100 protein-coding genes (1 of these 100 only partly in view) are annotated in these 90,989 nt (G+C 74.9%); 48 read left to right on the top strand and 52 right to left on the bottom strand.

From position 1 onward, the window contains the following. Window positions 1-480: 480 nt before the first annotated feature. The 3 genes from QSK03_RS13000 to QSK03_RS12990 all read right to left on the bottom strand — a co-directional run bounded on the left by QSK03_RS13000 (window position 481) and on the right by QSK03_RS12990 (window position 8,490). Window positions 481-3,993, bottom strand: a complete 3,513-nt coding sequence (locus QSK03_RS13000; protein WP_285652427.1) for a hypothetical protein — start codon at window positions 3,991-3,993, stop codon at window positions 481-483. 1,032 nt (window positions 3,994-5,025) lie between these two features. Further along, entirely contained in the window at window positions 5,026-5,184 is a 159-nt protein-coding gene (locus QSK03_RS12995) for a hypothetical protein (RefSeq protein ID WP_285652425.1), read from the bottom strand. Between the two features lie 129 nt (window positions 5,185-5,313). Further along, a complete protein-coding gene (locus QSK03_RS12990) occupies window positions 5,314-8,490 on the bottom strand; it encodes an adenylate/guanylate cyclase domain-containing protein (RefSeq protein WP_285652423.1) in 3,177 nt (1,058 codons plus the stop codon). A gap of 108 nt (window positions 8,491-8,598) precedes the next feature. Between QSK03_RS12990 and QSK03_RS12985 the strand changes: the two genes are divergently transcribed. Then, window positions 8,599-9,354 (top strand): maleylpyruvate isomerase family mycothiol-dependent enzyme, encoded by a 756-nt coding sequence (locus QSK03_RS12985; RefSeq protein ID WP_285652422.1) that lies wholly within the window; start codon window positions 8,599-8,601, stop codon window positions 9,352-9,354. Window positions 9,355-9,359: 5 nt separating this feature from the next. On the opposite strand, the gene QSK03_RS12980 is transcribed toward QSK03_RS12985, so the two are convergent. Beyond that, a complete protein-coding gene (locus tag QSK03_RS12980; protein WP_285652420.1) occupies window positions 9,360-10,016 on the bottom strand; it encodes a Crp/Fnr family transcriptional regulator in 657 nt (218 codons plus the stop codon). Between the two features lie 169 nt (window positions 10,017-10,185). Between QSK03_RS12980 and QSK03_RS12975 the strand changes: the two genes are divergently transcribed. The 4 genes from QSK03_RS12975 (at window position 10,186) to QSK03_RS12960 (ending at window position 14,161) form a co-directional block, all read left to right on the top strand. Next, on the top strand, window positions 10,186-10,902 hold the full coding sequence (locus QSK03_RS12975; RefSeq protein ID WP_285652419.1) for an N-acyl amino acid synthase FeeM domain-containing protein: 717 nt from the start codon (window positions 10,186-10,188) through the stop codon (window positions 10,900-10,902). A gap of 5 nt (window positions 10,903-10,907) precedes the next feature. Further along, the gene (locus QSK03_RS12970) at window positions 10,908-12,542 is read left to right on the top strand and encodes an FAD-binding oxidoreductase (protein WP_285652448.1); all 1,635 of its coding nucleotides are present in this window, start codon (window positions 10,908-10,910) and stop codon (window positions 12,540-12,542) included. A gap of 490 nt (window positions 12,543-13,032) precedes the next feature. Next, window positions 13,033-13,539, top strand: coding sequence for a hypothetical protein (locus tag QSK03_RS12965; RefSeq protein ID WP_285652418.1), 507 nt, complete (start codon window positions 13,033-13,035; stop codon window positions 13,537-13,539). 175 nt (window positions 13,540-13,714) lie between these two features. Next, the gene (locus tag QSK03_RS12960; protein ID WP_285652416.1) at window positions 13,715-14,161 is read left to right on the top strand and encodes a MerR family DNA-binding protein; all 447 of its coding nucleotides are present in this window, start codon (window positions 13,715-13,717) and stop codon (window positions 14,159-14,161) included. A gap of 109 nt (window positions 14,162-14,270) precedes the next feature. Here the strand turns inward: QSK03_RS12960 and QSK03_RS12955 are convergent, their stop codons facing one another. The 7 genes from QSK03_RS12955 to QSK03_RS12925 all read right to left on the bottom strand — a co-directional run bounded on the left by QSK03_RS12955 (window position 14,271) and on the right by QSK03_RS12925 (window position 20,696). Continuing rightward, window positions 14,271-16,106 (bottom strand): glycosyltransferase family 4 protein, encoded by a 1,836-nt coding sequence (locus tag QSK03_RS12955; protein WP_285652414.1) that lies wholly within the window; start codon window positions 16,104-16,106, stop codon window positions 14,271-14,273. 143 nt (window positions 16,107-16,249) lie between these two features. Next, window positions 16,250-16,495: a hypothetical protein gene (locus QSK03_RS12950; protein ID WP_285652412.1), complete on the bottom strand. Its 246-nt coding sequence runs from the start codon at window positions 16,493-16,495 to the stop codon at window positions 16,250-16,252. A 596-nt stretch (window positions 16,496-17,091) separates the two neighbouring features. Continuing rightward, entirely contained in the window at window positions 17,092-17,628 is a 537-nt protein-coding gene (locus QSK03_RS12945; protein ID WP_285652411.1) for a hypothetical protein, read from the bottom strand. A 99-nt stretch (window positions 17,629-17,727) separates the two neighbouring features. After that, a complete protein-coding gene (locus QSK03_RS12940; RefSeq protein WP_285652449.1) occupies window positions 17,728-17,958 on the bottom strand; it encodes a DUF7455 domain-containing protein in 231 nt (76 codons plus the stop codon). A gap of 157 nt (window positions 17,959-18,115) precedes the next feature. Beyond that, window positions 18,116-18,580 (bottom strand): hypothetical protein, encoded by a 465-nt coding sequence (locus tag QSK03_RS12935; protein WP_285652410.1) that lies wholly within the window; start codon window positions 18,578-18,580, stop codon window positions 18,116-18,118. A gap of 64 nt (window positions 18,581-18,644) precedes the next feature. Then, entirely contained in the window at window positions 18,645-20,042 is a 1,398-nt protein-coding gene (locus tag QSK03_RS12930) for a dihydrolipoyl dehydrogenase family protein (protein ID WP_285652409.1), read from the bottom strand. A gap of 87 nt (window positions 20,043-20,129) precedes the next feature. After that, window positions 20,130-20,696: a DUF2510 domain-containing protein gene (locus tag QSK03_RS12925; protein ID WP_285652408.1), complete on the bottom strand. Its 567-nt coding sequence runs from the start codon at window positions 20,694-20,696 to the stop codon at window positions 20,130-20,132. A 143-nt stretch (window positions 20,697-20,839) separates the two neighbouring features. Between QSK03_RS12925 and QSK03_RS12920 the strand changes: the two genes are divergently transcribed. After that, window positions 20,840-21,085 carry a hypothetical protein gene (locus QSK03_RS12920; protein ID WP_285652407.1) on the top strand — a complete coding sequence of 82 codons (246 nt, stop codon included), beginning with the start codon at window positions 20,840-20,842 and terminating at the stop codon, window positions 21,083-21,085. Window positions 21,086-21,088: 3 nt separating this feature from the next. On the opposite strand, the gene QSK03_RS12915 is transcribed toward QSK03_RS12920, so the two are convergent. The 3 genes from QSK03_RS12915 to QSK03_RS12905 are packed head-to-tail and all read right to left on the bottom strand — an operon-like array spanning window position 21,089 to window position 24,287. Next, window positions 21,089-22,069 (bottom strand): ATP-binding protein, encoded by a 981-nt coding sequence (locus QSK03_RS12915; protein ID WP_285652406.1) that lies wholly within the window; start codon window positions 22,067-22,069, stop codon window positions 21,089-21,091. After that, window positions 22,066-22,407: an STAS domain-containing protein gene (locus QSK03_RS12910; protein WP_285652405.1), complete on the bottom strand. Its 342-nt coding sequence runs from the start codon at window positions 22,405-22,407 to the stop codon at window positions 22,066-22,068. The genes QSK03_RS12915 and QSK03_RS12910 overlap by 4 nt, the downstream gene beginning before the upstream one ends. Beyond that, a complete protein-coding gene (locus QSK03_RS12905; RefSeq protein WP_285652404.1) occupies window positions 22,404-24,287 on the bottom strand; it encodes a GAF domain-containing SpoIIE family protein phosphatase in 1,884 nt (627 codons plus the stop codon). The genes QSK03_RS12910 and QSK03_RS12905 overlap by 4 nt, the downstream gene beginning before the upstream one ends. Window positions 24,288-24,473: 186 nt before the next feature. On the opposite strand from QSK03_RS12905, the gene QSK03_RS12900 reads away from it, so the two are divergent. Further along, window positions 24,474-24,893, top strand: a complete 420-nt coding sequence (locus QSK03_RS12900; protein WP_285652403.1) for a YciI family protein — start codon at window positions 24,474-24,476, stop codon at window positions 24,891-24,893. Window positions 24,894-24,897: 4 nt separating this feature from the next. Further along, a complete protein-coding gene (locus QSK03_RS12895; RefSeq protein ID WP_285652401.1) occupies window positions 24,898-26,163 on the top strand; it encodes an RNA polymerase sigma factor in 1,266 nt (421 codons plus the stop codon). Between the two features lie 4 nt (window positions 26,164-26,167). Here QSK03_RS12895 and QSK03_RS12890 read toward each other — a convergent pair whose 3' ends face one another. Then, window positions 26,168-27,715, bottom strand: a complete 1,548-nt coding sequence (locus QSK03_RS12890) for a long-chain-fatty-acid--CoA ligase (protein ID WP_285652400.1) — start codon at window positions 27,713-27,715, stop codon at window positions 26,168-26,170. 115 nt (window positions 27,716-27,830) lie between these two features. Here QSK03_RS12890 and QSK03_RS12885 point away from each other — a divergent pair, with 115 nt between their 5' ends. After that, window positions 27,831-29,018: a TetR/AcrR family transcriptional regulator gene (locus QSK03_RS12885; RefSeq protein ID WP_285652399.1), complete on the top strand. Its 1,188-nt coding sequence runs from the start codon at window positions 27,831-27,833 to the stop codon at window positions 29,016-29,018. On the opposite strand, the gene QSK03_RS12880 is transcribed toward QSK03_RS12885, so the two are convergent. From QSK03_RS12880 to QSK03_RS12870, 3 genes are all read right to left on the bottom strand, one after another. Beyond that, window positions 28,999-29,526, bottom strand: coding sequence for a hypothetical protein (locus QSK03_RS12880; RefSeq protein WP_285652398.1), 528 nt, complete (start codon window positions 29,524-29,526; stop codon window positions 28,999-29,001). The two genes, QSK03_RS12885 and QSK03_RS12880, sit on opposite strands and share 20 nt — an antisense overlap. 81 nt (window positions 29,527-29,607) lie before the next feature. Then, window positions 29,608-31,074 carry an FAD-dependent oxidoreductase gene (locus QSK03_RS12875; protein ID WP_285652397.1) on the bottom strand — a complete coding sequence of 489 codons (1,467 nt, stop codon included), beginning with the start codon at window positions 31,072-31,074 and terminating at the stop codon, window positions 29,608-29,610. Window positions 31,075-31,264: 190 nt separating this feature from the next. Further along, window positions 31,265-31,900 carry a LysE family translocator gene (locus tag QSK03_RS12870; protein ID WP_285652396.1) on the bottom strand — a complete coding sequence of 212 codons (636 nt, stop codon included), beginning with the start codon at window positions 31,898-31,900 and terminating at the stop codon, window positions 31,265-31,267. Window positions 31,901-32,022: 122 nt separating this feature from the next. On the opposite strand from QSK03_RS12870, the gene QSK03_RS12865 reads away from it, so the two are divergent. Further along, window positions 32,023-33,417, top strand: coding sequence for an MFS transporter (locus QSK03_RS12865; RefSeq protein WP_285652394.1), 1,395 nt, complete (start codon window positions 32,023-32,025; stop codon window positions 33,415-33,417). On the opposite strand, the gene QSK03_RS12860 is transcribed toward QSK03_RS12865, so the two are convergent. Together QSK03_RS12860 and QSK03_RS12855 are read right to left on the bottom strand one after the other, a co-directional pair. Further along, complete coding sequence (locus QSK03_RS12860) at window positions 33,414-33,914, bottom strand: hypothetical protein (RefSeq protein WP_285652393.1); 501 nt, start codon at window positions 33,912-33,914, stop codon at window positions 33,414-33,416. The two genes, QSK03_RS12865 and QSK03_RS12860, sit on opposite strands and share 4 nt — an antisense overlap. Before the next feature lie 41 nt (window positions 33,915-33,955). Beyond that, window positions 33,956-34,342 (bottom strand): nuclear transport factor 2 family protein, encoded by a 387-nt coding sequence (locus tag QSK03_RS12855; protein ID WP_285652392.1) that lies wholly within the window; start codon window positions 34,340-34,342, stop codon window positions 33,956-33,958. 58 nt (window positions 34,343-34,400) lie between these two features. Between QSK03_RS12855 and QSK03_RS12850 the strand changes: the two genes are divergently transcribed. Then, window positions 34,401-34,802, top strand: a complete 402-nt coding sequence (locus tag QSK03_RS12850; protein ID WP_285652390.1) for an ATP-binding protein — start codon at window positions 34,401-34,403, stop codon at window positions 34,800-34,802. A gap of 218 nt (window positions 34,803-35,020) precedes the next feature. Here the strand turns inward: QSK03_RS12850 and QSK03_RS12845 are convergent, their stop codons facing one another. After that, window positions 35,021-35,191, bottom strand: a complete 171-nt coding sequence (locus QSK03_RS12845) for a hypothetical protein (protein WP_285652388.1) — start codon at window positions 35,189-35,191, stop codon at window positions 35,021-35,023. 190 nt (window positions 35,192-35,381) lie between these two features. Continuing rightward, window positions 35,382-36,254, bottom strand: coding sequence for an NmrA family NAD(P)-binding protein (locus QSK03_RS12840; RefSeq protein ID WP_285652387.1), 873 nt, complete (start codon window positions 36,252-36,254; stop codon window positions 35,382-35,384). A 215-nt stretch (window positions 36,255-36,469) separates the two neighbouring features. Between QSK03_RS12840 and QSK03_RS12835 the strand changes: the two genes are divergently transcribed. The 10 genes from QSK03_RS12835 (at window position 36,470) to QSK03_RS12790 (ending at window position 42,989) form a co-directional block, all read left to right on the top strand. Then, on the top strand, window positions 36,470-36,703 hold the full coding sequence (locus QSK03_RS12835; protein ID WP_352232000.1) for an alpha/beta fold hydrolase: 234 nt from the start codon (window positions 36,470-36,472) through the stop codon (window positions 36,701-36,703). A gap of 33 nt (window positions 36,704-36,736) precedes the next feature. Then, entirely contained in the window at window positions 36,737-38,083 is a 1,347-nt protein-coding gene (locus QSK03_RS12830) for an amidase (RefSeq protein ID WP_285652384.1), read from the top strand. Between the two features lie 191 nt (window positions 38,084-38,274). Continuing rightward, a complete protein-coding gene (locus QSK03_RS12825) occupies window positions 38,275-39,243 on the top strand; it encodes an acyl-CoA dehydrogenase family protein (protein ID WP_285652382.1) in 969 nt (322 codons plus the stop codon). Continuing rightward, a complete protein-coding gene (locus QSK03_RS12820; RefSeq protein ID WP_285652381.1) occupies window positions 39,240-39,977 on the top strand; it encodes a PIG-L deacetylase family protein in 738 nt (245 codons plus the stop codon). The genes QSK03_RS12825 and QSK03_RS12820 overlap by 4 nt, the downstream gene beginning before the upstream one ends. Beyond that, complete coding sequence (locus QSK03_RS12815) at window positions 39,974-40,582, top strand: methyltransferase (RefSeq protein WP_285652380.1); 609 nt, start codon at window positions 39,974-39,976, stop codon at window positions 40,580-40,582. The genes QSK03_RS12820 and QSK03_RS12815 overlap by 4 nt, the downstream gene beginning before the upstream one ends. After that, window positions 40,579-41,349, top strand: a complete 771-nt coding sequence (locus QSK03_RS12810) for a glycosyltransferase family 2 protein (RefSeq protein WP_285652378.1) — start codon at window positions 40,579-40,581, stop codon at window positions 41,347-41,349. Before QSK03_RS12815 ends, QSK03_RS12810 begins: the two co-directional genes overlap by 4 nt. Before the next feature lie 139 nt (window positions 41,350-41,488). Further along, window positions 41,489-41,704: a hypothetical protein gene (locus tag QSK03_RS12805; RefSeq protein ID WP_285652377.1), complete on the top strand. Its 216-nt coding sequence runs from the start codon at window positions 41,489-41,491 to the stop codon at window positions 41,702-41,704. Between the two features lie 145 nt (window positions 41,705-41,849). Next, window positions 41,850-42,263 (top strand): STAS domain-containing protein, encoded by a 414-nt coding sequence (locus tag QSK03_RS12800; protein ID WP_285652376.1) that lies wholly within the window; start codon window positions 41,850-41,852, stop codon window positions 42,261-42,263. A gap of 14 nt (window positions 42,264-42,277) precedes the next feature. Next, the gene (locus QSK03_RS12795) at window positions 42,278-42,484 is read left to right on the top strand and encodes a DUF2795 domain-containing protein (RefSeq protein ID WP_285652374.1); all 207 of its coding nucleotides are present in this window, start codon (window positions 42,278-42,280) and stop codon (window positions 42,482-42,484) included. A gap of 13 nt (window positions 42,485-42,497) precedes the next feature. Continuing rightward, a complete protein-coding gene (locus QSK03_RS12790; protein ID WP_285652371.1) occupies window positions 42,498-42,989 on the top strand; it encodes a nucleoside deaminase in 492 nt (163 codons plus the stop codon). Window positions 42,990-43,097: 108 nt separating this feature from the next. On the opposite strand, the gene QSK03_RS12785 is transcribed toward QSK03_RS12790, so the two are convergent. From QSK03_RS12785 to QSK03_RS12760, 6 genes are all read right to left on the bottom strand, one after another. Continuing rightward, window positions 43,098-43,430, bottom strand: a complete 333-nt coding sequence (locus QSK03_RS12785) for a hypothetical protein (RefSeq protein ID WP_285652368.1) — start codon at window positions 43,428-43,430, stop codon at window positions 43,098-43,100. Between the two features lie 137 nt (window positions 43,431-43,567). After that, a complete protein-coding gene (locus tag QSK03_RS12780) occupies window positions 43,568-44,221 on the bottom strand; it encodes a DUF1707 SHOCT-like domain-containing protein (RefSeq protein WP_285652366.1) in 654 nt (217 codons plus the stop codon). Window positions 44,222-44,238: 17 nt separating this feature from the next. Beyond that, complete coding sequence (locus QSK03_RS12775; RefSeq protein ID WP_285652445.1) at window positions 44,239-45,477, bottom strand: RNA polymerase sigma factor; 1,239 nt, start codon at window positions 45,475-45,477, stop codon at window positions 44,239-44,241. Beyond that, the gene (locus QSK03_RS12770) at window positions 45,465-45,815 is read right to left on the bottom strand and encodes a YciI family protein (protein WP_285652363.1); all 351 of its coding nucleotides are present in this window, start codon (window positions 45,813-45,815) and stop codon (window positions 45,465-45,467) included. The genes QSK03_RS12775 and QSK03_RS12770 overlap by 13 nt, the downstream gene beginning before the upstream one ends. Window positions 45,816-45,908: 93 nt before the next feature. Beyond that, the gene (locus QSK03_RS12765) at window positions 45,909-46,544 is read right to left on the bottom strand and encodes a pyridoxamine 5'-phosphate oxidase family protein (RefSeq protein ID WP_285652360.1); all 636 of its coding nucleotides are present in this window, start codon (window positions 46,542-46,544) and stop codon (window positions 45,909-45,911) included. A gap of 10 nt (window positions 46,545-46,554) precedes the next feature. Further along, the gene (locus QSK03_RS12760) at window positions 46,555-47,121 is read right to left on the bottom strand and encodes a TetR/AcrR family transcriptional regulator (RefSeq protein ID WP_285652357.1); all 567 of its coding nucleotides are present in this window, start codon (window positions 47,119-47,121) and stop codon (window positions 46,555-46,557) included. A 91-nt stretch (window positions 47,122-47,212) separates the two neighbouring features. On the opposite strand from QSK03_RS12760, the gene QSK03_RS12755 reads away from it, so the two are divergent. After that, a complete protein-coding gene (locus QSK03_RS12755) occupies window positions 47,213-47,932 on the top strand; it encodes a molybdopterin-dependent oxidoreductase (RefSeq protein ID WP_285652355.1) in 720 nt (239 codons plus the stop codon). On the opposite strand, the gene QSK03_RS12750 is transcribed toward QSK03_RS12755, so the two are convergent. Next, window positions 47,903-48,490, bottom strand: a complete 588-nt coding sequence (locus QSK03_RS12750) for a TetR/AcrR family transcriptional regulator (protein WP_285652352.1) — start codon at window positions 48,488-48,490, stop codon at window positions 47,903-47,905. The genes QSK03_RS12755 and QSK03_RS12750 overlap by 30 nt on opposite strands. Window positions 48,491-48,557: 67 nt before the next feature. On the opposite strand from QSK03_RS12750, the gene QSK03_RS12745 reads away from it, so the two are divergent. After that, the gene (locus QSK03_RS12745) at window positions 48,558-49,730 is read left to right on the top strand and encodes an acyl-CoA dehydrogenase family protein (RefSeq protein WP_285652350.1); all 1,173 of its coding nucleotides are present in this window, start codon (window positions 48,558-48,560) and stop codon (window positions 49,728-49,730) included. Window positions 49,731-49,783: 53 nt separating this feature from the next. Here the strand turns inward: QSK03_RS12745 and QSK03_RS12740 are convergent, their stop codons facing one another. The 9 genes from QSK03_RS12740 to paaA form a co-directional block, all read right to left on the bottom strand. Continuing rightward, window positions 49,784-50,098, bottom strand: coding sequence for a DUF8129 domain-containing protein (locus QSK03_RS12740; protein WP_285652348.1), 315 nt, complete (start codon window positions 50,096-50,098; stop codon window positions 49,784-49,786). A 38-nt stretch (window positions 50,099-50,136) separates the two neighbouring features. Beyond that, the gene (locus tag QSK03_RS12735; protein ID WP_285652346.1) at window positions 50,137-50,793 is read right to left on the bottom strand and encodes a DedA family protein; all 657 of its coding nucleotides are present in this window, start codon (window positions 50,791-50,793) and stop codon (window positions 50,137-50,139) included. A 148-nt stretch (window positions 50,794-50,941) separates the two neighbouring features. After that, window positions 50,942-51,361 (bottom strand): hydroxyphenylacetyl-CoA thioesterase PaaI, encoded by a 420-nt coding sequence (gene paaI / locus QSK03_RS12730; protein ID WP_285652344.1) that lies wholly within the window; start codon window positions 51,359-51,361, stop codon window positions 50,942-50,944. Continuing rightward, window positions 51,354-53,396: a phenylacetic acid degradation bifunctional protein PaaZ gene (paaZ, locus tag QSK03_RS12725; RefSeq protein WP_285652342.1), complete on the bottom strand. Its 2,043-nt coding sequence runs from the start codon at window positions 53,394-53,396 to the stop codon at window positions 51,354-51,356. The genes paaI and paaZ overlap by 8 nt, the downstream gene beginning before the upstream one ends. A gap of 11 nt (window positions 53,397-53,407) precedes the next feature. Then, complete coding sequence (gene paaE / locus QSK03_RS12720; protein WP_285652340.1) at window positions 53,408-54,508, bottom strand: 1,2-phenylacetyl-CoA epoxidase subunit PaaE; 1,101 nt, start codon at window positions 54,506-54,508, stop codon at window positions 53,408-53,410. Next, entirely contained in the window at window positions 54,508-55,017 is a 510-nt protein-coding gene (gene paaD / locus QSK03_RS12715) for a 1,2-phenylacetyl-CoA epoxidase subunit PaaD (RefSeq protein ID WP_285652338.1), read from the bottom strand. Before paaD ends, paaE begins: the two co-directional genes overlap by 1 nt. Continuing rightward, a complete protein-coding gene (paaC, locus tag QSK03_RS12710; RefSeq protein ID WP_285652337.1) occupies window positions 55,011-55,937 on the bottom strand; it encodes a 1,2-phenylacetyl-CoA epoxidase subunit PaaC in 927 nt (308 codons plus the stop codon). Before paaC ends, paaD begins: the two co-directional genes overlap by 7 nt. Further along, window positions 55,937-56,275, bottom strand: a complete 339-nt coding sequence (gene paaB / locus QSK03_RS12705) for a 1,2-phenylacetyl-CoA epoxidase subunit PaaB (RefSeq protein ID WP_502872166.1) — start codon at window positions 56,273-56,275, stop codon at window positions 55,937-55,939. The genes paaC and paaB overlap by 1 nt, the downstream gene beginning before the upstream one ends. Window positions 56,276-56,312: 37 nt before the next feature. Next, on the bottom strand, window positions 56,313-57,278 hold the full coding sequence (gene paaA / locus QSK03_RS12700) for a 1,2-phenylacetyl-CoA epoxidase subunit PaaA (RefSeq protein WP_285652333.1): 966 nt from the start codon (window positions 57,276-57,278) through the stop codon (window positions 56,313-56,315). A gap of 484 nt (window positions 57,279-57,762) precedes the next feature. Between paaA and QSK03_RS12695 the strand changes: the two genes are divergently transcribed. After that, window positions 57,763-58,257 carry a GNAT family N-acetyltransferase gene (locus QSK03_RS12695; RefSeq protein ID WP_285652331.1) on the top strand — a complete coding sequence of 165 codons (495 nt, stop codon included), beginning with the start codon at window positions 57,763-57,765 and terminating at the stop codon, window positions 58,255-58,257. Here QSK03_RS12695 and QSK03_RS12690 read toward each other — a convergent pair. Both QSK03_RS12690 and QSK03_RS12685 read right to left on the bottom strand, forming a co-directional pair. Continuing rightward, window positions 58,229-58,450 (bottom strand): hypothetical protein, encoded by a 222-nt coding sequence (locus tag QSK03_RS12690; RefSeq protein ID WP_285652330.1) that lies wholly within the window; start codon window positions 58,448-58,450, stop codon window positions 58,229-58,231. The two genes, QSK03_RS12695 and QSK03_RS12690, sit on opposite strands and share 29 nt — an antisense overlap. A gap of 10 nt (window positions 58,451-58,460) precedes the next feature. Continuing rightward, window positions 58,461-59,123: a TetR/AcrR family transcriptional regulator gene (locus QSK03_RS12685; RefSeq protein WP_285652327.1), complete on the bottom strand. Its 663-nt coding sequence runs from the start codon at window positions 59,121-59,123 to the stop codon at window positions 58,461-58,463. A gap of 209 nt (window positions 59,124-59,332) precedes the next feature. Between QSK03_RS12685 and QSK03_RS12680 the strand changes: the two genes are divergently transcribed. Continuing rightward, window positions 59,333-60,910 carry a class I adenylate-forming enzyme family protein gene (locus tag QSK03_RS12680; RefSeq protein WP_285652324.1) on the top strand — a complete coding sequence of 526 codons (1,578 nt, stop codon included), beginning with the start codon at window positions 59,333-59,335 and terminating at the stop codon, window positions 60,908-60,910. Between the two features lie 7 nt (window positions 60,911-60,917). Here the strand turns inward: QSK03_RS12680 and QSK03_RS12675 are convergent, their stop codons facing one another. Then, the gene (locus QSK03_RS12675; RefSeq protein ID WP_285652321.1) at window positions 60,918-61,331 is read right to left on the bottom strand and encodes an ester cyclase; all 414 of its coding nucleotides are present in this window, start codon (window positions 61,329-61,331) and stop codon (window positions 60,918-60,920) included. Between the two features lie 264 nt (window positions 61,332-61,595). On the opposite strand from QSK03_RS12675, the gene QSK03_RS12670 reads away from it, so the two are divergent. Next, on the top strand, window positions 61,596-61,922 hold the full coding sequence (locus QSK03_RS12670) for an EthD family reductase (protein ID WP_285652318.1): 327 nt from the start codon (window positions 61,596-61,598) through the stop codon (window positions 61,920-61,922). Here QSK03_RS12670 and QSK03_RS12665 read toward each other — a convergent pair. Then, entirely contained in the window at window positions 61,909-62,706 is a 798-nt protein-coding gene (locus QSK03_RS12665; protein ID WP_285652315.1) for an enoyl-CoA hydratase/isomerase family protein, read from the bottom strand. The two genes, QSK03_RS12670 and QSK03_RS12665, sit on opposite strands and share 14 nt — an antisense overlap. A 43-nt stretch (window positions 62,707-62,749) precedes the next feature. After that, window positions 62,750-63,547 (bottom strand): class I SAM-dependent methyltransferase, encoded by a 798-nt coding sequence (locus QSK03_RS12660; RefSeq protein WP_285652313.1) that lies wholly within the window; start codon window positions 63,545-63,547, stop codon window positions 62,750-62,752. 179 nt (window positions 63,548-63,726) lie between these two features. On the opposite strand from QSK03_RS12660, the gene QSK03_RS12655 reads away from it, so the two are divergent. From QSK03_RS12655 to QSK03_RS12645, 3 genes are read left to right on the top strand one after another with little or no spacing between them, the layout of a single operon-like run. Continuing rightward, a complete protein-coding gene (locus QSK03_RS12655) occupies window positions 63,727-64,071 on the top strand; it encodes a hypothetical protein (protein ID WP_285652310.1) in 345 nt (114 codons plus the stop codon). 31 nt (window positions 64,072-64,102) lie between these two features. Next, entirely contained in the window at window positions 64,103-64,813 is a 711-nt protein-coding gene (locus tag QSK03_RS12650; protein WP_285652307.1) for a response regulator transcription factor, read from the top strand. Then, window positions 64,810-66,147 (top strand): sensor histidine kinase, encoded by a 1,338-nt coding sequence (locus QSK03_RS12645; protein WP_285652304.1) that lies wholly within the window; start codon window positions 64,810-64,812, stop codon window positions 66,145-66,147. The genes QSK03_RS12650 and QSK03_RS12645 overlap by 4 nt, the downstream gene beginning before the upstream one ends. Here the strand turns inward: QSK03_RS12645 and QSK03_RS12640 are convergent. Continuing rightward, window positions 66,113-66,394, bottom strand: a complete 282-nt coding sequence (locus QSK03_RS12640) for a hypothetical protein (RefSeq protein WP_285652303.1) — start codon at window positions 66,392-66,394, stop codon at window positions 66,113-66,115. The two genes, QSK03_RS12645 and QSK03_RS12640, sit on opposite strands and share 35 nt — an antisense overlap. A gap of 115 nt (window positions 66,395-66,509) precedes the next feature. Here QSK03_RS12640 and QSK03_RS12635 point away from each other — a divergent pair, with 115 nt between their 5' ends. Beyond that, window positions 66,510-66,692, top strand: a complete 183-nt coding sequence (locus QSK03_RS12635) for a MerR family DNA-binding transcriptional regulator (protein WP_285652301.1) — start codon at window positions 66,510-66,512, stop codon at window positions 66,690-66,692. On the opposite strand, the gene QSK03_RS12630 is transcribed toward QSK03_RS12635, so the two are convergent. Beyond that, window positions 66,665-68,005 (bottom strand): MFS transporter, encoded by a 1,341-nt coding sequence (locus QSK03_RS12630; protein WP_285652300.1) that lies wholly within the window; start codon window positions 68,003-68,005, stop codon window positions 66,665-66,667. The genes QSK03_RS12635 and QSK03_RS12630 overlap by 28 nt on opposite strands. Window positions 68,006-68,079: 74 nt before the next feature. Further along, window positions 68,080-68,871 carry a DeoR/GlpR family DNA-binding transcription regulator gene (locus tag QSK03_RS12625; protein ID WP_285652299.1) on the bottom strand — a complete coding sequence of 264 codons (792 nt, stop codon included), beginning with the start codon at window positions 68,869-68,871 and terminating at the stop codon, window positions 68,080-68,082. 122 nt (window positions 68,872-68,993) lie between these two features. Between QSK03_RS12625 and QSK03_RS12620 the strand changes: the two genes are divergently transcribed. From QSK03_RS12620 to QSK03_RS12605, 4 genes are all read left to right on the top strand, one after another. Continuing rightward, complete coding sequence (locus QSK03_RS12620; protein WP_285652297.1) at window positions 68,994-69,638, top strand: class II aldolase/adducin family protein; 645 nt, start codon at window positions 68,994-68,996, stop codon at window positions 69,636-69,638. Window positions 69,639-69,657: 19 nt separating this feature from the next. Next, window positions 69,658-70,698 carry a 2-hydroxyacid dehydrogenase gene (locus QSK03_RS12615; protein ID WP_285652296.1) on the top strand — a complete coding sequence of 347 codons (1,041 nt, stop codon included), beginning with the start codon at window positions 69,658-69,660 and terminating at the stop codon, window positions 70,696-70,698. Next, window positions 70,695-72,209 carry an FGGY family carbohydrate kinase gene (locus tag QSK03_RS12610; RefSeq protein ID WP_285652294.1) on the top strand — a complete coding sequence of 505 codons (1,515 nt, stop codon included), beginning with the start codon at window positions 70,695-70,697 and terminating at the stop codon, window positions 72,207-72,209. The genes QSK03_RS12615 and QSK03_RS12610 overlap by 4 nt, the downstream gene beginning before the upstream one ends. A gap of 63 nt (window positions 72,210-72,272) precedes the next feature. Next, a complete protein-coding gene (locus QSK03_RS12605) occupies window positions 72,273-72,569 on the top strand; it encodes a hypothetical protein (protein ID WP_285652293.1) in 297 nt (98 codons plus the stop codon). On the opposite strand, the gene QSK03_RS12600 is transcribed toward QSK03_RS12605, so the two are convergent. The 3 genes from QSK03_RS12600 to QSK03_RS12590 form a co-directional block, all read right to left on the bottom strand. Next, the gene (locus QSK03_RS12600) at window positions 72,559-73,281 is read right to left on the bottom strand and encodes an HAD family hydrolase (RefSeq protein WP_285652292.1); all 723 of its coding nucleotides are present in this window, start codon (window positions 73,279-73,281) and stop codon (window positions 72,559-72,561) included. The genes QSK03_RS12605 and QSK03_RS12600 overlap by 11 nt on opposite strands. A 72-nt stretch (window positions 73,282-73,353) precedes the next feature. Further along, window positions 73,354-74,286, bottom strand: coding sequence for a sulfite exporter TauE/SafE family protein (locus QSK03_RS12595; protein WP_285652291.1), 933 nt, complete (start codon window positions 74,284-74,286; stop codon window positions 73,354-73,356). Between the two features lie 278 nt (window positions 74,287-74,564). Continuing rightward, the gene (locus QSK03_RS12590; RefSeq protein WP_285652288.1) at window positions 74,565-75,149 is read right to left on the bottom strand and encodes a hypothetical protein; all 585 of its coding nucleotides are present in this window, start codon (window positions 75,147-75,149) and stop codon (window positions 74,565-74,567) included. Between the two features lie 146 nt (window positions 75,150-75,295). Here QSK03_RS12590 and QSK03_RS12585 point away from each other — a divergent pair, with 146 nt between their 5' ends. Further along, complete coding sequence (locus QSK03_RS12585; RefSeq protein ID WP_285652286.1) at window positions 75,296-75,991, top strand: response regulator transcription factor; 696 nt, start codon at window positions 75,296-75,298, stop codon at window positions 75,989-75,991. Beyond that, complete coding sequence (locus QSK03_RS12580; RefSeq protein WP_285652284.1) at window positions 75,988-77,409, top strand: sensor histidine kinase; 1,422 nt, start codon at window positions 75,988-75,990, stop codon at window positions 77,407-77,409. The genes QSK03_RS12585 and QSK03_RS12580 overlap by 4 nt, the downstream gene beginning before the upstream one ends. Window positions 77,410-77,412: 3 nt before the next feature. Here the strand turns inward: QSK03_RS12580 and QSK03_RS12575 are convergent, their stop codons facing one another. Next, window positions 77,413-78,144, bottom strand: coding sequence for a PP2C family protein-serine/threonine phosphatase (locus tag QSK03_RS12575; RefSeq protein ID WP_285652283.1), 732 nt, complete (start codon window positions 78,142-78,144; stop codon window positions 77,413-77,415). A 249-nt stretch (window positions 78,145-78,393) separates the two neighbouring features. On the opposite strand from QSK03_RS12575, the gene QSK03_RS12570 reads away from it, so the two are divergent. From QSK03_RS12570 to QSK03_RS12555, 4 genes are all read left to right on the top strand, one after another. After that, window positions 78,394-78,840, top strand: coding sequence for a DUF4333 domain-containing protein (locus QSK03_RS12570; RefSeq protein ID WP_285652281.1), 447 nt, complete (start codon window positions 78,394-78,396; stop codon window positions 78,838-78,840). 58 nt (window positions 78,841-78,898) lie between these two features. Further along, window positions 78,899-79,627: a TSUP family transporter gene (locus QSK03_RS12565; RefSeq protein ID WP_285652280.1), complete on the top strand. Its 729-nt coding sequence runs from the start codon at window positions 78,899-78,901 to the stop codon at window positions 79,625-79,627. A 136-nt stretch (window positions 79,628-79,763) separates the two neighbouring features. Further along, complete coding sequence (locus QSK03_RS12560) at window positions 79,764-80,252, top strand: STAS domain-containing protein (protein ID WP_285652279.1); 489 nt, start codon at window positions 79,764-79,766, stop codon at window positions 80,250-80,252. Beyond that, complete coding sequence (locus QSK03_RS12555) at window positions 80,249-80,581, top strand: hypothetical protein (protein ID WP_285652277.1); 333 nt, start codon at window positions 80,249-80,251, stop codon at window positions 80,579-80,581. The genes QSK03_RS12560 and QSK03_RS12555 overlap by 4 nt, the downstream gene beginning before the upstream one ends. Window positions 80,582-80,606: 25 nt before the next feature. On the opposite strand, the gene QSK03_RS12550 is transcribed toward QSK03_RS12555, so the two are convergent. Then, on the bottom strand, window positions 80,607-81,242 hold the full coding sequence (locus tag QSK03_RS12550) for an L-threonylcarbamoyladenylate synthase (RefSeq protein WP_285652276.1): 636 nt from the start codon (window positions 81,240-81,242) through the stop codon (window positions 80,607-80,609). A 183-nt stretch (window positions 81,243-81,425) separates the two neighbouring features. On the opposite strand from QSK03_RS12550, the gene QSK03_RS12545 reads away from it, so the two are divergent. The 6 genes from QSK03_RS12545 (at window position 81,426) to QSK03_RS12520 (ending at window position 87,556) form a co-directional block, all read left to right on the top strand. Next, window positions 81,426-82,001 carry a hypothetical protein gene (locus QSK03_RS12545; protein ID WP_285652275.1) on the top strand — a complete coding sequence of 192 codons (576 nt, stop codon included), beginning with the start codon at window positions 81,426-81,428 and terminating at the stop codon, window positions 81,999-82,001. 1 nt (window position 82,002) lies between these two features. Then, on the top strand, window positions 82,003-83,211 hold the full coding sequence (locus QSK03_RS12540) for an amidase family protein (RefSeq protein ID WP_285652274.1): 1,209 nt from the start codon (window positions 82,003-82,005) through the stop codon (window positions 83,209-83,211). A gap of 91 nt (window positions 83,212-83,302) precedes the next feature. Continuing rightward, window positions 83,303-85,162, top strand: coding sequence for an alpha/beta hydrolase (locus tag QSK03_RS12535; RefSeq protein WP_285652273.1), 1,860 nt, complete (start codon window positions 83,303-83,305; stop codon window positions 85,160-85,162). Further along, window positions 85,159-85,944, top strand: coding sequence for a CPBP family intramembrane glutamic endopeptidase (locus tag QSK03_RS12530; protein WP_285652272.1), 786 nt, complete (start codon window positions 85,159-85,161; stop codon window positions 85,942-85,944). Before QSK03_RS12535 ends, QSK03_RS12530 begins: the two co-directional genes overlap by 4 nt. 57 nt (window positions 85,945-86,001) lie before the next feature. Beyond that, window positions 86,002-87,042: a magnesium/cobalt transporter CorA gene (gene corA, locus QSK03_RS12525; protein ID WP_285652270.1), complete on the top strand. Its 1,041-nt coding sequence runs from the start codon at window positions 86,002-86,004 to the stop codon at window positions 87,040-87,042. Window positions 87,043-87,139: 97 nt separating this feature from the next. After that, window positions 87,140-87,556: a hypothetical protein gene (locus QSK03_RS12520; protein WP_285652268.1), complete on the top strand. Its 417-nt coding sequence runs from the start codon at window positions 87,140-87,142 to the stop codon at window positions 87,554-87,556. Here the strand turns inward: QSK03_RS12520 and QSK03_RS12515 are convergent. Beyond that, on the bottom strand, window positions 87,541-87,831 hold the full coding sequence (locus tag QSK03_RS12515; protein WP_285652267.1) for a DUF1540 domain-containing protein: 291 nt from the start codon (window positions 87,829-87,831) through the stop codon (window positions 87,541-87,543). The two genes, QSK03_RS12520 and QSK03_RS12515, sit on opposite strands and share 16 nt — an antisense overlap. A gap of 300 nt (window positions 87,832-88,131) precedes the next feature. Here QSK03_RS12515 and QSK03_RS12510 point away from each other — a divergent pair, with 300 nt between their 5' ends. Both QSK03_RS12510 and QSK03_RS12505 read left to right on the top strand, forming a co-directional pair. Further along, entirely contained in the window at window positions 88,132-90,516 is a 2,385-nt protein-coding gene (locus tag QSK03_RS12510; protein WP_285652266.1) for a xanthine dehydrogenase family protein molybdopterin-binding subunit, read from the top strand. Between the two features lie 3 nt (window positions 90,517-90,519). Beyond that, window positions 90,520-90,989, top strand: the 5' portion of a protein-coding gene (locus QSK03_RS12505) for a 5-oxoprolinase subunit B family protein (RefSeq protein ID WP_285652265.1). It continues 430 nt past the right edge of the window; 470 of the gene's 900 nt are visible here — the first part of the coding sequence; the start codon lies at window positions 90,520-90,522; its stop codon lies off the right edge, out of view.

Here is a 90,989-nt window from a genome sequence, read left to right as displayed (position 1 = left end):
AGGAGCGAGCGATCGCCGGATACGTCCGCTGGCACAACCGCCACGCCACCCCGAAACGCCGCTTCGCCGCCAACTCCAAGATCCGCAGGCCCGATTACCTACCCAACGTTGCCTGACGCAGCACTAGACAAGACCGGGCTCGTGGCTGTGCCAGCCAGTCTGGCCAAGGCGGCGTTTGCCCGGCCGAGTCCGGCTCGGGCACAGCACTTGGCCCTCAGTGCTCCGACAAGCTCGCCGTGGTTGCCCTGCCCTTCATCGAGCTCCGCCGACGGCGTTGAAGACGCTGGCGGGCCGGGCTCGAGTTCACGACTGAGGAAGTTCGTATCGGAGGCGCCCCTCGCTCCCCGACACGACGTCCTCGGGGCGCAGTGGATGTCGGGCCGCCGCGGGCCGATAACGCTTACGTCACCGCTGGCGCGCCCGAGAGCCGAATGGCTGGTGCTCGCGGCCTCCGCTTCCGGCCGGGCGAGGCTGTGGTTCTTAGGGCTCGTCCGAGGAGCCGCCGGAGCCCGCCGAGCCCTGGCTTCCGGGTGAGCCGCTGTCCGCGCCGCCCTCACCGCCGGCCCCGCCCGCGCCGCCGGCGCCGGGCTCGGTGTCGCCCGTGGCCGCTGCATCACCGCCATCGCCGCCGCGGCCTCCGTCCCCACCGTCGCCGCCGCCCGTGCCGTTGCCGCCATCGCCCCCGCGACCGCCAGCTCCTCCCCTGGCATCACCTTCGATGAAGGTGGAAGCGGAGCCGCCGTCGCCGCCCCGACCGCCATCTCCGCCCGCCGGGTGGTCGGTGGTCCCGTCGCTGCCGTTGCCACCGCTACCTCCGGCGCCACCCCTGGTGGCGCCCACGGTCGCTCGGGCGTCGCCGCCGGCGCCACCGTCGGCGGTGCCGCCGTTGGCTGTCCCTCCGCTGCCGCCAGCGCCGCCGGTCGCGGAGCCCTCGTTCGTGGAAGCTGATCCGCCGGAGCCACCGTCAGCGCTGCGCGGGGCGATTCCGCCGATACCGCCATCCCCGCCAGTGCCGCCGTCCCCGCCGCTTGCTCTGCCGATGCCCGCGCCCGCGCCGTTGCCCCCGTCTCCCGGCAGTGCGTCGGCGTCTCCGCCGTTCCCGCCGTTCACGTCGTTCGGCAGGGTGCTCGTGTCGGCAACGCCTCCGCCGCCGCCGTGACCGCCCTGGGCGGTCGCGTCGCCTCCGGCGCCACCGACGGCCTGACCGACAACCGCTAGGCCTACTCTCTCGACACCGCCGTTCCCGCCGCGTCCCCCGGTCGCGCTGCCGAGGCCACCTTGCGCCCCACCGCCGGCCGTGCCGTCGGCGCCGTCCCGGCCGGTGCCCTCGGCGTCACCGCCGGCGCCCCCCGCTCCTCCCGTCGCGGTGGCAGCCGCTCGCGGTCCGGTGTCGCCGGTCCGCCCTCCGGTAGCGGTCGCGGCTCCGCCGGCTCCGCCGTCGCCGCCGACGCCTATACCGGCCTCCTGTCCGATGCCTAGGGCGCCGCCGCCAGAACCTCCGGTCCCACCCGTGGCGGTGGCAGTCCCTCCGGCTCCGACGGTGCCGGCGCTCGCGCCCCCGCCGCCGCCGGTGGCGCTCGCCGCGCCGCCGACGCCTCCGTCCCCGCCGACGGCGGTGGAGGACGTGCCCGTGGTGTTCTCGGCCCGCGCCCCGTTGCCGCCGTCGCCCCCGGTCGCGGTGGCGTCGCCGCCCGCGCCGCCGGCCCCCTGGAGGGCGGTGCCGGTCCCGGTGATCGCGGCCGTTCCCCCGCTGCCGCCGTGGCCGCCGAACGCACTCGCGAGCCCGCCGGGGGCACCGTCGTTGCCGGTCGCGACCACGGCACCGCCGGGCCCCGTGACGGTGGTGACCTCGGTGACGTCGAACCGGGGCCGTCCGGTCGCGGTCGCGTCGCCGCCGAGGCCCCCTGCGCCTCCGGTCGCGGTGGCCGTGCCGTCGGCGGCGCGCGTGGCGCCACCCCCGTCGGCGCCGCCCTGCCCCGCGTTCGCGGTCGCGTTCCCGCCGTCGTTGCCGCTCCCGCCGATGACGTGCAGGTGCGGGCTCCCGACCGCCGTCAGGTCGAGGCCGACCCCGTCCCCACCGTCGCCACCGCGAGCCATCGCGTCGCCGCCGGTGCCACCGACGCCCTGGTTGGCCGTGCCGGTACCCGCGGTCGTCGCGGTGCCGCCAGCGCCACCCCGCCCGCCGGTCGCGGTCGCGGCGCCTCCGGCCGTGCCGCTGTTGCCGACGGCGTAGAAGCCCGAGGCGTCGTTCGAGTTCTCCCGACCCTCCCCGTCAACACCGGGTCGGCCGGTCGACATGGCGTCGCCGCCGACACCGCCGGCCCCACCGTTCGCGGTCGCCAGGCCATCCGCGGCGCGAGTGCCGCTGCTGCCGTTGGCGCCACCCCGCCCGGCGGTCGCGGTGGCGTCGCCTCCGTCGCCGCCAGCGCCGCCGGTGACGTGCAGGTGTGGGCTCCCGATCGCCGTCAGGTCGAGAGTGGACCCGGCGCCCCCGTCGCGACCGGTCGCGGTGGCGTCCCCGCCGGTGCCGCCGGCTCCCTGGACCGCGGTGCCGGAGCCGTTAATCGTCGCGAGACCGCCGTTGCCGCCTCGGCCGCCGGTCGCCGTTGCGTCGCCGCCGGCGGTCCCGCTGTTGCCCGTGGCGTAGAAGCCGGTCGCCGGATCGTTCTCGTTCTCCCGGCCGACCCCGTCCGCGCTGGGACGCCCGGTCGAGGTGGCGTCGCCGCCGAGCCCGCCCGCACCACCGATCGCGGACGCGGCGCCGCCGGTCGCCCTGGGGCCACCACCGCCGCCGAGCCCGCCCTGCCCCGCGGTGGCGATCGCGAGCCCACCGTCGCCGCCGACGCCGCCGGTGACGTGCAGGTGCGGGCTCCCGATCGCGGTTAGGTCGAGGCTGACTCCGTCTCCACCGTCGCCACCGTGAGCCGTCGCGTCGCCGCCGGTGCCACCGGCGCCCTGCACGGCGGTGCCCGGCCCGCTCACCGTGGCGGTGCCGCCGTTGCCGCCCCGCCCGCCGGTCGCGGAGGCGGCGCCACCGGCGGTGCCGCTGTTCCCGACGGCGTAGAAACCCGTGGCGTCATTCGAGTTCTCCCGACCCACACCGGCCACGCCCGCGGTGCCGCTGGACAGGGCGTCGCCGCCCCAGCCACCCCCGCCGGCGGTCGCCGTCGCCGTTCCCGCGGCCGCCGGGCCGCCCGCCCCCGCACCGCCCCGGCCTGCGGTCGCTGCGGCGTTGCCTCCGTCGCCGCCGGCACCCGCCACGACGTCGCCGACGGCGATGACGTCCGCCCCGTCCATCCCGGCGCCGCCTGTGGCGACGGCATTCCCGCCGACGCCACCGGCGCCGCGGCCCGCACGGCCGTTGACGGTGGTGGTCCCTCCGGCTCCCCCGGCTCCGCCCGCCGCCGTCGCGTCGCCCCCGCGACCGGCCGACGACGAGCTCCCGTCCACACCGGTCGCGGTCGCGGTGCCGCCGCGACCGCCCGTGGCGATCGCGGTGCACACGCCACGGCAGTACGCCGCGCCTCCGTTGCCGCCGACGCCGCCCGTCGCGGCCGTCGTGGTGGTCGAGCTCCCGCCGCGTCCCCCGCTCGCGACGTTGGTGCAGACCCCGAGGCAGTAGCCGACCCCGCCGTTGCCCCCCGCGCCGCCGGCCGCGGTCGTCGAGTCGGTGCCGCGCGCGCCGGTCGCGACGTTCGTGCACTGGCCGATGCAGTAGCCCGTGCCGCCTCGTCCACCATCCACGCCGGGGCGCCCAACGGCGACGTCGGTGCACACGCCGGCGCAGAACTCGGTGTTGGTACCGGCGTTGTAGGCGCGGATGTAGCCCTGTCCATAGGTGATCTTGTAGTCGCGGGGGTTGAACGAGGCCGCCCAGCCCGCGGCTCGGATCTGCGAGCTGAACGCGGTCAGCGCCGCGGCATCGGCGGGAGATGGCCGGGATGCCGGCCCAGTCGTCAGTCGCGACGGACCGGGCGAGAGCACTGACTGCACCGGGGTGGGCTCGGTCGAGCTCGTGGGAGCTGAGACCGGGGACGGTGAGGCCCCGACCGTCGCGGCCACCTGCGTGACCCGGGATGCGGACCCGTTGGGCGCGCCGGATCCTTGGGGAGAGAGCGTTCCCGGACCTCCGGTGCCCGCGCCCGCGTGCAGCATGACCGGGGTGGCTCCGACCGGGGCGCTGATGGCGTGAACCGTGCCCGACGCGTCGACCGCCACCGTCGTCGGGGCGATGAGTAACGACGTGGTCCGGGTAGCGGTCCACTGTCCGCGACGGCCAGCCGAGATCGTGGTGATCGACCGACCGCTCCGGTTAGCGGTGTAGACGGTGCGGCTGGCCGGGTCGAGGGCGACCGACACGGGCTCGGACCCCGTCGGCACGCTGCCCTCTAGCTCGTACCCACCGCCCGTCAGTGGCGCGAACACCAGCACCCGGTCGCCTCGAGCGTCCGCTTGGAAGACCGTGCCCGACGCCGGGTCAACGGCCACCGCCGTACTCGGCGCGGACGCGGCCGAGCTGGACGATGCAGGGCCGCCGTGCGGGCGCTCGGCTCGCGCCGGAGTCGCTGCTTGGGCCGTGGACGGGAGGAGCCCCCCGATCAGGGCGGCCGCCGCGAACGCCCCGACCGCGCCGCCACCGAGTACGCGGCTGCTCTTTCTCTGCACCACAGGGACCTCCCGAGACCCGGCCGATAGGCCCCTGGACGAACCCGGCCTGGCGACCTTTCCTGTTCGATATTGGTGACGGTGATGAGCTGATCTGATCGAATCTACGATCGTTAGGAGTGATGTCGGCGCCGATGTTTGCATTTATCTACGGTGAGACATATCGACTGTTGCGAATCCGCCGCACAACGGCACCAACACCGCAGCGCTGCGCGAACGTCGCAATCACCCTGGGCATGGGCTTCGTATTCCGCAGCACCGTCTGGTGTCGTACACGTTTCGGCCGTGCGGGAGCTCGCTGCCGACCTCACTCTCGGGGCCCGGGCGTTCGCCACGGGAGTGCTGACGCTTAAGGGTCGATCAGTGCGCGAAGATCGACAGATAGTCAAAGGCGAACACTCGCTGCGGGTTGCCGAAAGCCGTTCCGATGTACCACGGCATGACGCAGCAGATAGGGATCTGAACCACGGCGACGACGAGCACCGCAAGGGTCTTCAGAAGCGCGTTCACGATCGTCACGGCTCTCACGTCTTCCCGTAGGCCCGAGTTCTCCGTCGTCGGGCGCGAGGACCAGTGTCGAGGCTCCAACGAGAAACGACCGTCGCCATGACGACTCTGCGTATGTCGGCCTCGCGACAGACGCAGCGGTCAGGCTCCCACGAGCCGTCGGGTGCGCTCGGCCTCCTGACGTGAGCGGGCTGCCGCACGCTCGGCTCCCCAGGCGAGGTTCCGCGTGAGCGCGTCCGCCATGTGCTCGGTCGCGGCGGCGAGGTCACCACCGACACGTGCCAGAAGACCCAGGTAGTGGGACGCAGCACCGAGGTGGACGGCACCGGAACCGAGCACGACGCCCTGCTTTGCCCAAGGGGTCAGCGCGGCGAACAGTTCTCGAGCGTCGGCGGCGACGTCGTCAGCCTCGTCGGCGAGGAGATCGATCCCTTCGGCTAGCAGGCAGAGCGAGTAGGACCGGGACTGGTCGACCGCGACGTGCGCGTAAGCGTCGCTGCGGAGCTCCGCGAGTTCGCGCCGCACACGCTCGATATGGCCAGCTCTCGCAAAGGCCCCGACGAGCACCGAGCGGAACGCCGGCGGCGCGTGTCCGGCAACCGTCTCGAGTTCGGGCAGGATCTGCTCCACGGTGCCGTGCTCGGTGTGCCACTGCAGCGACTGGACGGCGTGGACGAGCTCGACGTCGCGGTAGTGCCAGCGCACCCCTTCGTCACGGAAGTCGGCGATTAGGTCGGCGGCCACGAGGAGATCGCCGCGCAAGAGGGACATCATCGCTCGCCACATCGACGGGTACCACAGGTAGGCCGGCCGTCGGAGCTCGACGGCGAGGCGCTCGGCGCGGCCGCGCATTCGTTCGGCCTCGTCGATGGAGCCTGCCTCGAGGAGGTCGACGAACCGCAGGCGAGCCCCCTCGAGCTCGAGGTGGCCGTCCCCGGCCGCACGGGCGGACTCGATCAGTTCATCGCCGTCAGCCAGGCGCCGCTCCAGGTCTTCTGGTCCGATCAGGTTCGCCCGTCGAGCGAGGAGGCAGTACGCCAGCGCGCCGGGGTCGCCGGATCGACGGGCGAGCTCGTGTGCCGTCGCTCCGGCGCTCCGGGCGCGGTTCCGGTCCCCGGCGTACGCATGCGCCCTTGCCGTGGCGGCCAGCAGGCGCGACCGGCCTGCGTGGTCCGCGCGGTCGGCGACGCCGAGCGCCTGCGCGAGAAGGCCGAGGGAACGGTCTCCCCAGTCTTCGCGGGGCAGTCGGCTGTCGAAGAGCGCGTCCTCGTAGCCGAGCGCCGCGCGCGCACGATGGACACGATCGTCGCTCGGGACCATCTCCTCCACCGCTTCGAAGGCCTTGATCGCTTCCTCGAGCCGCCCGGCGCGTCGCAACGCGTCTGCGTGCCGCTCCTGGCGCCGAGCGCGGTCGGGCGACACGCCAACCGGAGCAAGGTCACGCGCACGTCCGAACAGCTCGGCGGCGCGTTGGGGGGCAGCACCGATGCTGGCTTCGCCGGCGTCCTCCAGCCACCGACCGGCTCGGCGAGCGAGCTCGGTCCTGGCGAGGCCGGCGTGCACGGGTCCACCGAGCTCCAGGGCTTCCTGCAGTGCCGCCTCGAGGTGGCTCCCGACGACGTCGGCCCGCGGGGACGGACCTCGGCCGGCCGCCCACTCGGCGAACGCGACGTGGAGCTCGGCCCTTCGCGCACGAGGCAGGGTCGTGTAGGCCGCGTCCCGGACGAGGGCATGCCGGTAGCTGTACGACGAGTCGTCCAGGGGGCCCGGCGTCGGCCCGTGGAGCAGTCCCGTGACGGTGAGCAGGGCCAGCGCACCGGTCGGTCGGGCGATACCGAGCGCCGGCAGCGCCGACGCCGGGAACGTCGTGCCGGCCACGGACCCGGCGGCGAGCAGTTCGCGAGTCTCGGCCGACAGGAGGTCGAGCTGGGCGAGATGGATGCTGCGGATGGTCGATGGGACGGTCTCGTTCCCTGTCCGAGCAAGCCCGCCGGTGAGCTCGCGGTCGCGGAGGAACTCGTGGACGAACAGCGGGTTTCCCCCGGCCGAGGCGACGATGCGGCGCAGGAGGTCGTCCGGTATGACGGCGTGTCGGTGTGTCTCCCGCACCAGCGTCTCGACCTGCTCGTCGGTGAGCGGCCCGAGGGCGCGCACCACCACGCCGGTTGTGGGATCGGGTCCCTCAGGCAACCACGCACCCGGACGGCCCGTCGCGACCACCGTTCGGCCGGGACGCCGTCCGGCCGTACACGCGAAGCGCAGGAACGCATGGAAGTCGGGCGCCGCGAGGTGGGCGTCCTCCACGATCCAGACGTCCGCCGGTGTGTCTCCCCCGTCAAGAACGGCGAGCCAGGAGGCCCACAGCTCCTCCGGGGCCCCCTCGCCGCCGCCCTCGAGGAGGGCGGCGACGTGACGAGCCGCCAGCTCCGCGCGAGGCCCGGTGGAGCCGGTACGTTCCAGTTCTCCGGTGAGCTCGGCAGGAGAGAACGGGCGCCCCAATGCCGCCCGCAGGAGCGTGGCGACGGGCTCGTACGGAGCTCCGTCCTCGAGCACCGCCGCGATCAGCACCGTGCCGCCGCGCTCGCGGACCTCACGGGCGAACTCGTTCACCAGGCGAGACTTGCCGGTGCCGGGCGGCGCTATCACGACAACCTGACGCACGCCCGACGCGCAATCGCGCTCCAGCTCGGCGAGCTCCGCGTCCCGTCCGACGAAAGGTGTGGGCGCCCGGACCGACGGGACGTCGACGGCGTTACCGAGGCCCGGCACCGCGCTCCAGACAGGGATCGGCCGCGACTTCCCCTTCAGCAGGATGGGGCCACCGGCCCGAAGCGGGACACGCCCGTCAACGGCAAGGGCGACGTGCTCGCCGACCAGGACGGCGCCGGGGTCGGCAGCGGCCTGGAGCCGAGCGGCGGTGTTGACCACGTCGCCCGACACGCGCCAGTCCCCCGGCTCAGGACCCCATCGCACGATCACGTCGCCGGTGTCGATACCGACCCGGACCTGCAACGCCCCCGCGTCCAGCGCGAGGTCGCCCGCGACGTCGTCCATCCCGTCGATGATGTCCAGACCCGCCAGCACGGCTCGCTCGGCGTCACCGTCTCTCAGGGCAGGTAGCCCGAACACGACCAGAACCGCGTCCCCGACGTACTTCTCGACGCGACCCCCATACCGGGTGGCCACCGCGTGGACGTGCCCGAAGTAGTGGTCCTGCAGAGCGGCGACCGCCTCGGGGTCGAGGCCCTCGACCAGCGGAGTGAACCCGACGAGGTCGACGAAGAGCACGTGCACCAGGCGACGTTCGGCATCGGGCATCTACGCACCCCCCCGAGGCCGTCCCTCGCTCACGCAGAGCTACACAGTAACGCAAACGGGGGTCCTCACGAGGACCATGACATCGTCAAGCGCCGAGGGAGGCTCGTGATGCTGTCGGCCGACGAAGCGCGCGAAGCGATGCGCCGGGAGTGGGGTCGCGTCGTGTCCACCGTCGCGAGGCTCGACGATGCGGCCCTGGCGGCTCCCACCCGGTGCGCGGGCTGGACCGTCCTCGACCTGGCGCGACACCTGGCCTGGGCGACGTCGATGGAAGCCGACGCGCTGCGGCGCGCTCGTCTCGGCGCCACCGGAGTCGCAGAGGGGCGCCATCCCGGCGTCGACGCGGACACCGTGCGGGCGGGACTGGCCGACGGTGTGGATGCTCTGCTCGCCGAGCTGGACCGGGGTGTCCTCGCCCTCGACGCCCTGCTGCCCCTCCCGACCGGCGCCGTGCCGATGGCGTTCGGGAGCCAGGTCCTCGTGCTGGAGGCCGGTGTCCACGCCGACGACGTCGAGAACGCTCTCGGTCGTGACGAGCCGCTGGCGTCCGACGTCGTCACGGCCTGCGCGGTCGTCCTCGCACTGGCGCTTCCCGCCTTCGCGACCCTCGCGGGTAGTGCGGCGACGGCGCCGGCACCGGGCACGGTCGTGGCAGTCACCAGCCCGCACGTGTCCGCACGGTGCCGATTCGCCGCCGAGGGTTGGACCGTCGTCGACGGCGGCACCGAAGCGACCGAGCGCGTCCAGGGCGACGACGACACCGCCGTTCTCCGGTTCGCCCTCGGCCGCCTCCCGGCCGGGGATCCCCGTCTGCGTCTGTCGCCCGGCGCAGCCGACTTCAAGCGATGGTTCCCCGGGCCCTGAGCCCGTCAGCGTCGATGCGTACCGCGGTGTGCGAGCGCGTCGGGGTCGTTGACCACCACACCGCCCCGCCGTAGTGACACCAAGCCGGCATCTTCGGCGGCCCGCAGCACCTTGTTCACGGTGGCCCGGCTGGAGCCGGCGAGCGAAGCGAGCGTGTCCTGGTTCAGGGGGACGTCGGTAGGCGGCGGGCCCCGTCGGTACGTTCGTTCGAGGTCGATCACTCGTCGGAGCACCCGCGCTTCCACCGGGAGGTAGAGCGCCTCGAGCAGGAGACCCGACAAGCGTCGGACGTCGTCGGCGAGGGTCTGCAGGAAGAACGCCTCGGCGCCTGGGACCTCCCGTCGAAGCCGGTGGAAGGTGTCGGCGGTGAACGCCCACGCCTCGACGTCCTCGAGAGCCACGACGGTCGCGCTCCGTCGCGCGTCGCCGCCGATCAACGCCAGCTCCCCGAGGACGTCTCCGGGCCCCAGCACAGCGAAGGTGACGATGTCGCCGACCGGCGTCGATGCCCGGATCGCTACCCGTCCTGTGTCGAGCAGGAGAAAGGAGTCCGCCGGGTCGCCCTCGTGGAACAACACTTCCCGAGCGGCGAATCGGCGCCGACGGCCGCCCGCGAGAATCTGCCGTCGATCCTCGGGCGGCAGATCACCCAGCAGTTCCACGGCACCGCACGATAGCGCTCACGACGCCCAGAGCCGATCGATGGCATGTCGCGGCGGCGACACAACGGAAGTCGTCACGACGACGGTCACGACGCGCCCACGGCTGCATGCTCCCTCACAACACACAGGGCGGCGCCCGATCCGGCGCCCCGGAGGATCGAGGGCCATCATGACCGTGAACACGATCGTCGACCGCACGCCCCGGATGCCTGCTCCCGACGGATTCACCACCCCGCCGTGGAGCGGCTACGTCGACGGGCTCTACTACGGTCCGGCACGGGACGGCGAGGACATCGCCGGAGCACGGAAGGTGCACACCCAGGCCTACGCGCGCGTGGGCTACATTGCGGACACCTCCCCCGACAGGGCGTACGACGACGGGTGGATGGACCAGCGGGCATGGTTCGTGGTCGCTGACGCGTCACAGATCCTGGGAACCGTCAGCATGGTCCGTCCGACCTCGACGCTCCCCACAGCCGAAGCGTTCAACCTGGTCCCAGAGCGCGATTCCCGCATGCAGCAGGCCTGGCAGACGCAGCGGATCGTGGAGGTCTCCACGCTCGCTGTCGAACCGAGACACGCCCGCGCCCGGCAGGCAGGGGCGCTGCTCTACAAGGCCCTGTGGCAGGCCCACCGGTGGCGGGCGGATCACGACCTGTGGCTGATGTCGATGTCGCTCGACCGCCTCCATCGCGTGACGCGGAGTTTCCCCTTGCCGATCGAGCTCCTCAGCGACGTCGTCGTCCACTACCACCAGCCCTCGGTTGCGTGCGTCCTCGACGTCCGGCTGGCGCGAGCCGCGATGGCACTCCGCACACCCCTCTACCTGCACTGGCTCGACGAGCTCGACCACGGTGACCCCGCGCGGGACCTTCGGAGCGCGTGACCGACATGACCGCCGAGACCCCGACGACCACGCCGGCGGGCGCCCTCCCGTCGGCCCTGGACGAGTGGCGCAATCTCCTGGGTGACGACAGCGTCGTCACCCAGGACGAACCTCTCGATGCCGCCGCGCGCGCCACCTTCGCGACGTCGTCGCGACCTTCCGCGATCCTCCTCCCGTCGACAGTCGACGATGTCGCAGCGTGTCTCCGTGTCGCGACCCGGTGGGCAGTGCCGATCTACCCGGTGAGCCGCGGCAAGAACTGGGGCTACGGCTCGCGGGCCGCACACCGCGACTGCAGCGTCATCCTCGACATGAGCCGCCTGAACAAGGTCCGGGACTTCGACGAGGAGCTCGGTCACATCACCGTCGAACCCGGTGTGACTCAGGACGACGTCCTCGACTTCCTCGAACGTCGGGGTTCCCACCGCATGCTGAGCCACCCAGGCTCGTTGGGAAGCATCAGCCTGCTGGGGAACCTCCTCGAACGCGGCTTCGGCGTCTTCACCGGAGGCCCTTACGAGGACCGCGCCCGGTACAGCACCAACTTCGAGGTCGTCACAGCGACGGGAACGCAGTTCTCCACAGGGATCGGCAAGTACGGCCCCAGCTCGATCGCTGCTCTCGACGATTGGGGCGTCGGGCCTCAGCTCAACGGGCTCTTCCTCCAGTCCAACCTCGGGGTCGTCACCGCCGCCACTCTTTGGCTCGCCCACCGGCCGCGATTCCCCCAGCACATCGCCGTCAACCTCGACGAGGGGGACCTCCCCCAGCTCATCGACGCCCTCCGCACGGTTCGGCAGGCCAACCCCAACCATCGCTTCTACCTGATCAACAGGGTCGGCCTCGCCGCGCGCACCCGCCCCTATCCGCGGCGGACCCAGGACCGGGGCCGGGCCCTGCTCGACGATGAGGAGTTGACCGAGCTGACGGGGCTGGCCCGGGAATGGACCTGCATCGGGCTCCTCCACGCCGAGACCAGGCGACAGCGCCGTGCCGAGCTGGACCTCGTCAAGTCGGCGCTCGGGCGGCTGCGCCGCCAGGGCCACTACCCGAACACCGACCGCGCCCGCATCCTGCGACGGCTGTGGTGGCCGCTCAAGATGCTGACGGGGACGGACGTACGGCAAGCCCTCGACGCCTTCTACGACCACTCGACGGTGCGGCCCTTCGACACCAGCACCGCTGTCAACCAACTCTTCTGGCGCAAACGCACGTCCGCTCCAACTAACCCCGATCCCGACCGCGACGGTTGCGGACTCATCTGGTTCCTCCCGATGATCCCGTGGCGAGCCCGCGACATCACGAGTGTCGTCGGGACATGTCGGAACGTCATGACAAACGCCGGCTTCGAGCCGACTATCGCTCTTCGATTCCCGGCGGACCGGACCGTGCTTGTCGCCTGCAGCATCCAATTCGACCGGGACGAACCGGGTGCGGACGACCGCGCTATGGACTGCTACGAGGCATTGTTCGCGGCAGTCGCCGACCTCGGCTACCTGCCCTATCGCGCCGGCCTGCAAGGCATGGCCATGTACCCATCGCCTGAGCCAGGATGGCAGGACGTGTTCGCCCGCCTCAAGTCCGCACTCGACCCGAACGGCGTGATCGCCCCCGGACGTTACGATCACACAATCAACTAAGCAACCTCAAATCGCGCGAACGGAACAGCCGTGGCCGACGAAAGGACCCGCCGCCGATTGGCCAGCCCCTCACCGTCCTCACTGTGCGCCCGTGTGGGCCGTTGTTTTCACCACGACCCGCACCACGGGCTGGTCCTGGCTACCGGTGGTGAACCGCCCCGGCGTGTCCGGAGACCTTGGGGTGGGATTCCAGTCGGGGTGTGGTCGGTCCGGTGGGCAGCGTAAAACGCCTGCTCGTACTCGGCGGGTGGGACGTCGCCGAGGTAGCCGTGCGAGGGAGGCTGCCCTCTGTCGTTGCGGCGCGGCGCGGGCGCGCGACCTCCCCGGGCCCGTGGATGCTCCCCGGGCCGTCGGTGACATGAGATCCTCCCGGCGGGGTAAGGAATCTCTGGCGTTCAGGCAACTGTTGCGCTCTCCGGCGAGTGCCGATCATTTGAGGCACAACGGAGCCGATGCCAGGAATCGCTCCGACACTTCGCCGGAGGACATCATGAGCATCACCAGCAACCGTTTCGCCCGCCTTTCCGCCGCCGTTCTCGTCACCGGAGGCGTCATGCTGGCCGCCGCCGGTACGGCGTCGGCCACCGCGTACTCGGACCCGGGTGACTCCTGGGCGGACTCCGGTACCCAGAGCACGAGCATTACCTTCAGCGGAGCGCAGAGCGGCACGTTGGCCGACGCCTCCACCTCGTGCATCGGTGGGGGGTTCTGGGAGGTGACGGGGACGCTCGACGGCACGCCCGTCGACATGTACGTGGCCTTCAGCCAGGGAGACCCGGGCGAAGGGTCGTTCCCGATGGACACCGGTCTCGACCCCGAGCACGGTCTGGCCACCGTGACGGTCGGCGACCAGAACTACGTCACCGACAGCGGGGGCGAGAACACCGGCACGTTCACCGTCGACCCCGGCGGGACGTCCGGCTCGCTCGACATCCGGACCTCGACCACCGGCGACGAGAGCGTGACCCACGTCCAGGGCACGTGGAGCTGCGCCTGAGTGGCGGGAGCCCCGCAGAATGCGACCGCCGAGCAGGATGATGTGCGGACGTGAGGACGAAGGAATGAACGGCGAGTTCGCTGCTTCCGAAGCAGCGAACTCGCCGTTCGTTTTCGTGCGGCGTCCCCAACTTCTCCTTGACTCTGGAGCGGACTCCAGGTTCTAGCGTCGTCGCATGACCGACGCGGGCGTCCTCACCATCTCCGACCTGGCCGCCAGGACCGGGCTGCGTCCCGACACCGTGCGGTACTACGAGCGCGTCGGGCTCATGCCGGCGCCGGCGCGGACCAGCGGCGCGCACCGGCGGTACGACGGGGTCGCGATCGACCGCGTGCAGTTCATCCGCGGCGCGCAACGGCTCGGGCTGCGGCTCGCCGACATCAAGGACCTGCTCGCGGTCCGCGACACCGGGGAGTGCCCGTGCGAGCCCGCGGAGCCGCTGCTGCGCAGCAGGATCGCCGAGATCGACGCCGAGCTCGACAGGCTGACCCGGCTGCGCGCCGACCTCGTCGCGATGGCCGATCAGCTCCCGAGCGCGACCTGCCCCGACCCGGCCCCGGGCACCTGGTGCCCGCCGGACCACGCGCAGACAGAAGGGAGGTGTGACGCATGCTCGACCTGACGGCCTGTCCGTGCTGCGAGGACCCGCAGTGCGACGGGTGCTCGTGCGGCTGCTGCTGAGCACCGCGTGGTGACACGTCCGACCACAGGCGCCGTGGTCGGACGGTCGGTCAGCGCGGCACGAGGCGGCGCCGGTCGAGTCCCTGCCCGTCCCGCCCGCTCATCGATCCGCGCGTGACCGCCGCGAGGTAGACGTCCTCGGTCTGGCCGGCGAGGACGTCGAGGTCGTGCACGCGGGCCAGGCGGGGTCCCCGGGCTGCCGCCGCGTCCCGGCGGTCCCGATCCCCGTGCAGCTCCCGCAACGCGAGAGCGAGGCCGGCCGCATCGCCGTCGGAGGGCACGAGCACCCCGACCCCGGACGGCACGACGTCGCGGAGGACCGCGAGGTCGGGGCCGAGCACCGGGGTGCCGACGGCGAGTGCCTCGAGCGCGGCGTTCCGCGTCGCGGCATCCGGCGCGCCGGGCAGCACCACCGCGAGCCGCGACGACGCCACCCGGGCGTGTTCCGTCTCCCCGGAGAGGTCCACGAACTCCACCCGTTCCGCCAGCCCGAGGTGGGCGGCGGACCGTCGCAGCTCGTCCTCGGCCGGTCCCGCGTTCACCAGGACCAGCCGGCCCGCGAGGGAGACCGGCGCCTGCGCCCAGGCCTGGAGGAGCAGGTTCACCGACGCGGCGCCCACGCCCAGGTGCCCGACCCGCACGACGACGTCCTCACCGCGAGGACCGGACGCCGGACGCAGCGCGGCCGGGTCGATCCCGTGGGAGATGACGGCGACGTCGGCGCGGGAGCCCGCCGCGGCGAGCTGCTCGGCCGTTCCCGGGGACCGGACGATGACGGAGCGGTGGCTGCGGATCGCCGACCAGCGCAGGCGGTGCACCGGCGCCCACCGGTCGGTCGGCGCCGGCGCGGGGAGCCACATCGCCACGCCGACGACCGGTCGGCGGGCCCAGCGCGCCATCGCCACCGAGCCGAGCGGCGCGGCGAACTCCTCGACGACGACGTCGGCGTCGGTGTGACGGGCGGCGACGACCGCCGCGCCGGTCCGGGCGAGCAGCTGCCCGAGACGGGTCCGCCCGCACCGGACGCCGAACGGCTTCCAGCGCACCCACCCGGCACCGTGGCGTTCGATCCGCTCCTGCGCTCCCGGTGACCGTGGGCCCAGCACCGTGACCTGGTGTCCGGCCGCGGCGAGCCGACGGTGGAGCTCGGCGTCGCCGGGACCGACGTGTAGCACCCGCAGGCTCGGGCCGCGCGGGACGGGGCGGGCCGCGACCCGCGGCGTCACCTCGATGGTCCCGTGGGGGTCGGCGGCCGCGAGCGCCGCCACGTCGGGAGGAATCGTCGGCGCCGGCTCGGGCGGCAGCTCGGCGGAGGGGACTCCGACGCGGAGCCGGGCCGCCAGCAACGGCAGCCCGACGAGGACGATCACGAGGACGCCGACCGCGACGAGCCACGCCGGTACCGACGCCCGCGTCACGACGAGTCCCGCGACGACGACGGTCGCGCCGACCAGCCGCCGGCGCATGCTGCGGGCCGTCGCGGCGCTCCATCCCGACCGGCTCTGCCAGCGCACGAGCACCCCGAGGAGCAGGGCACCCGCCAGCGCTCCGCCGGCCGCCCCGAACATCAGACCGGACGACGTCGCGGGCTCCAGGTCGGTGCCGATGGCGATGCCCTCGCCGAGCAGCACCGCGCCGCCGAGGAGGCCGGCGACCGGCGCGGCGCGGGTCCCGAGCGCGAGGAGCTGCCACGTCCCGGCGGCGGAGAGCCCGACTCCCGCGAGCACGAGGGCGACGCAGGGCAGGGCCACGAGGTCGGTGAGCGTCACCGTCGGCGCGTCGAGCCCGACGAGGGTCGGCGGCACGGTCGCCACGACGGCGACGGTGGGCAGCAGGACGCGGACCAGGGATGCGGGTCCCGTCTGCCGGCGCGTGTCGATCCCCACGGAACAGCTGTCCTCTCGCCGGGGGCACGGTCCGGGCCGTCGGTGGTCTCCTGACCGGGTCACCGGGGCGGACGGCCACCGGGTTCAACGACGCGGGCCCGGAAGGGTGTCGCCCGGTGGTGTCCGCGGCCGTCGGCCGCTCCTCAGCGCAGCAGGCCCACCTCGGTGGCGGCGACCAGCCCGAGGAGGACGGCCGCGACGAGTCCCAGCGTGACGAGCAGGACCACCTGACCAACGCCCTCGCCGCGGGGTCGCTGGTCGTCGGAGAGCACCGGCAGCGGCGGCAAGGTCGGGCCGTCCGCCGGGTCGAGGTTCCACAGCGGCGGTGGGGCGCCGGCGTGCCCGGGGTCCCGATCGGACTCCGGGCGGAGTCCTCCTGCGCGGGTCATGAGACATCGCCCTTCTGCCGGATGCGGTGGGTGAGGTCGGGTCCCGGAACGGCCACGGGCGCGTGCCGCGACGGGACCCGACCTCGACGGGGTATCGCCGGGGGGAACGATCCCCGTCAGGGGCCCATCGCCGCCTGCCGCCCCGGCGTTATCAAGTCGTTATCGAGAACGAGCCCGTGACCAGGGTCAACACCCACACCGGGAAGTAGTTCCTCGACGCGCGGGTCCGGACGACGGTCGACGTCCCTACCGTCATCACCGGCTCGCCCCACCGGTTCCGGGCTCGTGGACCGGGGAGCGACCACCTCCTCCGATGCCGGAGACAGGTCACCGCTCGGCACCGCCAGACGCCGCGGGACCCGGTCCGGCACCGCAGGCCGAGAAGTCGACGAGGGGTGCTCCGGTCCGACGGGCACCCCTCGTCGCACGTCGGTGTCAGTCCGCCGCCACCGGGTCCGGCGCCGGGACCAGCTGGGCCCAGCCGTGCCGGGTCGGCGTGCGCGTCACCGGCCAGCGTCCCGGGCCGGGCTCGGGCAGACCCACCTCGAGGCGGTAGCGCACCGCGGTCCGCGGCGGGGCCGCGTAGTGGCGGTAGTTCAGCTCCCATCCCGGGTGACGACCCAGCGTCCGCCGTCGCCGTACCGGACGAGCCCCACGAGGACGGCGGCGCACAGGAAGACCTCGAGCCCGACGGCCGAGGACAGGACCGGCGACGTGACCAGGAGCGCCGGGCCGAGCAGGGCGGCCACGGACCCGCCGAGACGGTGGAGCCAGACGGCGGTCGTCGCGAGGCACAGGCACAGCAGCAGGCCGGCGGCGACGACCGCCCGGTGCGCGGTGACGACGTCCAGGCCGGCGAGCAGCCAGATGTTCAGCGGCGAGGTCGCGGAGTTGGACTCGATGCCCGTCGTGAGCGCCCACTGCCCGTGCTCGGCGAGGTTGCGCGCGAACGAGAGGGAGATCAGCGCGTCGTCGGGCATCGCGCGACGGGCCACGGCGAACAGCAGCGCGCCGAGCAGCGCGCCCCAGGCCGCCGGCCAGGCGCGGGCGAGCCGCCGGGGCGGTCGCGGCGCGGCCGGGGCCGTGGTGTCCGCGGCCGAGGTGCGGCCGCGGACCGACGCGGTCGCGGTCACGAGATCAGCCTGCCCAGGGGCGCAATCCGCTCGAGGGGCGCCCGCGCGTCGCCTGATGGCAGGCGGCGGGCGGCTCCGTGCGGCCGAGCCCGGCGACCGTCAGGCGGCCCTCGCGTTGCGCGGGCGCACCGTGTCGACGGGGACGACAGCGCTCGGCAGACGTCCGGTCCACGCTCCGGTCACGTACAGGCGCTCGCGGTGGGCCCGGTGGTGGTGGGTGCAGAACACCAGTTCGCCGCCGCCGGGGAGGACGGCGAGATGCGTGGCCCGCGCGCTGCAGGCGTCGCACCGCTCGGGTGTGGTCTGGTTCGGAGTGCGCGGCTCGGTCATGACGCTCGCCCCCTTCGCCTCGGTCGTCGGTGGTGGATGACGCGTCCAGAGTGCGTCGGCGACGCGGCGACGGGCAGGGTGCTGACCCTCGGCGGGGAGGGGGTGGACCCCCGTTCGAGCGGCGGGGACGCGGTCGCTCGGGTCGTGGCGAGCGGGGTCAGTCGCACTCGGATGCGGGGATGTAGCCCTGCTCGCAGCCCCACGCGGTCTGGATCTCGCCCGAGGTGGGCTCACGGCCGGCCGAGGTGCCCGGGTCGAGGTAGCCCTGGTACTCCGAGCACGACGGGTCGAACCGCCCGGCGGTGACGGCGCGCTGCCCGCACCCGTCGCCCGTGTCGCGAGCCGACCGCGTGCGGGAGGACCGGGTGGTCGTGGGCGTCGTCGACGACGTCGTCCGGGAGGCCGTCACCGGGGCGGCCGTCACCGGCGTGACCGGCGCCAGCGACCCCGGGGCGACGGGTGCGACCGTCGCGACGGGTGCGACCGGCGCGGCCACCGCCGCCGAGGTCGGCGCCGAGCCGAGCACCACGGCCGCGGCGGCGAGCACCGCGACCACGGCACTGCCCAGCGCGGCCCGCACAGCGTTGCGGGCGCTCCGGCCCTGTCCCCCCGACGGCGTCATGCCCCGGCATCGCCGCAGCGCGCACCGGTCGTTAGCACCCGCACCCCCGGGTCACCCGGGCGAGCTACAGCCCGTAGGTCTCCAGCAGCCGCAGCCAGACCTCGCTCATCGTCGGGAACGACGGGACGGCGTGCCAGAGCCGGTCGAGGGTCACCTCGCCGACGACGGCGATGGTCGCCCCGTGGACCATGTCGGCGACGTCCTGACCGACGAAGGTCGCGCCGACGATCACCCGGCGGTCGGTGTCGACGACGATCGTCGCGAAGCCGTCGTAGCCGTCGGCCTGCAGCGAACCGCCGGCCGTGTTGCCGATCTCGTAGCTCACGGCGCGGACCGGCAGCCCCGCCGCGCGTGCCGACGCCTCGGTGTGGCCGACGGCCGCGACCTGCGGGTCGGTGAAGATGACCTGCGGGACGGCGGTGTGCTCGGCGGTCGCCGCGTGGTGGGAGTACCGGCCGCCGAGCTCCTTGCCCCTCGTCCGGGCGACGATCACGTCACCGCAGATGCGGGCCTGGTACTTGCCCATGTGCGTCAGCTTCGCGCCCGTGCTCGCGTCGCCGACGGCGTAGAGCCAGTCGCCGAGCACGGTCGTGGTGTCGTCCGCCGGCAACGGCTTGCCCGGCTCGAGGCCGACCGTCTCGACGCCGATGTCCGACGTCGTCGACCTCCGCCCGGCGGCCACCAGCAGCTCGGCCCCCCGCACCTCCGAGCCGTCGTCGAGCGTGGCGACGACGTCGGGACCGTCGCGGCGCACCGCGGTCATCGAGGTCGAGAGCCGGACGTCGACGCCGTCGGCCTCGAGCGCGGCCTGCACCCGCCGACCGGCCTCGGGCTCGGTGGTCGGCAGCAGCCGGTCGCCGTGCTGGACGAGCGTCACCTGCGCGCCCAGCCGCTGGTAGGCCGTCGCCATCTCGACGCCGACCACGCCGCCGCCGAGGATCAGCAGCGACGCCGGGATCTCCTTGGCCTGGGTCGCGTCCTGGTTGGTCCAGGCGTTGACGTCGTGGATGCCGTCGATCGGCGGGAACGCCGGGACGGAGCCGGTGGCGACGACGACGGACCGGGCCGACACGGAGGTGGTCGTCCCGTCGTCGTGAGCGACCTCGACGGCCCGCTCGCCGGTCAGCCGGCCGTGGCCGCGCAGCAGGGTGATCCCGGCGCCGGACACCCAGTCGGCCTGGCCCGAGTCGTCCGGGTCGGCGAACTGGTCGCGGCGCGCGAGCACCTTCGCCACGTCGATCGGGCCCGCCTCGACCCCCGGCATGCGCCGTGTCGCGGCGAGCAGGTCGACCGGCCGCAGCAGCGCCTTCGACGGGATGCAGGCGTAGTAGGAGCACTCGCCCCCGACCAGGCGCGACTCGACGATCGCCGCCGACAGCCCCTGCTGGTGGGCGCGGTCGGCGACGTTCTCGCCGACCGGACCGGCACCGATCACCACCACGTCGACGTCGAGATCGCTCATGGGTCCGCCTTCCTTCCTCGTCGTCCGGGGCGATCCTCCCGGATCCCCGGGCGACGGTGGCGGCACGCGTCGACCGGACGGGTGTCGTCAGCGCACGTGGTGCGTCCAGCCCCGGCCGTCGAACCAGCGCTGCGTGCCCCGGGCGTCGAGGTACCAGCCGGGCGGGACGGTCGGCGGGCCCGGCGGCGGGACCTGGGGACGCGGCGGCGCGGGCGGCGGCGCCGGGGGTTGCGGCGGGCCCGAGGCCATGGCCGGCATGAAGGTCGTGGCGGCGCCGGCGTCGGTGCCGCCCAGTGCCCCGGCCGGCCCGGGGATGGGCGTCGACGACGAGGACGACCGGGACCGGGTGCGGCGCAACCCGACCCCGATCGCGACGGCCCCGAGGAGCGCGACGCCGACGACCGCCCAGGTCACGGTGATCGCCGTCCCGATCTCCTGTGCGCTGTCGAGCGTGGACTGCGCGCTCAGTGTCCGCAGACGGGCCTCCTGGGCGTCGCCGCGCGCGAGGGCCTCCTGGGCCAGCCCGGCGTTGTACAGGCTGTTGCCCATCTCCTCGTCGTAGCGGGGCTGGAACGTCGTGAGCACCAGCGCGGTGCCGGCCGCGGCCACGAGGACCAGCACGACCGCGAGGCCGAGGAGCAGGCGTCTCTTCATGTGAACTCGGACGGACCGGACGCTGCGGGATGTTCCCTCCTGTGGGCGAGGTTCGCCCGGATGGCCGCACGCCGGGAAGTCACGGGAACACCGCGGGGCGGTCGGGTCGTCGCAGCGGCATGAACCGCCACGACGTGATGCCCGTGACCGCCCCCGCCGGCCTGGTGGACGTGCGAGAGCTGGGAGAGCCCTGGGCGGCGGCCGCGTGGCACGCCGCGATGGCGATCAGGGCGGGATGGCGGGGTGCGCCCGCGCCGCCCTCGCCCTGGGGGTACCCGCCGCCGATCGCCTACCGCGTGCCCATGCCGGCCCCGGTGCCCCCGACCCGCCCGCTGGCGCCTCGCCCGCTCCCCGCTCTGCGCGCTCGCCCGGCCCTCCCGGCCTGGTGACGTTCAGGCGCTGAGCTCGAGCCGGACGTGGGTCCCGTCGTCGCCGGTCCAGAGGTGCAGGACGTCGCTGAGCTGGCGGGCGAGCCACACGCCGCGCCCGCGGGGCGACCGGATGGAAGGGCGCCGCAGCCCGGGGGTCGTGGTCGTCATGTGCCCGACGTCGTGGATCTCGGCGACGATCCGGCCGGGCCTGGTCCACCAGGACATGGTGCCGCGGCCGGCGCCGTGCTCGATGCTGTTGCTCACCAGCTCGGCGATCGCGAGCACGAGCCCGTCGACCTGGTCGTCGTCGAGCCCGGCGTCCTCGCCGCGGTGGCGCGTCACCTGTCGGATCGCGCGCAGCGCGCCGACGCCGTCGAACGCCGTCTCGTGGTCCGGCGGACCGAGCACGGGCGCGGGCGGGGCGGGGAAGGCCGCGAGCACGTCCTCCGGCAGGCGGTAGCGGGGGTTGGGGCTCGCGGTCGCGCCCACGAAGAGCTCCGGGTGGTTCCAGTACCGGAACCGCTCGCTGGCCTCGGAGGCACCCGCGGCCGCGCAGAGACAGACCAGGGTCACCGGCAGGCCGGTCAGGGCCAGGTTGCAGCTCGCGTCCACGACGCTCCACACGTCGGGGGGCGACGCATCCGGGCCGCTCCCGCCGATCGTGCTGGTGTCGCTGAGGATGAGGGCGCCGCGGTCCACGTCGACCATCTCCCGCAGCCGCTCCGCGCGGCGGGCGGCCGTCGTCTGGCCGCTGTAGCTGTAGGGCTGCGCCGGCTCGCTGAAGACGACGTCCTCGGCCGCGTCCCCGAGGTATCGCTCGACGGCCCGGCGGATCGGACCGTCGACGGCGGCCCAGACGAGGGCGTGCTGCGCGCGGGCGGCGTCGAGCAGCGGGGCGAGCGTGGTGACGAGCTCGTCGGCGTCGTCGTGGACGACGGCGAGGTGCCGGAAGGGGTCGGGTCCGCTGAGGGGCGCCGGTGACCGTTCGGGGGCCGCGGTCACGACGCGTCGTCCCGGTCGAGGACCTCGAGCCGCGACGTCAGCCCGAGCATGTCGAACACCCGCCGTGTGTGGCCGCGCCCGAGTCGCACCGCGAGGCGTCGCCCGGCCTCCTCGGCGACGTGCTGGGCGAGCAGCACCAGGCGCACGCCGGAGCTGTCGACGTAGTCCAGCGGCGCGAGGTCGAGGACCAGCACCGGCGGGGCGTCGGCCTCGGCCGCGGTGACCTCGTCCTGGGCGGTCGGCAGCGTGTCGCTGGCGAGCTCGCCGTGCATGATCAGCACCACCTGGTCGGCGTGGGACGTGCGGTCGATGCGCAGCATGCCGCTGGGTTCGCTCACGGGTCCGCCCGGACCGCGAGGAGCGCGACGTCGTCGCGGAACCGGCCGCCCTGGAACTCCGAGACGGCGTCCATGACGCCGTCGGCGACCACGTCGGCCGAGGCCCCGGCCAACGAGGACAGGAGAGCCGCGAGCCGTTCGGGGCCGAACCAGCCGTCCGGCCCGCGGGCCTCGGTGACGCCGTCGGTGTAGAGCAGCAGCAGGTCGCCGGGACCGAGGCGCACCTCGATCTCGGTGAGGGCGAGGTCGGGGTAGACGCCGACGAGCGTGCCGGGGAGCTCCACCCACTCGGCGCGGTCGCCGCGCAGCACGAGCGGGGCCGGGTGCCCGCCGTTGACGAGGGTGACCGTCGCGCCGGCCGGGTCCACGGTCATCACCGCGTGCGCCATGGTGGCGAAGCGGGCGCGCGCGCCGCCGTGGTGGCGCAGCACCGTCGCGTTGACGCGCCGCAGGACCTCCGCCGGCGCGAGCCCGTGGCGCACCTCCGCGTGGACGGTGTGCCGGATGAGCGCGGTCATCGCGGCCGCCTGCGGGCCCTTGCCGCACACGTCGGCCACGGTCAGCGCCCAGCGGTGGCGGTCCTCGTCCTCGTGGACGTCGTAGAGGTCGCCGCCGACGTACACCTCCGTGAGGTCCGGGCTCGGCGGCCGGTAGCGGCCCGCACACGCGACGCCGGGCACCTCGGGCAGCTCGGTCGGCAGCAGAGCCGTCTGCAGCGTCTGCGCGACCAGGCGCTGCTGCTCGTAGAGGGCGGCGTTGTCGAGGGCGAGAGCGGCGGTCGCGGCGAGCTGGCCGACGAACGTGAGGTCCTCCTCCTCGAACCGCCCGCCCGACTCGGCGTGCACGAGCGTCAGCGCGCCGAGGCTGCGGCCGCGCACGAGCAGCGGGACGACGATCGCCGACCGCATGCCGATCGCCCGGATGAGCTCGAGGTGGACCGCGTCGACGGCCGACGCGACGAGCAGCTCGTCGGGCACGTCGGGCATGACGACGGGCACGCCGGTGCGGGTGACCTCGATCGCGCCGGTCGCGGCGTCGGGGTCCGGCGGATAGCGCCGCTCGAGCTCCTCGACGAAGGCGATCTTCGCCGGGTCCAGGTGCGCGACCGTGACCCGCTCGACACGGGATCCGCGGACCAGGTGGACCGCCGACCAGTCGGCGATCCCGTTGACGGCGAGGTCGGCGAGCTGGCGCAGCCGCTCCTCCACCGACAGCGGCGCCTCCATGAGCCGGCTCGCCCGCGCCAGGAACGCCATCCGGTCCCGCTCGCGCTCGGCCGCGGCACGCGCGTCGCGCTCGGCCGCGTAGAGCCGGGCCCGGTCGAGCGCCTGGGAGCACAGCGCCGCCACGGCGACGAGGAACTCGCGCTCGGCGCCGTCGAAGACGCGGGGCCGGTAGAAGCTGAAGACGACGGCGCCGAGGTCGCGGTCCTCGACCTGCAGCGGGAGGACCGCGCTGGCCTGGTGTCCCTCCGACACCCCGATCGGCGCCATCTCCGGATAGCGGGTGCGCCATTGCTCGGCGTCCTCCAGCCACACCGGCGCGCGGGTGAGGACGGCGTCGGACATCGGCCGTCCGGCGTGCAGCGGCACCTCGGAGAAGCGGGTGTGCGCGTCGCCCGGCCAGCCGTGCGAGTGCAGCACGTCCAGGACGTCCGCGCCCTCACGGCGTCCGAAGGCCGCGCACGCGTCGGCGCCGATGAGGGCGGCGGCCGTCGTGGCGGTGAGCCGGCCGATGTCCGCGGGCGTCAGGGCACGGGAGAGCTGCTCGGTCAGCTGCTGGAATCCCGCCGTCCGCGTGCGCGCACCCCCCTCGTCCCCGCGCGGCGTGGGCGGCGAGCCGGCAACTACGTCGAGTAGCTCGTCGGCCTCGGCTGTCACCCGACGGAGACTAACGGCCGCGATGCGCGGCCGACAGCGCCCCGTTTCGGTGACGTGGCGTGATCGGATGGAGGGACGCCGGAGGTGTCGGAAACTCCTCCCGGTCCGTGTCGATCCGCGGGTCCCGCCGTTCGACCTGGGGGTGAGAGGCCCTGCCGAGGGCCCCGAGGAGCAGGGGAGAGACCGATGAAGTACATGCTGATCATGCGGGCCACCGACGAGGCCTACGCGGCCATGGCCGACGTCGACATGGACACCATGCTCGAGAAGATGGGCCGGTTCCAGGAGGAGATGCTCCGGGCGGGCGTCCTGCTCGCCGCCGAGGGCCTCGAGGACCCGGCGGAGACGGTCGTCGTCGACCACTCCGCCGAGCCGCCCGTCGTCACCGACGGCCCCTACGGCGAGACCAAGGAGCTCTTCGGCGGCTTCTACCTCGTCAACGTCGCGTCCAAGGAGGAAGCCGTGGAGTGGGCCAAGCGGCTGCCCGGTGCCGGCGACGGCTTCAAGACCGAGATCCGCCGTGTCGCCACGATCGACGAGTTCCCGCAGGACAACGAGTGGATCCAGAAGGAACGGGCCTGGCGCGAGGCGACCGGTCAGCTGTAGAGCCATGGGGGACACCACCGGCCGGGAGGCCGTCGCCGCCGTGTGGCGCATCGAGTCCGCGCGGATCGTCGGCGCGCTCGCCCGCTACACCGGCGACTTCGCGCTGGCCGAGGACCTCGCGCAGGAGGCGCTCGCCGAGGCCCTCGTCCGGTGGCCGCGCGACGGCGTCCCCGACCAGCCCGCGGGCTGGCTGCTCACCACCGGCCGGCGCCGGGCGATCGACGCGTACCGCCGCCGGGCCGCGCTCGACGAGCGCTACGCCGCCCTCGCCCGCGACCTGGGCGAGGGCGGCGCGCCCGCACCCGCTGGGGGTGACGACGTGCTGTGGGACCCCGACCGGATCGACGACGACGTCCTCGCGCTGATCTTCGTCTCGTGCCACCCGGTGCTCTCCCGCGAGGCGCGGGTGGCGCTGACCCTGCGCGTGGTCGGGGGCCTGACCAGCGACGAGATCGCCCGCGCGTTCCTCGTCCCGACCGCGACCGTGCAGGCCAGGATCACGCGGGCCAAGAAGGCGCTCGGGGCCGCCGGGGTGCCGTTCGCCGTGCCGCCTGCGGTCGAACGTCGGGACCGGCTCGGCACCGTGCTCAGCGTCGTCTACGTGATCTTCACCGAGGGGTCGTCCGCGACCTCCGGGGACGCGCTGATCCGGTTCGACCTCGCGGGCGAGGCGCAGCGGCTCGCGCGCGTGCTGACCCGGCTGGTGCCCGACGAGCCCGAGGTCCACGCGCTGCTCGCCCTGCTCGAGCTCACCGCGGCGCGCTTCCCGGCGCGCACCGGCCCCGACGGCGAGCCGGTGCTGCTCGAGCACCAGGACCGCCGGCGGTGGGACCGCTCGGCGATCCGGCGGGGACGGGCCGCGCTCGCGCGGGCGCAGGTGGCGGGCCGGGGCCTCGGCCCCTACGGGCTGCAGGCCGCGATCGCCGAGTGCCACGCGGTCGCGGCCTCCGTCGAGGACACCGACTGGTCGCGCGTCGTGCGCCTCTACGAGGCGCTCGGGCACCTCGCGCCGTCGGCCGTGGTGGACCTCAACCGTGCCGTGGCGGTGTCGATGGCCTCCGGGCCGGCGGCCGCGCTGCCGATCGTCGACGGGCTGGCGGACGCCGACGCGCTGGCCGGATCGCACCTGCTGCCGAGCGTCCGCGGCGAGCTGCTCACCCGGCTCGGGCGCCGCGACGAGGCGCGGCGGGAGCTGGAGACCGCCGTCGAGCGCTGCGCGAACGAGCGCGAACGGGCCCTGCTCCGGGGCAAGATCGCCGACCTGGGCTGACGGTCTACGAGACGCCGCGGTCGCCCTGCGGCCAGTGCTCGGCGCGCAGCTCGCGCTTGAGGATCTTCCCGGCGCCGGACACCGGCAGGGCGTCGCGCAGCTCGACCGTGCCCGGCGCCTTGTAGCCGGCGATGAGGCCCTTGACGTGCTCGCGGAGCTCGTCGGCGCCGGGCGCGGCACCCGCCGCGGGCACGACCACGGCGTGCACCCGCTCGCCCCACTCGTCGTCGGGCACGCCGATCACCGCGCAGGACGCGACGCCGGGGTGCTTGGCCAGCGCGTTCTCGACCTCGACGGAGTACACGTTCTCGCCGCCGGAGACGATCATGTCCTTGATCCGGTCGACGACGTAGACGTAGCCATCGGCGTCCATCCGCCCGCCGTCGCCGGTGTGCATCCAGCCGCCGCGCAGCGCCGTCGCGGTCTCGTCGGGGCGGTTCCAGTAGCCGAGCATGACGTGCGGGCCGCGGCAGACGATCTCGCCGACGCCGCCGACCGGCACCTCCTCGTCGAGCTCGTCGACGATGCGGACCTCGGAGTGCGGTGCCGCGCGGCCCGCCGAGCGCCGGAGCCGGTCGACGCCGTGGTCGGCGGGCAGGAGCAGCGTCGCGACCGGCGACAGCTCGGTCATCCCGTAGGCCTGGGTGAAGTCCGCGGCCGGCAGGCGCTTCGCGGCCCGTTCGAGCACCGCCTCCGAGATCGGCGAGGCGCCGTAGAGGAGGTTGCGCAGGCTGGTCAGGTCGGCGTCGGCGGCCTCGGGGGCGTCGACGAGGAGCTGGATCATCGTCGGGACGAGCAGGACGTCGGTGACCTCGTGCTGCGCGATCGCGGCGGCGACGCCGGCCGGCGTGAACATCGGGACGATCACGTGCGTGCCGCCGACGACGTTGCGCGCCACCCAGGCCGCGCCGTCGGCGAGGTGGAACATCGGCGCGGCGTGCAGGTAGCGCCCGCCGGGGTTGGTGAACGCGCCGGAGGCCGTGCTGCCCAGGGCGGACGCGAGCAGGTTCGTGTGGCTGAGCACGACACCCTTCGGCGTGCCCGTCGTCCCGCCGGTGTAGTAGATGCCGTACGGGTCGTCGCGGCCGCGCCGGGCGTCGGGCACCGCGTCGCCGCGCCGGATCAGGTCCTCGAACCCGACCATGCCCTCGGGGACGTCGCCGTCGCCGCAGTACACGACCGTCGTCACGACCGGCGCGGCCGCGCGGACGGCGGGGACGGCCGGGGCGAAGGTGTCGTCGACGAAGAGGATCGCGACCGCGGCGTCCTCCATCGAGGACGCGATCTCCGCCGGGCTCCACCGGATGTTCACCGGGGTGACGACGCCGCCGGCCCACGGGACGGCGAACAGGTACTCGTGGAACCGGTCGGAGTTCAGCGACAGCATCGCCACCCGGTCGCCGTCGCCCACGCCGAGCCCCTGCAGCGCCCCGGCGAGCCGGGCGACGCGGTCGTGGCACTCGGCCCACGTCCGCACGCGGTCGCCGAAGATCGTCGCGGGCAGGTCCGGGGTCTGCTGGACGGCGCGGTGCAGCGCCTGGGTGATCTCCACGGCCGTCTCTCCTCGGAGCGGTTGGCGCACGATGTGAATCGTGATTAGCTCTGATGCGAGTGAAGCATGTCACCTCGGGCGGAGGGAGGCGCCCGTTTTTCCCCGGGAGGTGGCCGTGAGCGGGACGGGCGAGGTCGTGACCGGTGGCGAACCGGTGTTCACATCGGCGGTGCCGGTGCGCCGGCGGCCCCGGGACCGCCGGCAGCGGATCCTCGCTGCGGCGGCGGCGCAGTTCTGGTCGCTGGGCTACCACCGGGTCGGCATGGCCGACGTGGCCGCCGCGGTCGACATCGCCCCGAGCGCGCTCTACCGCCACGTCCGCGGCAAGCAGGAGCTCCTGCTGGCCGTCCTCGACGAGCAGCTCGGCCGCCTCGAGACGCTGGTGGCCGACCCGCCCGGGGACCTCCTCGACGGCCTCGCCGGCCTGGTCGTGGAGCGTCCCGAGTTCGGCCTGCTCTGGGAGCGGGAGGCCGGCCACCTCCCCGACGACGCCCGTCGGGCACTGCGGCACCGGCTGCGGGCGGTCGCCGGCGTCGTCGCCGCCCGGGCCGACGGACGGGACGCCGACCTGCGCTCCTGGGCGGCGCTCTCGGTGCTGGGCAGCCCCTCCCACCACCGGTTCCGCCCCGACCCCGAGCGCCACGGGCCGCTGCTCGCGGACGCGGCGCGGGCGGTGCTGACCGTGCCGGTCCCCGCGGCGACGGGCCCGGCGGCGACCCCGCCGCGGCCCGGCGTGCTGGCGCCGGTCTCGCGGCGCGAGGCCCTCCTGGCGGTGGCGACGCGGCTCTTCGGTGAGCGCGGCTACCCCGCGGTCGGGCTCGCGGACATCGGCGCGGCCGCGGGCATCGCCGGTCCGAGCGTCTACCGCCACTTCCCGACCAAGACCGACCTGCTGCTCTCAGCCCTGCACCGCGGCGACGAGGCCCTGTGGCTCGGCCTGCACCACGTGCTGGCGGGCGCCGCCGACGCCGCCGACGCGCTCGCCGGCCTGGCCGCGGACTACACCGCCTTCGTGGCCGACGACCCCGAGATCGTCAGCGTGCTGATCTCCCAGGTCATCCACCTGCCCGAGCCGGACCGCGAGGCGTTGCGGCGCTCGCAGCGCGACTACCTCGCCGAGTGGACGGCGCTGGTGACCGCGGCGCGCCCGGCCCGCCCCGCCTCCGAGGCGCGGGTGCACGTCCACGCGGCGCTCGCGCTCGTGAACAGCCTGGCGCGCATCCACCACCTCGCCGCGCGCCCGGGCGCCCGGGCCCGGATCGCGGCGCTGGCCGGCGCGGTCCTCAGTGGAGAGCGGCCTTGATCGCGATGATCGCGACGCCGACCACGACGGAGACAGCCACCGAGAAGATCTTGATCGGGACCGGTCGGTGGGACCCGACGCTCTCGACGGTGCTGCACAGGGCCAGCGTGAGGACCCCCAGCCAGAGGGCGACGTCGACGCTCACCGGCACCGTCAGCCCGACCGCGCGGGCGAGCAGGAGGAACAGCCCGGCCAGGACGCCGGGGCCCGCCGCGAATGCGCAGACGCCGAGCTCGTGGCGGATCTCGGCGCGCGGCAGGCGGTCGTAGGAGGCGAGGGCCGCGGAGAGCAGGCCAGCGTACGCCTCCCCGAGGAAGATCACGATCCCGGTGCCGACCACGGAGGCGACGACCTCGCCGAGCACCGTGTCGTGGTTGCCGAAGTAGGCCAGCACCGACATCGCGAAGATCGTCCCCGTCAGCGCCGCGCGCAGGGCCGCCCGCGTCGTGTCGCCGAGGTCGGTGCGCGCGGGGGAGTCGACGCGTCCGTCCTCGTGGTCCGTCGCCACATCGACTCCTCTCGGCGTGCCTCCCCGGCATCGAAGGCGCCCGGTGCGGCGGGCGCCTCACCCGCCGAGGAGGAGGTCACGTCACGAGGCCATGGCGGCGCGCCGCGCGTCGCGCGGGGCGGGGACGGCGGCGAGCCCCGGCGCCTCGGCGAGGAGGGCGAGGAGCTCGGCGCGGTCCGGACCGGGCACCCGCCGCGGCGGGACCGGGCCGAGGGCGTCGACGGCGGCCCGCACCCGGGGGCGGGCGAGGACCTCGTCGGGCAGGGCCAGGCAGTTCACGATCTCGAGCAGGCCGCGCAGCGCGTCGGCGTCCTCGCCGGCCGCGGCGGCGAGGCGGGTCATCGGGTCGTCGGTCGGCCCGGCGGGCTCCCCGGCGATCTCGGCCTGCATCTCGGCCACCCGCACGCGGTCGGCGTGGGTCTGGACCTCGACGAGCGGCGCGACCGCCCGCTCGGTGACCCCGTCGAACGCCTCGGCCAGCGCGGCCGCGTCGCCGAGGTGGTCGCGGACGACGTGCCGGAGGGCCTGGGCGTGCGTGACGCCGATGCTGATCCCGCGTCCCGCCGAAGGGTTGGTGGCACACCAGGCGTCGCCGATCGCCACGAGGCCGGTCACCACCGGACGGCCGGCGCGCACCAGCCGGGTCCGGCGGTCGATCCCGCCGCCCATCGGGAGCACCCCGGTGATCCGCTCACCGGCGAGCCACGGCGCCTGCCAGGGGCAGGCCCCGACGACCTGGTCGAACACGGCGGGGTCGCGCACCGCGCGCAGCGCGCGGTCGGCGGCGAGCCCGTAGACCGTCACCGACCACGTGTCGCCGTCGCCGGGCAGGGTCAGCAGCGAGACCGAGCCCAGCGGCGCCAGCGGCGGGCCGATCCGCGGCGGCAGGGTCGGACCGGTGTAGAAGCGCGTGTAGTAGACGAAGCCGCGGTCGACCGCGCGGGTCTCGGTCAACGGCGCGCCCAGCGCGTACAGCCACCGCGCGCCCGGCCCGCGCCGACCGGTCGCGTCCACGACGAGGTCGGCGCGGATCTCCTCGCCCGCCGCGGTGCGCACGCCGACGACGTGCGGGCAGCGGGACGGGGCTCCAGTGCCGGCCCGGGGCCCCATCAGCAGGCCGGTGACCGTCACCCCGCGCCGGATCCGCAGGCCGTGGGTCCCGGCCGCCGTCGCGGCGACGACCGCCTCCACGACGGGCCGCCGTCCGGTGACCGCCGTCAGGGCCTCGTCGTCGTCGCGGGGCTCCCGGTCGGTGACGGTCGGCGGCAACGCCGCGAGCGGGTCGACGGTGACGCACCCGGCGTCGCGCATCCGCCCGGGGAGGTCGGGCAGCTCCGCGTCGAGGACGGCACGGACGCGGGCGAACAGACCGTGCGGCTGCCGGAACTGCGCGACGCCGCGCCGCGACCAGGACGCCCAGGCTCTCTCCGTCGGGGGTGGCTCCTGGGCGTCGGACTCGAGCACCGTCACCCGGTGCCCGTCGCGGGCCAGCATCAGGGCCGCCGACAGCCCGACCATCCCGCCGCCGCACACCACGATCGCGCCCATCGCGCACCTCCGGAGTCATCACCCGACTCACACCGCGTGAGCGGGGTACCGACGTTAGGAGGAGCCGAGTGCCGCCGACATTCCAGGAATTGCGTACCCAGCGTGACGTCGGCGCCGGTGATCTGCGTACGCGGCGAGCGGGCGTACTCCATCCCGCCGACGCCGCACCGCCGACGGTCGGGCGGCCCGGTCAGGCCGCGCGCGACGTCGTCGCGAGCCCGGCGCCCAGGCCGATCATCGCGACACCGCCCGCACCGCCGAGCACCGCGAGCCGCCGGGGCGAGCGGGCGAACCACGCCCGTGCCGTGCCCGCGCCCAGCGCCCAGACGCTGTCGAAGGTGAGGCCGATCGAGGTCATGACCACGCCGAGCACGACGACCTGCGGTCCGGTGGGCGCGGCGGGATCGATGAACTGGGGCAGGAACGCGATGAGGAAGATCGCGCTCTTGGGGTTGAGAAGCCCGACCACGACGCCGTCGACGCCCGAGCGCCACCACCCGGGCAGCGACGTCGTCACCGCCGGGGCCACCAGCGCGGCCGCCGCCCGGTGCCGGTGCCGGATCGCCGTCACGCCCAGCACGACCAGGTAGGCGGCCCCGGCGAGCTTCACCACCGTGAACGCCGCGGCCGACTGTGCGAGCACCGCGCCGAGCCCGACGCCGACGGCGAGGACCTGCAGCCCGATGCCGAGCGCGTTGCCGGCCACGGAACACAGCGCCCGCCGCCGCCCGGCCGCGAGGGCTCGGCCGATCGCGAACACGACGCTCGGTCCGGGGATCGCGATGACGATGACGCACGCCACGGCGAAGGTGAGCAGGTGGGGCACGGACCGGAGCCTCGTCCCGGCCGGGCGCCCGGTCCAGCGAGAATCCGCGAGATCGCGGGCGGATGGGTGCGGGCGCGCGCGGCGTTGCCCCCGGGGAGAGGCGCCGAGCGAGGTGACGGGCGATGACGGTCGAGCAGGGCTCGTGGGCGCAGATGGTCGCGCCCGGGCGCCGCGGCGCGGTGACGGTGCTGGCCGGCGGCACGCTCATGTTCGCCGTCGACACCTACGTCACCGCGAGCCTGCTGCCCTCGGCGGTCGCCGAGATCGGCGGGGCGGCGTTCTACGCTTGGCCCACAACGCTGTTCCTGCTCGCCGCCGTCGTGGCGTCGTCGCTGACGAGCCGGGTGCTGGCGACGGTCCCCGCCGGGCGCGCCTACCTCGTCGCGCTCGCGGTCTTCGCGCTCGGCGCCCTGGTCGACGCGCTCGCCCCGTCGATGGCCGTGCTCCTCGTCGGCCGGGTGATCCAGGGCGTGGGCGGCGGGCTGCTCGCGGCCATGGGCTACGCCCTCATCCGCGTCGCACTCCCCCGGTCGTTGTGGACGCGCGGCAGCGCGGTGATCGCGGCGATGTGGGGCGTCGCGCTGATCGTCGGACCCGGGCTGGGCGGCCTGCTCGCGGGGATGGGGCAGTGGCGCTGGGCGTTCGGCGCCCTCGTCATCGGCAGCCTCCTGATCGCCGCGATCGTGCCCTCGGCGCTGCACCGCGCCCGTGCCCGGCTCGCGCCCGGCGCGTTCCCGGTCGGGTCCGTGCTGCTCGTCGCCGGGGCGGCGGCCGTCCTCAGCGTCGCCGGGCTCGCCGCCGAGCTCGCCGTCGCGGTGCTGGGCCTGGTCGTCGCCCTCGTGCTGCTCGTGCTGTTCGTGGTCCACGAGCGCCGGACCTCCGCCGGCGTGCTCCCGCGCGCCACCTTCCGGCACGGCTCGCCGCTGCGCTGGATCTACGGGCTGATGGCGGTCCTCGTCGGCGTCTCCGGGCTGGAGGCGTTCGTGCCGCTGGCCGGGCAGCAGGTGGCGGGGCTGACGCCCGTGGCCGCCGGCTTCCTGGGCGTCGCGCTGGGGGCGGGCTGGGTGAGCGGCGAGATGGTCAGCGCCTCGGCGCGGCGGCCGCGCTGGCGCGTCCTGGTCGGGCCGGGACTGCTCGCGGCCGGCACCGTGCTCGTCGCGGTCACGTTCCTCGCCCTCGACGGACCACTCGCCGTCGTGCTGTGGGCCGTGGGGCTCGTGGCCGGCGGCATCGGGATCGGGACGGCGTGGCCGCACCTCGCGGCGTCCGCGATCGGCGGGGCCGAGGCCGAGGCCGAGCCGGCGCAGGAGCAGGACGAGAGCGAGGCCGACAAGGCCTCGGCCGCGGTGACGACCGTGCAGATGCTCGCGGTGTCGGTGGGCACCGCCCTCGGCGGCGTGTCGCTGGCGCTCGGCGGTGCGGACCCGCTCGCCGCCGCCCGCTGGCTGTTCGCGACCTTCGCGGTGGTCGCCGTCGTCGGAGCCCTGACCGCGAGGCCGGCGGCCCGGGGCGTCTAGCGCAGGATCTCCACGAGCAGCGCCCAGGCGTTGACCAGGCCGCCCACCAGGGCGAGCGCCACCGCGGCCGGGAGCCAGTAGAGCCCGCCGAGCGACCCGGTGAGCAGCCCGACGGCGGCCACCACGGGCGCGAGGGCGGCGACCGCCGACGGGATGACGTTCGTGGCGATCCACGAGGACACCGGCTGCTCGGCGGCGTGTGCTGAGGGCCGCGCCAGGTACCCGAGCGACGGCACCGTCACCGCGGAGATCACCAGGAGCTCGATCGCGAGAGCGACGTCCGGCTGTCCCGGGATCAGCAGGGCCAGCGAGAGGAAGACCGGCAGCGCGAGCAGGATCAACGCCAGCGCGGCCCGGCCCGCGATCCCGGTGCCGGTGAGGATCGTCCGGATGTTGATCGAGACGGCGACGAACAGCAGGCCGGCGAGCGCGGCCGCGGCGCCCGCCATCCCGGCGGCGAAGTCGGACCACGGCTCGGCGTCGTACGCGGCGTCCACAGCGGGGGAGTGTGCTGCGCCGATCGGCGCCGGACCAGTACCTAGCCCTGCGCGGCGAGCCGGTCGCGCATCGCGCCGGCCACGGCCTGCAGCGCCGAGAGGGGTCGGATCATCACGGTCAGCCGGTCGATCGCGCCGCTCGCGTCGTGGTGGAGCAGGTCGATGCCCTCGAGCTCGCGGTCGCCGACGTGGGCGCGGAACTGCAGCAGGTGGTCCTCGCCCCCGTCGATCTCGCCCACGTAGCGGAAGTCCTCGAAGACCGTCGCGACCGCCCGCAGGATCGGCGCCACGGCGTCGCGGCCCCGGTAGGGCGAGTGCACGACGGGGCTGTGGAACTCGACGTCCTCGGTGAGCAGGGCGATCGCCGCGTCCATGTCGCCGCTCTCGACGGCCGCGCGGAAGGTGGTCGGATTGGTCAGGGCGTCCACCGGGAACAGCGTACGGTCGGGACCGGCGAGCGGCGGAGGAAGCGGGGGTGCGGGGGCCGTGGGCGACGTGGAGGACGCGCTGCACCTCGAGGCACCCGCCACGCCGTCCGACGTCGGACGCCTGCGCCGCGCGGTGCGGCGGTGGCTGCGCGGACACCTCAGCGAGGACGAGGACGTCGTCGACAACCTGACGCTCGCCGTCAGCGAGGCCCTCGAGAACGCCGCCGAGCACGCCTACGCCGACCAGGACGAGGCCGGCACGATGACGCTCTCGGGACAGTGGGACCCCACCGGGCGGGCCCTGGTGATCACCGTGTCGGACGCCGGTCGCTGGCGCGCCCCGACCGGCAGCAACGGCTACCGCGGCCGGGGTCTCGCCCTCATCGAGGAGCTGGCCGCGGCGTACACGGTCGATCCCGGGCCGGGCGGAACGACGGTGACGCTGCGCCACCCGGCCTGAGCCGGTGTCCGCTGCGCCGCGGCGGGCCGAGAGAGGCGGTGCCACCGGGCGGGACGCTTCGGAGTTCGAAGTGTCTCCGGGGGAGGTGGCGTTGTCCCGGGGGGGGGGGCTCCCCGAGGAGTCGGCCTGTCACGACTCGGCAGGACGCTTCGGGAACCGAAGGGTCTCCTGCGGGGGTCGGCTTTCCCGCGGCAGCAGGCGGACCGTCCCCCGACGGCTCAGCGCGGCGATGCCCCCGGCCGGCGCGGCGCGTGGCGGTCGGCGACGCGCGGCGTGCGAAGGGCGTGGGTCACGGACGATCGCGGGCCCGGCACGGGCGAGGTCGCGGGCGGCTCGAGCAGCTCCAGCGCGGAGTCCGGGATGAGGGCCAGCTCCCGATTCTTGATCATGTTGCGGCCCCTTCCTGTGCGGCCCGGGCATCCTGGATCGGCCCGGGGTGGCGTCTCCAGTGAACGCGGTCCGCGCCGCTCGCGTGCCGGGTGTGCGCAACGGGATCGATCCGGCGGCCCCAGCCGGGCGGCGGATGGTCCCGATCATCGGACGAACGGCGGCGCGCGTTCCACCGGCGGGGGGCCCGCCTCACCCGTCCACCAGGGGGCGGAGGTGGGCGTGGGCCCAGCCCTCGAGCGTGCTCGGCGTGGTGGTGAGCGCCGAGCGGGGCTGCTCGGGCACGAAATCCTCGCGCAGCCCTGCCGACATCCCGACGATCGCCTCGACCGCGGCGTCGCCCAGCCCGGCCGAGCGCAGCCCGGCGCGCAGCTCGTCGTCGGTGAGGCGCTCGGCGCGCACCGGCCGGCCCAGCGCCGTGGTGAGCACCTCTGCCACCTCGGCGAAGCACAGATGGCGCGGACCGTGCACGGCCTGCACCCCGCCTCGTGCCCAGGGCGCGAGCAGGCGTCCGGCGGCGACCTCCGCGATGTCGCGGGGGTCGGCCCAGGGCATCGGGGCGTCGAGCGGCATCGCGGTGCGCAGCACGCCCGCGCGCAGGGCCTCGATCTCGAACTCGAGATTGGTGAAGAAGTACCCGGCGCGCAGGTGCAGCACGGGGGCGCCGGTGGCGTCCAGCGCCTCTTCGACGCGCGCGAGGCCGTCGATCTCGCCGGCGCCGTGGCGTTTCTCGGCGCCGATGCTCGACTGGAACACCGTGCGCGCGATGCCGTTCTCGCGGACCGCGCGGGCGACGTGGCCGCCGAGCCGCGCGTGCGTCGCGACGGGGTCGCCGGTGTGCTGCGTCGGGCTGATCCACAGCAGCGCCTCGACCCCGCGGGTGGCGGCCACGACCGCGTCGGCGTCGTCCTGGTCGCACGCCACGGCGTCGACGTGTTCGCGCCAGGTGGGGTCGAGGGTCGCGGGGTCGCGCAGGAGGACCCGCGGCCGGACGCCGGACTGGACGAGGCGGGGGAGGACGTGCGACCCCACGTGACCCCGTGGGGTGGTGATCGCGATGGTCATGCCGGACACCCTCGCGCGGGGGTCCGACGAGGCGGACGAGGCGGACGTCCTGAGTAGGTTCCATCGTGCACGATGAAATCGTCCACGTCTGAAAAGTCCGCCCGGGGCTTCGGGTCGTCGTCGCAAGCCCTGGACCGGCCTCATCAGCGAGCCGTCGCGGCTCTACCACCGCGCCATCGCCGAGTTCGCGTCACCGCAGGGGCACGCTCGAGTGCATCCGGGCCTTCAGCTACACCGACTTCCGCGACGACCTCGCGACGATCGACGTGCCGACGCTGGTCATCCACGGCGACTCGGACGCGATCGTGCCCTTCGAGGTCTCGGGCCGGCGCACCGCCGAGGCCCTCGAGGACAGCCGCACGGTCCTCGTCGAGGGCGGGCCGCACGGCCTGAACGCCACCCACGCCGAGGAGTTCAACCGGGCGCTGCTGGACTTCCTGGTGCGCTGACGCGCCGGTGAGCACGTAGCGCACCCTGTACCCGTGGACGCCGCCGCGCTCGTCGCCGACACCCCCCGTGCCCAGGCCGCCGCGCTGCGATCCGGGGATATCACGGCCGTCGCGCTGGCGGAGGCGACGGTCGCGGCGGCCCGCGAGGTCGACGCCCGCGTCAACGCCTTCGTCACGATCGACGCTGACGCGGCCGGCGTGGCGGCCGAGGACGCCGACCGGCGGCGGGCGCGCGGGGAGGACGGGCCGCTGCTCGGGGTGCCGATCGCCGTCAAGGACGATCTCGACGCCGCCGGGCACGTCACGTCCTGGGGGAGCAGGGCGCGCCGAACGCCGGCGACCGCCGACAGCCCGGTGGTCGCGACGCTGCGGACGGCGGGTCTCGTGCCGATCGGGCGCACGACGCTGCCGGAGCTCGCGCTCTACGGGTTCACCGAGTCGGTGCGCTCCGGCGTCACCCGCAACCCGATCGACACGGCGCGCACGCCCGGCGGGTCGTCGGGCGGCTCGGCGGCGGCCGTCGCGGGCGGCGCGGTCGGGCTGGCGACCGCGAGCGACGGCGCCGGCTCGATCCGCATCCCCGCCGGGTGCTGCGGCCTCGTCGGCATCAAGCCCGGCGCCGGCCGCACCCCCGGCGGTGGGTGGAACGGCCTCTCGGTCCAGGGCTGCCTCACCCGGCGGGTCGCCGACTCCGCGCTCTACCTCGACCTGATCGGCGACTTCCCGGCCCCGCTCGCGGACGCCGCCGAGCAGGACCCGCCGCCCCTGCGCGTCGGTGTCGACCTCGCCTCGCCGGTGTCGCCCGTGCTCCCGCTCGACCCCGAGCTCGAGGCGGCGCTGCGCCGGACCGCGGAGACCCTCGCGGGGCTCGGCCACGACGTGCGCGAGGTGCGCACCCGCTGGGGCACCGCGCCCCTCGGCTTCGTCGCCCGCATGCTGCACGGTCTCGCCGCCACCGCGCGCGAGGTCGACGACCCGACGCTGCTCGAGGCGCGCACGGCCGAGGTCGCGCGGATCGGGGGCCTCGTCCCCGACGCGGCGATCGCGCCCGCCCGCCGGCAGGGCGCCGCGGTGGGCCGGCGCCTGCTCGCCGACCTCGCCGTCGACGTCCTGCTGACCCCGCCGGCGCGCGGCCCGGCCGTGCCGGTCGGGCACTGGGCGGGCCGCCGGGGCCTGCCGACGATGCTCGCGCTCGGACGGCACTACGCCCACACCCCCGGCTTCAACCACACCGGGCAGCCGGCCGCCGTCCTCCCCGTCGGGCGCTCCGACGTCGGGCTCCCCCTGGCGGTCCAGCTCGCCGTCGCCCCCGGCGAGGACGCGCGGCTCGTCGCGCTCGCGGCGCAGGTCGAGCGGGCGGTGGACGCCGCGCGGGAGTGATCGGCGCGACGCCGGGACACGGGTGAGGAGCGGGGACGCCGGGTAGCCCCGCCCGGTCCGCCGCGCCGGGGACGTCGCCGACGTCCTCGTGCCGTGACCCCGGGGTACAGCCCTCCGCCCCGTCGCTGTCGTGCGGAGCCGTCCGGCGTCGCCCCCGGCCGCCGGTCCCCGCGCGCGTGCCGAGGAGAGCGATGACCCCACTCGACGCGGTCCGGCCCGTGCTCGGGTCGTTCCGGACCGGGCCGACCCCGCGGGGCGAGGGGCGCACCCGGCACAACCTGGCCGTGCTGGCCCGCGCCGCGGCCGACGACCTCGACGTCGCGCGCCTGGCCGAGGCCCATCTCGACGCCGTGACGATCCACGCCGAGCTGGGGGGACGGCCCGTGCCGGCCGGCTCGTGCTGGGGCGTGTGGGCCGCCGAACCGCCCGGCGCGGAGGTGCGCGCGGAGCCGGACAGGGCGGGCGGATGGCGCCTGTCCGGTCGCAAGCCGTTCTGCTCCGGCGCGGCGGGCCCGTGCACCCACGCCCTCATCACCGCCCACGCCGACGACGGCCGCCGCATCCTCGCGGTCGACCTCGCCGCGCCCGGGATCACCGTGACCCCCGGGCGGTGGCAGGCCCACGGGATGCGTGGCAGCGCCGCGGCGAGCGTCGACCTCGAGGAGGTGCCGGCCGAGCCGCTCGGCGGGCCCGGCGCCTACCTCGAGCGCGCCGGGTTCTGGCACGGCGCGATCGCCGTGGCGGCGGCGTGGTTCGGCGGCGCCGTCGGGGTCGCGGCGCCGCTGCGCCGCGCGGCCCGCGACGGTCGTCTCGACGCCCACGGCCACGCCCATCTCGGCGCGGTCGACGCCGCCCTCGCCGCGGCCCGGTGCCTGCTCCGCGAGGCCGCGGACGCTCTCGACGCCGGGAGCCCGGAGCCGGCGCCGGTGGCCCGGCGGCGAGCCCTGCGGGTGCGGGCGGTCGTCGAGGCGGCGGTCGACAGCGCGCTGCGGCGCACCGGCCGCGCGCTCGGGCCGGGTCCCCTCGCGGGCGACGCCGACCACGCGCAGCGCGTCGCCGACCTGGAGGTCTACGTCCGCCAGAGTCACGCCGAACGGGATCTCGCCACGCTCGGGGAGCTGGTCGGGGACGCCGAGGACGCCGAGGACGTGCTCCTGTGACCGCGCCGTCGCTCAAAGGTCTCGGGACGCCCGAGGACGTCTGGTGGGGGCCGGGCGGCCTGGACGCCGTCCCGGCGGTCGACCCGGCGACCGTGCGCCCGACCGGCCGGGTGGTCGTGGTGGCGCCGCACCCCGACGACGAGGTCCTCGGCGTCGGCGGGACGCTCGCCGCCTGGGCGCCGGACGATGTCCTCGTCGTGGCCGTCACCGACGGCGAGGGCTCGCACCCGGGGAGCCCGACGCTGACGCCCGCGCAGCTCGTCGAGCGCCGCGCCGGGGAGCGCCGCGCCGCGCTCGCCGCCCTGGGGGTGCCCGCCCGGGTGCACCGTCTCGGGCTGCCCGACGCCGGGGTGACGGCGGCCGACGTCGCCCACGGCCTCGGTGCCGTCCTGCGCGCCGGCGACACGGTGCTCGCCCCCGTCGCGGACGACGGCCACCCCGACCACGACGCGGTGTCGGCCGGCGCCGGGCTCGCCGCCGACCGGGCCGGGGTCGCGTGCCGGCGGTACGCGGTGTGGCTGTGGCACTGGGCGCGCCCGGGGCAGGTGTCGTTCGACGGGGCCCGCCGGCTCGTGCTGCCCGGCGGCGCCGTCGCGGCCAAGAGCGCGGCGATCGCGTGCTTCACCACGCAGATCGCGCCGTTGTCGGACGACCCGCGCGACGCACCGGTGCTCCCGGACGCCGTCCTGGCCCGGTTCCGCCGGGACACCGAGATCCTGTGGGGGCCGTGGTGAGCCTGTCCAGCGCGTACTTCGACGACCTCTACGCACGCGACGCCGACCCGTGGGGCATCGAGGCGGGCTGGTACGAGGAGCGCAGGCGCGCCGTCGTGCTCGCCGCCCTGCCGCGGCCCCGCTACGCCCGCGCGTTCGAGCCCGGCTGCGCGTCCGGGGCGCTGTCGGTGGGGCTGGCCGAGCGGTGCGACGAGCTCGTGTGCCGCGACGCCGCCGACCGCGCCGTCGCGGCCGCCCGCGCGCGGCTCGCCGGCCGTCGCGGCGTGGACGTGGCGCGGGGCGAGCTGCCCGGCGAGGTGCCCGCCGGGCCGTTCGACCTGGTGGTGGCCTCGGAGGTCGCCTACTACCTCGACGCGGACGACCGGGCGGCCTGCTGGGACGCCGTCGAGGAGCGCCTGGTCCCCGGTGGCCACCTGCTCGCTGTCCACTGGCTGCGCGCCGCGCCCGAGTACCCCGTCGAAGGACCGGCGGTGCACGACGAGCTCGCCGCGCGCCCCGGGCTCGCGCGGACCGTCCGTCACGACGAGGCCGACTTCCGGCTCGAGGTGTACGCGCGCGTGCCGCCGCCGGCGCGCTCGGTCGCCGAGGAGACGGGGCTGCGGTGACGCCGTGGGTGGGTGTCGTGGTCCCGGCCCACGACGAGGAGGAGCTGCTCGCCGACTGCCTGGCCGGGCTGCGCGCCGCGGCCGGCGCCGTGCGGGACCGCGCGCGCGTGGCGGTGCTCGTCGTCGCCGACGCCTGCTCCGACCGCACCGAGGCGATCGCCCGTCGGCACCACGTGGGGGTGCGGCGCCTGGCGGCGCGCAACGTCGGGCGGGCCCGGGCGGCGGGTGCGGCCACGCTGCTGGCGCGCCGGATCCCGCCGGTGTGGCTGGCCACGACCGACGCCGACTCCGTGGTGCCCCGGGACTGGCTGTCCGCGCAGCTCGCGGCCCGGGACGCGGGCGCCGACGCATGGGTCGGCACGGTCGCGGTCACCGACTGGGCCGGGCTGCCGCACCCGGTCCGCCACCACTACCGGGCCGCGTACGACGACGGCGGGTCCGGCGACGCCCACCGTCACGTGCACGGGGCGAGCCTCGGGATCGCGGCGGAGGCCTACCGCGCGGTCGGGGGGTTCCCGCCGCGGGCCACCGCGGAGGACGTCGCCCTCGTCGCGGCCCTCGACCGCGGCGGGTACCGGGTGCTCCGCGACCGCGCGCACCCCGTCGTGACGAGCGCCCGTACCGACGGCCGGGCCCCGGACGGCTTCGCCGGACATCTCCGGGCGCTCACCCGGCATGTGATGCCCGCCTCACCGGGTAGCCCCCCGTCAACCCCGCTCGAACCCGCGGCGGGGAGCCGGGAGCGGCCCGACCGTGCCCGCGACTGATCGACACCGACGCCTCACCCGCTCGAGCCCGCGGCGGAGCCTCGACACGTGCTGCGCGCCCGCACCTGCCGGCCGCGCCCGTTCCCAGGAGCCGCACCATGCCCGAGCGTCCCCGTCCCACCGTCCGAGGAGCGCTCCCGTGAGCGCCGGGTCCGCCGCGTGGCGTGCCCGGGTCGACGCGTCGATCGACCCCCGCTTCGAGCGGGCGTTCGCGATCGTCGATGCCGTGCACGCCGAACAGCAGCGCGGCACGCTCGAGCCCCCGCGGCTCGCCCGGTTGCGCCAGGAGCTCGCCCACCTCCTCGCCGAGATCGACGGTCTCGTCACGCCCCGCACACCGCGGGGGACGAGGTGACCGGCCGGTCGGGGGTCCTGCGTCCTCCGGTCGCGGCGGGTAACCTCCCGGTGACAGATTCGGCGGTTGAGACCTGCAGGCCGTCGCGGACGACGTGGTCCGACCCCTCCGTGGGCCGGGCCGACCGTGGCCGCGAGGAGGCCCCATGAGCATCGACGTCGACCCGTCCACCGATCTCTCCGAGGATCTGCCGGCCGACCTGTCGGCACGCCGACGCGCCGCCGTCGCCGAGGCCGTCGCGCGCGCCGAGCCGTCGGCCGGCGGCGACCGCCGGGCGTCCGTCGGCATCCGCCGGTACGGCCCCGGCTGCGTGGCGCTCGCGCTGCGCGGGCGGTTCGACCGCGCGGGCCGGGAGCGCCTGCGCGGCATGACCGGCGAGCTCGAGCGCCAGGCGCGGACCGAGCTGGTCATCGACCTCTCGGGCCTCGACGGCTGCGACGCCGGCCTGGCCCGGGTGCTCGCCCGGCTGCGCATCCGCTGCCTGGCCCACGAGGCCCGTGTCGAGCTGCACGACCCGCCGGAGGCGCTGGCCGCCGAGCTCGGCCAGTTCCGGCTGTAGAGGGAGGACATCCCGTGACCGATCGCGACGACCTCCGCGTCCGCAAGGCCCTGCAGGGGATGGCCTTCCCCGCCGACCGCACCCAGGTCATCTCCTGGGCCACCGACCGCGGCGAGGGCGACACCCAGGTGCTGACGGCGTTGCGGGCGCTGCCCGACCGCACGTTCTCGACCGCCGACGACGTGGTGATCTCGGTGCCGCAGCGCCCCGACCGGGCCTGAGTACGGTCGCGCGGTGACGTCCACGCCGATCACCGACGACGACCGTGACCACCTGCGGCGCTGCGTGGAGCTCGCCCGCGAGGCGCTCGAGGCGGGCGACGACCCGTTCGGCTCGGTGCTCGTGGGTCCCGGCGGCGGCGTCCGGTTCGCGGACCGCAACCGGGAGAGCTCCCGCGGGGACGCGACGCGCCACCCGGAGCTCGAGATCGCCCGGTGGGCGGCGGCCGAGCTGACCGCCCAGGAGCGGGCGGCGAGCACCGTCTACACCTCCGGCGAGCACTGCCCGATGTGCGCGGCCGCGCACGCGTGGGTCGGGCTCGGCCCGATCCTCTACGCGAGCTCGTCGGAGCAGCTGACGCGCTGGCGCGCCGAGCTCGGCGCGCCACCGTCGCCGGTGCGCCCCCTGCCGATCACGGACGTGGCGCCGGCGCTGCGGGTGAACGGCCCGGTGGCCCCGTTCGACGACGAGATCCGCGAGCTCCACCGCCGGCGGCTGGCCGGCTGAAGCCCCCGGAGACGACGAACGGCCCGGACCCGCAGCGTGCGCGCGGGGCCGGGCCGTACGTGAGCGAACTCTGGTGCTATAGCCCCGAAGTTCGCTCACATGGGTCGATCAGGTGCCGTCGGGGACGGGGGCGATGGTCTCGTAGGTGCCGTCGTGGTCGGTGTCGACGGCGCCCATGTCGAAGTCGCCGTTGTTGTTCGTGTCGAGCAGGACGGTCTCGCCGTAGCCGTCGGCGTCCGTGTCGACCACGGCGGTCTCGAAGCTGCCGTTGTGGTCGGTGTCGGCGATGACCGTGTCGACGTAGCCGTTGTGGTCCTCGTCGGTGGAGACCGAGTCGATCTGGCCGCTCGCGTCGGTGGTGTAGGTGCCCACGACCTGGCCGGAGGCATCGTAGACGGTGCCGTTGGTGAAGGAGTAGTTGTCGCCGGCGTTGTCAGCCATGATCGGTGCTCGCTCTCGGTGAGTGCTCGGTGCCCGGTGTGGTGGGCGTTCGGCACTCTGACGACGGGAGGAGACGCGGATGTTCCGGCGGGAGCAGGGAATTTTCTCCGCGAGCCTGCGGTCACCCAGGGTGATGGTCAGTCGTCGTCGCCGTCGTCGCGATCGTTGTCGCGGTCGATCCCGCCCCGTGCCGCCTCGGAGGCGGTGACGACGTCGACCGACCCGAAGGCCCCGCTCGCGTCGACCGTGACCTCGCGCTGGGTGGCCCCGCCCGGCGGCAGCCGGCAGGCCTGCTCGCAGTCGGTCCCGCCGAACACCATGAAGCCCGTGGTGCGCACGACCGTGCCGTCGGGCACGACGACCTCGGTCCTGCCGAACAGCGAGGCCACCCGGACCTGCTGCTGGTCGGCGGTGACGGGGACGGTCCGGTGACCGAAGAGCGCGAAACCGTCGTCGGCGCCGACGATCCGCGTGCCCCCGAAGGCCACGGCGCCGAGCACCAGGACCGGCACGACGACCCGGCCGATCCGGTGGTGCCAGGGCGGCTGGTCGGGGGCCCTCGCCGGCACCGGCGGCGTCCGCGGCTCGGCCGGCGCCGACGCCGCGGGCGCCGGGAGGTCGGCCACCAGCACGTCGAGCTCCCGCTGGACCCGCGCCTCGAAGCACTGCCGGGTGCGCTCGTCGTACTCGGTGAGCGTGAGGACCCCGTCGTCGAGGGCCGCACGCAGGCGGTCGTCGGTGGCCCGCCGCTCCCGGTCGCCGATCCGCATCTCCGGGGGCTCCGCGGTCACGGATCCATCCTGCCCGGTCACGCGCGGCGACGGGAGGCGAGCAGGGCCCGGTCGTCGGGGTCGTCGGTGCGGGCCAGCGCCGCGTCCAGCGCCGCGTCGGCCTCGGCGTCCCGCCCGAGGCGGCGCAGCAGGTCGGCGCGTACGGCGTGCAGCAGGTGGTAGCGGTCGAGGCGCGGGGCGAGCTCGTCGACGATCGCCAGGGCGCTCGCGGGCCCGTCGGTCTCGGCGACGGCGACCGCGCGGTTGAGCGCGACCGTCGGGCTCGGGGCGAGGGCGAGGAGCTGGTCGTGGAGGGCGACGAGCTGGGCCCAGTCGGTCGACGCGGCGTCCGGGGCCGAGGTGTGGACGGCGTTGATCGCGGCCTGCACCTGGTACGGCCCGGGACGGTCGCGGCGCAGGCACCGCCGCACCAGGTCGAGACCCTCGGCGACGAGCGCCGGGTCCCACCGCGCGCGGTCCTGGTCGGCGAGCAGCACCCGCGCCCCGGCGGCGTCGGTCCGGGCGGGCCGGCGGGCCTCGGTGAGGAGCATGAGCGCGAGCAGGCCCAGCACCTCCGGCTCGTCGGGCATCAGCGCGGCGAGCAGGCGTCCCAGCCGGATGGCCTCCGCGGCGAGGTCGTCGCGGGTGGCGGTCGCGTGGCCCTCGGTGAAGATCAGGTACACGACGGCGAGGACGCCGGGCACCCGGTCGGGGAGGTCGGCGTCCCGCGGCACGCGGTAGGGGATGCGGGCCGCCCGGATCTTGTTCTTCGCGCGCACGATCCGCTGGGCCATCGTCGCCTCGGGCACGAGGAACGCCCGTGCGATCTCGGGGGTCTCGAGCCCGCCGAGCAGGCGCAGCGTCAGGGCGACCCGGGCGGGCAGCGCCAGCGCGGGGTGGCAGCACGTGAAGATCAGGCGGAGGCGGTCGTCGTGCACCGGGCCCCCCTCCTCGTCCTGGGGTTCGTCGTCGTCCGGCTCGTCCCGCGGCGGCTCCGCGCGGGCTGCCCGGGCCTCCTTGTCGCGCCCCACCGCGTCGCGGCGCAGCCGGTCGATCCCGCGTCGCCGGGCGGTGGTGACGATCCATCCGCCTGGGTTCGGTGGTACGCCGTCGGCGGGCCAGCGGGTGAGCGCGACGGTGAACGCGTCCTGCACCGCCTCCTCGGCGAGGTCGATGTCGCCGAGGGCGCGCACGAGCGTCGCCACGCACCGCCCGTACTCCTCGGCGAAGATCCGCGAGATCCCCGCCGAGGAGGGCGCGGTGCTCACACGGTCCAGTGGAACGGGCGGACCTCGATCGGCAGGCCGGTGGCCTCGGTGGAGCGCCGGGCCCAGTGCATCGCGGCGTCGAGGTCCGGTGCGTCGACGATCGTGAAGCCGCCCAGGTACTCCTTGAGCTCCACGAACGGGCCGTCGGTGACGAGCACGTCGTCGCCGCTGCGGGCCAGGACCGTCGCGGTGTGGGGGGCCTCGAGACCGCCGGAGAACACCCACACGCCGGCCTCGCGCATGTCGGTGTGGAGCCGGTCGAGCCGAGCCATGATCTCGCCCAGCTCGGCCTCGGACGGCGGCTCGCCGCCGGCGGGCTGGTACACGCTGAGCAGGTAGTGGGCCATCGGGGTCCTCCTCGGTCCTGGCGGCGGGCACCGTGCCCGCACACCCCCACCACGAACGGCACCGGGCCGATCGACAGGTCCGGAGGAAGATTCTCAGTACAGCAGCGTCCGGTAGTGCTCCGGGGCGTAGCGCTGTTCCAGCTCGGCGAGGGAGGCGTCGGGGCTCGTCCGGTGCGCGATCTCGGCGACGCTCGGGAGGTCGGCGGGCGTCCACGAGTCGGGGTCCCACAGCCCGGAGCGCATGAGCGCCTTGGGGCAGTGGAAGAACACCTCGTCGACGGTGACCTCGGTGAGGATGCGCGGGCGGTGGCCGCGGACCTCCAGCGACGCCGCGTCCTCGGGGTCCAGGAGGAGCCGCGCGCGCCCGTTCACCCGCAGCGTGTCGCGTCGGCACGGGACGAGGAACAGCAGCGCGACGTGGGGGTCGCCCAGGATGTTGACCATCCCGTCGACGCGGCGGTTGCCGGGACGGTCCGGCAGCAGCAGGGTCCGGTCGTCGACGACGAGCACCTCGCCGGCGGGGTCGCCCTTGGGGGAGACGTCCAGCGAGCCGTCGGCGCCGGAGGTGGCCAGGAGGTGCAGCGGCGAGCTCGCGATGAAGGCCCGGTCGACGTCGTCCAGCTGCGCGCGCACCTTGGTGATCGCGCGTGGCATCGGCTCGCCGATCACGGCCCGCAGCTGCTCGACGTCGGTGATCTCCGTGCCGCCGCGCGTCCCCGCCTCGCCCACCGGCCCGAGGTTACGGAGCCTCGGGCGCCCGCGCGAAGAGGTGCCGCCGGTTGATCGCCTCCAGCACCTCGGTGCGCGTGCGGGTGCCGTGGTCGGCGGCGACGAGGCGGTCGGCGATCGCCACCGAGAAGGCGATCAGGCACCGCGCCTCGAGGTCCTCCTCGTCGGCGCTGACGGGCTCCAGCAGCTCGCGCAGGTAGGCCATCCGGACGTCGTCGACGCGGCGCAGGCGCTCGGCGACGCCCGCGTCGCGGCGCGCCCAGTCGCGGACGGCGAGGTCGACCGGGCGCAGCTCGACGCTGAACGTCAGCTCGGCGGCCCGGCGGGCCTTGCGCATCGCGTCGCCGCCCTCGTGCTCGACGCGCGCGAGGACGTCCGCGGTGCTCCGGGACTCCCACGTGTCGAGCACCTCGGTCAGGAGCGCGCGCCGGTCGGCGAAGTACCCGTAGAAGCCGCCCTTGGTGACGCCCAGCGAGCGCGCCAGCGACTCGATCTGGACCGCTTCCGGCCCGCCCTCGGCCAGCGCCAGCAGGGCCGCGTCGATCCACCGGTGGCGCGGCGTGCGGGCCACGGCCATGGGCGCTCCTCCCTCGGTCTGTACGGCACCGTACAGAAGCTGCTAGCGTCGGCGATGTATACGGGCTCGTATATCGGACCGGGGAGCGGCCATGACCACAGCACCCACCGTCGGCCACGGACTGCGGCTGCCGCCGGGCCAGCGTCCGGTCGCCGGCTTCCCGCGCTTCGGCACCCACCTCCACCACCCGCCGCCGCCCGTCCCCGCGGACCACGCGATCGAGGTCAGCGGCGCGGTGCGGGCCGGGTTCGCGGTGCCGGTGGCCCGCCTCGCGCAGCTCCCGCGCCGCGAGCTCACCGCCGACCTCCACTGCGTCGCCGGGTGGTCGGCGGTCGACCTGCGGTGGGAGGGGGTCCCGTTCGCGAGCTTCTGGCGCGAGCTGGTCGCGCCGGCCCTCGAACCGGACGCGACCGTCACCCACGTCGTCTTCCGGGGCCTCGACGGGCACCGGTCGGTCGTCACGATTGAGGACGCGCTGGACGACGACGTCCTGCTGGCCGAGCACCTCGACGGGCGGCCGCTCGACGGCGACCACGGCGCCCCGGTCCGGCTCGTCAGCCCGCGCCAGTACGGCTACGTCAGCACCAAGCACCTGCGCCGGATCGAGGTCCGCACCGCCCGCCCGGAACCCCGCCGGACCCTGATCGACCGGGTGATCGAGGAGCACCCGCGCGCGCGGGTCTGGGCCGAGGAGCGTCACGGCTCCCTGCCCGGGCCGTGGGTGCGCCCGTTCTACCGCGCGCTGGTCGCGCCGCTCCGGGCCCTGTGCGCGCTCGGCGACTCAGGGTCGCGCGAGGCCGTGGAGCAGTAGCGCCGCCAGCGCCTCGTACGCCTCGGCGTCGGCGAGCCCGGTGGCGCCGGCGATGCGGCGCTGCTGGATCGCCACCATCGTCGTCGCGACGGTCTCGGCGGCGAAGGACACCGGGACGTCGCGGAAGGCACCGGCCTCGACGCCCTCGGCGATCAGCTCGCCGACGCGCCGGGCCGCGGCGCGGGTGTTGCGCGCGTAGACCTCGGCGGCGGGCGGGAACGCGGCCATGTCGTCGACGAACCGGGCCGACGCGGGCGCGAGCTCGGCCGCGACGGCGCGCAGGTAGGCCGCGACCCGGTCGGCCGGCGCCGCGCACGTGTCGACGGCGGCCTCGACGTGGGTCGTGGCGCGCTCGAAGAAGTGCACCACCGCGGCGCGCACCAGCTGCTCCTTCGAGCCGGCGAGCGCGTAGAGCGTGCGCTTGGAGCAGCGCAGCCGGGCCGCGAGGTCGTCGAGCGTGAGGTGGGCGAAGCCCTCGGCGAGCAGGAGCGCCACGAGGGCGTCGAAGAGCTCCGAGTGGCGCGCGGCACCGCGGCGCGTCGAGGTCGGAGCGCTCATGTGGCTACCCTAGCGACACCTCCATCGGTACTCTAGGACCGATCTGAGTACCGATAGGAGTCCAGCGATGCCGGTCGACCGCCTGCTGCCCACCCAGGAGGCCGAGGACCTCCTCGAGCTGACCCGCGACCTCGCGGACAAGGAGCTCGCCACGCGCGTGGAGGAGCACGAGCGGGCCGAGACCTACCCCGAGGGCCTGTTCGCGACGCTCGGCGCGGCCGGGCTGCTGGGCCTGCCCTACCCCGAGGAGGTCGGCGGCGGCGGGCAGCCCTACGAGGTCTACCTCCAGGTGCTCGAGGAGCTGGCCGCGCGGTGGGCGGCCGTCGCCGTCGCCACGAGCGTGCACTCGCTCTCGTGCTTCCCGCTCTTCACCTTCGGCACCGCCGACCAGCAGCAGCGCCTGCCCGAGATGCTCGGCGGCTCGTTGATCGGGGGCTACTCGCTGTCCGAGCCCCAGGCGGGCTCCGACGCCGCGGCGCTGCGGTGCAAGGCCTCACGGGTGGAGAACGGCTACGAGATCACCGGCACCAAGGCCTGGATCACCCACGGCGGGCGCGCCGACTTCTACGCGCTCTTCGCACGCACGGGCGAGGGGGGAGACGAAGCGCAGCGGAGCTCGACCCGTCGCAGCAGCCGGGGCGTCTCCTGCTTCCTCGCGCCCGGCGCCGTCGACGGCCTGTCCTGGGGCCGGCCCGAGGAGAAGATGGGCCTGCACGCGGTCCCGACGGCCACGGCGAACTGGGACGGCGCGGTGCTCGACGCTGACCGGCTGATCGGGCGCGAGGGGCAGGGCCTCGAGATCGCGTTCTCGGCGCTCGACTCGGGCCGCCTCGGCATCGCGGCGTGCGCGGTCGGGCTCGCCCAGGGCGCGCTGGACGCGGCGGTCGACTACGCGAACGAGCGCACGACGTTCGGTCGCAAGATCGTCGACCACCAGGGTCTGGGCTTCGTGCTCGCCGACATGGCCGCCGCGGTGGACAGCGCGCGCGCCACCTATCTCGACGCGGCGCGCCGCCGCGACCTCGGGCGCCCCTACTCGCGGCAGGCCAGCGCGGCGAAGCTGGTCGCGACCGACAACGCCATGCGGGTGACCACCGACGCGGTGCAGGTGTTCGGCGGCTACGGCTACACCCGCGACTTCCCGGTGGAGCGCTACATGCGTGAGGCCAAGATCATGCAGATCTTCGAGGGCACCAACCAGATCCAGCGCCTGGTGATCAGCCGGGGCTTCGCGCGCTGAGGGTATGTGAGTAGTTGCGGCCCCTATGGGGACCGCAACTGCTCACATGGGACTCAGCCACCCCACGTCACTTGGCGCAGGCCGTGGCGGTCGGGCGGGCCGGGCCGGGCCGCGCCGTCGGGGGAGACCGGCGAGCCGTGCGCCGTGCCGCCGTCGCGGGCCTCGGTCTGGTCGCCGCCCGACGGGGTCGCGCCGGCGTCGAGCTCGGCGAGCCGTGTGCGCAGCACCTCGATCACCGGCAGCCGCGAGGAGTGCTCCCGCTCGTGGGCGAGCAGGCCTTCGACGTCCTCGCGCTCCAGCGAGCGGATGCGGTGCTTGACCGTGTCGACCGTGGCGTGGTCGAAGTCGGGAAACGGGGTGTCGGCCACGGGATCCTCCTTGCGGACGGGGCCGCAGGCCTACCCGATCACGCCGCCGACGCACCCTCCTCCTCGTCGCCGGGGGTGGGAGCGACCGCGAGCATGCCCGACACCCGCTTCTTGACCATCCACCCGATCGTCGCGCCGGCCACGACCGCGACGGCCAGCCCGACGTAGGAGAAGCGCTTGAGCCACGTCTCGGCGACGATCCCGAGGAAGTAGATCGCGTACGTGGTGCCGATGGTCCACAGCGCGCCACCGATGATGTTGGCGGGCAGGAACTTCTTATACGGCATCCGCAGCGCCCCGGCCAGCGGCCCGGCGAGGATGCGCAGGATCGCGATGAAGCGGCCGATGATCACCGTCAGCACACCCCAGCGCGCGAACGCCCGTTCGGCGAGGGCGAGGTGGGACGGTCCGAAGTGCTTCGGGAACCGCCGCCCCAGCCGCTCGAGCAGCCCGATCCCGTAGTGCCGCCCGACGGCGTAGCCGATGGAGTCGCCCACCACCGCCCCGATGAGCGCCCCCAGGGCGACCCACTCCGGCTCCACCGGGATGTCGGGGCGCGACGAGAGCAGCGCGGCGCTGACCAGCACGACCTCGCCCGGCAACGGCACGCCGAGGCTCTCGATGCCGACGACCCCCGCGACGGCCAGGTACACCGCCAGCGGAGGGATGGTCATCAGCCAGTGGTCGATCGCCACGTCGGGACCTCTCGCTCGGCGACGGGTGAGCTGCTCGGTGAGCTCCGGACTCCCCGGATCCTTGCGATGATGACCCACGGTGGCGCGCAGGGGGACCCTCGCGTCCGCAAGACGACCACGAACGGCCCAGCCGGCAACCCAGGGTGACCTACTCGCGGCGCAGCGTCCGGCTCCGCCCCCGGAACTCGGCGATCACCTGGTTGTCGCGGGGACGGACGAGCGTCACGTCGAACACCCCGCTGCGCCCGAAGGCCACCCGCTCGGTCGCGAGTGCCTCGAGGACGTCACCGGTGCGCGCCGAGGCGACGAAGACGATGTCCGCCGCGGCCGCCACCGCGACCGGACCCGGGCTGTTGCACGCGCACGCGAACGCCGAGTCGGCCAGCAGGAACAGGTAGCCGCCGTGGCACATGCCGTGCCCGTTGACCATGTCCTCGGTGATCGTCATGGTCAGCCGGGCCCGGCCGTCGACGGCCTCGTGCAGCTCCATGCCGAGCTTGCGCGAGGCGGCGTCGTCGTCCCACATCCGCCGGACCGACGGGGAGATCGGGCCGTCGAGGTCACCCATCGGAGCCCTCGCGCTTCGCCACCAGCGTCAGCACGTCGTACTTCGCCACCGGTTCGCCGGCCGCGTTGACCACCTCGGCGTCCCAGCGCACCTCGCCGTACGCCGCGGAGGCCCGCGGCGAGATGTCCTTGGCCGTCAGCGTGATGGTCAGCTCGTCGTCGAACTTCACCGGCGTCAGGAAGCGCAGGTGGTCGACGCCGAAGTTCGCGAGCACCGGGCCGGGCGCCGGGTCGACGAACAGGCCCGCGGCGAACGAGACCACGAGGTATCCGTGGGCCACGCGCTCGCCGAAGAACGGGTTCGCCGCCGCGGCCTCGGCGTCGAGGTGGGCGTAGAAGGTGTCGCCGGTGAACTCGGCGAAGTGCTCCACGTCGGCCTCGGTCACGCGCCGCGGGCCGCCGACGACGGTGTCGCCGGGGCGCAGGTCCTCGAGGTGCTTGCGGAAGGGGTGCTCGTCGGTGACGGTGCGGGCGCTGCCCGGCACCCACCGCCCGGTGATCGCCGAGAGCATGTCCGGGCTCGCCTGGACCGCGCTGCGCTGCATGTGGTGGGCGACGCCGCGCAGCCCACCCATCTCCTCGCCGCCGCCGGCGCGTCCCGGGCCGCCGTGCACGAGCTGGGGCATCGGCGAGCCGTGGCCCGTCGACTCCTTCGCGTCGGACCGGTCGAGCACGAGCAGGCGCCCGTGCCACGGCGCGACGCCGAGCACCACCTCGCGCGCGAACGCCGGGTCGGCGGTGACGACGGAACCGGCCAGCGAGCCCTGCCCGCGCGCGGCGAGCTCGACGACCTCGGCGGTCGACGAGTACGCGACCACCGTCGACACCGGCCCGAACGCCTCGACCTCGTGCACGGCGGCGGAATCCGGGGTCGCCCGCAGCAGCACCGGGGACAGGAACGCGCCGCGCTGCGCGTCGGCGCCGCGGACCTCGACCTGCTCGGGGTCGCCGAACACGATCTCGGCCTCGTCGGTGAGCGACTTCAGCGAGCGGCGCACCTCCTCGCGCTGCTCCAGCCCCGCGAGCGCGCCCATCGTCACGCCCTCGGCCGACGGGTCGCCGACGACCACGTCCGTGAGCTGCGCCCGGACCGCCTCGACGACCGCGTCGGCCTGCTCCGCGGGCACGAACGCGCGCCGGATCGCCGTGCACTTCTGCCCGGCCTTGACCGTCATCTCGGTGACGAGCTGGGAGACGTAGAGGTCGAACTCCGGCGTCCCCGGCGTCGCGTCCGGCCCGAGGATCGAGCAGTTCAGCGAGTCGGCCTCGGCGGTGAACCGCACCGCGCGGGCCGAGAGCACCGGGTGGGTGCGCAGCTGCCGTGCCGTGGACGCCGAGCCCGTGAAGGACACGAGGTCCTGCTCGGTGAGGTGGTCGAACAGGTCGCCGGTCGAGCCGGCCAGGAACTGCACCGAGCCCTCGGGCAGCAGGCCCGACTCGACGATCAGCCGCACCAGCTCCGCGGTGAGGAACGCCGTCGGCGTCGCCGGCTTGATGATCGACGGGACGCCGGCCAGGAACGCCGGCGCGAGCTTCTCGAGCGGCCCCCAGCACGGGAAGTTGTAGGCGTTGACCTGCACCGCGACGCCCTGGAGCGGCGTGTACACGTGCTGGCCGACGAACGTGCCGCCCTTGCTCATCGGCACGAGGTCGCCGTCGAGCCACGGTCCCGCGGCGGGCAGCTCGCGCTTGCCCAGCGACGCGTACGCGAGCAGCACCCCGATGCCGCCGTCGACGTCGAACTTCGCGTCGCCCTTCGTCGCGCCCGTGCGCGCCGAGGCCGCGTAGAGCTCGTCGCGGTGCTCGCGCAGGTGCCCGCCGAGGGCCTTCAGCAGCGACGCGCGCTGGTGGTACGACAGCTCCCGCAGCGCGGGCCCGCCGGTGCGGCGCCCGTACGCGGCCACCGCGGCCATGTCGATGCCGTCGGTCGCGAGCCGGCCGATCTCCTCGCCGGTGACGGCGTCGCTCATCGGGCGGCCCTCGACGCCGTCGGGGGTGACCCACCCGCCGCGGACGTAGCTGGGCAGGACGCTCATCGCTGGGTCTCCTATACGTCGTAGTCGACGGTCACGTCGTCCGAGACCGGCAGAGCCTGGCAGGTCAGCACGAAGCCGGCCTCGACCTCCTCGGGCTCGAGCGCGAAGTTGCGCCGCATGCGCACCTCGCCGACGGTCACCTGCGCGCGGCAGGTCCCGCAGACGCCGCCCTTGCAGGCGAACGGCAGGTCGGAGCGCGCCCGTTGGGCCGCGTCGAGCACCGGTTCGGTGCGCGGCAGGGTCAGCACGCTCTCGCGGCCGTTGAGGACGACGGTGACCGTCGCGCCCCCGGCGTCGTCGACGACGTCGTCCTCGGCCCGGTGCACCTCGGGCGGGGGTTCGTCGACGTAGAACAGTTCGCGGTGGAGTCGCTCGCGCGGCACGTCGAACGCCCGGATGACCTCCGTCGCCGCCTCGACCATCCCCAGCGGCCCGCACAGCCACCAGTGCGCGACCTCGCCGACGGGCACCAGCGCGCCGATCAGCGTGCGCAGGCGGTCCGCGTCGAGGCGGCCGTTGAACAGGTCGGCGGCGGTGGGCTCGCGGGAGAGCACGTGGACCAGCTGCAGGCGCGGGCCGTAGCGGTCCTTGAGGTCGGCGAGGTCCTCGCCGAACATCACCGTGTCGGAGCGCCGGTTGCCGTAGAGCAGCGTGACGTGGGTGTCGCGGTGCGTGGCGAGCACGGTCGCGGCGATCGAGAGCACCGGCGTGATGCCCGAGCCGGCGGCGACGAGGACGTGGTGCTCGCCGGCCGCGACCTCGGGGGTGAACCGGCCCTGCGGCGGCCCGACCTCGATCTCGTCGCCCGCGGCGAGCCGGTCGACCAGCCACGTCGAGAACAGCCCGGCGTCGACACGGCGCACCCCGATCCGCGGGGCGGCGCCCTCGGGCGCGCAGATCGAGTACGAGCGCCGCTCCTCGCCGTCGGCACCGGTCAGCCGCAGCGTGAGGTACTGGCCGGCGCGGAAGGCGTAGTCGTCGCCCAGGTGGTCGGGGACGTCGAACCGCACGGCGACGGCGTCGTCGCAGAGCCGCTCGACGTCGGCGACGCGCAGGCGGTGGAAGCCGGGGACGGCGTCGGTGTCGCGGTCCTCGGTGACGGCGGCCGTCATCAGATCTCCTTGACGTGCTCGAACGGCTCGCCGCACGACCGGCAGCGGCGCAGCGCGGTGCAGGCCGTGGGGCCGAAGCGGGAGGTCTCGTCGGTGTCGCGGGCGCCGCACTGCGGGCAGGCGACGGTCCGCGACGGGGCGACGAGGGTCAGCGGCACCGGGCCTCCCGCAGCACGGGGGCCGATCCGGTCGGGCGGCGCGACGCCCGCGGCCGCGAGCTTGTGCCGGCCCTCGTCGGAGATCCAGTCGGTGGACCACGGCGGGCTGAAGGTCGTGCGGACGACGACCTTCGCGTAGCCGGCCTCGGTCAGCGCGCGCCGCAGGTCGTGGCGCATCTCGTCGAGCGCGGGGCACCCCGAGTAGGTCGGGGTGAGGGTGACGACCACGGTGCCGTCGTCGCCGGTCTCGACGCCGCGCAGCACGCCGAGGTCGGCGAGCGTGAGCATCGGCATCTCGGGGTCGACGACCTGCTCGGCGGCGGTCCGGGCGTCGACGAGTGCGGTCACCACGTCGCCCCCGGGTGCGCGCGGGCGAGCGACTGCATGAGGGCGAGGAGCCCGCCGAGGGCCTCGGTGTGCACGCCGTCGCGGCCCCCGCGGCCGCCGACGAGACCGACCGCGGGCTTCTCCGGGCGGGTCAGCGTCGCGACCGGCAGGACCTGCTCGAGGACGGCGTCCACCTCGGCGCGCAACTGCTCCGGGTCCACCGCGACGCCGGCGTCGACGAGGCGGCGCTCGACGGCGTGGGGGAGGAACAGCTCCTCGACGAAGGGCCACACCGCGTCGAGCCCGGCCTGCATGCGGGCGTGCGAGAGCGCGGTGCCGTCGCCGAGGCGCAGGACCCACTGGGCGGCGTAGTCGCGGTGGTAGGTCAGCTCCTTGACGGCCTTCGCGGCCACGGCGGCGAGCACGGGGTCGCTGCTCGCGGTGAGCCGCTGCATCAGCGCGAGCCGCCACGAGGAGAGGACGAGGATCCAGGCGATGGTGCGGCCGAAGTCGCCGAGCTCGGACTCGACGAGCGTGACGTTGCGGAAGCCCCGGTCGTCGCGGAAGTACGTCAGCACGTCCTCGTCGTCCTGCGGCCCGGCGCGGTACGGCTCGGCGGCCCCGAGGTGGCCCGCCCGCGAGAGCAGCACGCGGGCCTGCCCGAGCAGGTCGAGCGCGATGTTCGCGAGCGCGACCTCCTCCTCGAGCTCGGGGGCCTTCGCCGTCCACCCCGACAACCGCTGGGCGGCGATCAGGGCGTCGTCGGCGAGCATGAGGCAGTAGGCCGCGAGGTCGTCGCGGTCGACGCCGTCCGGCACGGGGGCGGTGATCTCCGCCGTGCCGGCGTCGAACCCGGTCCCGAAGGCCCAGCGCCCGTCGTCGTCGGCGGTGGACAGGGCGTCGTAGACGTTCTCGTCGTCGTGGTCGTGATGGCTGCTGTGCATCAGAGATGGGGGACGTCGTCGGGGATCTCGTAGAACGTGGGGTGCCGGTAGACCTTGTCGCCGGCCGGCGCGAAGAACGGGTCCTTCTCGTCCGGGCTCGACGCGGTGATCGCGTCGCCGCGGACGACCCAGATGCTCACGCCTTCGTTGCGCCGCGTGTAGAGGTTGCGCGCGTTGTGCAGGGCCATCGTGTCGTCGGGGGCGTGCAGCGACCCGACGTGCACGTGGTTGAGCCCGCGCTTGCCGCGCACGAAGACCTCGTAGAGGGGCCAGACCGCCTTCGGGGTGCCGGTGAACGTCGGCGCGCCCTCGACGTGGGCGGTGGTGTCGTCGGCCATGCTCATGATCCAGCTCCGCTGCGCTCCGTGTCACGGCTCACGCCGCCACCTCCTTCCGGGCCTGCTTCGCGGCGTAGGCGCTCGCGGCGTCGCGGACCCACTGGCCGTCCTCGTGCGCGGCGCGTCGGTTGGCCAGGCGCTGGGCGTTGCACGGCCCGGCACCCTTGACGACCTGCATGAACTCGTCCCAGTCGATGCCGCCGAAGTCGTGCGCCTCACGCTCGGCGTTCCAGCGCAGCTCGGGGTCGGGCAGCGTGACGCCGAGCGCGTCGGCCTGCGGCACGGTCATGTCGACGAAGCGCTGGCGCAGCTCGTCGTTGGTGTGGCGCTTGATCCGCCAGGCCATCGACTGCTGGGTGTTCGGCGAGTCGCCGTCGGCGGGCCCGAACATCATCAGCGACGGCCACCACCAGCGGTCGACCGCGTCCTGGACCATCTCGCGCTGCGCGGTCGTCCCGGCCATCAGCGTGCGCAGCAGCTCGAAGCCCTGGCGCTGGTGGAACGACTCCTCCTTGCAGATGCGCACCATCGCCCGCGCGTAGGGGCCGTAGCTGGAGCGGCACAGGGGGACCTGGTTGACGATCGCGGCACCGTCGACGAGCCACCCGATGACGCCGATGTCGGCGAACGTCAGCGTCGGGTAGTTGAAGATCGACGAGTACTTCTGCTTCGCGTCGATGAGCTTCTCGGTGAGCTCGGTGCGGTCGACGCCGAGCGTCTCGGTCGCCGAGTAGAGGTACAGCCCGTGCCCGGCCTCGTCCTGGACCTTGGCCAGCAGGATCGCCTTCCGGCGCAGGCTCGGGGCGCGCAGGATCCAGTTGCCCTCGGGCTGCATCCCGATGATCTCGGAGTGCGCGTGCTGCGCGATCTGGCGGATCAGCGTCTTCCGGTAGCCCTCGGGCATCCAGTCGCGCGGCTCGATCCGGCCCTCGGCGGCCACGGTGCGGTCGAACTCCGCCTCGAGGTCGCTCACGTCGCGGCTCTCGTCCTCGGTCACCGTCATCGGTGGCCACCTCCGTACCGAATGTTCGTTCGGTTGGCCATGGTGGCCCACCGGGCGTCGGGTGCGCAAGCGTGGTCGCCCGGGTGACGGAGCGAGGGCGACCCTCGGTGCGTGGGGGGCAGCGAGGGACGCCTTCGCTCCATCCCCGGCGCGGGCGGCGGCAGCGTCGACTGCGGCGCGTCGCGGAGATCACGAGCGCGTCATCCACCGGGCGGGCACGCCACGGGTGGACCAGGTGCCCCTGATCTCCGCGGGGTGGGCGCGCGCCGCCACGAAGGGCGCGCGCCGTCGCGAGGGGCGCGCGCTGCCGCGAGGGGCACGTTCCGCAGCTCGCCACGCCTCTCGATCATGTCGAACGTGCCGGTCGCGGCGGGCGCACACGGCCGGCGCCCCGCTGGCGAGGGACCGAAGGACGCCCTGACTGCGTGGAGCGCAGCGAGGGACGCCCTCGCTCCATCCCCGGCGCCGGGCAGGATCCGGTGCCGTGGACGTTCTCGCGACGCTCGCCGACGGGGCGCTCACCGTCCGGCGCGCCACGAAGCACGACGTCACCGCGCTGGTCGGGCTGATCGCCGCCGACCCCGTCAGCGCCGGGCGCGGTGACGCCGTCGGGGACCTCGCGCCGTACGAGGCGGCGTTCGCCGAGATCGACGCCGACCCCGCCCACTTGCTGGTCTGCCTCGACGACGCCGACGGGACGACGGTCGGGACGCTGCAGCTCACCGTGCTGCCGAACCTCGGGCGGCGGGGGACGCGGCGGGCGCAGCTCGAGTCGGTGCACGTCGACGAGCGCCGGCGGGGGCGCGGTCTCGGCGCCGCGCTGGTGGCGTGGGCGGTCGCGGAGGCGGAACGGCGCGGTTGCGGGCTCGTGCAGCTCACGAGCGACGCGTCACGCTCCGGGGCGCACCGGTTCTACGAACGGCTCGGCTTCACCGCGAGCCACGTCGGGTTCAAGAAGGACCTGACGTCCCGTCGATGAGCTCGTCGAGGGTGACGTAGAGCCCGGGCTCGCCGGTGCGCTCGCTGCGCTCGACCGCCGCCCGGGCGCGCGCCGCGATGCGGGAGATCTCGTCCGCGGCCACCACGCGGGTCTGCAGCACGGTGCCGTCCCCGTCGGTCAGCGTGACGGCGACGAGGCCGGTTTCGGGCTGCTCGGAGAACTCCAGCGGCACGCGCCCGAGACTAGGACGCCGGCCCGCCGGTCGCAGGCACATTCGCGAGCAGGCCCTCGAAGGCCATGCGGTCGACCTCGGCCACCAGGGCGTCGACGGCGATGCGGCCCGGCCGGTACCAGTCGACCAGCGAGTTCACGAGCCCCGAGAGCAGGCGGGCGTCGACGGCGGGGTCGGGCCCGGCGCGGAGCTCACCGGCGGCCGTGGCCTCGCGCACCAGCGCGGCGATCGCCGCGTCGAACTCCCGGCGCCGGCCCAGCGCCCAGCGCTCGGTCTCGGTGTTGCCGCGCAGGCGCAGGAGCAGCGTGACGTGCGGGAGCTCCGCGGCGAGCACCTCGACCTGGCGGCGCACGATGTGGCGCAGGCGCGTCAGCGGGCTGCCGGCGACGGCGGCCGGCTCCTCGAGGATCCCGAACAGGCCGTCGAGCGCCCGCTCCAGGGCCGCGCGCAGCAGCGCCTCCTTGCCCCGCACGTGGTGGTAGAAGGACGACTTCGTGATCCCCGCGGCGGCGGAGAGGTCCTCCATGCTCGTCGCGTCGTAGCCGCGCTCGTTGAACACCCGCGCCGCGACCTCGACGAGGCTCGACGGGTCGTAGGTCGGCCGGGCGCGCCGCTCCCGCGTGGTCCCCGTCGGGGGCTCACCCTCACGGGCGGGGGGACGCGCACCGGTCACGGACGGCAATCTACGGGTCGACCCCGCGTCAGCGGGTGCGACGGGGCCGGTCCGGTCGACCGCCGGGTCGCCGCGGGAGGTGCTGGCGCGGGTGCGCGGGAGGCCGCATCCTCGTCCTGGCCGGTGGGGCGCGTCACTGCTACCGTCGGCGACCGACCGAACGATCGTTCGACTGCGGAGAGCCCGCAGTGTGTCCCCGAGGTGGGTCGATGACGACGCTGGACACCCTCCACGACCTGGCGCCGGCGGCGGACGCGGGCAACGCCACGCGCACCGTCGGGGCGCCGATGCGCCGTGCGCTCGCGACCGCGCGTGACCGCACGGCGGTGGTCTGCGGGGAGCACACCGCGACGTACGCCGAGCTGGGCGACCGGATCGCGCGCCTCGGCACGGTCCTCACGCGCCTCGGCCTCGTGCCGGGCGACCGCGTCGGGGTGCTCGGGGCCAACTGTCACCGCTACCTCGAGCTCTACCTCGGCCTGCCGAGCCACGGCCTGGTGATCGTTCCGCTCAACGTCCGGCACACCGCCGCCGAGCGGACCTACGCGCTGCGCGACGCCGGCGCCACGGTGCTCTTCGCCGACCGGCCCCTCGACGGCCTCGACCCGGACCTGCGCGTCGTCGACACGACCACGGAGTACGAGACGCTGCTCGCGAGCGCCGAGCCCGTCGCCCCGCTGCGCGAGCCCGCCGAGCACGACCTCGCCGGCATCTTCTACACCGGCGGCACCACCGGCGCGGCCAAGGGCGTCATGCTCACCCACGGCAACCTCGTGGCCAACGCCTTCCACTTCATGGCCTGCTGGCCGTTCACGCCCGACACCCGGTGGCTCGTCGTCGCGCCGATGTTCCACGCGGCGGGCACGATCGGGGCGCTGTCGACGATCTGGGCGGGCGGCGCCCAGGTGATGTGCCCGGCGTTCACCGCCGACGGCGTGCTCGACCTCGTCGAGCGCCAGGGCGTCACCGCGACGCTCGTCGTCCCGACGATGATGGACGCGCTCGCCGCCGAGCAGACCGCGCGCCCGCGGGACGTCTCGTCGCTGCGCTGGCTCTCGCACGGCTCGTCGCCGGCGGCGGTCGAGCTGCTGCGCCGCACGCACGCGACCTTCCCCGACGCCGAGATGCTGCACATCTACGGGCTGACCGAGACCTCGCCGATCGTCACGCTTCTGCCCGGCGAGCAGCACCTGCTCGACGCCCCGCAGGCGCGCTCGTGCGGGCGGGCCGCGGTCGGCGTCGAGGTGCTCGTCGTCGACCCCACCGACCGCACGCCGCTGCCTCCGGGCCTGGTCGGCGAGGTGCTCATCCGCGGTGCCAACGTGACCGCGGGCTACTGGAACAAGCCCGCCGAGACCGCGGCCGTCCTGCGCGACGGCTGGTTCGCGTCGGGGGATCTGGGCCTGCTCGACGACGGCGGGCACCTGTTCCTCGTCGACCGCGCCAAGGACATGATCGTCTCGGGCGGCGAGAACGTGTACAGCGCCGAGGTCGAGAACGCGCTGTTCGCCCACCCGTCGGTCGTCGAGGTCGCCGTCTTCGGCGTGCCGCACGAGCGCTTCGGCGAGGCGGTGCACGCGGTGGTCGTGCTGCGCTCGCTGCCCGAGGACCCGGACGCCTTCGCCGCGGAGCTCGTCGCCCACTGCCGCGAGACGATCGCCGGCTACAAGGTGCCGCGCAGCATCGAGACCCGCGTCGAACCGCTGCCGAAGTCGGGCGCCGGGAAGATCCTCAAGCGCGAGCTGCGCGCGGTGTTCTGGAGCGAGCGCGAGTCGCAGCTGACGTAGCGATCCCTCAGGCGCCGAGCTGCTGCATCAGGCCCGCGACGTCCATGAGGATCCGGCTCTCGACCATGAGGCCGTCGCGGAACCGGTCCATCGTCCAGGCCTCGACCGAGACCTGGCGTCCGGTGGCGGGGACGCCGAAGAAGTCGCCGGAATGCGTGCCCGACCAGATCGACCACGTCGCCACCCGGTCGCCTTCCGCGACCATCTCCTGAGGACGCCACTGCAGATCGGGGAAAGCGTCGAACAGGGCACTCAGGAATTGTCGGAGCCCGTCGCGGCCGGGTCCCTGTCCGGGCGGCGGATTCTGTTCGATGAAGTCCTCGGCGACCAGTTCGGGCAGAACGTCCAGGTCGTGCCCGGTGAGCACTTCGTCGGCGAAGCGCCGAGCGGCGGCCCTGTTGGTGTCGACTTCGGAGTCCATGCGTTCAGGATGGCCCCGGAACGCATCTCCGGGAACGAGCATCGTGCCGCCCGGTGCTGACCACGGAGGTGCGTCCGCAGCACTCGTTCTCGCGACGATGCGCTGCCCTCGTGCGCACGAACTTCCCCCGCGATGCCGGAACGCCGCGCTGGACGATGATCAGGAGCGCGTCGTCCACGGGCGGGGCGATCGAAACGGTGGATGAGGTGCCCGTGATCTCCGTGCCGGGGTACCCCACGACGTCGCCGGACACGGAGGTCACGCATGTTCAAGGTCGTGGGCGCCATCAAGCGCCGCGAGGGGATGTCGTTCGACGAGTTCAAAACCTGGTGGTTCGACGTGCACGTGCCGCGCGTGAAGAAGTGGCCGGGGCTCACGCGGTACCACATCAACATCGCCGTCTCCGAGGACGAGGAGTTCGACGGCGTCGCCGAGATCTGGTTCTCCTCCGAGGAGGCGGCGCGCAACGTCTTCAGCACGCCCGAGGGGCGCGCGGCCCGGGACGCGCTCGCCGACGACGTCGCCCGTGCCGTGGTGTTCGTCGCCGAGGAGCACGTGATCGTCGGTGACGGGCCGCTCACTTCCCGATGAAGGTCGGCTTCTCCTTCGCGAGGAAGGCCTCGACGGCGTTGCGGTGGTCCTGGGTCTTCGCCAGGCGGGACTGTGCGGCGCCCTCGTGCTCGAGCACGCTCGGTAGCGACGACACCGTGCCCAGCGCGATCGCGGTCTTGATCTCGGCGTAGGCCGCGGTCGGCCCCGACGCGAGGCGGCGGGCCAGGGCAAGCGCTTTGTCGTCGAGCTCCTCGCCGCCCACGACCTCACGGACGACACCCCAGTCGCGCGCCTGCTCGGCGGTGAAGGTGTCGCCGAGCATGAGCAGGTCGGTGGCCCGGGACGCGCCGACGGCGTGGGCGAGGGTCGCGGAGAGGCCCGAGTCGCCGCCGAACCCGATGCCCGCGAAGGCTGTCGCGAACCGGACGCCGGCGGCGGCCAGGCGGAGATCGCAGGCGAGCGCGAAGCCGAGGCCGGCGCCGACGCACGTGCCGCCGACCGCCGCGATCGCGGGCTTGGGCATCGTCGCGAGCGCCGAGGTGATGCGGTTGTAGTGCTCGGGCACGGTCCGCATGGCGTCCGGGTCGCCGGAGCGCAGCGTCTCGGCGTGCTCGCCGAGGTCCTGCCCGACGCAGAAGGCCGAGCCGGCGGCGGCGAGGACGACGGCGCGGACGCTCTCGTCGCGGGCGACGTCCTCGAGCGCGTCGCGCAGCGCGACCTTCAGCTCGGTGGTCAGCGCGTTGCGGCGATCCGGGCGGTTCATCCGCACGACCGCCACGGCCGCCTGGTCGTCACGGGTCACCACGACGGCGTCGCTCGTCATCGAACGCACTCCTCTCCTGCGCCGGCCGGTCCGGGCGCGGGGATCATGCTGCCTTCCCCGGGGTCCGCGCGACCAGGGTGACCACCGGTGGCCGATAGGGCTCCATCACCGGGGTCACGGCGTCGACGGCCGCCCGGCGCAGCGCGGCCTGCTCGTCCGCGCCCAGTCCCGCCAGCCAGGATGCGACGTGGGCCTGGCCGAGCCGGTAGTCGACGAGGTCCTCGGCGCGCTCGACGCCGACGTCGGCGGCGTGCTCGGTGACGTCGAGGACGTCGAGCCCGGCCGCGCGGGCGGCCGCGGTCATCGCGGACACCTCGCCGAGCTGCGGGGACTGGACCGTCGTCAGGTGCGCGTACCAGCCCGGCGGCGAGAAGCCCGCGTCGGCGACGACGACGTCGATCCGGTCGCGGACGGCTCGGTGCCCGCTCGTCGCGGCGGCGACGGTCGCGAGCACGGCCCCGCCGGGGCGGACGACGCGGGCGAGCTCGGCGAGCGCGGCGGTCGGGTCGTCGACGTGGTTGAGCACGAAGGCGGCGACGGCGTCGTCGACCGCTCCGTCCCGCAGCGGCAGGGCCTCCAGCGCGCCGGCGACACCCGGCGGCCGCGCCGCGGCGTCCCAGGCGAGCATCGCGGGCGAGCGGTCCACGGCCACCGGGCGGGCGCCGGCGGCGCGCAACGCCGACGAGGCGAGGCCCGTGCCGGCCCCGACGTCGAGCACCCAGCGGTCGGCCAGCGCGTGCGGCGCGGCGGCCACGAGCTGCGTCGCCAGCGGCCCGTACACCCGCGCGGCGCCCGTCGCCCAGCCCCGCGCGGCGTCGGCGTAGCGGTCCTCGTCGTCCATGATCGACGGAAGAATACGGACGCTCAGTGTCTGTGACGGCACTTCGCTGACAACTCCCCGGACCTCACGGTTCCCTCAGAGACGCCACAGAGCTGCGTCACGGCGAGTCGCCAGTCTGGGCGCAGCGAGGCGGTCGCCCCCGATCGGCCGCCCGGATCCTCGGAGAGGAGATCGTGTCGATGGACTTCCGCCGTGTGCCGGTTCTCGCCGGATCGGTCCTGGCCGGGCTGCTCGTCCTCGGTGGCTGCGCGGGCGCGCCCGAGGCGTCCCCCCAGCCCGCCGCCGCCCCCGCCGCCTCGGCGCCGGCCGGCGGGAGCCAGACGCCGTGCACGACCCGGCTGCGCCCCGGCGGCGGGGGCGGCTCGACGATGGCGCTGACCCCCGAGGTGCGGGCCGAGATCGAGCGCCTGCGCCAGCAGCCGCCCGGCGAGGCCGCCGCCGCGCCGGACCCGGCCCTCGCGTCGCGTCTCGCCGAGGTCAGCCGGCGGGTCGAGAGCGCCGGCCGCCCCTGCTCCGACCGCTGAGCCCTCCGGCGCCCTGGCACGATCCGCGACCATGAACGAGCCGTCCGCGGAGCTGCTGGTCGTCGACGACGACGCCGACGTGCGCGGGTCGCTCGAGCGCGGCCTGCGGCTCTCCGGGTTCGCGGTCCGCTCCGCCGAGGACGGGCCCGGCGCGCTGCGCGCGGTGCACGAGCGGGTGCCCGACGCGGTCGTCCTCGACCTCGGGCTGCCCGGCATGGACGGGGTGGCGGTCGTGACCGCGCTGCGGGCGATGGACCACGACGTGCCGGTGTGCGTGCTGTCCGCGCGCGACACGGTCGACGACCGTGTCGTCGGGCTCGAGGCCGGCGCGGACGACTACATGGTCAAGCCGTTCGCGTTGCCCGAGCTGGTGGCCCGCCTGCGGGCGCTGCTGCGCCGTGGCGCGCGACCGGCGCCGGCCGCGGAGCCCGCGCTCGGCGAGGTGATCACGGTCGGGCCGCTGCGCATCGACCTCGCGCGGCGCCTCACCACGGTCGGCGAGCGCTCCGTCGACCTCACCAAGCGCGAGTACGAGCTGCTCGTGGTGCTCGCCCGCAACGCCGAGGTCGTGCTCACCCGCGAGCGCCTGCTCGAGCTGGTCTGGGGCTACGACTTCGCGACCGACACCAACGTCGTCGACGTCTTCGCCGGCTACCTGCGCCGCAAGCTGGAGGCGGGCGGCACGCCGCGGCTGGTGCACACGGTGCGCGGGGTCGGGTTCGTGCTGCGGGAGGGCGGGTGAGCGGGCCGGGTCGACGACCCCGCTGGTCGCTGTCCCTGCGACTGCGCGTCGCCCTCGCGTCGGGGCTCGCGACGGTCGTCGTCGTCGCCCTCGTCGGGATCCTCGCGTCGGTGCTGCTGACCCGCGAGCAGACCGAACGGCTCGACCGCAGCCTGGTGCCCGGCTCGCCGGCGGTGCTCGGCTCGTTCGCCTCCACGCGCGCCGACCTCGCGGTGACGCTGCGGGCGCCCGACGGCACGGTCCGGCGGGTCAGCGGGCCCGAGCTGCCGCTCTCGCCGGTCGGTGTCCCGACCTCGGTGGACGTCGGTGGCGTCGCGTACCGGATCCGCACGGCGCCGGGTCCGGCGCCCGGCGTGCTGGTCACGGTCGGGGCGACCGAGGACGACACCCGCGCGCGGGTCGCCGAGCGGCAGCGTCTGGTGACGGGGCTGGGGATCGTCGCGGTGCTGCTGGCCGCGGGGCTGGGCTGGGTGTTCGCCGGCCGCGCGGTGCGTCCGATGCGCCGCCTCACCGAGCAGGCCGCCACCCTCGACCGCGACCCGGTGGACGACCCGCCGGTCGTGCGCGCTGACGGCTCGCGGGAGTCCGAGGAGCTCGCCGACGCCCTCACCGGCATGCTCGCCCGCCTGCACGCCGAGCAGGAGCGCAGCACGGCGTCGCTGCACGCCGCCCGCGACTTCGCGGCCGCCGCGCGCCACGAGCTGCGGACACCGTTGACCGCGATGCGCACCGACCTCGAGGTCCTGGCCGCCCACCCGGACCTGCCCGAGCGCGACGCGGTGCTCGCGGACGTGCTGCGCGCCCAGGGACGGGTGGAGGCGACGCTCACGGCCCTCGGGCACCTGGCCGCCGGGGACCTCCCGGACACCGCCGACGCCGGGGACGTCGGCGTCGCCGACCTGCTGCGGCTGGCCGCCGAGGACGCCCGGCGGGCCCATCCGACGCTCGAGGTCGCCGTGGACGCGCCGGCCGGGGAGGTGGCGGAGTCGGTGCGGGGCTCGTCCGAGGGCCTGCGGATGGCGCTGGCGAACGCCGTGGTCAACGCGGTGCGCCACGGCCGGGCGACCACGGTCCGGCTGGGTGCGCACGCCGGGCCCGACGGCGGCGTGGTGCTGACCGTCGACGACGACGGGACGGGGCTGCCCGCCGCCGAGCGGGAGGCGGTGCTGGGGCGCTTCGTGCGCGGCAGTACCGCGGGCGCGCCGGGCTCGGGGCTCGGGCTCGCGCTGGTGGCCCAGCAGGCTGCGCGGCACGGGGGCCGGGTGCACCTGGAGGACGCGTCGGGCGGGGGACTGCGCGTCAGCCTGGCCCTCGGTCCGGATCGAGCTGGGTGACCAGCCGCAGGTCCCACGCCTCCGGCCACGACGTCGACCGACGGACACGCTCGTAGATCCACGCCGTGAACCCCTCGGCGACGAGGGCGCGCGCGAGCTCGACCAGCGGCGCGAGGTCGTCGGACTCGTGCTGCTCGTGGTCGTTGCGGGCGGGGGCGTGCAGGGGCCCACGGAACCGCCGGGCGTCGAGGCGGTAGCGGCGCGGGCCGCCGGGTCGTCGTCCGGAGATGTCGCCGATGTCGCTCATGGCGTCGAGTGTAGCGACGTCGGCGACAGGAACGACAGTCACGTCATCGGAGAACCTGGCGCCACGGACGTCGGGATCGTCGTTCGGGCGACAGCGGCGACATAGGGTGGTCGGCATGCCGCCGTCCGATCTGGTCTCGACGCCCGAGGCCGCCAAGGCGCTGGGCGTCAGCTCGCGCACGCTCCAGCGCTACGTCAAGGGAGGTCTCGTGACGCCGGAGATCACGCTGCCCTCCGGGCAGTACCGCTGGAACGTGGCCAAGCTGCGCCGTCAGATCGGCATCGCCGAGGACGCCTGAGCCTCCCGGCGGGCGTTGCCCGGGTCGATGTCCGAGCGGATGACGAGCGACAGCCCGGCCACCACGAGGTACATCAGGCAGTACGCGACCGCGACACCGCCGCCGCCGGTGAGCGGGTAGAGCGCGGTGACCGTGAGCGGCCCGAGCAGCGCGGCGCCGCCGGCGCCGGTGTTGAGGACGGCCAGCGCCGCGCCCTTGTCCTTGGGCGCGACCATCGACGGCATCAGCGCGGACAGCGGCACGAAACCGGCCAGCACGACGCCGTAGACGGCGCCGAGGATCGCCGTGAGCAGGAAGCTCTGCGACGCGATCGCCCCGAAGTACCAGAGCGGTGTGGCGACGGCGCAGCCCAGGCAGCCGAAGACGGTGACGGTGCGCCGCCAGCCGAAGTGGTCGCCGAAGACCCCGAAGAACAGGTTCGCGCCGATGTTCGCGGCGTAGGCGACGGTGGACAGCACGGCCACCTGCGCCGTGGTCAGGAAGCCGCCGCCGGGCGTCTCGGGCCCGAACACGAACGGGAACATCGCGAAGAAGCCGTACTGCGGGGCGGTGTTGACCAGCCGGACGAAGAACCCGGCGATCGTGCGGCGGTCACGCCAGAGGATGTCGACGCCCTCGAGCAGCCGGCGGGCGCTGCGGGGGCGGGTGACCGTCGCGTCGGCGATCGGCCGCAGCCCGTGCGGCTCGGTGACGGCGAACGAGCCGATCGCGGCGCCGATCGCGACCAGCACCAGCGAGATCACGAGCGTCCCGTACTCGCTGATGCCGAGCGGGCCGACGCAGATCGCGGCCAGCGCCGCACCGAGGGTCGGCAGGCCACCGGTGAAGGCGAACCAGAACCACCCTGCGGCCGAGCCGCGCTGGTGCGGCGGCGCGACGACCTGGACCCAGACGAGGAACGCGAAGGCGAACAGCGGGTACGCCAGCCCGCGCACGGCGTAGGTGACGATGATCAGCGGGGCGATCCCGGACGGCACCGCGACGAACAGGAAGAGCAGCTCGAGCACGATCCAGATCGCGGCCCCGAGCCACATGACGCGGCGCGGCCCCCAGATCGCCGAGAGCGTGCCGGAGAACCAGGACGCGATCAGCGCGGCGACGCCGTAGAGCGTGACCGTCGCGAACGACGCCTGGCTGCCCGACAGCCCGCCGCCGTCCGGTTCGGCGAGGAACGCGGACAGGAAGCTCGTCTCCACGCCGTCGCCGATCATGAAGATCAGGACGCCGACGAACCCCCAGCGCAGCGGGTACGGGATGCCCCAGCGGTCGATCCGGTGGGCCGACCCGGCCGGACCGGCGGTGCTCTCGCTCATGTCGCCCTCCACGGGGTGTGCGGTGACCCACACTTACCAACCGTGATGTTAAGATAACAACCCCATGACGGGAATCAGCGGGGCGCGACCGTCACCGTGACGTGCTCGCGGAGCTCGAGCAGGAGATCCGCCCCGACGCCGTCGTCGATCACGAGGGCGTCGAAGCCGGCCAGCGGACGCACCTGGTGCAGGGCGCGGCGGGGGGCCTTGCCGGAGTCCATGAGCAGCACCGCGCGGGCCGCGGCGTCGAGCATGGCCCGCTTGACCAGCACCACGTCCTGCTCCTGGTGGTAGGTCATCGCCTCCGTCATCGCCGAGGTCGACACGAAGGCGGTGTCGACCGACATCGCGCCGATGGCCTCGGTGCAGGCGATGCCGCCGAAGGAGTCGTGGGCCCGCGAGTAGTCGCCGCCGAGGGCGATCAGACGGACCTCGGGGATCTCCTTGAGCAGCTCCAGGGCCGGCAGGTAGTTCGTCACGACCGTCAGCGGGCCGACCTCGTGCAGGTGCTCCACCAGCGCCAACGCCGTCGTCGAGTCGTCGATCATGATCGACGACCCCGGCTCGACCATCGGCAGCGCGGCGCGGGCGACCGCCTCCTTCTCGGCACGGCGCAACGTCCGCCGGTACTCGGAGTGCGACTCGAACACCGAGGTCGGCTGCGCCGAGACCCCGCCGCGGTACTTGCGCACCAGGCCGCGCCGCACCAGCTCGTCCACGTCCCGGTGGACCGTCATGAGGCTGACCCCGGTCAGCTCCACCAGCTCCGCCGCGCTGGCCGACCCGGCCGCGAGGACGTGGTCGACGATGCGCTGCTGACGGGCGGTGCGGGCGTGCACCGCCCGGGCCGGCGGTCGGGCGCTCACCGGCCCAGCATCGCCGACGGCGGCCGTGTCGGGAGCGCCGGACCGGTCGCGCGACCCTTCCGTGATCACATTTCCGATGTTAACTTCACATCGGACTACCGCCCAAGAGAGTGGAGGGGCCCGTGCTGCTGGAGAAGGAGCGCGCCGAGCTGGTGGAGTACTGCCACCGGATGCAGGCCGACGAGCTGACCGTGGGGACGTCGGGCAACCTCAGCGTCCGGCGCGGCGACCACGTCGCGATCACACCGAGCGGCGCGGCCTACGAGGACCTGACGCCGGAGTCGATCTGTGTGATCAGCGTGGACGGGGACCACGTGGAGGGCTCGCTGGAGCCCTCGTCGGAGGTCCCGATGCACACGGCGGTCTACCAGCGCACCGACGCGGCCGCCGTCGTCCACACCCACCCGCTCTACGCGAGCACCGTGTCCGTGCTGGTCGACGAGCTCCCGCCGGTGCACTACATGATCGCCCTGCTGGGCGGCCGGGTGCGGGTGGCGCCGTACGCCACCTACGGCAGCACCGAGCTCGCCGAGAACAGCGTCACGGCGATGGAGGGACGCTTCGGCGCGCTGCTGCAGAACCACGGCGCGACGACCTACGGCGAGAGCCTCGCGAAGGCCTACACGCGCAGCGTCTACCTGGAGTGGGTCTGCCGGATGTACCACCAGGCCAGCCTGCTCGGCGAGCCCCACCTGCTGGGCGACGAGGAGATCGCGCGCGTCGCGGCGAAGCTGGACAGCTACGGCCAGACGGTCACCTCGCCCTGACGGCCCGGAGGAGGACGCCATGCATGTGCTGTGCGCGGGAGACGAGTTCATCACCCCCGACCTGTTCGTCGAGGCGCTCCGCCCGGAGCTCCCCGACGACACGACCTTCACCACCCACGCGACCCGCTGGCCGACCGAGCCCTGGTACGCCACCGACGAGATCGCCGAGGCCTCCGGTGACGAGGACGAGATCGCCGAGGCGCTCCACGGCGCCGACGTGCTCGTCACGCACCTCGCCCCCGTGACCCACCGGACCCTGGAGGGCGCGGACCGTCTGCGGCTGGTCGCGACGCCGCGCGGCGGTCCGACCAACATCGACCTCGAGGCCGCGACGAAGCGCGACGTGGCCGTCGTGAACCTGCCGGGCCGCAACGCGCTGGCCGTCGCCGAGTTCACCGTCGGGGTCCTCATCGCCGGCCGCCGCAACATCGCGGTCAGCCACGCGCGGATGCGCGGCGGCGACTGGACCGGCGACCTCTACCGGTACGACGCGGCCGGCCCGGAGCTCGCCGGCAGCACGGTCGGTCTCGTCGGGCTCGGGCAGGTCGGCACGCGGGTCGCCGACCTGCTGCGCGCGTTCGGCGTCCACCTGCTCGCCGCCGACCCCTACGTCGACCCGGACGTGGCGAGCGAGCGCGGCGTCGAGCTGGTCGGGCTGGACGAGCTCGTGCGGCGCAGCGACGTCGTCAGCCTGCACGCGCGGCTCTCCGCCGAGACCCGCGGGATGATCGACGCCGAGATCCTCGGGCGGATGCGGCCGGGCGCCTACCTGGTCAACACGGCGCGCGGCGAGCTGCTCGTCGAGGACGCGCTGGCCGACGCGCTGCGCTCCGGGCACCTGTCCGGGGCCGCGCTCGACGTCTACGTCACCGAGCCGCCCGCCCCGGACCACCCGCTGCTGAGCCTGCCGCAGGTCCTCACCGTCTCGCACCTGGCCGGGGCCTCGACGAACGTCGCGCACCGTGCCGCCCGTCGGATGGCGGCCGAGGTGGCGCGCTTCACCGCGGGGCGGCCGCTCCAGCACTGCCTCAACCCGGAGGTCCTGAGGGGGTCGCCGTGATCGTCGGGGTGGACGTCGGCACGTCGATGACCAAGGCCGACGCGTACGACGAGCAGGGGAACAAGCTCGCCTCCGCCGAGCGCGCCTCGCGCCTGGAGCAGTACCCGGACGGTCGGGTCGAGCAGGACCTCGAGGAGATCGTGGCCTCCGTCGCCGACGTCGTGCGCCGGGTGGTCGCCGGGGCGGGGGACCGGGAGGTGCGGGCGCTCGCGCTCACCGGCCAGGGCGACGGGATGTGGCTGCGCGACGCCGACGGCGCCGCGGTGCGCCCGCCGATCTCGTGGCTCGACGACCGCGCGGGCGACGTCGTCCGCGGCTGGCAGGACGACGGGACGCTCGCCGAGGTCTACCGGCGCACCGGGGCGGGCCTGTTCCCGGGCTGCCACGCCCCGCTGCTGGTCGCGCTCGGCCGCGACGAGCCGGAGTCGCTCGAGCGCGCCGCCGTCGCCGGCTACTGCGTCGACGCCCTGGTGCAGCGGCTCTGCGGCGAGATCACGGTCGACGCGTCCGACGCCTCCCTGCCCTTCCTCGACGTCGTCTCACGGCGCTACGACGACGCCGCCATCGCGGCCTGCGGCGACACGGCGTACCGCGGCCTCCTCGCCGACCCGGCCCCGCCCGGCGCCCTCTTCGCCCTCGACCGGCGCGGCGCCGAGATCGTCGGGCTGCCCGAGGGCACCCCTGTCACCGGCGGGCCGTTCGACCTGCCCGCCTGCGCGGTCGGGGCCGGGCTCTCCACGCCCGGCGACGGTCTGGTGATCATCGGGACGACGCTGGCCTGCGAGGTCTTCACCGACCGGGTCGCTCCCGACGACCCCGACGACGCCGACGGTCCCGAGCCGGCGGGGATGTGGCTGTGCACCCCGGACGAGGGGATGTGGCTGCGCGCCATGCCGGCGATGGTGGGCACGGCCGGCCTCGACTGGCTGCTCGACTTCCTCGGCGTCGGCATCGAGGCCCTGCCCGCGCTGCTCGAGGGCACCCGCCCGGGCGCGGGGGGCGTCTCGGCGCTGCCGTTCCTGGCGTCCTCGGGAGAGCGCGCGCCGTTCGTCGACACACGGGCCCGGGGCCAGATCGAGGGCGTCACCCTCTCCACGCACCGCGGTGACGTGGTCCGCGCCGTGTGCGAGGGCATCGCCTACACCGCCAAGCACTGCTTCGAGCGCGCGGCGTCCTCGGTCGACCGGGCGGGGACGCTGGTGGCCTGCGGCGGCGGTTCGCAGTCCGGGCCGTGGGCGCAGATCTTCGCCGACGTCCTCGAACGGCCGCTCGTGGTGCCCGACGACCCGGGCCTGGGGACCCGGGGCGCGGCGATGACCGCGGCCCGGGCGCTCGGTGACGACGTCGACCCGGCCGCGTGGGCCGCGCCGTCGCGGACCGTCGAGCCCTCCGCGGACGCGCACACCTGCTACGCCGACGGCTACCTGCGCTACCGCGCCCACGTCGACACCGCCCGCGGGTTCTGGGCGCGCCAGGCCCAGGGCTTCCGTCGCGGGCACTCGCCCGCCTGAGCCGGACCTCGGTGTCGGTCCACCGGCGTAGCGTCCCGGAGGAGATCACGAGGGGGAGGCGCCATGGCCGACCGCGACGAGGTCCCGTCGGGGCCGTTCGACACCGAGCCGTTCCACCTGGGGCGCCGGCTCGCCCACGACGCCGCGGGCGACGAGGTGGTGCGTCGCAGCGAGCGCTGGCTCGTCGACGTGCTCGACGACGCCGGCGTCGCGCTCGGCGCGGCCGACCGGGAGATCGCCGGGCTGGTCGCCGGCGAGGGCTGGTCGGTGGCCCAGGTGGTCGGGGGATGGGTGCGCCGCGCCGGGCCCGCGCCGGCCCGCGAGCTGGTGGCGCCCGGGGTGACCCGGCTCAGCTCCTGATGAGCGGGAGCACGGCGGCCAGCCCGCGGTCGCCGTCGCGCTGCTCGCTGGGGAGCACGAACGCGCGCAGCCCCGCGGCCGCGGCGCCCCCGTCGCGCCGGGGGTTGTCGCCCACCATCAGCGTCCGTCGCGGCGCGACGCCGAGGCGCGCGCAGGCGGTGGCGAACAGCGCCGGGTCGGGCTTCTCCGCGCCCTCCTCGCAGGAGAGCACCCAGGTGCCGACCAGGTCGGCGAGCCCGGCGGCGCGGGCGTGCCCGCGGATGTCCCAGCCGATGTCGCTGACCACCCCGACCGGGACGCCGTGCTCCGCGAGTGCGCGCAGGAACGGCCCGGTGTCGGCGTAGGGCACCCACGAGTCCTCGGCGACGACGCGGGCGTGTGCGGCGTCCTCGATGCCGGCGAGGAAGGGCACGCGCGCGAACCACGTGAGCATCGCCCGCCGGTGGGCGTCGGCGTCGAGGTCGCGGCCCTCCTGCGCCGCGGCGACCTCCGGTTCCGCGGCGGTGTCGTCCAGCGCGGCGAGCACCGCGCCGGGGTCGTCGAGCGCGCGTCCCGTGTCCGCGGCCACCCGGCGCAGCCACTCGTCGGTCCCGATCATGCGGAACAGCGTGTTGCTGAAGTCGCAGAGCACCGCCTCGACCGGCGGCACGGGCTCGGCCTGCTCGGCGTCGGTGAGCCGGTAGGCCGCGGGGAGGTCGAACAGCGCGCGCACCGCGCCATGATCGCGCAGTCCGCACGTGAGCGATTTTCCCGGCTATAGCCGGGAAGATCGCTCACATAGCGGTCAGGCCTGGGCGCTCGGCGCGTCCGCGGACTCGTCCTCGGGGGTCGTGCCGTCCGCGTGCTCGGCGCGCTCGGCGAGCTCGCGGCGGGCGCTGCGCACCGCGACGACGACCGCCGCGACCCAGGCGACGGCCAGCACGATCAGCACCGGCGTGAGGATCGACGAGGGCACGTCGAAGCCCTTGAGCAGCGTCCGGGTGTTCGTCACGACGATGAGGCCGCCGGCCGCCGTGCCGAGCACGCGGGCGGGCAGCAGCCGCACGAGGTAGGCCGCGAACGGCGCGGCGATCATGCCGCCGATCATCAGGGCCAGGACGACGAGGTAGTCGATGCCCTCCTGCGAGAGCGTGAACAGGAAGCCGATGCTCGCGGCGAGGGCGACGACGAACTCCGAGGTGTCGACCGAGCCGACGACCTTGCGGGGCTCGAGCCGCCCGGAGGCCAGGAGGCTCGAGGTGGCCACCGGGCCCCAGCCGCCCCCGCCCGACGCGTCGAGGAACCCGGCGACCAGCCCGAGCGGGCCCAGGAACTTCCCGCCGGGCCGCGGCCCGGACACGACGCGGCGGGCGACCGCCCGCGAGCTGAAGCGCAGCAGGACGTAGAGGCCGAGGAGCAGCAGGATGCCGGCCATGTAGGGCTCGGCGTCCTCGGTCATGTTGACCAGCACGTAGGCGCCGAGGACGGCGCCGATCGCGCCGGGCACGGCGAGGATGCCGACGACCCGCCAGTCGACGTTGCCGAACCGCCAGTGCGAGGCCCCGGAGACCAGCGTGGTGCCGACCTCCGCGAGGTGCACCGACGCGGACGCGACGGCCGGCGCCGTGCCCGCCGCGAGCAGGACCGACGTCGAGGTGACGCCGTAGGCCATGCCGAGCGAGCCGTCGACGAGCTGGGCGATCAGGCCGGCGAGGGCGAAGAGCAGGAACGCGCGCAAGGAGGGTCCTCGGGGCAGGGGCGAGCCCGCGCGCCCGTGCTCCGGGGCAGCAGCGCACGACCCGGCCGGGAACGGACCCGCGACCGGATGTGTGGCGAACGGTCAGCGGCGGGGCGGCAGACACCCGGCCGACGTGACACGGAGCAGGTCGACGTGCGCGCGGCGCACCAGGACCACTCCCGTGTCGGACACCTCCCGATCGTCACACGTCTCGGGGGCTCGCGACAGCGATCGTCCTCACGGCTGTGACCGCGATCACGACGACCTGCTCCGGGAGGTCAGCCGGGCAGCCCCGGCCGGGCCGGCGGGACCGGCTGCGCGGGCTGGGCCGGCTGCGCGGGCTGGGTCGGCTGGGCGGGCTGGCCCGGGACGGTCTGCACCGTCGCTCCCGGGGCGACCTGGACCGTGGCCCCAGGCTGCACCTGCACGACGATGCCTCCACCACCGCCGCCGCCCCCACCGCCCGCCGCCGGTCCGCGCTCACCGCGCGGCCCGCGCTCGCCGGGCGCGCCGGGGCCGTCCGGCCCACCCCGTCCGCCGGGGCCGCCGTGCGGACCGCGGCCGTCGGCGACCATCCCCGGCGCGCGGTCGCGGCCGTCGTGCGCGACGAGCCGGCCCGCGGGCGTCGTCGCGAACAGCAGGCCCGCGAGCAGCAGACCGACGACGAGGCCGACGACACCGGAGACGACGACCGCGGTCCGCCGGGTCCACGTCGACGGTCGCGAGCGCGCGCGGGTCCGCTGCCATCGGGTGGGCGGACCCTCCGGACTCGCGGTCGTCCCCGCGGCGTCGGTCGGTCGCGTCGGCGGCTCCTCGTCCGGGGTGCTGCCGGGAGTGCTGCCGGGGGGCGGCGTCTCGCTCATGGGTCCTCGTCTCCGTGTCTCGCGGCTGTCGCGCTCGGGGTGCGTCGACGCCGACAGTGCGCAGCACGGCTGAACCGGACCTGAAGCGCGGGCACGCCGGGCGGGTCTTCAGGTCGCGTTCAGGCAGGGCAGGTCAGGATCCGGGTGTGGGGAGCTGGGGAACGGCGGCGCGCGTGCTCGTCGTCGAGGACGAGGCGGCCATCCGCGAGTCGGTTGTCGACGCGCTCGACGACGCCGGCTTCCGCGCGGTCGGGCGCGCGGACGGCGAGGGTCTGGAGGACCTCCTCGACGGGTTCCGCCCCGACCTCGTCGTCCTCGACGTCATGCTGCCGGGCCGCGACGGCTTCGCGCTGCTCGGCGTCGTCCGCGGGCGCAGCGACGCCGGCCTCGTGCTGCTCACCGCCCGCGACGCGCTCGCCGACCGGCTGCACGGCCTGGACGGCGGCGCCGACGACTACGTCGTCAAGCCGTTCCTGCTCGCCGAGCTCGTCTCGCGGGTGCGCGCGGTGCTGCGCCGCCGCGGCCGGGTGCCGTCCGCGATGACGGTCGGCGACCTCGTCGTCGACGACGAGGCGGGCACCGCGACGCGCGCGGGCGCGGTCCTCGACCTCACCGCCACCGAGCTGCGCCTGCTGCGCTACCTCGTCGAGCAGCGGGGGCGCACGGTCACGAAGAACCAGATCCTCACGCAGGTGTGGGGCTACGACGCGTACGACCCGAACCTGGTCGAGGTCCACGTCTCGGCGCTGCGGCGCAAGCTCGAGGCGCACGGGCCGCGGATCGTGCACACCGTCCGCGGGCTGGGCTACGCGCTGCGCCCGGCTCCCGAGGAGGCGCCGTGACGTCGGCCGTCGACGCCGCCCGGCGCTGGAGCGCCTCGCGCTCCCTGCGCCTGCGCGTCACCGCGCTCGTGCTGCTGGTCGTCGCGGTCGCCCTCGTCGTCATCGGGGTGGCCGTCGACCTGTCCCTGTCCGCCCAGCTGCGCCGCGACCAGCAGAGCCGCCTCGACGACCGCGCCGCCCGGGCCGAGCTCCTGGTCGAGGGTGGCTCGACGGGGACGGCGCTCGTGGACGCCGCCGAGGGCCAGGGCATCCGGGCCGTGCTGGTCGACGCGACGGGGCGACGGATCGCGGGGTCGACGGACGGACCACCGGGCCCCCCGGGCGCCTCGGGACAGGGGCCGGGACAGGGACCGGGCCAGGGACCCCGGCGCGGCGTCCCCGACCGGCTCGACCGCGACCTCGTCCGCGTCGTCGCGGTCCCCGACGGCACGCGGCTGGTGCTGGCGGGCGAGCCGGGGGAGGACGACGCCGTCCTTGCGCGGCTGCGGGTGATCATGGTCGGTGTCGGGGCGATCGGGCTGGCGGTCGTGGCCGTCGCGCTCCTCGGCGGGGTGCGGGTCGCGCTGCGGCCCCTCGACGACATGACGGTGCTCGCGCGCGACATCGCGGCCGGCGAGCGCGGTCGGCGTCTGCGTCCCGAGCGCACCGACACCGAGCTCGGGCGCACCGCGGCCGCGTTCGACGCGATGCTCGACGCGCTCGAGACCGCGCAGGGCCGTGCCGAGGACGCCGCGCGCCAGGCGCAGCTCTCCGAGGCGCGGACGCGGCGCTTCCTCTCCGACGCCGCGCACGAGCTCCGGACGCCGGTGGCCGGCGTGCAGACGCTCGCCGAGTCGCTCGTGCGCCACCCCGACGCCGACCTCGAGCGCCGCGAGCGCCTCGCCACGACGCTGGTGCGCGAGACGCGCCGGGCCGGGACGCTCGTCGCCGACATGCTGGAGCTCGCCCGCATCGAGGACGGCGCCCCGTTGGAGCGGCGCGAGGTCGACCTCACCGACCTCGCCGCGGCGGAGGCCGAGCGCATCGCCCTGCTCGCCCCCGGGATGACGGTCACGGTGGACGGCGGGCCGGTCCGGGTCGACGCCGACCCGGGACGGATCACCCAGGTCCTGGCCAACCTGCTCGAGAACGCCCGGCGGCACGGGCCGGCGGACGGCACGGTGCGGATCGAGATCTCGGCCGACGAGCGCACGGCGGGGCTCGACGTGGCCGACGAGGGCCCCGGCATCCCCGCCGAGGACCGCGAGCGCGTCTTCGACCGGCTGGTGCGTCTCGACGACGCCCGGTCCCGCGACGCCGGTGGCGCCGGGCTGGGCCTGCCTGTCGCCCGGGCACTGGCCCGCGCCCACGGCGGCGACCTGCGGGTCGTCGACGCCTCGGCGGGCGCCCGCCTGCGGCTGACGCTCCCGCGCGCCTGACGATCAGGTCGCGACCACGAGGGCGGTCGCGTTGTCCGTGGTCCCGGCCGCGGTGGCGAGGGCGACGACCCGGTCCACACGGGCCTGCGCCGAGCCGCCCGCGGCGAGCGCGGCGGCCAGCGAGGGGGCGGACACGCTGCGGTGGACGCCGTCGCTGACCAGCAGCAGGACCCCGGGGCCGGAGACCACCGCGGTGCCCACTTCCTGCGGGCCCACCGTGCGGGCGCTGGTGACGAGCACGTGGTCGAACCGCGGGTGGACGGTGAGGCCCCGCGCGCGCAACCGGGCGGCGATGGTCTGGTCGGCGGTGAGGGTCCGGAGCGTGCGGCCGTCCCACGACAGCGCCCGGCAGTCGCCGACCCAGGCGAGACGCCAGCGCGCGTCGCCGTCGCCGGGGGCGAGCGCCACGACCGCGGCGGCGTCGCCGGGCACGAGGTCCTGCGTGCTCTCCAGCAGGTCGTGCGTGGCGAGCACCGCCGTGTCGGGCCGTCCCTCCAGGGCGGCGACCCGCACGGTGTGGTCCGCGACCAGCCGCGCGGCGAAGGCGGCGGCCTCCGAGTCACCGACGCCGTCGGCCACCGCCACCGCCAGCCGGCCCGTGGCGCCGCGGTACTCGGCGGCCGCGTCGGCCTGGTGGCGTCGCGGGCCGCGGAGCGAGGCGCGGCCCACGGGCGCGGCGTCCGCCGGAGCCTCCCGCGGCGACGGGACGAACGGCATGCTGACGGCGACGCTCACGGGTGGGCCTCCTCGTCCGTGGGGCGACGCCGTGTCCCGGCGTCACGACCAGGGTCGGCACCCCGCCTGGGAAGGGCCTGTGCGGCGGATGAGCCCACGAGGTGTGTCTGGCGAATCCCTGAGATCGCTCTGATGGGCTAGTGAAGGCCCTTGTCGGTAGCTCTCCGTGTTCTATGCTCTCGGGTACCCCCGGCGGCGTGGCGATCGCCGGAGCTCACCGTCCGACCCGTCCCGCCGAGGAGTTTCCCCATGTCGCAGCAGGCTCCGCCGCCCCCGTACGGCTACCCCCACCCGCCGGTGCCGCAGGGTCCGGCGGGTCTGCCCTCCGGGCCGCCACCTCCCGCTCCGGGATATGGTGGTTACGCTCCGCCACCACCGCGCAAGAGCCAGGTCGGCAAGATCGTCGCGATCGTCGTCGGGGCCGTCGCCGTGCTCTTCGTCGGGCTGCTGGTGCTCGGCGCGCTGGCCGGCCCGCGCCAGGTGAGCACGCAGCAGATCGAGCAGCAGATCACCGAGCAGTACCAGCAGCAGTACGGCTACGACGCGAGCCAGGTGCGCTGCCCGTCCTCGCTCGACGCCGAGGTCGGCGCGACCACGACCTGCTCCGGCCCGATCGACGGCACTCCGACCACCCTGCTGGTGAAGGTCACCAGCGTCCAGGACGGCACGGTGAACTTCGACATCACGCCGCAGTAGGCCCACCGGTCGTTCCGTGGTCACATGACCCGATGACACCGCCGTCCCCGTCGCGCGCGTGAACGCGGCGGGGACGGCGCTCGTCGTCGCCGCCCCGGTCCTGCTCGGCGCGCTGGCCCAGCGGGCCACCGGGCTCGGGCTCGCCCTGGTCGGGGCCCCGTTCCTCGTCGCGATCCTGGGACCGCGCGACGGTGTCACCTTCGGCAACGCGCTGCAGGTGCTGCTCTGCGCGGTGGTCCTCGCCCGCACCGCCCGCGGGGTCGACCTGCGGGCCGCGGGCATGCTCCTGCTCGGCGCGGTGGTCGCGGTGCCGTTCGGCGCGGTCGTCGTCGACGTGCTGCCCGAGGGTCCGCTGCTGGTGGTGGTCGGGCTCCTGGCGGTGGCGGCCGTGGGGCTGTCGCTGGCGCCGCGCCTGGGCGGCTGGATGCACGGCACCCCCGGCGCCCTGGCCGCCGGGGCGATCGCCGGCTTCGTCAACGTCACCGCGGGCGTCGGCGGGCCGATGATCTCCGCCTACGCGCTGGTCCGGCAGTGGAGCATGGCGGTCCTGGTGCCGACCGCGCAGGTCGTGCTCCTGGGCATCAACCTCGTCGCCCTCGCGAGCAAGGGTCTGCCGCGCCTCGACGGCGCGGTCTGGATCGCCGGGGTCGCGGCGCTCGCGCTCGGCGTGGCCCTCGGGGACGTGGTGCAGCGACACCTCGACCCGCAGACGGCCCGGCGCGCCGTGGCGGTGCTCGCCCTCGCGGGTGGTCTCGCCACCGTCGTGCGTGGCGTCCTGACCAGCTGAGACGTCGACGGGAGGAGCGTCGGGCCCGGCGCAGGCGGTGGACAGGTCCCGCGACCTCCGGGACAGTGACGGGAGCCACCCGCAGCTTCACTCCCTCGAGGCCAGGCGGAACCCCTCGAGGAAGAGGTGGCTCGAGATGGCGCTCCGTCAGAGCAGCCGGACCGATCCCGACATCCCGGCGCAGCCGTCGCACGCCCGCGGCGGCCCGGATCCGGACGACGATCTCGCCGGCGTGCTGACCGTCGCCCCGACCCGGCCTCGTCGCGGGGTCGTCCTGGTCCGGGTCCTCGGCGAGATCGACATGCTCACCGTCCCGCGGCTGCGCGACGTCCTCCACCGCGCCGTGCAGACGGCGGCCGACGACCGCGACCTCGGCAGGGACGCCACGACGGTCGACGAGGACCCGTCGGTCGTGTGCGACCTCGACGGCGTCACGTTCCTCGGCGCCTCCGGGACCGACGTCATCGCGTCGACGCAACGGGCGTGCGCCGCGCGCCGGGTCCACCTGGTGTGCGTCGCGAGCCACCGCACGGTGGTGCGTCCGCTCCGGCTCACCGCGCTGGACCGCCGGGTGACGCTCACCGACACCCATCCCGCCCTCGGCCGCAGGGGCGAGATCCGGTGACCGCGGTCAGCCCGCGCCCGGCCGCCGGGTCGTCCCGCCCGTCGGAGGGACCCCCGGAGCTGGGCGCCGCGATCCGGGCGGCGCTCGACCACCTCGCGGATCTCGCGAACCCGCCCGAGGCCGTGCGCGACGGCCGCCTCGACCGGATGCTGCGGGCGTCCCTCGACGCCCAGCTCGCCGCGACCGCCCCCACCGCCCGCCGGGTGATGGAGGACGTCGCCGCGGCGGTCCGCACGGCCTGCGCCCACCTGGCGGCGACCGAGCTCGAGGACGCCTACCTGGCGCTGCGCGCCGCCGTCGACCGGCTCCCGCGCCGTCCCTCCGCCTGAGCCGGTCCCTGCCAGCAGCCGGTCCCTACCAGCGGAAGCCCTCACCGGCCCCCTGGCGCACCAGCACGGGCTCGTCGCCCGAGAGGTCGACGACGGTCGTGGGCTCGGTGCCGCACTCGCCGGAGTCGAGCACGGCGTCGACCTGGTGGGAGAGCCGGTCGTAGATCTCCGGCCCGGACGTCAGCGGCTCCTCGGTCCCCGGCAGGAGCAGGGTCGAGGACAGCAGCGGCTCCCCGAGCTCCGCGAGCAGGGCCTCCGCGACCGGGTGCTCCGGGATGCGGACCCCGACGGTGCGCTTGCGCGGGTGCAGCAGGCGCCGCGGCACCTCCTTGGTCGCGGGGAGGATGAACGTGTAGCAGCCCGGCGTCGCCGCCTTCACCGAGCGGAAGACGGGCGTGGAGACCCGCACGAACTGGCCGAGCTGGGCGAAGTCCCGGCACACGAGCGTGAAGTGGTGTCGCTCGTCGAGCCGGCGGATCGTGCGGATCCGGTCGAGCCCTTCGCGGTTGCCGACCGCGCAGCCCAGGGCGAAGCAGGAGTCGGTGGGATAGGCGATCAGCCCGCCGTCGCGCAGGAGGTCGACGGTCGCGAGCACCGCGCGACGCTGGGGATTGCGGGGATGGAGCTCGACGTAGCGTGCGGTCCCCGTCGTCGCGGCCATCGCGGAAGCCTAGGAGTGCGACGCACACCACGGAACGCCCCGAGCTCGGATCCGCGTGATTGGGGAAGGCCGGGCCGGGGCACCTGATGCTGTGCTGTGACCGCAGCGAGACCTACTCGGAGCGCGGCCGAGACCCCGATGCGCCGAACGGTGCAACGAGGTCGCGCGGGAGGAGGAAGCCTCATGGGCGCACACCGCCTGGAGGACGAGCACACCACGGGCGCCGCCCGCCTCATCGGGCGAGGGGCCGTGGCGACGACGGCGGCGCTCGCGCTCACCGGCGCCGGCGCGGGCCTGGCCCTGGCGACGCCGGGCCACGGGCACGGCGACGACTCCGACGGCGCGAGCAGCTCGGACAGCTCGGACGTCTCCGGAGTCTCGGCGCACACGTCCTCCGCGGGAGCGTCCTCCTCGAACGACCCCGCCTGCCGGGTCCTCGACGACGACGGACTCGTCGGCGGCCTGCTCGGCGGCCTGGGGCTCGGCGGCGGCCACGGCGGCAACGGGGGAAGCAGCGGGAACGGCGCGAGCCGGCAGGCGGCGGACTGCGACACCGGCGCCTCCTCGAGCGACCGGGGGAACGACGACACCGGCTCCCACGGGTCGGGCAGCTCGTCCACCGCGCCCTCGACCACCCCGTCCCCGGACACGCAGCAGGCCTCCGGCGCCACCTCGACCGCGGCCCAGAACCCCGCGGACGTGCCGCCCCCGCCCGGCCAGACGAAGATCATCGACCTGCCGGACCAGCCGGGCACCTGACGTGGACCTCGTGGCCCCGTGGGCGCTCGCCGACGCCCGGGGCCCCGACGCCGCGACGACGGCGCGTCGGCGCATCGACGCGATCGACCACCGGGTCCGCGCCTGGGTGACGCTCCTGCCGCCCGAGGAGTCCGCCGTCGGCGGTCCGCTCGCCGGGGTGCCGGTGGGTGTCAAGGACATCGTCGACGTCGTCGGCGTACCGACGCTCTGCGGCTCGTCGGTCCGGGACGACGCCCCGCCGGCGGAGGCGGACGCCGCGCTCGTGCGGATGCTGCGCGAGGCGGGCGCCGCCATCGTCGGCAAGACCGTGACCACGGAGTTCGCCTACTTCGACCCCGGGCCCACCCGGAACCCGTGGGACCTCGAGCGGACGCCGGGCGGCTCGTCGAGCGGGTCCGCCGCGGCCGTCGCGGCCGGCATGGTGCCGCTGGCGATCGGGACGCAGACCGCGGGCTCCGTGGTGCGTCCGGCGTCGTTCTGCGGCGTCGCCGGGCTCGCCGTCGCCCGCGGCACCCTCCCGCGCGAGGGGGTCGCCCCGCTGGCTCCGGGTCTCGACACCCTCGGGCTCTTCGCCGCGAGCGTCGCCGACCTGGCCGCGGCCCGGGCGGCGCTCGACAGGCGGGAGCCCGAGCACCCCGACGACGGCGCGCCCCTGCGCCTGCTGTCCTGGGACGGCACCGAGGTCGCCGACGTCTCCCCGCCGATGCTCGCGGCGCACGCGACAGCCGAGGCGCGTGCCCGCGCGGCCGGCGCCGACGTCGCGCCGTGGACGCTCGGACTGCGCGCCGCGTCCGCCGACCACCGCCTGGTCATGGCCGCCGAGGCCGCGCAGGCGGTGCCCGACGCTCCCGGGCTCGGCACCAAGCTGCGCGAGCTGCTCGCCGAGGGCCGCGCCGTGCTCCCGGAGGACCTCGCCGCGGCCCGTGAGCGCGCCGCCGCCACCCGCAGCCGCGCGCTCGAGCACCTCGAGGGAGTCGACGCCGTGCTGGCCCCCGGGGCGCTGGGCGTCGCGCCGACCGGCCTGGAGTACACCGGCGACCCGGCGATGTCCCGGCCGTGGCACCTGCTCGGCCTGCCCGCCCTCGCCGTGCCGGGCGCCCGCGACGCGGACGGCCTCCCGCTCGGCCTCCAGCTCCTCGGCCACCCCGACCGCGAGGACCGCCTCCTCGCCGCCGGCCGCCGCCTCGAGGCGCTCCTCCGCGATACGTGAGCGAACTCTGGGGCTGTAGGCCCAAAGTTCGCTCACATGGGGTGCGACACGTTGCGCGTACGTGCTTGCGCGCCGGGGAAGAGTGGGGGCCGTGGTGGACCGGGAGGTGCGGGGGCCGTCGGCGGACGCGACGCGACCCGCCCGCCCCGAGGCCGACACCGATCCCGAGCTCGACACCGAGTTCCAGGTCGAGTTCGAGGAGGAGCTCGAGCACCACCACCTGTGGCACCGCGAGGGCCAGCGCCACCACTTCGGCGGCGACTCCCCGCTGCTCGGGCCGCGGACGGCCGCGCTCGTGCGCTACGTCCCGCGCGCGCACCCCGCCGGGTTCATCGTCGGCACGGCCTTCGCGCTGATCTCCCTGACGCCGTCGCTCATCCCCCGCACGTACCTCTTCCAGGGGCTCGCGACCGGGATCTCCGGGGGGCTCGGCTACGGACTCGGCGTGGCGCTCGCCTGGCTCGCGGTCCGGCTCGCGCGCGCGATCCGGCGCCGCACCCACGTCACGCGCACGGCACCGGTCTGGTTCACACCGGGCTCGTGGGTCGTCCTGGTCGTCACCGCGGTCGTCGCCCTGCTCTGGATGCTCATCGCCGGCGCGGGCTGGCAGCGGCAGGTCGCCGTGCTCATGGGCATCGAGCAGCCGACCACCGACGGCTGGCTGCGCGCAGGGCCTGTGGCGCTGGTGGTGGCGGGCCTCATCGTCGGCTTCGGGCGCGGCGTGCGGTGGCTCGCCGCGCGGCTCGCCGACCTGCTGAGACGCCGTGCCCACGTTCCCGGCCGCGTCGCCGGGGTGGCGGCGACCCTGCTGGTGCTGCTGCTCGTCGTCACCGTCGCCGACGCCCTCGTCCTGCGCACCGGGCTGCGGGTCGCGGACGCGGCGTTCCGGGCGACCAACACCACCTCCTACCCCGGCGTCGTCGCCCCGACGTCGCCGCTGCGCTCGGGTTCGCCGGCCTCGCTCGTGCGGTGGGACACGCTCGGGCGCGAGGGCCAGGACTTCGTCGCCGGCGGGCCCCCGACCGCGCGGCTGGCGGCCGCGTCGGGACGTCCGGCCGTGGATCCCATCCGGGCCTACGTCGGCCTGCTCTCCGCGCCGAGCCCCGAGGAGCGCGCCGCGCTCGCCGTCGCCGAGCTGGAGCGCACCGGCGCCTTCGACCGCTCGGTGATCGCCGTCGTGACCACGACCGGCACCGGCTGGATCGACGACCCGGTGGCGGACTCCCTGGAGATGATCTGGGGCGGCGACACCGCGATCGTCGCCACCCAGTACTCGTACCTGCCGAGCTGGCTGTCGTTCCTCGTCGACCGCACGCGCGCGCAGGCCGAGGGATGGGCCCTGTTCGACGCCGTGCACGCGCGGATCGCGCAGATGCCTCCGGACCGGCGCCCCCGGCTGTTCGCGTTCGGGGAGAGCCTCGGCTCGCAGGGTTCGGAGGCCGCGTTCTCGAGTCTCGAGGACGCCCGCACCCAGGCCGACGGCGTCCTCTGGGTCGGGCCGCCGAACTCCAACCGCCTCCACGCGTCGCTCACCGCACGCCGCGATCCCGGGACGCCCGAAATCCTCCCGGTGGTCGGTGACGGGCGGGAGGTCCGGTTCGGCGCCACGATCGCCGACCTCGGACGGCCGCCGTCGATGTGGTCCCCGCCACATGTGGTCTATCTGCAGCACGCGTCGGACCCGGTCGTGTGGTGGTCGCCCGCCCTGCTCTGGAGCCGTCCGGAGTGGCTCGCCGAGCCCCGCGGGCCGGACGTCTCGGAGGCCGTGGACTGGTACCCGGTGGTGACGTTCTGGCAGGTCACCATCGATCTGACCAACTCGCTGTCGGTCCCGGACGGGCACGGGCACCAGTACCGCGGCGTCATGGTCGGAGGATGGCTCTCGCTGGGTACCCCTGCGGGGTGGACCCCTGCGGACACCGCCCGCGTGGCGGGCATGCTGGGCGTGTGACCGCTCCCCAGCCCACGGCCACGCCCGCGCGCCCCCCGACAGGCTCGACCGGCTCGACCCGGTCGGCCGACGGGAGTGACGACGCCGAGGGGGAGAAGCCGTCCCACTGGCGGCGGCTCGCCCCGCCGGTGGCGCTCGCGGCCCTGCTGCTCGTGTGGAGCAACGTCGTGCTCCCGGCGCTGCCCGCCGACGCGATCCTCAAGGCCCTGTTCAACGTCGGCGGGGTCGCGGCCATGGTGACCGTGGCGCGCCTGCTCGGCCTGACCTGGGCCGACCTCGGCATCGGCCGCGGCACCTGGGGGGCGGGCCTGCGCTGGGGCGGCGCGGCCATCGGCGTCGCCGTCCTCGGCTACGGCGCCGTGCTGATCGTGGCGCCCCAGCTGCTCGAGAACCCCCAGCTCGCCGGCGCCTCACCGGGCGCGCTCCTGCTGCGCGGCCTGCTGCTGATCCCGCTGGGCACCGTGCTGGCCGAGGAGCTGGCCTTCCGCGGCGTGCTGCACGGCCGCTCGGTGCGCTCCCTGCCCGTGCGGGCGGCGCTCGGCGTCTCCGCCGTCGCGTTCGGTCTCTGGCACCTCACCGTCGCCCTGGGTCCCTCGGCCGTGCCGCTGCCGCCGACCCTGCAGTGGACGTCCGCCCTCGCCGTGCTGGCCGTGACGATCACCGGCGGGCTCGCGCTGGGCTGGCTGCGCCACCGCACCGGTTCGGTGCTCGCCCCCATCGGGCTGCACCTGGGCACGAACGCCGTCGGCATCGTCGCGGCGGGGGTCGCGCTCGCCCACTAGCGGTCATGGCGAGCCCCGCGACCTGCGGCGACGTCCGCGGAGCGAGACAATCGCGCGATGAGCGTCGTCGACAACGCCGTGTACGTGAGCGGGGCGCGCGAGACGGAGCCGGACTCGCTCGACGGCACGCTCGCGCTGCTGCGCGACCGCGAGCGGGCGGTCGACGGCCCCGACGACGGCTTCGCGTGGATCGGCCTGCTGCGCCCCGACCAGGACGAGCTCGATCAGCTGGCCCGCGAGCTCAAGCTCCCCGCGCTCGCCGTCGAGGACGCCATCCACGCCCACCAGCGACCCAAGCTGGAGCGCTACGACGACGTCGAGTTCGTGGTGCTGCGGCCCGCCTGGTACGTCGACGAGGACGAGGACGTCCAGGTCGGCGAGGTCCACCTCTTCCTGGGGCAGGACTTCGTCGTCACCGTGCGGCACGCCGAGACCCCCGACCTGTCCTCCGTGCGCGCCCGGCTGGAGCAGGACCCGGCGCTGCTCGCCCAGGGCCCGCGTGCGGTGCTGTACGCCGTGCTGGACCGCATCGTGGACGACTACCACCCCGTCGTCCGCGGCCTCCGCCACGACATCGACCAGATCGAGACCCAGGTCTTCGGCGGCGACCCGAGCGTCTCGCGCCGCATCTACCAGCTCTCGCGCGAGGTGATCGAGCTGCAGCGCGCCGTCGACCCGCTGCGCGACGTCCTCGACGGGCTGCTCGCCGAGACCACCGACGACCCGGAGGGCGTGACGCTGCACCGCGGCCTGCGCGACGTCGCCGACCACGTCGCCCAGACCATCGAGTCCGCGGACAACTTCCGCCAGCTGCTGGGCAACATCCTGCAGGTGAACGCCGCGCTGGTGGGGCAGCGCCAGAACGAGGAGATGCGGACGCTCTCCGAGACGAGCCTCGCGCAGGGCGAGGAGGTCAAGAAGATCTCCTCGTGGGCGGCCATCCTGTTCACGCCGTCCCTGATCGGTGCGATCTACGGGATGAACTTCGAGCACATGCCCGAGCTGGGCTGGGTGTACGGCTACCCCTTCGCGCTGGGACTCATGGCTCTCACCGCGGTCGTGCTGTACCTCGTCTTCCGCAAGCGCGGCTGGCTGTAGCCGCGGGCGGGTCCGGACATCGGCGTGAGATCCGCCCGCGCTCTCGACGCAGGCGCGGAAGCGAGGTTAGCCTCCCCTCACTGAACAGGAGGCATCGATGACGCTGCGACTGCCCACCGGCGAGGTAACGGTGCTGCTCGGCGAGCAGATCGTGCGCCGGCGGCTGATGGCGATGCTCGACGAGACGTCGGGTGCGCCGGCGGAGCGTGTGACGGCCGAGGCCGGGACGGGCGTCGCGGAGCGGCGCCGACGTCTCGAGGACGCCGGCGGCGCGGCGATCGTGCTGGTCGACCGGCTCACCGACGGGCTCGACGCCACCGGACGCCGTGCCGTGCTGGGCGCGCTCGCCGGCGTGGCCGCCCGGGGCGCCGCGGTGCTGGTGGATGACGACGACTGCGTCGCCGCGCTCGCGGTGGCCGACGGGACGCTGCGCGCCGACCCGCTGCGTGGGCTCGTGCTCGAGCCCACGGACGGGTCGGTCACGCCGCTCGAGGAGCTCTACCGGGCCTCGTAGGTGAGGCAGTCGGCGACGTCGCGGCCCGCGCCGATCTCCACCGAGCCGGCCGTGCACTCGAGCTTGTCGTTGAACTTGCACTCCGAGCGGTGGCAGGCGCCGACGACGCCGTTGCTGGACACGCCGCCCTTGAAGGAGATCTCGACGAAGGTGCCGCACTTCGCGTTGTCGCCCGCGACCGTGATGGCGGCCGCGTGGCAGGAGGAGCTCTCGTTGTAGGCGCAGGACGTCACCGAACAGCCCTGGACCGTGGGCAGGCTCTGGATCGAGGTCATGGCGACGATGGTGGCGGGCCCGCCGGGCGTCCCGCCACGCAGTGAAGGCTGCCCTGAGCAGGGCGAACCCGGGTCACCGACCACGGAGACCTGCGCCGACGCGGGCGACACGCGCGACAAACTGCCGAATGTGTGAGTCAGGTCACCAATGCTTGCACTCGTCCGGGCCGTCGGGGGTGAGGGTGGCCTGTCCTCAGCTTGCTCCGATGATCAGGAGTGGACAACCGGCACTTCCCAGGGCGGACCGGGCAGGCCACGGTGGATCACACCACCATCGCCGGCCGAGGGGAGCGCCCCCGGATGACCGAGACCGTCCCGAGAACCGCGCACGTCGGGTCCACCCACGTCGGTCGCAGCCTCCCGCGCCGGGAGGACGCGGCACTGCTCACCGGACGCGGCACCTGGACCGACGACATCGCACCGCCGGGTGCGGTCCACCTGGCGCTCGTCCGCAGTCCCGTGGCCCACGCCCGGGTCACGGCCGTGGACACCGCCGCCGCCCGGGAGCACCCCGGCGTGGTCGCCGTGCTCACCGGCGCCGATCTCGCCGACGAGTTCGTCGCCGGCATCCCGTGCGGCTGGCCGGTCACCGAGGACATCCTCGTCCCGGACCACCCGCCGCTCGCCCGCGCCGAGGTCAACCACGTCGGCGACGGGGTCGCGGTCGTCGTCGCGACCGGGGCGGCCGCGGCCCGCGATGCCGCGGAGGTCGTGGTCGTCGACTACGACGAGCTGCCCGCTGTCGTGGACGTCGAGGCCGCCCTCGAGCCCGGCGCGCCACTGGTGCACGAGGAGTTCGGCACCAACCACTGCTACACGTGGCCGCTCGCGGTCGGCGACGTCGACGCCGCCTTCGCCGAGGCCGACGTCGTGGTCGAGGGCCGCTACGTCCAGCAGCGCGTGATGGCCTCGCCGATCGAGCCGCGTGCCGTCGTCGTCACCCCGGACGTCGTCGGCGGCGGTTTCACCATCCACACCTCGACCCAGGTGCCGCACTTCGTGCGCGACATCCTCGCCGCGATCTGCGGCATCTCCGACACGAAGCTGCGCGTCGTCGCGCCGGACGTCGGCGGCGGCTTCGGCGCGAAGCTCAACGTGTACGCCGAGGAGGCGCTCGCTCTCGTGCTGGCGCGCCGGTTGAAGCGGCCCGTGAAGTGGACCGAGACCCGCTCCGAGCACCACGTCGCGACGACCCACGGCCGCGGCCAGGTCCAGCACATGACGGTCGGCGCGACCCGCGAGGGGAAGATCCTCGGGATGAAGGTGCGCCTGGTCGCCGACATGGGCGCCTACCTGCAGCTGTTGACGCCGGGGATCGCGGTGTTCGGCGCGTTCACCTACTGCGGGCTCTACGACTTCGGCGCCTACGACTTCGCCTGCGAGGGCGTGTTCACCAACCTCACCCCGACCGACGCCTACCGCGGCGCCGGGCGCTCGGAGGCGGCGTACGCCCACGAGCGCGTCCTCGACGACCTCGCGCGGGCTCTCGACATGGACCCGGCGGAGCTGCGGCTGCGCAACCTGCACCCCCCGTTCAGCGAGCCCCGCACTGTGCCGTCCGGCGTGCAGTACGACTCGGGCGACTACGAGAAGGCGATGCGCCGGGCGCTCGAGCTCGTCGACTACGAGGGGCTGCGGGCCGAACAGCGGCGCCGTCGGGCCGACGGCGACCCCGTCGAGCTCGGCGTCGGGATCGGCAACTTCACCGAGTCCGGCGGGCTCTCGCCGTCGAAGGTCGCGGCCGGGGTGCGGCTGCAGAGCGGCGGGTGGGAGGCCGCGACGGTCCGGATGACGACGGCCGGGCGCGCCGAGGTCGTCACCGGCACCAGCCCGCACGGGCAGGGTCACGAGACGGCGTGGGCGCAGATCACCGCCGACTCGCTCGGCATCGACCCCGCCGACGTGGAGGTGTTCCACTCCGACACGATGGTCGCCCCGTTCGGTCGCGACACCTACGGCTCGCGCAGCCTCGCGGTCGGCGGCACGGCGGTGTACGGGGCGGCGGAGAAGGTCGCGGCGAAGGCCCGGACGCTCGCCGCGCACATGCTCGAGGCGTCGGAGGACGATCTCCAGTTCGCCGGCGGGGTGTTCTCGGTCGCTGGCACGTCGGGGCCCTCGATCACCATCCAGGAGGTGGCCGGCGCGGCGTCGCTGGCGGCGGACCTGCCCGAGGGCATGGAGCCCAACCTCACCGCCGACCACCACTTCGACCCGCCGAACTTCACCTGGCCGTTCGGCACGCACGTCGCCGTCGTCGAGGTCGACACCGAGACCGGCCGGACGACGGTGCGCCGCTTCGTGGCCGTCGACGACTGCGGACGGATCGTCAACCCGCAGATCGTCGACGGGCAGCTGCACGGCGGGATCGCGCAGGGCATCGCGCAGGCGCTCTACGAGCACGCGACCTTCGACGAGGCGGGCCAGCCGACGGCCCCCACGCTCGCCGACTACGCGGTGCCCGCGGCGAGCGACCTGCCGGGCTTCGAGCTCGACCAGACGGTCACGCTCTCGCCCACCAACCCGCTCGGCGCCAAGGGCATCGGCGAGTCCGGGGCGATCGGGTCGTCGCCCGCGGTGGTGAACGCGGCCGTCGACGCGCTGGCCGCCCGGGGCGTCACGCACCTCGACATGCCGCTCACCCCGCAGCGGGTCTGGCGTGCGCTCTCCGACGCGGCCAGGGTGTGATCCATGACCGCCACGGACACCGAGACGCGGTACGACTACGGCGGCGACGAGTTCGTCTACGTCGAGCTCTCCCCGGCGATGAGCCTGCCCGTGCACTTCACGTCGCTGGGGATCACGCGACGGCTGGCCGAGGAGGCGATCCCCGGGGTCGAGGAGATCGCGCCGTCGAACGCGTCCTACATGGTCCGCGTCGACCCCGACCGCCTGCACCCGCGCGACCTCGTCCGCGAGCTGCAGCGGATCGAGGGCGAGGTCGGCGGGCACTCGGAGGACCTGACCGTCGCCACGCGGATCGTCGACGTGCCGATCATGCTGAACGACCCGTGGACCCACGAGGTCCTCATGAAGTTCCGCGACCGCCACCAGGACCCGACGGGCACCGACCTCGACTACGGCGCCCGGATCAACGGCTACTCCTCGACCGAGGACTTCATCGACGCGCTCGCCGCGTCGCCGTACCTCGTGACGATGAT

It is taken from the genome of Actinomycetospora sp. NBRC 106375, assembly GCF_030269665.1.
GTDB lineage: Bacteria > Actinomycetota > Actinomycetes > Mycobacteriales > Pseudonocardiaceae > Actinomycetospora.
Note: the sequence above shows the minus strand (reverse complement) of the source record. Positions and strands in the feature narration are given on the sequence as shown.

Bases quoted from the DNA above. Each gene is read 5' to 3' on its own strand.
- QSK03_RS12990 (WP_285652423.1), bottom strand. From the start codon at position 8,490: ATGCCCGATGCCGAACGTCGCCTGGTGCACGTGCTCTTCGTCGACCTC.
- QSK03_RS12985 (WP_285652422.1), top strand. From the start codon at position 8,599: ATGCTGTCGGCCGACGAAGCGCGCGAAGCGATGCGCCGGGAGTGGGGT.
- QSK03_RS12975 (WP_285652419.1), top strand. From the start codon at position 10,186: ATGACCGTGAACACGATCGTCGACCGCACGCCCCGGATGCCTGCTCCC.
- QSK03_RS12970 (WP_285652448.1), top strand. From the start codon at position 10,908: ATGACCGCCGAGACCCCGACGACCACGCCGGCGGGCGCCCTCCCGTCG.
- QSK03_RS12965 (WP_285652418.1), top strand. From the start codon at position 13,033: ATGAGCATCACCAGCAACCGTTTCGCCCGCCTTTCCGCCGCCGTTCTC.
- QSK03_RS12960 (WP_285652416.1), top strand. From the start codon at position 13,715: ATGACCGACGCGGGCGTCCTCACCATCTCCGACCTGGCCGCCAGGACC.
- QSK03_RS12950 (WP_285652412.1), bottom strand. From the start codon at position 16,495: ATGACCCGCGCAGGAGGACTCCGCCCGGAGTCCGATCGGGACCCCGGG.
- QSK03_RS12940 (WP_285652449.1), bottom strand. From the start codon at position 17,958: ATGACCGAGCCGCGCACTCCGAACCAGACCACACCCGAGCGGTGCGAC.
- QSK03_RS12935 (WP_285652410.1), bottom strand. From the start codon at position 18,580: ATGACGCCGTCGGGGGGACAGGGCCGGAGCGCCCGCAACGCTGTGCGG.
- QSK03_RS12930 (WP_285652409.1), bottom strand. From the start codon at position 20,042: ATGAGCGATCTCGACGTCGACGTGGTGGTGATCGGTGCCGGTCCGGTC.
- QSK03_RS12925 (WP_285652408.1), bottom strand. From the start codon at position 20,696: ATGAAGAGACGCCTGCTCCTCGGCCTCGCGGTCGTGCTGGTCCTCGTG.
- QSK03_RS12900 (WP_285652403.1), top strand. From the start codon at position 24,474: ATGAAGTACATGCTGATCATGCGGGCCACCGACGAGGCCTACGCGGCC.
- QSK03_RS12895 (WP_285652401.1), top strand. From the start codon at position 24,898: ATGGGGGACACCACCGGCCGGGAGGCCGTCGCCGCCGTGTGGCGCATC.
- QSK03_RS12875 (WP_285652397.1), bottom strand. From the start codon at position 31,074: ATGGGCGCGATCGTGGTGTGCGGCGGCGGGATGGTCGGGCTGTCGGCG.
- QSK03_RS12865 (WP_285652394.1), top strand. From the start codon at position 32,023: ATGACGGTCGAGCAGGGCTCGTGGGCGCAGATGGTCGCGCCCGGGCGC.
- QSK03_RS12845 (WP_285652388.1), bottom strand. From the start codon at position 35,191: ATGATCAAGAATCGGGAGCTGGCCCTCATCCCGGACTCCGCGCTGGAG.
- QSK03_RS12840 (WP_285652387.1), bottom strand. From the start codon at position 36,254: ATGACCATCGCGATCACCACCCCACGGGGTCACGTGGGGTCGCACGTC.
- QSK03_RS12825 (WP_285652382.1), top strand. From the start codon at position 38,275: ATGACCCCACTCGACGCGGTCCGGCCCGTGCTCGGGTCGTTCCGGACC.
- QSK03_RS12800 (WP_285652376.1), top strand. From the start codon at position 41,850: ATGAGCATCGACGTCGACCCGTCCACCGATCTCTCCGAGGATCTGCCG.
- QSK03_RS12785 (WP_285652368.1), bottom strand. From the start codon at position 43,430: ATGGCTGACAACGCCGGCGACAACTACTCCTTCACCAACGGCACCGTC.
- QSK03_RS12770 (WP_285652363.1), bottom strand. From the start codon at position 45,815: ATGGCCCACTACCTGCTCAGCGTGTACCAGCCCGCCGGCGGCGAGCCG.
- QSK03_RS12760 (WP_285652357.1), bottom strand. From the start codon at position 47,121: ATGGCCGTGGCCCGCACGCCGCGCCACCGGTGGATCGACGCGGCCCTG.
- QSK03_RS12755 (WP_285652355.1), top strand. From the start codon at position 47,213: ATGACCACAGCACCCACCGTCGGCCACGGACTGCGGCTGCCGCCGGGC.
- QSK03_RS12750 (WP_285652352.1), bottom strand. From the start codon at position 48,490: ATGAGCGCTCCGACCTCGACGCGCCGCGGTGCCGCGCGCCACTCGGAG.
- QSK03_RS12745 (WP_285652350.1), top strand. From the start codon at position 48,558: ATGCCGGTCGACCGCCTGCTGCCCACCCAGGAGGCCGAGGACCTCCTC.
- paaI (WP_285652344.1), bottom strand. From the start codon at position 51,361: ATGGGTGACCTCGACGGCCCGATCTCCCCGTCGGTCCGGCGGATGTGG.
- paaZ (WP_285652342.1), bottom strand. From the start codon at position 53,396: ATGAGCGTCCTGCCCAGCTACGTCCGCGGCGGGTGGGTCACCCCCGAC.
- paaE (WP_285652340.1), bottom strand. From the start codon at position 54,508: ATGACGGCCGCCGTCACCGAGGACCGCGACACCGACGCCGTCCCCGGC.
- paaC (WP_285652337.1), bottom strand. From the start codon at position 55,937: ATGCACAGCAGCCATCACGACCACGACGACGAGAACGTCTACGACGCC.
- paaB (WP_502872166.1), bottom strand. From the start codon at position 56,275: ATGGCCGACGACACCACCGCCCACGTCGAGGGCGCGCCGACGTTCACC.
- paaA (WP_285652333.1), bottom strand. From the start codon at position 57,278: ATGACGGTGACCGAGGACGAGAGCCGCGACGTGAGCGACCTCGAGGCG.
- QSK03_RS12680 (WP_285652324.1), top strand. From the start codon at position 59,333: ATGACGACGCTGGACACCCTCCACGACCTGGCGCCGGCGGCGGACGCG.
- QSK03_RS12675 (WP_285652321.1), bottom strand. From the start codon at position 61,331: ATGGACTCCGAAGTCGACACCAACAGGGCCGCCGCTCGGCGCTTCGCC.
- QSK03_RS12670 (WP_285652318.1), top strand. From the start codon at position 61,596: ATGTTCAAGGTCGTGGGCGCCATCAAGCGCCGCGAGGGGATGTCGTTC.
- QSK03_RS12665 (WP_285652315.1), bottom strand. From the start codon at position 62,706: ATGACGAGCGACGCCGTCGTGGTGACCCGTGACGACCAGGCGGCCGTG.
- QSK03_RS12660 (WP_285652313.1), bottom strand. From the start codon at position 63,547: ATGGACGACGAGGACCGCTACGCCGACGCCGCGCGGGGCTGGGCGACG.
- QSK03_RS12655 (WP_285652310.1), top strand. From the start codon at position 63,727: ATGGACTTCCGCCGTGTGCCGGTTCTCGCCGGATCGGTCCTGGCCGGG.
- QSK03_RS12650 (WP_285652307.1), top strand. From the start codon at position 64,103: ATGAACGAGCCGTCCGCGGAGCTGCTGGTCGTCGACGACGACGCCGAC.
- QSK03_RS12640 (WP_285652303.1), bottom strand. From the start codon at position 66,394: ATGAGCGACATCGGCGACATCTCCGGACGACGACCCGGCGGCCCGCGC.
- QSK03_RS12635 (WP_285652301.1), top strand. From the start codon at position 66,510: ATGCCGCCGTCCGATCTGGTCTCGACGCCCGAGGCCGCCAAGGCGCTG.
- QSK03_RS12630 (WP_285652300.1), bottom strand. From the start codon at position 68,005: ATGAGCGAGAGCACCGCCGGTCCGGCCGGGTCGGCCCACCGGATCGAC.
- QSK03_RS12615 (WP_285652296.1), top strand. From the start codon at position 69,658: ATGCATGTGCTGTGCGCGGGAGACGAGTTCATCACCCCCGACCTGTTC.
- QSK03_RS12605 (WP_285652293.1), top strand. From the start codon at position 72,273: ATGGCCGACCGCGACGAGGTCCCGTCGGGGCCGTTCGACACCGAGCCG.
- QSK03_RS12590 (WP_285652288.1), bottom strand. From the start codon at position 75,149: ATGAGCGAGACGCCGCCCCCCGGCAGCACTCCCGGCAGCACCCCGGAC.
- QSK03_RS12570 (WP_285652281.1), top strand. From the start codon at position 78,394: ATGTCGCAGCAGGCTCCGCCGCCCCCGTACGGCTACCCCCACCCGCCG.
- QSK03_RS12560 (WP_285652279.1), top strand. From the start codon at position 79,764: ATGGCGCTCCGTCAGAGCAGCCGGACCGATCCCGACATCCCGGCGCAG.
- QSK03_RS12550 (WP_285652276.1), bottom strand. From the start codon at position 81,242: ATGGCCGCGACGACGGGGACCGCACGCTACGTCGAGCTCCATCCCCGC.
- QSK03_RS12545 (WP_285652275.1), top strand. From the start codon at position 81,426: ATGGGCGCACACCGCCTGGAGGACGAGCACACCACGGGCGCCGCCCGC.
- corA (WP_285652270.1), top strand. From the start codon at position 86,002: ATGAGCGTCGTCGACAACGCCGTGTACGTGAGCGGGGCGCGCGAGACG.
- QSK03_RS12520 (WP_285652268.1), top strand. From the start codon at position 87,140: ATGACGCTGCGACTGCCCACCGGCGAGGTAACGGTGCTGCTCGGCGAG.
- QSK03_RS12515 (WP_285652267.1), bottom strand. From the start codon at position 87,831: ATGACCTCGATCCAGAGCCTGCCCACGGTCCAGGGCTGTTCGGTGACG.
- QSK03_RS12510 (WP_285652266.1), top strand. From the start codon at position 88,132: ATGACCGAGACCGTCCCGAGAACCGCGCACGTCGGGTCCACCCACGTC.